The following is a 109938-nucleotide window of genomic DNA, read 5'->3' on the forward strand; positions in this document are numbered from 1 at the left end:
GTAAAGGTATAGCGTTAAACTCAGTGGCAGCCCATTGGTTTAAGTTATTTGATAAAGCAGGCCTTGCGGGTAATCATATTGTTGATATTCCGCATCCTTATGTATGGATTGTGCGTAAAGCGAGTACTGTTAAAGTTGAAGCTATTGCACGTCAATATATTACCGGTAGCATGTGGCGCGATTACGCAAAAGGCGTTCGTAACTTTTGCGGTATTGATTTACCTGAGGGCTTAAAAGCAAATCAAAAGCTCGATTATGTACTCATTACACCATCAACTAAAGGTATTATTGAAGATGTTGCCGACATTCCAGCTGTTGATGATGTAAATATTACTCGCGCTAACATTACTAATAACTTAGACGTATTTAATTTTAAATCGGCAGATGATGTAACCAAATACGAAAAGTTATTAGTTGAAGGCTTTAAATTAATTAGCGATGAACTTGCAAAGCTTGCGCAAATTTTTGTTGATACAAAATTTGAGTTTGGTTATGTAGAGGATTTAAACGGCACGCAGCAACTTATTTATATTGATGAAGTAGGTACTCCCGATTCATCACGTATTTGGGATGAAGCTTCTTATCGTGAAGGTAAAATTGTCGAAAATTCTAAAGAGGGCTTTCGTCAGTTGCTTATTAATAATGTGCCTGAAAGCGACGTATTATTAAATAAAGATCGCATGGGCGAGCGTGAACAACTGGCTAAAGATTACATTTTACCGGAATCAGTAATGCTTGAGGTGTCAAACACCTACGTAGGTATTGCTAGTAAGATTGTTGGCAAAGAGATTGTCATCCCTGAAGATCCTCGTAAAGAAGTGATTGCTATTTTAGATAACGATTACGGACTAATTGTTAAAAAGCAATCCTAAAGGATTAAGTAGACCAGTGGCTAAGTCTTTATTTTTAGTTACTGGGCTATAGTTCTTGCAATTAGTCCCTGTCTCAAATTAACTTAACCTAATATTAATCGTTGGGTGTTGTTATGTTTAAACGGGTATTACAGCGTTGTGTGAAAAATTACTGTTTTTTAATTACCTGTTTTCTTTTTAGTCACTCAGCTCTGGCTGAAAATATTGAGTTAGTCGTTAAAGATCAATATGGTCAACAATTAGCAGATGCGGTAATTGAATTAGAACAAATAAATAAGCCGTATTCGCCAGCTCCTCGTAGCGTTGCTATTATGGATCAGGTTCACAAACAGTTTTTACCTGAGCTATTAATTGTACAAAAAGGGCAGCGAGTGAATTTTCCTAATAGTGATAACATTCGTCATCATGTGTATTCTTTTTCACAGGCTAAGCCATTTCAACTAAAGTTATATTCAGGGCAACCAAAAGATCCAATTACTTTTGAGCAACAAGGCGTTGTTGTGTTGGGGTGTAACATTCATGATTCTATGGTTGGCTATATTTACATAGCAAGCAGTGAACGTGTTTATAAAACAGATGAACAAGGCCGCATTGAGTTACCTTTAAATGATTTTCCTCTGCAAATTAGTGTATGGCACCCTTTGCAAACTGAGTCGTTGGAGAGTAAAAAAATCATAACAATTAATGATAAAAGTGATTTAGTAGTAACAATAAATACTTCATCACCATCGCCACGTAATACGTTTGGCAGTAAATTTAAGGCTGGTAATGACTAATAGTTTAAAAAATCGTATAACCATACTTTGTGTTGGCTTGGTGTTATTAACTACTATGGTCAGTTTGTTTAGTTTTTGGTGGTCTACAAGTAAATTTCAAGAAGAGAAAGTTAATCAAGATATTAGCGTAGCGCAAAACGTTTATAAGCAATATTTAAAATCAAAAGAAAGCTTACTATTAACAGCAGCTAAGGTACTTACCTCTGACTTTGGCTTTAAGCAAGCTGTTGCTACGCGTGATGCAGGAACTATAAGCAGTGTGCTATTTAATCATAGCCAGCGTATAGATGCTGAGCTTATGATGTTGATTGATTTGTCAGGGACGCTAATTTCAGCTAACACCAGTGAAGATCATTTTGCCCACGATTTACGACCATTGATGAAAGAGTTATTAAATGCCCCTGAACAATCTAGTTTTGTTGTATTAAACAAAGAACTTTATCAAGTTATCCTACTACCAGTAAAAGCGCCACGTACAGTGGCTTATAGTTTGGTTGGCTTTAAAATTGACGATAGTGTTGCGAGCGAACTTAAAAACTTAACCGGTATGGATGTGAGCTTTATAGGGAGTGCGGATGACTTGGTTATTAGCTCGTTAGTTAAGCGCCCTGAACAGTTTGATCCTGTTAATTATTTTAATACACTCACTACGTCACGCTTTTTTAGTGAATATTTAGTGTACCGCAATCGCGATATAAACCTACCTTCATTACACAGCCATCCGATTATTATATTACTTAGCGCTGATTTAACGCAAAGCTATAGCGATTTTGAAAAGCTATTTTTGACCTTAATGGTATTGGCTATTTTGACCTTATTTGTGGGCGTAGTTACCAGTAGTTTACTGGCTAATAATTTAACCACCCCCTTGACTCAATTAGCAGCCATTGCAAGGCAATTTGCATTAGGTAATTATAGCTTTGAATTTAAAGGTAAAAAGCAAAGTTCAGAAATAACCACTTTAGTTGAAGCATTCAACAGCATGGGTAACGATATTCATGAGCGTGAACAGCAAATAAATTTTCAGGCAAAGCATGACTCACTTACTGGGTTTTATAATCGTTCGGCGATGCTAGAAGTACTTTGTGAACAACTTGAGCCATCAACTGAGTACACCTTAGTTGGTATCGATATAAAAGGTTTGCGTCATATCAATGACAAATTAGGCCCACGTATTGGTGATGACTGCCTAAAAGCGGTTGCGTGCCGTATCGGTGAGTTTTCGGATGAACTTGGCGGTTTTCATGCACGTATTGGCGGGGATGAATTTTTAACTGTGTTTCCAATGGTTGCGGCAAAAGAGTTTAAAAGTGGTATTGAAGGGTTAATGGCGCAACTGCAAGCATGTTACACAATTCAAAAATTAAAAATTAATCTGCGCTTTAGTGCCGGTATTGTTCAGTATCCTACGCAAGGTATTGCGAGTGATGATCTGATGCGCCGTGTATTGATTGCCGTTGATAGCGCAGCAAATGAGCATGAAAGTATTCATTATTATCAAGTAGGCGAGGATGAAGCACATTTAGATCGTTTAATTATGCTTGATGAATTAAAACAAGCGATTAGTGACAATGATGGTCAATTATTTATGACCTATCAGCCTAAATTACACATGAAAACACAAAAAATAGATAAAGTTGAGTCGCTTATTCGTTGGCAGCGAAAAGATGGTAGCTGGGTTAATCCTGAGCTATTTATTGATTTGGCTGAACAATCAGGCCTCATTGTAGAGTTAACTGCATGGGTTGTGAATACCGTTGTTGCACAGGTTGCTAATTGGCAATCAAAGGGCATTGAATTACAAGCCGCTATTAATGTATCAGCGCAAGATATTGCATTTCCGGGGTTCCATAGCGCATTGGTGGATACACTTAAAGAATACAAAGTGGCCCCAGAGTTGATCACTATTGAGCTTACGGAGCGAGATATGATCGAAAATGAAGAAAAAGGCATTAAAGCACTCGAATATTTGAAAATGATTGGCGTTAAAATATCATTAGATGATTACGGTGTAGGACAAACATCGCTCGGGCGCTTAAAAATGCTGCCTATCGATGAATTAAAACTAGATAAGTGCTTTATTTTAAAATTAGATGAGTCACAAAAAGATCAATTTATAGTGCAGTCTTCCATCACTTTGGGGCACCAGTTGGGTTTCTCTGTTGTTGCTGAAGGTGTTGAAACATTGGACTCGTTAAATTTATTAAAAAATATGAAATGCGACCATGCACAAGGATACTATTTAAGCAGACCTTTAAAAGCAGAGCTATTAGAAGAATGGCTGCATGAGTATTATGCAAAAAATTAAATACTTTATAGTCTTTTGTTTATTACTAACAAGCGTACCTAGTATCGCCAGTAGTGGAAAATTATTAGCCACCCCTGGCGTTTCTCAAATAGAGGGGAGTGCAGGTGGCGGTATTGTTCCGTGGGCGCAACTTGCTGGGTATGCCAGTGATGATGAGTTTTCGATAAATGGTTTTTGTAGTCGCGCAGATATAACTGACTACACGCTTGATGTATGTGGTGCGCAGCTTAATGTATTTAACCGCGTTGAATTTAGCTATGCATTACAGCAGTTTGATGTTCCTGCATTTAGCACAAAAATAGAGCAATCAATAACGGGAGTTAAAGTTCGTTTATATGGTGATATTGTTTACAGTCCTTTGCCGCAATTAAGTGTAGGAATTACACACAAGTCATTAAACGATGGAGCCGTTGCTAAGTTAATCGGCGCAAAAGAGACTAGCGGAACAGATTTTTACCTAGCAGCAAGCAAGCTGCACTTAGGTGCAGTTGCAGGTTACAACTGGTTTTGGAACGTCACAACACGTTATAGCAAAGCAAACGAATTAGGCTTGTTAGGTTATGGCAGCGCTAGTACTAATAGTGGTTCAAAAATACTGTTTGAGGGCAGTACAGCGATATTTTTTAGCCGTGAAGTGGCGGTGGGTATAGAGTATCGACAAAAATCAGATAATCTCAACTTAGGTGAGCAAGATTGGAAAGATGTGTTTATTGCGTGGATGCCAAATAAAAGTGTGAGTGTCACTGCTGCATATTTAAATTTAGGACGAATTGCTGGTGCAAATGATCAAACAGGCTGGTATGTGTCGGTAACAGGGTATTGGTAATGAAAAACCTTTCTGTATTTTTATTATGTGTAATGTTACTAGCCGGCTGTACTAATACACCTAAATTATCGCTCTATGAGCAGGTAGGTGGTAAAGCCGGCATAGCAAAGCTAATTGATAGCTTTATTGATCAAATAGGTAATGATGAGCAGGTATTTCATTATTTTGAACACGCTAATATTACGCATTTTCGCCAAGGCTTTATAACCCACATGTGCATGTTACTCGAAGGCCCTTGTAAATATAATGGCGATTCAATGGTCGCTATTCATACGGGTATGCATATATCAGAAAAAGACTTTAACCACGTTGTTGATTTACTTATTAATGCAATGAATAACCAAAACATAAATCATCAAATACAAAATAAAATTCTTTTTAAAATGGCACCACTTCGTGGCGAAGTTATTAGCATTTAAATACTTCATAAAAGAACATATAAAGTGATTACCAGAGTTCAGGTCATTTATCTTCCAAAGCAAGTAAAGACGCGCTAGCATTAGCAACTGTCTCAGGTGTGATTTCTGTAATAATCTCAGCATCATGCAGACTTGTACCGTTAGCCACTAAAGATATTTTATTTTGATATTTAGGTTCGACAATGCTCCACGGTGACGTACCAAGCCCTACAACCGCTGCGAACGCGGTTTTTGTTGCCGCCGCTATGTGCATTGCTCCCGAGTCAATAGTGATTAATAAATTAGCATTTGCGATTACATCAACCAATTCGGTAAGGGAGGTTAGTCCAGTGAGATCTTGATGATCAATTTGCTGTTGGTATAAATCTTTTGATATTTTATTATTCTCAGCTGTCTCTTGATTATCTCCGACAAGTATAAAATGACAGGGGGTCATTTCATTCAAATATGCTAAAGATTTAAGTGCCTGATGTGATGGGTAATGCCTTTGTTTTTTGATCACACCACCGTAATAAACTACCACTACAGGTTTGCTTGTTGTCTCTATTAACTCGCTCTTTTGGCTAAATAAGTACGGAAGTGGAGATGCCGAAAAAGGATTGTTGTGAGGTTCATTCACTAATCGACAATATCTATTTATATAATGGTGATTACTATTTAGTTTGTAGCTATGGCTAAGTAGCCAAGAGCGTCCATTCTTTTTATAACCTATTTTGTATTTTATTTTAGCTAAAGAGCATAATAGCGCCTCAGAGAATCCGCTTCTCATAATTACAGCCATTTGGACATTATTATTACGAATTTTTTTAGCTAAAGAGAACACAGAAGATAGCTTTTTTTTGTTACAGCGCTGATCTATCATTATGGTTAAGTTTAAGCGATCATCGCGCTCAAAAATAGGTGCAAGAAGCGGTTTGACCAATAAGATTATTTGGTTATCTGGGTAAAGTTCTCTGAGTAATGTTGTTGCGGCTATGCTGTTAATTGCATCACCAATATACTTTGGTGGAATAATTAAAATAGAGCCGGTTATTTTTTTATTTATTAGTTGCTTCATAGCACGTTGTATTGTTATTAACTTATTTATAATAATAACTTAAATATATAAAACTGAGAATCGTCTAGTTTGTGAATTTTTTATTTTTTAAAGCCATACGGGCAATTTTTGCAGCCGTTTTTACAACACGATCCTCGCTTTAAAAAAAACCACTTACTAAATACCATATAGCCATTTTGCATGGTGTAATCAAGGCCTTCAATTAGATTGTCGCTCCCTCTAAACTGCTTGGCGAAACCTATTTGGCTTTTAATTGGCTGCTTATAAATATCTTCTAGAAAAGCACTTAGTTTATTAAGCGTGCACTTGCGGCATAAACAACTTGTTGCATTGGTATCTAGCGGTAAAATAGCAGGCAGCTCGTTGCACCAACACGCCGATATATTATCTACATTACACGTTAGAGTGGTATGGCATTGAGTGCAGTTAAGTTGAGTCATCATAATTCTTTTTAATAACAATGAACCAAGAATAACAAACATTATGAATATACAAAAAGCATTAGCTGAATTTATTACGTTTGGTGAACAAAGGGATGAAGCTATATCGGCTATTGTTTCAGGTTCTGCTGATAGCAATAAAACCCATTATACTCTCTCAACTGCGGTTTTAATTGATGTACTTAAACGCTGTTTATGTAACGAAATAGACTTGGATGACTTGGAGCTTTGGGCAAACGTAATTGAATCGCGAGATGATATTGATTGCTCAGAGCATGACGGTGTTATTTATGCGCTCAGCAACAGTGAACAAATGGGAGAGCTTAACCATGAAAAACTGGCTCAAATATTGAAGCTAATAGCTAAATGAAGCAAGCTGCGCGTTTACAGACAAATTTAGCACCGAGCCTAGGGTTGTAGACGTAGAGCTTGCTCACGTTAAAAGCTTCGCGCTTATGTAACGTATTTTAAAAGCGAGGTATAAACCTCACTCACAATAAAAAACACCATACTCAAATTGAATATGATGTTTCTTTTCAAGTAACTTAAAACTTTATTACTTATGATATCCCAAGCACGTTTCTACTTCGTTTTTAGAACCTAAAATAACAGCTACGCGCTGGTGGATTGCATCAGGCTGAATATCCATAATACGTTCAGACCCTGTTGATGCGATACCGCCAGCTTGCTCTACAAGCATGGCCATTGGATTTGCTTCGTAAAGTAGGCGTAATTTATTTGGTTTTTTAGGATCTTTTGTATCGGTAGGATAAGTAAATAAACCACCGCGACTCAGTACGCGATGAACATCGCCCACCATCGCTGCAATCCAGCGCATATTAAAGTTTTTAGCGCGAGGGCCAGTATCGCCTGCTAGTAAATCATTGATGTAGTTTTGCATAGCTGGTTGCCAATGACGTTGATTCGATGCATTAATTGCAAATTCGTTTGTATCTGCAGGAATAGTGGCAAAATCTTCAGTGAGTAAAAAGCTGCCTTGTGTTTTATCAAGGGTAAACATGCGGGTGCCTTTGCCTGTGGTAAGCGCAAGCATCGTTGATGGCCCGTAAAGTACGTAACCTGCAGCAACTTGCTTATGACCTGGCTGCATAAAAATGCTTTCATCAGCAGCGTCAGAGCCTTCAGGCGCTTCCATAATAGAAAATATAGTACCCACAAGTGAGTTAATATCGGTATTTGACGAGCCATCCAGTGGGTCAAATGCGACGATAAATTTAGCGTCTGAGTTACCAGCGACTGTGTAGTCTTCTTCTTCTGAGGCGATTGCTTTAACCGTGCCTGATTCCAGTAAAATATCTTTTAACAACTGGTTAGATAATACATCGAGCTTTTTTTGGGTTTCGCCTTGAATATTTTCATCAAGGGTTGAGCCTAATACGCCAGATAGTTCGCCTTGACCAACGCGAAACGAAATTTCTTTACATGCTGCTAAAATTGTTCGAATTAACGATAAAAGTTCTCTTGAACAACCATCTTCAAGTAATACTGGAGGGAGTCTACGCATTCTATTTTCCTGATAACGTGTTAAAACTAATCATAATGTGAGAGAGATTAGCTTAGAGCGCTGAAATTCGTCTTAAATACCTGTATTGTTTAAATACCACCTTATAATGGTGGTACCTAATCGTACTTAAAACGCCAATAACAAAGATAAGATTATGAAAAAAATATCACAACTAAGTTACATATTCTTGACCGTGTTGCTCTGTATCATAACTCAAGCGCACGCAGCAATTAAGTCAATTGATGAATTTACTACGCAAATGAATCACTTTCCGGGTTATTACTCATTTTTTTATGATACTCAAAATGGAAAAGTATATTTAAAAGTAGATAAGTTAGAACAACAATTTTTATTACAGCAAAGTTTACCATATGGTATTGGCTCTAATGACATAGGCCTTGACCGGGGTCAGCTTGGTAATACCCACCTTGTGCAGTTTGAACGTTTTGGCGATAAAGTGATGCTACGTGCTGTAAACACTTACTATCGTGCTAATACGAGTAATAAGGCTGAGCAGCAAAGCATTAAAGAAGCGTTTGCATCAAGCATACTCGCAGGTTTTAAAGTAGTCGCCGAAGAAAAAAATACAGCACTTATTGATTACACACCTTATTTGTTAAGTGATGTGCATGGTGTAAGCCGCACGCTTGCTGCGCGTAAGCAAGGCAGTTTTAGCCTTGATGAATCGCGTAGCGCCGTTTATATGAATCGCTCAAAGGCATTTGTAAAAAATACTGAGCTAGAAGCAGTACTTACATTTAAAGGCACAAAACCAGGCGAATTTGTTCGCCAAGTCAGCGCCGACCCATACGCACTTACTGTGCATATGCATCATTCACTAATTAAATTACCAGACGATAACTACACGCCGCGCAAGTTTAATCCACAATCAGGCTTTTGGAGTATTGAACATAAAGATTACGCCGCGCCACTGGGTGAGTCACTGTATGTGCGCTACATACCACGCCATCGTTTAACTAAAAAAGATTCAAGTCTGCCTATTAGTGAGCCAGTTGAACCTATTGTTTATTATCTTGATCCAGGTGTGCCCGAACCGGTTAAAAGTGCGTTACTTGAAGGCGCAAAGTGGTGGAACGATGCCTTTAGCGGTGCCGGATATAAGAACGCATTTATAGTAAAAGTGTTGCCAAGTAATGCCGATCCTATGGATATTCGTTATAACGTTATTCAATGGGTACACCGTGCAACGCGTGGTTGGTCATACGGTAGTTCGGTAATCGACCCACGTACTGGCGAAATAATTAAAGGCCATGTAACACTTGGATCTCTGCGTGTTCGCCAAGATATTTTAATAGCGGAAGCACTTGCTGCACCTTATTTGAAAGGCAATGAAGTTGCTAAAAATTTACAAGCAATGGCGCTTGATCGTATTCGTCAATTAAGCGCCCATGAAATTGGTCATACACTAGGTATTTCTCATAATTTTGCGGCATCAATAGGCGATAGAGCCTCTGTAATGGATTACCCACATCCGTTACTTAGTTTTAATGAACAAGGTAAGCTTGATGTAACGCGTGGCTATGCAACAGGCATGGGCGTGTGGGATAGCCAAGTAATTAAATATGGTTATAGCGACTTTACTAACCAAGATGAAAGCGCAGAACTCGCTGCTATTTTAAAAGAAAATAAAGTCAAAGGCCTTGAGTTTATATCAGATAGCGATGCACGAGCTAAAGGTGGTGCGCATCCAACAGCCCATTTATGGGATAATGGTACTAACCCTTCACAGGAACTTTTACGCGTACTCGACGTACGTAAAAAAGCGCTTTCGCAGTTTGGTATTAATAATATTAAAACGGGCGACTCACTATCGCAATTAGAAGAAAAACTAGTTCCGCTTTATCTGTTTCACCGTTTTCAGGTTGAAGCTGTGGTTAAACTTATCGCAGGTGTTGATTATGAATACGAAACACGCGGTGATTCACCCGTAAAAGGCGCGCAAGTGGTTGATAAAAAAGTGCAGCAAGAAGCGGTAAACGCTATTTTTGTAACGCTTAAACCCAGTAACTTGTTACTTCCTGAATCTGTGTTATCGCTCATTCCCCCAAAAGCGTATGGCGAGTCTAAGTCTCGCGAAAGCATAGTCGGGCGCACGGGGTTAACACTTGATGCAATGGCGTTGCCAGAGGTGGCTGTACAGCATAGTTTGTCACTTTTGTTAAACGCACAACGCTTAAATCGTCTAGCGCAACAACAAGCACGCAATAATGAATTTTATAGTTTAGATGAATTATTAAAAGCGCTTTATAGCCAAGTGTTCAATGTATCGTCGCCTAACACTATGGTAGGTAAAATCACCCAGCGCGTACAGTTTTTAACAGCAAAAACTATGGCTGATTTAGTCGCAAGTGATAGTGTCAGCCCAGAGGTGCAAGCACAATTGCGTTATTATTTAGTTGAGCTTAGTGAAGACTTTAACCAAAATTCAATGCTAAGCCATACAAGTACTGGCGAGAGTGCGTTTAAACAATACTTAGCTGAGCAAATAAATCAGTTTTTAATTAAAGGTCAGTGGCCAAGCAATTTTAAAGTATTGCCAATACCACCAGGCTCACCAATTTAGTACTTATTTTAAGTAAGCGATAAAGCAAAACACCGAGTGTATTTATGCTCGGTGTTTTATTATGTGCTTATAGCCGATAGCGTACTTTTACTTGCATAAAGTTGGTTTTTTGTTAACCTACCCGCCTTCCATTTTAGTCTTTTTGAGGTGTTTATGGCGTTTCTATCTCGTTCGATATTGGCGTTGTCCATAGCATTTTCAAGCAGCAGTGTATTCGCTCAAAAGCAGTGTGACGTAGAACTCAGACACGGTTTAATTATTACCGATGATGTAATTCGTATTGTTGATAAAGGCCAAACCCGCGTGCAAATTAATAACAATAACCAATTGTTTATTCGTGGTTATTGGGTTGATTTGAGTGACGACGAAAGCAAAGTACTTGAGCAATTTAGTAATGGCATTCGTCACACAGTACCTGAACTAGTAAACCTAGCCACCGATGGCGTTAACTTAGGGTTAAGTGCAATTGAGCACATTGTTGAAGGTATGTCAGATAAAGAGCCTGAGGTACTTAAAACCCAACTGCAATATGTAGAACGTGCATTAATGGATAAGTTTAAGCGCGGCGACGATTTCTTTTTTATAGCGCCACAATCGCTTTCTCAAATTGATGATTTTTTTACTAAAGAGATTAGCCAAAAAATTCACTCTGCAGTGCATGGCTCTCTCGGCGCTATTTTAATGTCGTTGGGAGATGCGTTTAAATCGCGTGAAGGCAATATAGAAGATCGCATTAACGATATGGGCCAGCGCATGGATATCATCACCAAAGAGATTGATAAGTCGTTGCAAAAAAAAGCCCATCAACTTGAACTTAAAGCGTCTGAATACTGCGAATGTTTAAATGCATTAGATGTCACCGAATCGCGTCTGCAAGCAATTGTGCCTGGGATGGCCGATTTTGATTTAGTACAGATAAAATCTTAAACACAGCTTTTATAGCTTAACCTCTTCGGCTGTTAGCAATCTATACTCACCGCTTGCTAGGTTTTCATCTAATTTAATCCCCGCAATCTGCTCGCGATGTAATTCAACGACCTTATTATCTACCGCGTAAAGCATGCGCTTAACTTGATGATATTTACCTTCACTTATTGATAAACGCAGCCCGTAATTTGCGAGTCGTTCAGCTATAGCTGGACGGGTTAGATCTTTTTCGTTATGCAGCATGACACCTGTTTGTAGTTGCCTAAGCGCTTCATCGGTAATAGGTTCTTGGGTTTCTACTAAGTAAGTTTTAAATTTATTACTTTTAGGTGAGGTGATTTTATGTGACCACTCGCCATCGTTAGTAATAATAACCAAACCTGTGGTGTCTATATCTAAACGACCGGCTACGTGAAAATCGCTCATATTTGGCTCATCAAGTAAGTCAAAAACAGTTTTGTGTAGCTCGTCACTATTAGCGCATACATAACCGACAGGTTTGTTGAGCATAATGTAGCGCTTACCTAAAAAGACTAAAGGCTCGCCTTGGTGCAATACTTCATCTTGCTTAGCAAGTTGAAAATTATGTGACGTAATTACTTCGCCATTAACGCTTACTTCTTTTCGCTTAATACTCGCGCGGGCTTGCGTGCGTGGCATTTCTGCTAAGTGGCTAATAAATTTATCTAAGCGGCAAGGGAATTTCATTTTAGTTCACATTTTTAGTCGGCTACAATGGGCGCGATTATAGCCGATAGTGAAATGCCATGACAGAGCACAGCACACTAATTTTAAACCATTACCAAGCAAAAGTTATATCCGGTGAGCTTATCTTTGATGCAGCCCAACAAAACGCGGTAATGGCATTAAATAGCTTAAGTGAGCAGTTACAAACACCGTTAAAGTGGTGGCAAAAAGTACCCACAATAAAAGGTGTTTATTTATATGGGCCAGTAGGGCGTGGTAAATCTATGTTGATGGATTTATTTTATAAAAACCTACCTATTGAGCAAAAGCAGCGGCTGCATTTTCATCATTTTATAGCGCAAGTGCATGCCCAACTTTCGCAGCTGCAAGGGCAAGCAAATCCACTTACACTGATTGCTAAGCATTGGGCTAACAATATCCGTGTGCTGTGTTTTGACGAATTTTTTGTGAGCGACATTGGCGATGCCATGATCATGGCTAAGTTATTTAATGCGTTGTTTGAACAAGGTGTGGTGCTGGTGGCTACATCTAACGCAAAGCCTGAGCAGCTTTATTACAACGGCCTGCAACGGGTGCTATTTTTACCTACGATTGATTTAATTAATAGCCATTGCCATATCATTAATGTAGCGGGGGATGATGATCATCGTTTTAGATACGGTAAAAATAGTCGACATTATTTTATTAATTTACCAAATAACGATTTTAAAAATGAGTTTTTAACGTCTTTCTCTACAGTAATTCATAATAATACAATTAGCGTGCATGGCCGCGAATTACCATATTTATTAAAAGCCGATAGCGCCTTGATGATTGATTTTATGGCGCTATGTTCCGGCCCGCGCAGTGCTAACGATTATATGTTTTTAGCAACGCAATTTGATGTGTTATATGTATCGAACGTGCCACAAATGGGTATTAAAGCGACAGGTAAAGTGATAGTGCACGGTATAGAAGATAGCTATCAACGTGAAAAGCAAACGCTCGACGAGCACACCTTTGACGACGAAGCGCGGCGCTTTATTGCCTTAGTGGATGAGTTTTATGATTGCAATAAGTTGTTAGTGATCAATGCCCAAACTGATATTGAGCATTTATATAAAGGCAAAAAATTGAGTTTTGAATATGCACGAACACAGTCACGCATAGTAGAAATGCAAAATTGGTGAGTATAAATAATGGATTTTAGGCATTAGGCTAAAGTGTAAATATAAAATTTAGACCTTACCTTGTTTTCATAAGACCTTTATTGTCTATACCCATTCGGGTTATTTGACTGCCAACGCCATGTATCTTGCATCATTTCATCAATACCGCGCAGAGCTTCCCAGCCCAGTTCGCTAAGTGCTTTTTCTGGTGCTGCATAACATGCAGCAATATCGCCAGCACGACGTGGGGAAACCTGATACGGCACAGCTTGATCGCTAGCTTTAATAAATGCATTTACCATTTGCAACACAGAATACCCATTACCAGTTCCTAAGTTATAGACTAGCGCACCAGTGCTCGAGGCAATTTTATCAAGCGCTTTTAAATGGCCAATTGCTAAATCTACTACATGAATATAGTCGCGCACACCAGTGCCATCAACGGTATCGTAGTCATCACCAAATACAGCAAGTTGCTTTAATTTACCTACAGCAACTTGTGCAATAAATGGTAAAAGGTTGTTTGGGATACCATTAGGGTCTTCACCAATTAAGCCTGATTTATGCGCGCCAACGGGGTTGAAGTAACGTAAAATAGCAAACGCAAAACGCTCATCTGATTTAGCGATATCTTGTAGCATCATTTCAACTATAAGTTTAGATGTGCCGTAAGGGTTAGTAGTACCGCCTACGGGGAAGTCTTCTCTAATTGGTAAGCTAGCAGGATCGCCGTAAACAGTCGCTGATGAGCTAAATACTAACTTAAATACACCAGCGTCACGCATTGCATCAATAAGTGTTAACGTCCCTTGTACATTGTTTTGATAATACTCTACGGGTTTGGCAACTGATTCCCCCACCGCTTTTAAACCAGCAAAATGTATAACACTATCAATTTTGTGCTTAGCAAACACTGAATCCAAAAAGGCTTTGTCGAGAATATCACCTTGGTAAAAAGTGGCTTCCTTACCTGTGATTTTTTTTACACGAGTAAGAGACTCCTGTGATGAATTACTTAAATTATCAATAACAACAACTTTGTTACCTTGCTGTAAAAGTTCTAAAACAGTGTGTGAGCCAATATAGCCAGCGCCACCGGTTACTAAAATAGTCATGAAAGCTCCGTGGGTACCTTTTATCAATTGTGTCAATTTCACCATAAATCGTGTTGCTTTACATGTTTTATCTGTAATTTTTCTAGCTTAAATAAGGCCTTTTTTAATCTAAGTGATGGTAAATTATACAAACCTGTTTACATTCAGTGTGTTTTAAATGACACTTAAAAGCGAAAATCAAGTTTTTTATGAAAACAAATTTAAAAGTGAGCTTAGGAAAGCTAATGTAGGGTTTATTCTATATTTTATATAATTAGTATATCTTTTTTGGAGAAAGTTATGAATTCAGTGAAAAAAATTGCAATGTTGATGTGTGTAACATTACCTGTATTTGCTCATGCAGGCGAGTCTGCTGTTAAATGGCATGACTTTAAGGACTATCGTGATGTGCGCCCATCAAATCAAGCTAAAGGTTTGTATCACAAACATATTATTGAAAGTTTTGAAGCACATATGACTAAATTGGCAGAGCAATTGCCAAATGAGTATAAATTAAATGTAGAGTTTACTGATTTAGATTTAGCAGGTGACGTTCGTTACGGCGGTATGGATGAAATTCGTATAGTGAAACCTATCTATTTTCCGCGCATTAAACTTAACTATTCGTTAACAAATAAAGATGGCAGTGTAGTTAATAAAGGCAGTGATGTAGAGCTTAAAGATATAGGGTTTATGAGTAAAATAAAAAGAGGCCGAGATGAGCTGTTTTATTATGAAAAGGACTTATTAACAGAGTGGTTTGGCGAACAAATTCTAGTAAATTTAAATTTAAATTAAAACAAATAAACGCTGAGTTATGATAACTCGGCGTTTATTTGTTTTAGGCGCGAGTTTACTTTGCGCTTTTGTTGTGTTGCTTTTAGCTGTTTTACTTAAAAGTAGCTAAAAGTGTCAATAATTGCTGTAACTTAATAACGGTAGCTTTAAGCTTTTCTTCACTAAAACCATCGGTTGATAAGCTTTCTACATCAGCGGCTACGTCAAGCACGTAAGGTTTAAATCGTTTAGCTTCAAAGTTAAAGCCAGCATCTTGTGCGAATAAGGCTTTAAATTTGCCATGACCTTGTTGCTGTAGTTCGTCAAGTTTTTTGTCGGCATCAAGTGCTTGGCGATAAACAATTTTTAAGTTTGTATTGAGTTGTTCAATAATTGAATCCATGGTTTTCCTAAAGCTTTGTACTGCATGGCCGATATAATACTTGGATTACATTTAAAAGTCAGGTGGATTGTTTATATGAATATATCAGGTGGAAATTTACCAGTAATGTCTGGTGCTGGCGAAGGTGCTGAAGTTTTAAGTGCTGCGCTCGCAAAAAGGCAGCAAAAGGTTGATGGCTCTGCAGCACTTGCGCTTATTGAAGGTGCCGCACAACCATCCAGTGCGCAAACACCTGCTAAATCGGTGACAGCCACACTGGGTAATAACGTAAATGTATACGTTTAAATAAGCTTAAGATCGATAGGTGTTTTGCTTTTTTGACCCCCTATTTCTCTCACTAGTTTAGGCACTAAAAATCCAGGCAGGGCTTTTAATAGCTCTGCCATTATTTCGATTGCTTGCGCTTCATTAATATCAAAGTGGCTGGCCCCTTCAACTTTATCTAGCAAATACAAATAATACGGTAATACATCTGCATCAAATAATGCTTCGCTTAAGTTTATTTGTGCATCAACCGTATCATTCACATCTTTTAAAATTACCGCTTGGTTTAACAGCGTTACATTCGCGTGTTTAAGCTTTTGCATGGCTGCTTTAAAGTCGTCGTCTATTTCGTTTGCGTGATTAATGTGGTTAATAAAAATAATTTTTAAGGGTGACTTTGCTAGTCGCTCACACAATTCATTGGTAATACGCGCAGGAATAACAACAGGTAAACGGCTATGAATTCGCATGCGTTTAATTTGCGGTAGTTGTTCAAGCTCATCTAAAAACCAACTAATAGCATCATCTTTGGCCATTAGCGGATCGCCGCCACTTAAAATCACTTCGTTAATATCAGTATCTGATTTTATATAATTAAGCGTCTCAAGTAGGCTTTTTTTATTAAGCTGATTTTCTTGATACGGAAAATGCCTTCTAAAGCAGTAGCGGCAATTTACCGCACAACCCGTTTTAAACATCACTAAAACACGCGATTTATATTTGTGTAAAAGGCCAGGTTGGTCGTTATCTTGCTCAAGCAGTGGATCTTTATTAAAACCTGATTTAGTCAAAAATTCTTGATGGCGTGGCATGACTTGCAATAAAAGAGGATCGTTTGGATCGCCTTTGCGCATTTTTTTTATAAAAGGGATAGGCACACGCACTGCAAATAAACTACGGGCTTTTAGGTCGTTTTCATGGACTTGGCTCGATAAACCGACCATTTCAAGCAAGGTTTTTGGGCAGGTAACTACATTTGCTAATTCTTTTTGCCAGTTTTTATGCAAATTTGCTTCATTTCTTTGTATCATTGGCACGTAGATTACTCGAAAAAATATAAATAGAGGAAACGATGGCGAATTATAGCACCAACGAGTTCAAGGGCGGCCTAAAAATTATGATGGACGGCGAGCCTTGCAGTATTTTAGAAAATGAAATGGTAAAACCTGGTAAAGGCCAAGCGTTTAACCGTGTTCGTATCCGTAAACTTATCTCTGGTAAGGTGCTTGAAAAAACCTTTAAATCGGGTGAATCAGTTGAAGGTGCTGATGTAATGGATACAGATTTAGCGTATCTATACACAGACGGCGAATTTTGGCACTTCATGAACAACGAAACATTTGAGCAAATTGCTGCTGACGAAAAAGCACTAGGCGATGCTGTTAAATGGTTAGTTGAAAATGATGTATGTACAATTACATTATGGAACGGCAGCCCAATTGCTGTTACACCACCTAACTTTGTTGAGCTTGAGATCACTGAAACAGATCCTGGCCTTAAAGGTGATACAGCGGGCACGGGTGGTAAACCAGCAACGCTTAGCACGGGTGCTGTTGTACGTGTTCCATTATTCGTACAAATTGGCGAAGTAATTAAAGTAGACACTCGTAACGGTGAATACGTAAGCCGCGTTAAGTAACATTTAACTCAGCTTGATAAATCCCAGCTTGCGCTGGGATTTTTTTTGGAGAAAATATGTCAGTAGATCTTTGGGCTCCTAGCGCAAGTATTGAAACACTAAAGCAACGTGCAGAAATATTACATCGCATTCGTGAGTTTTTTTATGCGCGTGATGTTTTAGAAGTAGAAACGCCGAGCTTAAGCGCTGCCAGTGTAACCGATGTACACTTAGCGAGTTTTAATACCACATTTGTAGGCCCAGGCCACGCAGGTGGGCTTCCTTTGTTTTTACAAACATCTCCAGAGTTTGCCATGAAACGCTTATTAGCAGCAGGCTCAGGCGCTATTTTTCAGCTTTGTAAAGCATTTAGAAATGAAGAAGCGGGTAGCCATCACAATCCTGAATTTACTATGCTTGAATGGTATCGCCCAGGCTTTGATGAATTTGCACTTATGGATGAAATGGATGAGCTAATGCAGCTCGTTTTAGGTGTTGACCCTGCAACGCGCCTTACTTATCAGCAAGCGTTTGAACAAGCACTTGGGCTTGACCCGCTAACAGCGAGCATAGAGCAATTAAAGCAACTAGCATGTGAGCTGGGATTTGCTGATATAGCCCAAAATGAAACGCATAAAGATACCTTACTGCAATTATTATTTTGTATGAAAGTAGAGCCCACAATAGGGCAAGATAAGCCATGTTTTGTGTATCACTTTCCAGCTTCTCAAGCAGCACTTGCACAAATTTGTGAACACGATGCACGCGTAGCAGGGCGCTTTGAGCTTTATTATAAAAATATGGAATTAGCGAATGGTTTTAACGAACTCACCAATGCCAGCGAGCAAGCTAAACGTTTTAATGAAGATAACGCATACCGCGCTGAAAACGGTTTAAAACAAGTGCCAATGGATACGCGTTTAATTAAAGCGCTGGAGCATGGATTACCACAGTGTGCAGGCGTTGCGCTGGGAATTGATAGGCTTGTAATGCTCGCAACCAACAAAAAGAAAATTAAAGACGTTATTGCATTTGATGTGCAAAGAGCGTGATGATTGACCTGTAGGCGCACAGCTTGCTGGCGCGTTAAAGCAAAGCTTTAAGCTCTTTTTATTTGATTAGTAATTAGAAGCTTCGCTTCTCACGTGCGCAAGCTCTACGTCTACAACACATTTTATTGTTACTTATTTGATATGCAAAGAGCGTGATGCTTAGCCTGTAGGCGCACAGCTTGCTGGCGCGTTAAAGCAAAGCTTTAAGCTCTTTTTATTTGGTTAGTTTAAAGTAATTAGAAGCTTTGCTTCTCACGCGAGCAAGCTCTACGTCTACAACACATTTTATTATTACTTATGTTTGATATGTAAAGAGCGTGATGCTTGGCCTGTAGGCGCACAGCTTGCTGGCGCGTTAAAGCAAAGCTTTAAGCTCTTTTTGTTTTGTTAGTTTAAAGCAATTAGAAGCTTTGCTTCTCACCTGAGCAAGCTCTACGTCTACCGTAAATTTTTACTTCTCATAAAAAACACCGCGTTTAATTTAAACGCGGTGTTTTTATTTGCTTGCTGGAAGCTTTCATTTGAAAGCCAACTTTTATGTCTTACAGGTTAAGCGTAAACGTAACACCCGCTACACGAGGCTCACCTAATTGTGTATAGGTATGCGTTGTGTAACCATCTTGTGGATCATTACCAAACTCAAAGCCACGTGTAGGAACCGTTTCGTCAAACACATTACGAGCCCATGCGCGTACTGCCCACATGTCTGCTTCATAGCCAAAGCTTAAATTAACTAAGTTGCTGTTTGGTGCTTGTGAGTTGTGGCTATCTGAGAAGTAGTAATCGTCCTTACCTTCAACACCAATCATGCCGTACAGTTCATTAGTAAAGTTATAACGAGCGGTAAACGCATATTGGTATTTAGGTGATTGTGCTTGTTCACGGCCATCTTGGTTTAAACCAGATTTAGTTACAAAACCGTCTATTTCTGTATTTAAGTAACCAGCACTACCGGTTAAAAATAAATTGTCTGTTAGTTGGTAGTTTCCTTCGATTTCTAAGCCATAGTTACTGCCAGAGCTTGCGTTATCGACATAACCGGTGAATTGCTGACCTTCTACTTGCCATGCTTTTAACTGAATATCGTCGCGGTGCATATAAAATGCAGCTAAGCGCAACGTAAATTTGTCATCAAGCGATGAGCCTTTAACACCAAATTCGCCGCTCCATAAGTATTCAGGGTCAAAACTAGTGTGTTGCTGGAAAAAATCAGCGCTTAGGTTTAAGCCTTCATCTTTAGCTTTAGCAAGCGCTTCAGAGTTAATACCGCCGGCTTTGTAACCACGGGTAATGCTGGTGTAGATCATAGTGCGATCAATTACTTGATATTCTAGCGCAATTTTACCGCCAACCATTATGTCGTCAGTTTCTTGTATAAAGCCATTACTATCGGTGTAGTCACCTTGGTATTGCTCTACACGTAAACCTGTAATTAATGTGGTTTTAGGGCCAATTGGAGTCGCTACTTGGCCATATACTGCAACATTATTTGTTTCGTAAGTTGAAGAAAACGGGCTTGCTAACCATGTATATTTACGCGCTAAATCAACATCACGATTTTGATAATAAACACCCGCAACCCAGTTACCAGTTTTAGAATTAAATTGTAAATCTACAGACTGATCGTCGCGATCGCGGCTATAAAGGTCAGTTGAGCTGTATCCATCTGGGTGCAAGCCTGTAGCACATAATAGTGGCTTATTTGCATCGTTACATACCCAGTCTTCATCAAAGCTGTAAAGTAACTCGGTATCAATAGCCGATAGGTTGAGGTTTACATCAAAAGCACCAAAACCTGTGTAGGTGTTAGCAAGGCCAATAGCGTAGCTTTGTTGATTATCCTGACCTGGTTCATCGGCAACACTATTACGGCTGTTATTAAGCGTAAACGCATCGTAGCCGTTGTTTATATCAATATAGTGAAGGTTTAGCTCAGTATTTAAATGCTTTGTAAGCTGAGTGTTTAATTTAAAACGGGCTACTTGTTCGTCTTGATTTTGTGTTTCGTCGTTTAAATATAGGTTATCAACGTAACCGTCTGACTTTCTGCGAAAGTAGCTAACGCGAGCGCTTGTGTCGTCAGTTAAGCCAGTGCTTGCTGCAAGGCCTGCTTCACGTGTGTTGTAGGTGCCAGCCCCTAGTTGTAATTTTAAGCTTGGATCGGCTGTAGCTTTAGCTGATCCCATTTGGATCATACCGGCCATACCGTCGGCACCAAAGCGTGTACCTTGTGGTCCACGATAAATCTCTACTTGGTCAATATCAAATAACAATGAGCTGCCACCAAGGCCAGAATAGTTAATACCATCAATAACTAAGCCTACAGATGGATTAATAGGATCTACAAATTGTGAGCGAAGTCCCACGCCACGAATTTGAATATAACGACCGCGCGACGCACCAGACGCAAAGTTTACATTGGCGGTACTGCCTAACATTTCGTCTAAGTAACTTGCACCACGTTGGTTAATTTCATCTTCGCTGAATAAACTCGCACTCGCGCTTAAAGTTTGAATGCTTTCGCGTTGAAAGTCGCCAGTTACAACTATTCTTTCTAGGTCGCTATCATCAGCGTGAGCTACAAGTGGTGCACTAAAAAGCGGTAAAAGTGCGGCGGTGATTAAAGACAAACGTAAGTTCATTAGGTTTCTTAACTCCATTTTAGGGACTCGTATGGTAGCAATTATTTAAGCGCATATGCTATAAATGCGGCAATTATACGTTAAATAGTTAGGATTACTAATATGACCTTCAAAGTTGATTTTAAAGTACGTGATTATGAATGTGATTTACAGGGCATCGTAAATAACAGTGTGTATTTTAATTATTTGGAGCATGCTCGCCACGAGTTTTTACACGCAAATGGCGTTGATTTTGCTCAGCTTGCTAAAGACAAAATTAATCTTGTCGTGATGCGTAGCGAAATGGATTATAAACTTTCACTCCGACCAGGAGATGAGTTTTACGTTGCAGTAGAGCCACAGCGCATTAGTCGTTTAAAGTTTGCGTTTAAGCAAACGGTTGTGCGCAAAAGTGACGAAAGGGAGATGCTTAGTGCACTGGTAATCGGAACGTCCGTTAACGAAAAAGGCCGTCCATTTCTGCCAGAAAAAATAGATAGTTTATTTAAAACTACAACTAAGTGCTGAATAGAACAGCTTTTAAACTATCATAGAACAAAAATTTACATTTAAAACATGCATTTTTAACGGATAAATCGCATAAATATTGTTATTATTAAGGTAATTAGATAATGGGTTAATAACAGTATGAAATTAGCAGCAATACCGATGCTTATAATCGGTTTATGTGTTGGTTGCGCATCGACAGGGACGGTTACCAGTGAGCAGCTAAAATATACCCAATGGCAACTTTCACGTGTTGATGGTTTAGCAATTCCACCTTCGTTTAGCGCATCAATGAGTTTTATTGAAGCACTGCAAGTAAACGGCTTTGCTGGCTGTAATAAATTTTTTGGTGAAGGTTCACTTGAAGAAGGCAGCCTGACTGTAAGCAAATTAGGGATGACGCGCAAGTCGTGCGGTGAAGAACTTGATGAGTTTGAGCAACAGTTACTCCAAACCTTAAAGCAAGGCGCAGAGCTTAAAATGCAAGACCAGCAATTAGTTATGCAAGGCAAACAAAAACTTGTGTTTATCCCTAAATAATTTTTAAGTTTTAAAAACTGCCCCTTGCGAGCAATTTTTAACTGGCGTACACTCAGCGCAGATTTGATGAATGATACTATCAAATCAATGAACAGAATTTATATCAATACTTGTCGGAGTGCCAAAGCTAAGTAATTAGTTTGTGGCTGAGATCGCGAAAGCGGGATCCGTGAACCTGATCAGGCTAATACCTGCGTAGGGAACAAGCTGCCTAAATAGGACGCTTGTGCGTCTTTTTTTATGCGCACAATAAAGTGATTTTGATTATTTTAGGCTGCAAAGTAGCATTAGCGCTGCTTTACGATCTTTCTCTATTCCTCGGAATATCTGACAAGACAACCCTTAAGCAATGAGGCAAGTCATGTCAAACACTACAAATAAAGCGTCGCGCCGAGAAACTCGCGCTGCCGCGTCTGAATATATTTATAACTTAACGGGTCAACCGTTCCCTAATTCTCATAAAGTATACGTTGAAGGCACACAACCAGGCGTGCGCGTTGGTATGCGTGAAATCACGTTAAGTGATACGTTTATTGGCGGCACAGATGAAAACCCTGTTTATGAGTCAAACGATCCGCTACGTGTTTACGATACGTCGGGACCGTATACCGATCCTAATTTTGAACTAGACGTGCGCAAAGGCTTACCAAAATTTCGTGAGCAGTGGATTGAAAGCCGTGGCGACACCGAAGTTTTAGAATCTGTTACGTCGCAATTTTCACAGCAGCGCATGGCAGATGAAGGGTTGGATCATATTCGCTTTGATCACTTACCAAAAATTCGCCGTGGTATCGCAGGTAAAAACGTAACGCAAATGCACTACGCGCGCCAAGGGATTATTACTCCTGAAATGGAATACGTAGCCGTTCGCGAAAATATGGGGCGTGCAGAAATTCGTAAAGAATTACTAGCCGCGCAGCATAAAGGCGAGTCGTTTGGCGCAAGTATTCCTGAATTTATTACCCCAGAATTTGTACGTGATGAAATAGCCCGTGGTCGCGCTATTTTACCAAATAATATAAACCATCCAGAAACAGAGCCTATGATTGTAGGGCGTAACTTTTTAGTAAAAGTTAACGCCAACATTGGTAACTCATCGGTCAGCTCATCTATTGAAGAAGAAGTAGAAAAAATGGTGTGGTCTACCCGCTGGGGAGCAGACACCGTAATGGACTTATCAACGGGTCGCTACATTCACGAAACCCGCGAATGGGTTGTGCGTAACTCGCCTGTACCTATTGGCACAGTACCGATCTATCAAGCGCTTGAAAAAGTAAACGGTGTGGCTGAGGACTTAACGTGGGAAATTTTCCGCGATACGCTTATAGAGCAAGCCGAGCAGGGCGTTGATTACTTTACTATTCACGCCGGTGTATTACTTCGTTATGTACCAATGACCGCTAAACGTGTAACCGGTATTGTGTCACGCGGTGGCTCAATTATGGCTAAGTGGTGTTTAGCGCATCATAAAGAAAACTTTTTATACACGCACTTTGAAGATATTTGTGAAATTTTAAAACAATACGATGTGTGTTTTTCACTCGGTGATGGCCTTCGTCCGGGTTCGATTGCAGATGCCAACGATGAAGCGCAGTTTAGTGAGCTACGCACATTAGGTGAACTGACTAAAATTGCGTGGAAACACGATGTACAAGTATTTATTGAAGGCCCAGGGCATGTGCCAATGCACATGATTAAAGCTAATATGGATGAGCAATTAAAGCATTGCGACGAAGCGCCATTTTATACTCTAGGCCCACTAACGACCGATATTGCACCAGGGTATGACCATATTACCTCGGGTATTGGTGCCGCTCAAATCGCATGGTACGGCTGTGCAATGCTGTGTTATGTAACACCTAAAGAGCATTTAGGTCTGCCAAATAAAGAAGATGTTAAAGAGGGTTTAATTACTTACAAAATTGCAGCGCATGCCGCCGATTTAGCAAAAGGTCACCCAGGCGCGCAAGAGCGTGACAACGCTTTATCAAAAGCACGCTTTGAATTTAGATGGCATGACCAATTTAATATTGGTTTAGATCCTGACCGTGCTCGCGAGTATCACGACGAAACCCTTCCGCAAGAATCAGGCAAAGTGGCTCACTTTTGCTCTATGTGTGGCCCTAAATTTTGCTCTATGAAAATTAGCCAAGAAGTACGCGATTACGCTAAAGATTTAGAAACACGCGGTATTGATCCTAATAACGCTGGCGACGCTATTGAAATCAAGATGGTTGATGTAGAGGCTGAAATGAAAGCTAAATCTGCTGAGTTTAAGCAAACAGGCTCAGAGATTTACCATAAAGCGGTATAAAGTAATTATTGCTAGAAGTTAGATGCAGACGTAGGTGAGGTTTTATACCTCACTTCTTTAAAAGTTGAAGAGATGCGAGTGAATTCGCACCTACGAATAGCTGCTTTTGGAGGTTTTCATGTCTTATAACATTGCGGTTGTCGGATTTGGCTTAGCGGGTAGGTTAGCTGCGCTTACGCTGAGCAATCATCATGTAACGGTGTTTGAAGCAGACGACGAGCATACACAAAATAGCGCTGGTAAAGTGGCAGCGGCAATGCTCGCCCCGCTTGCTGAGTCGGTGTTATGCGAGGCTGACTTAGCATTAATGGGTCTTGATTCAATGAAGCGCTGGCCTAGCATTATTGCAGAACTTGAAAGTGATATTTTTTTTCAGCAGCAAGGCACATTGGTCATTGCGCACCAACAGGACAAAGGCGATTTACAAAGCTTTGCACAGCGTATAAAACCGCTAGCTGAATACACTGCCGAGCGTGTGAGTGCTCAGCAAATTACAATGCTTGAACCTGAACTTGCAGGGCGCTTTAATCAAGGCTTATTTTTACCCTGTGAAGGGCAAATAGATAATCAAACATTTTATAAAGCCAGCTTTGCACAGCTCAACAAACGTAAAGTAAAGTTTGTGTTTAACCAGCGCGTAACCATTAGCGACAACAAAATAAACAATCGACCATTTGACTACATTATAGATTGCCGTGGGCTTGGCGCTAAAGGCGATAAACCGCTTAGAGGCGTGCGTGGTGAAGTAGCAAGGTTATATGCACCTGAAGTGAGTTTAACGCGACCCGTGCGATTAATGCATCCGCGTTATCCAATTTATATAGCGCCCAAACCCAATAATGAATATGTAATTGGTGCGACCGAAATCGAATCGCAAGACAGCGGTGCGGCAACAGTGCGCTCAACTCTTGAGTTACTTTCAGCGGCTTATACCGTACATAGCGGGTTTGCCGAAGCACGACTACTTAATATTCAAACCGGATTACGCCCCGCATTTAGCGATAACCGCCCAGAAGTATCACAAGTTGGTAATGTAATTAGCATTAACGGTTTGTATCGACATGGTTATATGTTGGCGCCGGCATTAGTGGCGCAAGCAGTTTCACGAATAGAGTGAGAATAAAATGAACATTACAATTAATGGCGAGCTACTTAATGTTAATAGCAAAGCACTCGTTGAGGTACTTCAACGTTTAGGTGCAGTTGCGCCTTATGCTGTGGCTGTTAATGGCGAATTTATTCCACAAAGTCAGCACAGTAACTATGTACTTAATGAAGGCGACAGTGTTGAGTTACTGTCCCCCATTCAAGGCGGATAAAGCTCATGCAAACTAAAGACTGTTTAACTATTTATGGAGAGCAAATAAAGAGTCGTTTATTAATAGGCTCTGCGCTTTATCCGTCGCCCGATATTATGACCCAGTCAATAGTTGCCTCAGGGGCTGAAATTGTAACCGTGTCGCTTAGGCGCCAACAAAGTGCAGCAGCGGGTGATGACTTTTGGCAGTTAATAAAAAATACAGGTTTAAAAATACTGCCTAACACTGCAGGATGCCATAGTGTTAAAGAGGCCATAACGCTTGCAAAAATGTGCCGAGAGGTATTTGCCACCGATTGGATAAAGCTAGAGCTGATTGGCGATGATTACAATTTACAACCGGATCCTTTTGCGCTACTTGAAGCCACAAAAATATTAATTAATGATGGCTTTAAAGTACTGCCTTATTGCACCGATGACTTAGTACTTTGCCAGCGCTTAAATGAGCTAGGGTGTGAGGTGCTTATGCCGTGGGGCGCGCCAATAGGCACAGGTAAAGGCTTGTTAAATAGTTATAATTTAAAAACTATTCGAGAGCGCTTACCCGATACCACATTAATAGTAGATGCAGGTTTAGGTTTGCCATCGCATGCCTGCCAAGCACTCGAAATGGGGTATGATGCGGTATTATTAAATTCAGCCATTGCAGGGGCGGGTTGCCCAATTACTATGAGTCGCGCATTTAAAGCTTCAGTAGAAGCAGGTCGCTTTGCATACAAAGCAAAAGCGATGCCGGAAAAAGACGTTGCAGCCCCATCAACCCCAACAATGGGTATGCCATTTTGGCATCAGCAGTGAAGGAAGGAATATGAATAACGTAGTGTGGACAATTGCCGGATCTGATTCGGGCGGCGGTGCAGGCATTCAAGCTGATATAAAAGCAATGCAAAGTTTTGGTGTGCATGGTTGCACGGCAATTACAGCGCTTACTGCGCAAAATAGTTTAGGTGTGGAGGCTATTAATGCAGTGTCTACCGATATTATTGAATCGCAGTTACTAGCGCTTGAAAAAGACATGAAAGCCAAAGTGATAAAAATTGGTATGTTAGCCAATGTGCAGCAAATTCAGTTAATCAGCGAACATATAAGTCACTATAAAGCTAAGTGGCCAGTGCCTCCCGTTATTGTATATGACCCTGTTGCTATTGCCTCAAGCGGTGACTTACTAACAGAAGAAGATACGGTAAGCGCAATTAAAGAATGTTTACTGCCGCTGGTGGATGTAATAACCCCAAACACCCACGAAACACAGTTATTAACCGGTGTGTATTTAATTGGCCCTGCGGCAATAAAAGAAGCGGCTAATAAGCTATTAAGCTGGGGTGCAAAAGCCGTTGTTATTAAAGGCGGGCATTGGGATTACCCAAGTGGTTATTGCATTGATTATTGTGTAAATAATTTTACGCAAAATGGTGAAGAGTATTGGCTTGGCAATCAAAAAATACAAACACCGCATAACCACGGCACCGGATGTAGCATGGCTTCGGTAATAGCTGCGTGTTTAGCTAAAGACTACCCATTAAAAGACGCCTTTATTTTAGCTAAAGCATATATAAACCAAGGGCTCAAACAGTCTGTACGCTACGGCGAGGGAATTGGACCGGTTGCTCAGACTTCATTCCCCACTAATTTAGCTGACTACCCACAAGTAATTGAGCCAGGTAGCTGGCTTGGCGATGAACTCGATTTTGATGTGCCACTTGATTTTAATATGGCTGCTGATTTTGCACCTTGTGAAGATAAATCGCTTGGCTTATATGCAGTTGTAGATAGTACCGATTGGCTAGAAAAGTGCTTACAACAAGGTATTAAAACAGCTCAGCTGCGCGTTAAGAATAAAACCCAAGATGAGCTTGATGGGCTCATTAAGCAAGCTGTTGAGCTGGGCAAGCAATACAATGCGCAGGTTTTTATAAACGATTACTGGCAGCTAGCTATTAAACATGGTGCGTATGGTGTGCATTTAGGGCAAGAGGATTTAGACATTGCTAATTTAGCGGCAATTAAAGACGCTGGATTAAGGCTTGGGCTTTCTACTCATGGTTTTTATGAAATGCTACGTGCGCATAATTATCGCCCTAGTTACATGGCATTTGGCGCTATTTACCCAACCACAACAAAAGATATGACAGGTCAAATACAAGGCCTTGAAAAGCTGATTAAGTTTGTACCACTTATGCAAAGCTACCCAACAGTAGCAATAGGCGGAATTGATTTAAGCCGTGCTGAGCAGGTAGCTAAAACAGGCGTGGGCAGTGTTGCCGTCGTGCGTGCGATTACCGAAGCTGATAATTACGTAGAGGCTATAAGCGCTCTGCAAGTGGCCATAAGTAGTGCCAATTAAAACTAACAAGGGTAATACTAACAAGGCTGATAAACGTGAGTGAGCTAAGCGATAAAGAAACCCTGCGTTACAGCCGCCATTTATTGCTTAAAGAAGTAGGGCTTGAAGGGCAGTTAGCACTTAAATCCTCAACGGTTGCAGTAGTGGGGACTGGTGGGTTAGGTAGTCCAGCGCTTTTATATTTAGCCGCTGCGGGTGTTGGAACGCTTATTTTAATTGACGATGATGAGGTTGAGCTTTCAAACCTACAGCGCCAAGTGCTTTATAAAATAAGTCACTTAGGGCAAAACAAGGTCGCCGCCGCAGGTAAAGTATTAGCGAGTATTAATAATCAAATAGAAATAGTAACGCATTGCCAAAAGCTAGATGAGAGTAACGCAACTAACATGTTAAAAGGGGCTGACATAGTACTTGATTGCTCTGATAACTTTAGTACTCGCTATAGCGTTAATCGTTATTGTATTGCTAATAAAATACCGTTAATTTCGGGTGCTGCACTCGCAACCAAAGGGCAGTTAATGGGCTTTGATTTTAGACAAAGTGATAGCCCATGTTATGGCTGTGTTTTTCCACAACGTGAAGCTATATCAGTTATCAATTGCAGTAATGCAGGGGTAATTAGCCCGCTACTGGGTGTAATTGGCTCTATGCAGGCGCAACTTACGCTCAATTTATTGCTGGGGCATGCAGAGGGGTGTGTGTTTATAGCCTTTGATGCGCTTACTTTAAAACAACAGCATTTCAAAGTAGTCAAAGATTCAGACTGTAAAGAATGTGGTGTGAAGTAAAAGTTTTAGTTGATGGTTTATAACCGTTCTAAGTTAAGTAATTAGAAACTTCGCTTCTCGCGTGAGCAAGCTCTACATCTACAACATATCAAACTTCTGTACTAAACTTGTAGCGTGATGGGCAAAGCCCATAAAAATATAAACGGTGCGGCCTGCAATTACTTATAAACCAAAAGCGGCGCTTTTCGCGTAAGTAAACTTAACGCCTACAAAAATCAAAAAACCGCGTTTAAATAAACGCGGTTTTTTGATTTTGAATTAACAATTGATTTTAATCGTTAATTTTTGCAAACGCAGTACCTAAGCGAGTAACCACTTCTGGTAGTTGATCATCCAGTATTTCAGCTTTATCAGCACCCCATGCAAGTACCACAGTAGAGCCTAATTTAAAGCGACCCATTTCTTCACCTTTTTTAAGCGTGATAGCGTTTTCGCCTTTAGTTGGATAATTCCAACTAAATACATCACTGCCTGCTGGTGGTGTTACAGTACCTGCCCAAATAGTTTCAATGCTGGCTACAATTGTTGCGCCAACTAGCACCATAGCAAGCGGACCAATCTCAGTTTCAAAAATTGCTACTACTCGTTCGTTACGTGCAAATAAGTTAGGCACGTTTTGCGCTGTAAGTGGATTTACTGAAAATAAATCACCTGGCACGTAAATCATTTTGCTTAGCGTGCCATCAATTGGCATGTGAATACGGTGATAATCTTTAGGGGCTAAGTAAATAGTGGCAAATTTACCGCCTAAAAATGCTGTTGTATCATCTTGTGAGCCGCCTAACAGAGCTTGCAAGCTGTAATCGTGACCTTTAGCTTGTATTAGCTGTCCGTCAACAATATCGCCTAGTTGGCTGATTGCGCCATCCACTGGATGAATGATGGTATTGCTATCTTCTACCATAGGGCGTACGCCGTTTTTTAAAGGGCGGGTAAAAAATTCATTAAAGCTTTTATAATGAGCTGGATCTGAATATTTCGCTTCGCTCATATCTATTTTGTATTGCTTAATAAATAGTTTAATTAATGTGGTTGTTAATGCGCCCGCTTTAGCAGCTGCTAATTTGCCTACTACGCGTGAAATAAAATGTTTTGGCATTGCGTACTGCATTGCGATTTTAAATTTGTCTAAACTCACAGTATTTTTCCTAAATTATACGCGAGGCGCACGAGCGCCGGCACGGCCATCGGCCATTGTTTCTAAAATTCGGTGGTAGCTGTCAAAGCGCAATTGAGAAATTCTGCCATCGGCTACAGCTTCTTTAACTATACAGCCCGGATCGTTTAAATGTTTACAGTCCCTAAAGCGGCATCCGCCAATAAATTCTCTAAACTCTTTAAAACACCACGTTACACGCTCAACATCTAAGTGCCATAAACCAAACTCACGAATTCCTGGCGAGTCGATTAAATTACCGCCGCTGGGTAAATGGTGAAGGCGCGAAACGGTTGTAGTGTGTTGGCCTAAGCCGCTGTTTTCGGATACTTCTTTAGTTAATATTTCAGCATTAGGCAATACAGTATTAACGAGGGTTGATTTACCTACGCCACTTTGACCAACAAAAATATTATTCTTATCAACAAGTACTTCTTTTAATTCATCAATACCATCGCCCGATATATTACTAACAAGGAGTACTTGGTAATCAAGTTTACGATAGATATCAAGAACTTTTTGTATTTCGCTAAGGCCAGCATCGTCAATTAAATCGGTTTTATTGAGCACTAAAATTGGCTCAATACCCATATCTTCACAGGCTATTAAATAACGGTCGATAATACTAGGGGTAAACTCGGGTAATACCGCCGATACCATGAGTATTTGGTCAATGTTGGCAGCAATAACTTTTACACCGTCGTAAAAGTCAGGGCGGGTAAGTTGCGAACGACGCTCTTGCGTGGCTTCAATTACACCGGCTAAATCGCCTTCACTTACTTTGGCACGGCGAAACAATACTTCATCACCACACACTAAATTAGACACGGTACGGCGTATATTACAGCGCAGTACATCGCCATTTTCAGTTTCTACATCGGCGTGCTGGCCAAAACGACTGATCACAATTGCGCTCTCGACCTGACCTAAATTGTCGGTTTGCCATTCTTGCGCGCCTTTTTTAGTTGGCCTTGAGTCTGCACTATTAATGCGCTTTTGGTGATTGGCCTTGATCTGACGCGATTGGCCTTTACTTAATTTTTTCTGTTTTGCCACTGGAGGCCTATAACCTTAGTTAAATGTCGCTTTTCCTAAAAAAAGCTTTAGCTCGACGGTTGATGCTAATATGATATATCGAAATGCGTTGGATCTAAAGGAAAGCACCGCTTAGGTATTATGACTATTAATAAATCAAATTTAATTTGGCTCGATCTTGAAATGACAGGGCTCGAACCAGAGACCGATAAAATACTCGAAATTGCGACAGTTGTCACTGATGCAGACTTGAATATATTAGCCGAAGGGCCAACTATCGCTATTCATCAAAGTAATGAACTCCTTGATGGCATGGACGAGTGGTGTACTACTCAACATGGTAAATCGGGTTTAACAGCGCGCTGTAAAGCAAGCACCTTTGATGAAAAGTACGCCGTAGCGCAAACTTTAGATTTTTTAACACAGTGGGTGCCTGCGGGTGTATCACCAATGTGTGGTAATTCAATTGGGCAAGATCGCCGCTTTATGAATAAGTACATGCGCGAACTCGAAGACTTTTTTCATTATCGAAATCTTGATGTGAGTACGATTAAAGAATTAGCACGTCGTTGGAAGCCTGAAGTGCTTGCTAAAGTGAACAAAAAAGGCTCGCATCTTGCTCTGGATGATATTAAAGATTCGATTATGGAATTAAAAGTCTATAGAGAAAATTTCTTTAATTTGTAAAAAAACACTTGCAAACACATCGGATTATTGTAGAATCCTGCCCCGCTCAAGACGATAACCCACGCGGGGTTAGTGTGTTTGAGTGATTGATTTACCATCAATTAATGCGGTACTAGCTCAGTTGCTAGAATGTTAAACGCGACCCGTCGTGCATCAACGTAAAATAACTGAAGAAGTGAAAATGCGGTACTAGCTCAGTTGGTAGAGCGCGACCTTGCCAAGGTCGAGGTCACGAGTTCGAGCCTCGTGTACCGCTCCAATTTCTAACCAAAAGAAATTGAAGTTATTTATATAACTAGAAATTTATATGCGGTACTAGCTCAGTTGGTAGAGCGCGACCTTGCCAAGGTCGAGGTCACGAGTTCGAGCCTCGTGTACCGCTCCAATTTCTAACCAAAAGAAATTGAAGTTATTTATATAACTAGAAATTTATATGCGGTACTAGCTCAGTTGGTAGAGCGCGACCTTGCCAAGGTCGAGGTCACGAGTTCGAGCCTCGTGTACCGCTCCAATTTCTAACCAAAAGAAATTGAAGTTATTTATATAACTAGAAATTTATATGCGGTACTAGCTCAGTTGGTAGAGCGCGACCTTGCCAAGGTCGAGGTCACGAGTTCGAGCCTCGTGTACCGCTCCAATCTTTTTATATCCTCAAAGTTTTCTGTATTAAAAATCATAAACAAAATTATAATCACAAATCTCTCTTATCTACTTTATTTTATATGTAATATTCAGTATTGAAGTTTTGTTATTAGAAGCTATAGCTTCGCGCGCGAGCAAGCTCTGCGCTTACAATAAAGGTTTTATACTTTAAAGTTATGAGGTATGAGTGAGTTAGAGAATAGTTATACCAATCTGCTTATATATGGGGTCTATTTAACGTTAAGAAAATTACGCTAGAACTAGCAGACATTGATCAGACCAATTTCAAAAATTTCGATTTAATTTAAACGCTTAATTCTCTTTAATTTGATAAAATAACATCTCAACTTTGAGGTGTATATGAATCTAAAAATCAAACGGTTAGACCATCACGGTATTGTTTCAGGTGTTATAGAAGACTTAAAAATTGTCAGCCTTTTAGATCAATACTTACCTCAAGACGATAAACAAGAAATCACCCCAAGTGAAGCCGTAAAAGACATGATCATGAATGGACTCGGTTTTGCCAATCGTCCTTTATCACTCAGCCCTCAATTTTTTACTAACTTGCCTCTTGAACATTTATTTCGTGAAGGTGTTCAAGCATCACATTTTAATCGTCACAAACTTGGTAGAACTCTCGATCAATGCTTCGAGTTTGGCTGTGAAAGCTTATTTTCATTAGTCTCCGGACAAGCATGTGAAATAGAACAAGTTGATAAAACCTTTGAATCACTTGATACAACGAGTCACTCACTGACAGGTGAATATGCTTTTGATGATGAAGATAGTGATGAAAACGTCATTAAAATTACTCATGGCCATAGCAAGGCTCACCGTCCTGATTTAAAACAAGTCGTACAAGAAATCATTGTTAGCCAAGATGGTGGGATCCCGCTTGCATGTAAAAACTGGGATGGTAACAGCGCAGACACCGCTATTTTTAAAGCGCGAAGTAAGGCGCTTGTTGATGAGTTCAAAAAAAGCCAAGCTCCTAAATACCTTGTGGCAGACTGTAAACTTTATCATAAAAGTAATGCTGAGTTTTTAACCAAAATTCAATTTCTCACGCTAGTACCTTCAACAATTTCTCTTGAAAAATCCTCTATAAGCACAGCTATAACAGCCAACCAATGGGTTAATATTGATGATAATTATCAATATGTTATTGAAGAGGTTGATCATATGGGGATAAAGCAAAGATGGATGATTATTTATTCAAAGGCAGCTAATAGCCGAGCACAAAAAAGCATTGTTCGACAAGTTGAGCGAGCACACACAGGCATCAAAAAAGACCTCTTCCATTTACAAGCTCAACGTTTCGCTTGTCAAACTGACGCACAACGCGCATTAGATAAATTAGCGAAAAAGATGAAGCATCATCAAATAGCGACTCCGCAATTTATTAAGCATAAAGTCTATGAAGGTAAAGGGCGACCTAAAAAAGATGCGCCAGTAAAAAATATTGAATGGCAAATCACGGCAGAAATTGAAGAAAACGAAACCGCAATAAAACAGATTGTAGAACAAAAGTCATGCTTCGTATTAGCAACGAATATTGATAAAGAAGCCCTTTCACCAGTAGGTTTACTTAAGCATTACAAAGCACAATCTGAAGTAGAAAAAGGGTTTAGGTTTTTAAAAGACCCCTTGTTTTTTGTTTCATCATTATTTATCAAAAAGCCAAGTAGAATAGATGCTCTGTTGATGGTGATGACACTTTCATTGTTAGTTTATTCAATTGCGCAAAGACGAATGAGAGCGAATATGAAAAAAGAAAAAGCCACGATAGCGAATCAAATCAATAAAGAAATATCTAACCCAACATTACGTTGGGTCTTTCAGTGTTTTGAGGGAATTAATCTACTCCAGCAAGGCGACAAAATCAGCTTGGATGGTTTTGATGAGTTCAGGGAAAAAATAATAAGGCTCATTGGTGGACATGCGTTGCATTTATATAAAATCCAAAAAGTTGCCTAGGGGTCTGATCAATGCCTGATATATGGGGTCTATTTAACGTTAAGAAAATTACGCTAGAACTAGGCAAAAATTTTTGTATCTAGTTGTTCTAAATAAAAAATTTTTAAAGACGTTATAGTGCAATTTAATTCGTTAAAATGATCAAAGATTTATGCAGTTTGGTATTAATACTTTGAAACCGAGAGCTTTTGTTAAAGCCGCTCCCCCTGAATAGTTGCTATAATACGCCTAGTGCCACCAGAGTTGCGATGTTCACCTAAGTAAATACCTTGCCATGTACCTAGTGCTAAATATCCATTAGAAATAGGAATAGTTAACTCACAGCCCAATGTGCTGGTTTTAATATGTGCAGGCATGTCGTCATCGCCTTTATAATCATGACGGTAATAAGGCTGGCATTCAGGAACGAATTTATTGAAATGGCTTTCCATATCCATACGCACCGTAGGATCGGCATTTTCGTTTATAGTAAGGCTAGCGGATGTGTGTTGGATGAATAGGTGCAACAAGCCTACTGTGTAAGTGGTAAGCTCAGGGAGTTGAGACAATATTTCGTCGTCAATTAAATGAAAACCCCGCGAGCGAGGTTTTAATACTATGACCTTTTGTTGCCAACTCATAGCTTATCGAAACTAACTTCAATATTTGCATTACCAGCATCGCTAGTGAATGGCATGATGATTTTTTTACCTTGGCTTTTATGCGTTATTGTATGCCCTTGGCCGGATACTACAATAGGCGTTGCCATATCAAAATCAAACCCTTTTTCACCCAATAAATTTTTGGCGCCACCGGTTACCATATTGGTTATTTCGCCAACCATGTCAGTGACTTCTTCATCTATTGAATCAGGGCGTTCACCCAGCATACGTTCCATGATAGTAAGTGCAAGCTCTTCATCAAAAGTAATTGAAAATGAACCGCGAGTTTGTGGGCCCACCATACCAATCAGACCTGATACATCGCCACACGCAATTTCATCTGTTTTGATACGCGGCTTACCAGGCTTTAATTGAGTTTGAGCCATTGTACTCAATACATTGATTAAAGAAGATAAAAAAGGATTGATGAACTCTACATTCATATTTGTTCTCTTAAATTAGTGCTATGAAATGGTTATATCATACGAGTATAGCCATTAGGAATAACTTTGGGGATTATGATGCTCTACAAGACTCACATTTACCATGCGCTTCTATAGTTTGTCCTGATACAACAAACCCGCCTTCAGCTGCTAAGTTATTTAACTCATGTGAGATAACGGTTGAATGAAGCTCTTTAACAAAACCACATGTATCGCAAATTAATAGTTGCACAGGATGAATATGATCAAAGTGATGGCACAGCATAAATGCATTTGTACTTTCAATTTTATGTATAAAGCCCAGTTCCGCTAAAAAATCTAATGCACGATAAATAGTGGCAGGTTTAGCGCCTAACTCTGTTACTTTTAGTTGTTCGAGTAAGTCGTATGCACCTACACCGCCTTGCGCACTGGCGAGCAGACGAAATACCTTCTCGCGGATCGGTGTAAAACGCGCACCGCGATTATCACATACTTGTTTTGCTTTACTTACGAGTGATTCTATATTCATCATTCTCTCATCCTTACTTTGCCATGATATACTAACATACTGTGTTGTAGTTGCAGCGTTTTTATTAAACGCTTTTTATCTAGGAAACCTAGTAATGCATGAACTATTAGCTATTTTTATTTTCTTTTTTGCGGTAATAGACCCCATCGGTACAGTGCCTGTATTTATTGCAGTTACACGTGGCGATGATGAAAAATTTAAACGTAAAGTTGTATTCAAAGCAGTGGGGGTTTCAGCCCTTGTACTTTTGTTTTTTGTTGTTGCAGGTGAGCAACTACTTAATGCCATAGCTATTCCACTTTCGGCATTTCAAATAGCAGGTGGTATTGTATTACTTATTTTTGCTCTTTCGATGATATTTGGTGAAAGTAAACCTGAAACCGAAATAAAAAGCGTAAGAGACAGCACCGAAACCGCTATTTTTCCTCTCGCAATTCCTTCTATAGCAAGCCCCGGGGCAATGTTAGGCGCCGTTTTAATGACCCGAAATGAAGAATATACGTGGGTTGAGCAGTTAATGACGTCATCTATGATGCTAGCAGTGCTGGCCATTGTGCTTGTATTACTGCTGATGGCTACACATGTTCACAAGTTAATAGGTGACAGTGGCGCAAGTATTGTTAGTAGAATAATGGGGCTTATTTTAAGCTCTGTTGCCGTGACTAATATTTTAAACGGCATCGCTCATTACTTTGGATTGCAGGTGTTTTCTTAGCTTTAACATTCTTAGGTTTACCTTGAGTAAATGTACTTTGGATAGACGCTTTTCTGTGGCACCAATGTTGGATTGGACTGATATTCAATAAATAAGATGATTTTAGCGGTGTAAGGGTGACTATTGGGGGACTCTTTTTATGAGGGGGACCTTTTAATTAACTTAATAATTTTTGTAACGGAGTACATAGTGAACAACAAAATCACAATAGAACATTCACATGTCTATGGAGAAAAGGCAGTTGTTGAAATTACTTCTAATATTAAGTCTATTATCTATGACACATTCTTATACACTGCGGATGAAGATTATTTACAGGCTCGCTTTTTAGCACTTCATGGCCAGCAGCGTTTATTCTATTGGTCTGCATGCCAATGTATAGAAAAGTACCTTAAAGCAATATTGCTACTTTCTGGGGAGTCTGTTAAAGATCCATCTCACGACATCTGTAATTTATTCCAAAAGGCTATTGGAGTTGATGAAAGTTTAAGAAACAGAAGTTTAAACCCTCCTATTGAGCTTAAGGAACTTGAGCTAGATTGGGGTTCACAAAAAATAGGTGCGCTTATTTCGCTAATTAACACGCATGGTGATGCGGATAATAGATATGACTATATAGGTATTGACTGTGAACCATCGGTACTCATTAAATTAGATCAAGTAGTGAAACTGTTAAGAGCAAAAATAACACGTGCTAATATTTTTCAATTCAAAAAAATAGATAATCAGTTATTAAAGCACTTTCATAATTACAATTACTGCTTTGCCCCTAAAGACTTTCTACATGGTGATATTTATCATCTAATGAAAGTGTTTCGGTTGACTCAATCATCCTTGGATATAGCTGTGAATGGTGGGTATAGTTATGAGCATGTTTACAAAAGCTGGCTAAGCAAAAACATTAAAATAAATCTCGAAAACAAAAAATTTAAAAATGATTGATCTATAGCTGCTTTAAACTTTAACCCAAAAAGTTACTCGTTCTATGCATTCTAATCGACTGACCAACAACACCTTCAGCGTTATCATGCTCAGTTATTTTTAGATCTGTGTGATCAGGGTTGGCCGATAGTAGCTGGTTGTTTTTTAAATCAGCTATTTTACAAACGAACAGTCCATTTAAAGCCGCTACAATTACATCGCCGTGCTTAACCGTTGCGGCTCTGTCAATTATCAATAAATCTCCTATAAACCCCCAACGCCTTCCATGCTGGTGCCACTGGCGCGGCCAATAAAAGTAGTGTTAGTTATAAGGCTGTTATCTAAATCGTTTTCTAATTCTTTTATGCTTGGCCCCACATCAATATTATGAAAAGTAATCCAGTAAATCGTATAAATAAACGATATCGAAATTTTTTATAGTTTATGGTTAATATTCTTTGCTTAACAGTTTGCTTTGAGTTGTATTTGCTGTTTGCTAGATATTATTAAATATAGGGCTAGATTCACTGCAGTTTAGCAGCCTGTTTGTGTATAATCCCTCGCCTATTTTTATATTTTTATTATCAACTCACATATTTATGTAAGTTATTGATCTGTCCTACTCTGCGAGGGTGCCTATAGGGGCACCATCTAGGTAATTCAAAGCAATTCAGGGCAGTTAAAAGCAACTCGGAGCAGTAATTTTATGAATGATGAAACCCTTGGAGGTGTTGTAATGACTGGGGACCCAGTAAAAACAAGCTTTCGTAGAATGTCCGTTGCCCCGATGCTTGATTGGACTGATAAGCGAGTGTTTAAAGGGGTTTAACAATGCGAGGGTGCCCATTGGGGGACTCAATATATTGAGGGGGACGGGTTTCAGTCACCCCAAAAAATTACTCGTTCTGTGTAATCTAATCGACTGGCCAACAACACCTTCAACGTTATATTCATCGTACTCAGTAATTTTCACCGCTGGGTGATCAGGGTTAGCCGATAACAGCCGGTTATTTTTTAAATCTGCTATCTTGCAAACAAACAAGCCATTTAACACCGCAACAATCACATCACCGTGTTTAACTTTAGTTGCTCTATCAATAATTAATAAGTCACCGTCAAAAATCCCAACACCTTCCATACTTCTTCCGCTTGCCTTTCCAATAAAAGTGGCATTGTTTAAAAGCACATTATCAAGTGTAATTCCAAGCTCTTCAATTTTCTGACCAACACTAACATTTGAATCAAACATAAAAACCCTCTTTATATGGCTTAATAATTGCTACACCAATTGTTCCAAAACTTAAAGGAACGATAAAATGACACTTTCGATTTTACTACTAAGCGCACTATCTTTCGATGTAGCACCAACGCCAAGCGTAAAAAAAATAGAAAACTCAGGCGGCATTATTATTTTAAACCCTAAGAAAAAAGAAAAAATAAAAAACTCGGGCGGAATTATCATTCTGAATCCAAAAAAGCCAAAATAATTATGCACTCCAAAGTAAGCCAGCTTAATGCTGGTTTTTTTGTGCCCAAAGGTTTAGCATTACCTAAAAAAATAAAGGGTTTAAAAGTGGATTTCGTACAAGAACTCTATGAAAAATGGCTAGTCATAAAACCATACACCAGCGTTTTTTCATCCCAAGCAATTATTGCCACCGCATTTTTAATCGCACTTATAAACTCATTACGTAAAGCATTAAAACAAAATGAGCTGTTCAGTAATTTCATAACAATCGCGTTTGTTTGTGCAAACTACCTATTAACAGCCTTGATGATGGAATACGTGTTAGATTACGTACAACGGCACGAATCTGCCGCCAGCGCCCAAAATGTGTATCTAGGTTTCGTGATCGCCAACGTCTTAACACTGTTTTTAATGTACAAAGCCCACGTGAGTCTCAGTTATGTATTCACCCCGCTCTATGTAGCAGTAAACAAGCTATTTATAATACTCAGTATCATTCACTTTGCGCTATGGGCAAAACTTGTGGGATTAAATTTACAGCAAGAGTATGCCCAATTTCACTATCTATACAGTTTTATGGTTTTATATATAAGCATAGCTCTAGCAGTAATAATGATTTTTCCCTATATTCTAACAACTAAGTTTGGGTGTATATTCACACTCAGTTTGCACAGGAGTCGCAATGTTTGAATTAATTTACATAGCAATCGCCGTATTTACGTTATTACTTATTTTAAGTACCTGGTTAGTAGCTCGTAAAAATATATTTGCAGAGCAAGTAAGGGCAAAGTCTGTAAAGGCAATCTGGTTAACAATCCTAGCGGAAAAAGAGCCTGATATTGAAAAGTCGCTTAGTTTTTTTGCCGCAGCACAAAAGCTAAAAAACGAAATAGCAGCAATCACACAAAAAAATCCAGCCATGGCCAGTCATCAAATAGATGATGAAGAGGTACATATAAAGGAAGAGGTAAAAGAACTTAGTCTTGGTGAATTACTAAAGCAATACGAAATAAAATATAATAGCCACGAAACCTACACAAAATACAACCAAGGCAATAATTAAATAGTTAGTTATTGTCTTTTTGTATAGCAAACTCTTTTTCAACATACTCACATTGAATTTTAGCAATTTTGCGCAACGCATCAATATTATTGCTATCGCCTTTAATAAAGCCACTGCCAGCCAACACACTTAAACTTTTAAGCAAACCATTTTCAATCGCAATAAAATTAAGATCGTCTGTACCATTTAGCAAATAATCAAAGCTAAAATTTGTAGCTAAACATGCTTGATGAATGAGTTGGTATGGAATAGAACCGCGGTTAATCGTATTAGTGCAAAAAGAGTTACTAAGAGACAAATGACGCTCAAGAGCTGCATTTTTATTAACACCATAGGCCTCACGTAAGCGTTTGAAAATATCGCTTACCTGCTGCTGTTCAGCTGTTAAAGTTTTGCCTAGCATCTAATCACCCCATTTCAATTAGCTTAATACTAAACGAGTTTTATTTTTAAAAACAGCCATTAATCATAAAACTTACAAATAGTAAGTTTTTATTGCAAACATGTAAATTTATGATATTTTCAATCCAGCAACAAAAGGATGATAGGAAAAGCTTTACTAGTACTGTATAAATATACAGTCATTTGTTGTCGCGTATTTTAAATATGGCTACAATGTAAAGGCAAAGCAAATCCCTATAAACCCAAAAAAGGAAACAACATGAAACAACACTCAAACAAAAGTATAAAATTTAAAGCTGCATCCATAGATGGCGGCAACGGTGGCGGCGGCGGTGGTGTAGAACCACCAAAAGAAAAGTAAGGCATTTACACTATTAACCAGCATAAATGCTGGTTAATTACATCACCAAGGAAACCACATGATTGATTTTATAACTGCCACAGATTTGACTATAAGAGCTTTAGAAATGCTCATTATTGTATTTTTGCTCGCAACGCTTAATAAACACCGCCTAGCGTTATTTTTTGGTGGCAAGAGTAATTTAAAATCAATTGATGATCACACAATGCATTCATGCTTTATTGCCGCACTAACAGTCATGGTATTTCATTTTGTAAGCTCAAGCTTGGCGCAATACATAATTACAATAGAAATGAGCAAATTAGCACTCAGGCAGTTTTTTTACTTCACTATGTTTAGTTGCTCAATGGCATTCGTCGTTGCGCTATTTTTCATGCATAGCATTAGAGGTTGCACGTTCTCAACAACTGCGCGGTTTTGCTTATACCTTGCTCTAGCTCAATCGGTTGTACAATTAATACAATTTATTATGCGCGGCCTGTTAGATAGCAGCATAATGTCACCCGCTTATAGCTTTAGCGTTGTGGTGCTTAATATATTATCGCTTGGTGTTGTTGCTATATACCCTGTTAAAAAATTTACTCGCTTACTAACTAAAGAGGGAATCTAAATGCCATTACTCATAGTGATGTTTATTTGTTTCACAATGGCGTTGTGTATAACTGGGGTCGCAATAGTGCGCGGCCAAAACACAACAGGCATAGAGACCATGCTTAAACATAAAATAAAGCACTTTATGCCAGAGGGATCAACAGCCCAACAAGACGACTACGGTGTAGCCTACTCAATAGCCATGGATTTAGGCGCCACAATAGAGCAGCCAGATAACTGGGATAAAATAGAATCAATGAACGTGGTACACAAACGCGCCACTATGTTTAGAAACCAAGCATTAAGAAAACCAACGGGCATACCCGTGGTACAAGAACGGCCCGCACTTAAACTTGTAAAATAGCCCGCTTAAGCGGGTTTTTTAATACCTATTAAAAAGGTCGTGTCTTGTTAAAATATGAACGATAAATTAATGTATATACCTACACATATTACGGAAAATAAAAGGAATAAATATGATCAAGTTAGGAACGTGGGCACTCGGGGTATTATCACTTATATCAGTAATAATGTATTTTGATATAGGCGATCGTATCTCAGGTGTAATTTGTATGTTTGCAGCTGGGTTTTTCTTCCCGCCAGTGCTTAACAAAATAAATAACACAAACAAAGAAAAGGCAGAGTCAAAAGGAAAAACACATAAAGACATAACTCAAAAGTCAGCAATCGTATTTGGCATTATTTTATTGGCCATTGCTGCAGCTTTGAGTGTTGGTTCTTAATTCTATATAAAAATATAACCACTAAAAAGCCCGCTAAATGCGGGCTTTTTATTATGCTGTTTTTTGGTTATTGGCGGGTTTGCTTGCGCGGGCGTCAATAATTGGTTTTAAGTCTTTTAGCAATAATTTACCGCAGTCGTTAATATCAATCTTTTTGTCTGGGTTTACCCTAAACCAATCAAGATGGAAAAACATCATTAAAGATTTAATAGACGTATCAATAAACTGTTCTTCAAATTCTTCGTCACCTAACAATGCTTGTTCGTTAATTACATCACTAGGTGAAAACTGTCCAGCAGTTGGATTAGTTTCGCCAGTTACTAGCCATAGTGCATATTTTTTTAAAGATGGGTGGTTTGCAACCTTAAGTAAAGCAGGTGTCCCAACTTCTGAATGACCAGATTCATATTTTTTATATGAACTAATACCAACATCGACTAATTCAGCAAACTTAACTTGATTTAATCCGGCAGCGCCACGGATCAGCTTAAATTTTTCGCCAATTGTAATTGACATGGTTCATCCTATTGATCTAAAGTGTACATATTGTTCATCTTGTTGAATCTATATATCAACAGAGTGAACTAAAATGTTTGTTAAATATAATTTTATACATATAAATAACCAGATTAGCACAAAAAGCACAACTAATGGAACTGTGAATGGCGCTTGTCAATAACGGTGAGGAATTAAAATGGATGACAAATTACGAAGAACAATAACTGGTGATTGCATCAGTGAAAATGAGAAGTTCTTAAAACTGACTGATGTTGCGGAAAGGTGCGCTATATCAAAATCTATGGTCTACAAGCTAATGGATGACTTTAAATTCCCACCGTGCCACAGAATAACCAAAGGGCGTGTTTTTTGGTTAGCGACCGACATTAACACTTGGCGCTCAATGACACCGGAACACTTTCATAACCAATTTGGTGAACAGCTAAAAGCGCAAGCAGAAGGTGCAGCAGCATGAACATGACCTTTGCGCTATTAGCGCGTTACGAAACGCCAATTGTAAAGCTTAAAGATGTTTGCGTTGAGCATTTGGGCATACAGCCTAAAACCGCTGAGCAAAAAGCCAAAGCCGCGCAATTACCGTTTCCAACATTTAAAGCAATTGATTCAGAGCGTTCGCCAACCTTGGTAAACGTTAGTGATTTGGGCGCGTATTTACAAACCCGCTACGAGCAAGGCCGCGCAGAGTGGCAAAGCGTAAACAACTAGGAGCATAACAATGGCAAATGCATTAGTTAAACAAACCGAAAACGCACAAGCTGCACCATTAAAAGCAGTAGAAGGGCGCTACATACCAAAAGGCTTAGCTGAAATAAAAGCATTAATGGGCACCGACCGTCATACCCCTGAACATGTTTATAACCGTGTGCTAACTCACAATGAGCGAGCAATTATTTGCTTTACTGCGGGTATTCAGCCAAAGCAGCAAGAAGACAATTTTCGTGATTACAGCGGTGAAGTTCGCATAAAAATTCACAAAGCCATTTTGCAGTTGCAAGCACTGGTTAAAGCATTTACAGATGCCAACGCCATGGCACCAGCTAAGTTTGTGAAAAATGCCCCGCGTGAAAACACAAGCACCGACTATTCACACCTAACCGTTAGTTCACACTAAGGATTGATCATGAGCTCAACTAATCGCGGAACCCAGCGCAATGCAGATGATTACTACGTAACACCGCATTGGCTAATTGAAGATTTTATAGCAGCGTTTAGTGAAAACTGCCGTTTTCGCTTTGACCCAGAAGAATACCCATTAGTGCTAGACCCAAGTGCGGGCGGGTGTGATAAATACCCCATGAGTTATCCAACCGTATTAGAAAAACACGGCTTTAATGTTAATAGCTGGGATATTCGCGAAGACTCACGCGCAAAAGATAAGGGTATCGACTTTCTTGCCGTTAAACCTTTTGCACCTTATGACATGATCATCACAAACCCACCTTTCAACAAAGCCCAAGAGTTTACCGAACACGCACTTGAAATGGTTTTTGAGGGCGGTTTAGTCATTATGCTGCAACGCCTTAATTGGCTAGGTAGCCAAAAGCGCAAATCTATGTGGCAAAAGCTGCCATTAGCCGCGGTTTATGTTCACAGTAAACGCCCAGGCTTTGACCCGCTAAAACCAAGTAAAACAGATTCTACCGAATACGCCCACTTTGTATTTTGCAAAGGTTACGAACTAGCCTCTGAACTTTTTGTAATTTAACGCCCAATAACAACACCCAAAGGAATATTAAAAATGACTACTATCAAAGACCAAGATCTATCTAAAAATCAGCAATTACTTAAAAGCATTGTTGAACACGCTATCGACCAAGCTAATTTCACTATTCGTAATTTAAACAAGCGCCCAACGTTCGCCATGCTTATTGAGTGTGAAAACTGCCTAACTGACCTTATGCCAGTTGTGCAATTAATCGCAGTTGACCACATTGAATACGCGCCAGTTTACGACCAAATGCAAAGCTCATTAGATGCAGCGCAAATGCACGGAGAACCTGAAATTATTGAAATAGAGTTCCCTGCATAATGAGCTTATGGCCCATTGTAAGTTTTGACGTTATAACAGCGGCTTTAACCATGGTTAAAGCCGTTGACGATGTTGAGCACAGAACATTTTTAATAAACGGCCTTAGCCGTTTTACTGCGTATGGCCAATATAAAATGGTTAAGCAGTATATGGCTAAAATAACCCCGCCTAGTGATGCCTGGTATAAAGACGAGCCCATAAACCCAAGCGAAAAGGCAAACGCTTGGCTTTATGATGAGCTTAAAGGTATTGAACACCGCATTGATGTAACCAATCTAAAAATTAGCGCACCGGCTAAAGCGGCGCTTAAAAAAGTGCACTGGAACAATATTCATAATTATATTGTTAAAGACATTGTCCAAAGCAAACGCGCACCCAGCATACAAGCCAGCTTCGTACGCCAAACAGCCAGCAATATGGAGTTTGCACAAAAGCAGCGCAATGTAAAAAAGCAACAACCTGTAACCAGCCAGAATTTACAGCAGCAGGTTGGCGATCAGGTGTCTAAATCGGCCATGTCGGTTATTAATGCAATTGACGATGTTGAAGAAGTTAATTTTATTTACCAATGCCTAAGCAAAGTACCCAAGCCACTGCAAATGCGAGTGGCTAAGCGTTTTATAAATAAATACGACACCAATTTAAAAAGTGCGGGTAAAGGTAAAAACGAAACCGACGAGCAATATAAAAGTCGCTTGCAAAACATTAGCCGTGGCCTTTACGACTTTAGCGGTAACAACACGGGCCATAAAAAACCGCTATTAACTACTAAAGCTATACGCGCCCACTACAAAGCTAACGATTGGTTGCGCCGCACGGTTAAAACATTAAAGCCACGCTTAAAAATACTCGAGCAAATAACAAGCGCCATGCCATTACCGTGGCACATACTGGCCAATGCCGACAAAACCAAAAACCACGCTAAAGTGCTTGCCATGCAGGCAACGCAGTTAATTGTTGATTTACGCAAAGAGCAACCGACATGGGATGCAACCGACATACACGAAAAAATAAACGAGTTTGCAGCGCAATTTACTGTGCAATTAAGGTTTGCTGAAAAGGGCGATTACCTAACCGTACCCGATGCCGAAGTAGCGCTGTTACAAGTGCAAGATCATAAGTGGTGGGCGCGCAAGCTTAAAACTATTCGTAGCCGTTACCTGGAGCATTTAGAAATTGCCACTGGCGAAGTAGGTAAAGACCTATTTACTAGCACCGACCGAAAAGGCAATAAAAGCACCAAGCGCCAGGGCATAAATGCCTATTGCTCAAAGCAAGCGTTAGCTGAATACACCACCAACCGCGAACGCGGCCAACGCTACCTAGAAAGCCTAGAATTAGTAAATGAAAAAAACGATGTTATATCGCTAATGAAAGCGGTTGAAGCAGGGGTTGCCAACCCTGAAAACATGCGTAACGAGCTAATGCTGCGCATACGCGAAACCGAAGAACTGGCCGATGAAATGGGCTACACCGGTGGATTTTATAACATTACAGCGCCGAGTCGTTTTCATGCAAATTCGCCATCGTGGGATGGCTCAACTCCAAAAGATGCCAGCCAGTATTTAAATAAACTGTATTCACAAGCCCGCGCTAAATTAGACCGCCTTGAAATACCGTATTTTGGTATACGGGTGGCCGAACCCCATGCCGACGGCTGCACCCACTGGCACATGCTTTTATGGATGCCAACACGTTACTACGACCAAGTTAATCATTTACTACGCCGCTACTTTACCCGCGACGACCGTGAGGTATTTTTTCAGCGTTTTAAAAACCGCAAAGCCTTACGCGCTCGCTACACAAAAGCGCGCCGTATTTGGGGTTTAAATAAATCAAAAGGTATTTACACCCGCGCACCGCTTAAAAATTACTTTCCAAGTAGCCCGCGCTACACCGCTATAAAAATGCTACCGGCCACCGTAGATAAAAACGGTAAAAAGTCAGGCGGTGCAGCGGCTTATGTTGCCAAGTACGTAAGCAAAAATATTGATGGTTTTGCACTGGCTAACGAGTTTGATGCCGAAACAGGCGAAAAGCTAACCCAAGCGGTAAACCCCGTTAAAGCGTGGGCAAGTACATGGAATATTAGACAGTTTCAATTTCAAAAATCGCCCTCTATTACTATTTGGCGCGAATTGCGCCGAGTGCGTGAAGAAGTGAAAGGTAATGAAGATTTAGAACAAATACGCCAAGCGGCCGATAAAGGCGACTTTAAAACCTTTGTTACTTTAATGGGTGGCTTTGGTATTGGCCGCGATGCCCGTTTTAAACCTGCCTACCAACATACCGAATACGGAAACCAATACGCCGAATTTACTAAAACCCTAAAAGGTGTTGAAGACACCTTTGGGCTGTGCACGTTAGTTACTCGCGTTCATACCTGGTCTAAGCAAACCATAGGCACCGCAGCCGCAGAAAACACCGCCGTAATTGGTGGGCAGGATGCTAACAACGTCGGCGCAGCCGACCTATCTTGGACTAGTGGGAATAATCGTACGCCTTTAGCTGTAGGGCATACAGACGAGTTATTGCTAGATATGATCGGTTTTACCAAAAAACAGATCGCAAGCGTTAAAAAGGATCTGTTGGCAGGTAAGCGGGTTAAAAATAACGGCCTTATTTACCTAATAAAAGACGGCCATTTAGTCACATTAGACGAAAAAGCGCAGCAAAATGAGCAGCGCCAGCACGCTATTGACTACATCGCCAATAGCGAAGCGCAAAAACACGCCCCAAATAACGAACAAACCACGGTTAAATGTAAAAACAAGCTAAGCGACTTTAGCCCTGCGCAAATTCAAACGCTAAACCAAGGTGGCAACGTGATCAGCGGCAACCGCGTGTACTACATGCAAGAGCGCGAGCTGCACAGCTTTGAGCAACTAAACATGCAAGCGCAAAAATCGGCTATTAAGCCAACCCCAACCGAAAAGCATTATGCATATGCCCGTGAGCTTTACGACTTAGCATTTATGTATGCAGAGCTAGACGGGCGCAGCGAACCGTCGAACACCCAATTTAAAAAATACCATGCAGACATTATCGGCGATTTAGATTTAGCCCGATTAGTGCTTGCTGGTGAAGCATCAGCAATCAGCGACAACGATTGGTGGTCACTGGATTTAATGGCGTAGTAGCAACGGTAAATGCAACCTAGAAATAACTTAAAGGTGGTGAACATGGAACAAATAGAATTTATTTTACTGGAAACAGCAAAGCAAGAAGTTGTGAAAAGAAAAGCCAGATTAGCACAACCAAAATCATGCCAGAGTTGTAATAACTTCATTAACCTAGGTTGGGAGAAAGATCCACTACATCCTTTAAATACACTGCTTAAAAAAGAGTGTGAAACCATGGTTGGATTATGCGAATTAAAAGATAAAAAGCTATTTGGAAATCAAATATGTGAAAAATTTAAAATTCATAAAATTCTAGATGGCAAAACAGATCTTCAAAATATAACTAATAGGCCGGATTAATTATGATTTTTATAAATAGCAAAAGGAAAGCAACATGATTCAAATTTCAAAAGTACTCATGCCAAAGGCATGTATTAGTTGCCAGGCATTTTGCCCAAAGGGTTATGCAGAGGATCAGCACAGCCCGTTTATTACTAAATTCGACAAGCCCGCGCCTAAAACCCAATACGGCCAATGCGGTAAAACCGATAACAGCGTATTTGCTACCGAAATTTGCACCGGCTACCAGCAAGAACCTAGCGCCGACGTATTTGCAGTAACTAACAGACCACAACCAAAACAACAGGTGAAATTATGAAAAATGAACCATGTGATTATGCGCACTGTTTAAATGAAGCCGATTTTATTGATGACATGGGTAACTTTGTTTGCACAGCGTGTATGGAGAGAGAAGTTAAAGAAGGTTCGGCAGAATATGAGGATTTTGAAACTATAGGTGATGCATGAAAAAAACCGTAAAGCGCCGCAGCTGGGTATATCACTCAGTTGTTAAGCCAAAGCAGAGCGAGCAGAAAAATGAAATTAAAAAATGAAAGCATTTGGATATTAAGAGGGTTTTATTTATGTATTGGATTTAATTTATGTGTCGCGCTTATTCAGCTAATTGTCAATGTCACTAAAAGTTTTATTTAATTAACTAAAAAGGAAATGCACCATGCATCAACAAAACAAACCACTTGATAAGGGGCGTGTAGCCTGTATTGCTGAAAAATATCAGCAAGGCAATACGACCAAAAACCGCTACGCCACATTAGGCCGCGCCACTAAATGGCCAAGCAACCAGCAAGGCGGCAGCGATAGCGTAGAGATAGAGCTCGACACCATGCCAATAAACCACCAAGGCCCGTTAAAGCTGTATATTTTTTGGGATAGCGAAAACCAACAAAACCAAGACCAAAGCCAAGGCTACGCACCGCAGCAATACCAAGCTCCGCAATACCAAGAGCAAAATAATTACCCACAACATGCAACGCAGCAACCCGCGCCACAACAGCAATATGGCAGGCAGCGCCAGTAAAAAATAAAAACACCACCCACAAAAAAGCCCGCATAACGCGGGCTTTTTTATGGCTAACAATCAAGACTAAAGCCCAATTAATTCTAACTGTTCTTCACGCGGTAGGTTTTTAATTAGCGACGCGGCTAATTGCGCCGTGGTTTTACACGGTGGGTTTAAGAAGTGATCAAACGATTGGGTAATACGGAACGTAGCCCCGCACTCTTTAGTGTTAGTACATGAGCAATATAAATTTACAACATGGGCGCTTTGCTTTTCGCGTGACGTAATTGTTGCTTTAGCTTCGCAATTTGGACAAGTAACCCGCGCCATAATAACCACCAATCGTTAATAAAATACACTGTTATTATATACAGTGATTTTATGCATAACAAATAGTCACTAAATTATAATTTACGAACATAAAAAAGTTAATCCAATGTGTATTCATAGAAGACACTTAATAATTATAAGTGTTTGACATAAAGCAGAAAAAAAGTCTTTAATAGATAAGCTTGGATATTAATACTTTTCGGAAAATTAACTTTGGAGTAAAAAGTGGACAAATTTTTTTCAATCGCCATTATTATTGCTACTTTTGTTGCAGCATTTGTTTTTGGGTATAGGTCACAACCTACAGAGATGGGACTGATAATGGTATGTGGTTTTATTTTGTTATGCTTCACAAGTTTAGATAAATTTAAAAACTTTAAAGGAGCTGGTTTTAGCGTTGAACTAAGAGAAACTATAGATGAAGCTACTGTAACAAAACAAGAGTTGGAAAAGTTAAATAGTGAGCTTGAAATAAAACTAGAGGAAATAGAAAGAAAGTTAAAGAAAACAAATACTTTAGCTTTAGCTGGTTTGTAATTAACTAGCGCTAAATACAAGCGCTAGTGTTTACTCTGTTCTGTATTTTCCAAAATTAGAAAACTGAACCTTTTAAATATTAATTGAGCAATTGCTTTACGCGCTGGGCTCTAAATCAAAATTTAGCTGTAATTTACTGCCAATTTCAGGATCCCGCGCTACTTCATCACTCATTAATTTAATTAGCGGTTTAGTCTCGTTTTTAAAATACATGGCATCGTATTTAGTCGGGTCGCCAAGGCCTGCATTGTTTGCCGGAATAATACCCGCCAAGCCAGGTGGGAAACGGTGGGCATTTAGTATATCTTGCGCCGATACGTTTTTAACGTTCATAAACTCGTCTTTACTTTCAAAATTACCTACAGGGATTATTTGTAAGCCTTTTTCGCTACCGCCTGGTATGTTTATAAATACAGAGCGGAAGTTACCAGGTCCTTTTGATTCTTGTATTTTCTCTCGAATTTCGTCTTCAATGTCGGGGTCTAAGTTAGGATCAGTCGCGTACATAATAAAACCCATGTGCGCGCCGTTTAAAAAGTACTTACGGCGGAACAGCGTTGCGTCTTCATTTAATAACGTGGCTTGTAACCCGCCTAAGTAATCGGCCAAGCCATACACTTGTTGCACGGGGTCATATTGGCGAATCCAAATAATGTCGCGCTTTTTATATTTTTTAACTTGGCTATTACGTTCAAGCACCACTGCGCCACCATCACCGCCAACACGGGTACGGTAACTAGGCAGCGGAAACAACCTAACAATTTGCCCAAAGCCATTACGTATTTTTAATAGTGCCACATCGCCAAATTGCACCAGGTTTAAAAACCCCGCTTGCACTTGCTGCGCACTCATACCACCACTAATAAAACGGCTCGCGGCCATATTGGCACGGCTTTGCACTATGCCGCCATGTTGGGCGTTACGCCGTGTTAAGTTGGCTAATAAATGCCTATCTACTGGCGGTTCCCAATACTGGTCGGTATCGTTATAAAACAGCGAGTCGTAATCGGTTAGCCACATGTCGGGCATTACTTGCTCAGGCAAGCCAAACACAACGGGCGCATTTTGTTTATTTTGTTGATCGTGCGGCTGGTCAGTTAACTGCTCAGCGTTTTGGTCTAATTCTGCATGGTCCATCGTGATTTTCTCTTATGTGCATGGTTAAGGGGTTCGTTAATAACAGCGTGGCTAATAGCAAAAAATACGTCTGCATGGCCTATGGTGTTATCGCGGCTGGCTTTAAAGGTTATGGCGCCGCCCGAGTCGGTACTGGTGCGGCGTATTGAAAGGCAGCTCATTGCAATGTCTTTATGGGATGCATCCCATTCAAGTCGGCCACCTTCAATCAGGTCGATCATTTTAAGTACTAATCGGGTTTTACTGCCTACGCTGTAATGTATGGCGGTGGCTTCACGCGGGTAAAGTGTGCTTATTGAGTCAAACACCCCCGCACCAATGCCGGTGGTATCTACACCAATATAAGTAACGCGATACTTAGCGTATATTTTTTGAATTTCGCTCACGTGGTGCGAAAAGTTCATCCCGCGCCAATAGTGTTTTTCAAGTATTCTGAATTTTTCGCCCGCTATTTCAGGTGGGGCAACCACCACCAGTGCAGCGTTATCGCGGGTGCGTGATGGGTCGTAACCTAACCACACCTCACGGTTACCGAATGGCTCCACAGCATTGGGTTTGTGATCTTGCCAGCGGGTGGCATCAACCATGGCTTTTTCAAGGTCGCTGAATTTAAATATACTGTCGGCATCGTCCACAAATATGCACATAAACAGGTTATTAAAATCATCGGCGTTGTATTCATCGCGCAGTTCTTCAATGTCGAATAACTCACAGCCACCGCGCAAGGCATCTTCAATAGTAACTACATAGCGCCATTGTTTATCGGGGCACAGCCTGCCGTTATCGCGTAATTCATCAAAGCTGGGGAACTCAATTTCTTCGCGTTCGGCACGCCCTTGGCGCCAGTGATCACCCGTCCAAAATGTATAAGCAGGGTGCGCTTTAGTCGACGGGGTTGAAAAATACGTTTTACGCCACTTTTTATGCGTGGCCATGGCGCTGGCTAATTTGTTTAGCTCGTTAAACTTACCAATCCAAAAGTATTCATCTACATAAACATGGCCGTGGTAACTTTGCGCGGTTTTGCTGTTGGTACTTAAAAACCGTAATTCGGCATCACCGTGGGCAGTGTGCAAAGTAATGGGGTTACCGGTGAGCTCTATTTCAAAAAACTCATGTGCAATGGCAATTATATAACTGCGGAACACCTCAGCTTGCGCTCGACTAGCAGAGAGGAATATTTGTGGGTCGCCACTTAATACCGCATCTTTAAACGCTTCACCTGCAAAGTAATAGGTTGCCCCAATTTGGCGGCTTTTTAAAATATTACGAATACGCTGATGCAAGTTTTCGTGCATGGTTTTTTGGTAACCAAATAACGAGTCGTACCAGGTGCCAAAGTCTTCAGCGGTTAAATGGCTAACATCGTTTTTACGTTTCCGGCCTTTGCTTTTTTTACTGTCTGCACCGCCACCTTTATTGTTTTTATTACTGGGTTGGTTAGTGCTGTGGGGTTGTTCGGCCTGTGCTGCTTTTTCTTGCTGGCCGCGCTGTTTTTTAAGCTTCACATGCTTTTCTATCAGCATGTCGAGCTCTTTTATTTGGTTACCTGTTTTATCGCTTACATCGGTGAGTATTAAAATGCGCCGTGCAATGGCTTCGTCTACGTCTTCTTCGCGCAGCATATCGCGCCAATTGTATTTATCGGCCCAATAGTAAATAACACGGTTGTTTGGTAACGCCAGTTCCGCGCGTATTTCGTCGGGGGTGTGGTGGCGCAAATAAAGCCGTTTTGCTGCTTCGCGTATTTCCGGTGAATAAGCCATTACGTGGTATAAGTCGCTCATAAAATTAATAACTAGCCACAGTGTATTGGTTTACAATAAGCTTATAACCGCATAAAAACCCTCATGTTTCCTAAAACCCCAATCTAGGAATTACCAAAAAGCTAACCAATGTATTCAGCCTTTTTTTATAGCTATGCTGCGTTTAAATATTAAGTAACGCTGGGCTAAGTAATGGCAAAACAATCAGGTTGGGTAATAGCAGCAACAGAAGGCGCAACAGTAGACGGGCGAACCATTTCAAAAGAGTGGATCACTCAAATGGCTGCATCGTATTCGGTTGATGAATACACCGCGCTTATTTGGCCTGAGCACTTTCGTTCAAGTTGGGGCCCAAGCGAGGGTAAAAACTGGGGTACTGTTGACGAAGTAAAAGCCGCTAAACAAGGTGGTAAATTACGCCTGTTTGTAAAAATTACCGCTAACGACTACCTACTAGCTGCCAATAAAGACGGCCAAAAGCTGTTTATGTCTATCGAACCAAACCCAGATTACAAAAGCGAAGGGCGCTGCTACTTACAAGGCCTTGCCGTTACCGACTCGCCAGCCAGTTCTGGCACCAGCCGCTTAAAATTCTCTATTGGTGATAATGAAGCTGATCACGAATATAGCCAACTCGAAACGCTACAACACAGTGACTTTATTACCACCAATAGCGAACCAAATACCCCAAATAGCAAACAAGCCAAAGCGCAAAGCTTAATGGCGCAACTATTTAGCTTATTTTCTAGTGATCAGCAGCCAGCCGATCAGCAAGATGAAATCACCGAGGAAGAACCCATGAACAAAGAACAGTTTGATGCCGTAATGGGCAAGTTTGACGGATTAGATGCCAAGGTGACCGACCTTGAAACTAAATTCAGCAAACCACCAAAAGCCGAAGAAACCCCGCCAGTTGAAGAGCCAAAAGACGACGAGCCTGAAAGCGATAAAGACAAGGCAGGCGTAACCGCTGAGCAGTTTAGCCAGTTAATGGAAAAAATGGACGGCTTTAGTCAAAAGGTAGACGGCATAGAAAACAAATTTAATGCCCTTAGCCAAGAGCAAGGCGGCCAAGAGCCCGGCCCAGTAGGCGGCGAAACCATAGACCTGGTTTAACCAAGCGCTTAACCACGTTTACCTTTATTAATGCATAACAGAGCGAGATAACGCATGCAATTAAATCAAATAGCCGCTGGGTTTTTAAAACAATACTCAACGCAACTAGCTAAAACATTCGGTGTTGAAGACGTAACTAAACAGTTTGCAGTAACAGCACCAATGGAAACCAAACTACGTTCCGCGCTTTTAGAGTCGGTCGAGTTCCTGCGCATGATCACCACTATGCCAGTCGATCAGCTAAGTGGCCAAGTAGTAAAAGTAGGTAACTACGGTATTGCGACAGGTCGTAAAGCAGGTGGCCGTTTTACATCAGGTCAAGGCGTTGACGGCTTTAAATATCAGTTAACAGAAACCGATTCATGTTCAGCGCTTACATGGGCGCTGTTATCTGCATGGGGTAATGCCGGTAATCAAAATGAGTTTATGAAAAAAATGAACGACAACGCAACGCACCGTTTTGCACTCGATATGCTGCGCGTTGGTTTTAATGGTACATCAATCGCCCCTACATCAGACCCAGTAGCAAACCCATTGGGCGAAGATGTAAACAAAGGCTGGCATCAAATCGTTAAAGAAAATGCGGCAGACCAAATTGTAACTGACGCTATTTACTTTAACCCAGACGCAACCGAAGCGCTTAAAGATGGCGAATACAAAACATTAGACGCCATTGTTACCGAGCTTAAAAATACGCTTATTCATCCGTCATTACGTAACGACCCACGCTTAGTTGTATTGGTTGGTAGTGACTTAACGGCCACTGCACAAACCAAGCTAATGAACCAAGCTGACAAGCCAAGCGAACGCGTGGCCGCTCAGCAAATGGATAAAAACATTGGTGGTATGCGCGCCTACACACCGCCGTTCTTCCCAGGTAAACGCATTGTAGTAACGATGCTAAGCAACTTGCATATTTATACGCAGCGCGGCACATCACATCGTAAGTCTGAAAATGTTGAAGACCGTAAGCAGTACGAAGACAAGTACTGGCGTAACGAAGGCTACGCAATTGAAGAGTTTGAAGCGTACGCCGCAATCGACGAAGCCAACATGAACATTGGCGCAGCACCAGCCGCTTAAGCGCGATTGGTAAATGCATTGCTAGGTTAACCGCCTAGCAATTAACCCACTTATAAAAGGTAAACGTGCCATGAGTGCCATTGCTAATTTTAAAAAACGCCGCCTAGCTGAAAAAGCCAAGCAAAATGCGGTGGCTGAAACAGGCAAAAAGCTTGTTGATACGATGAAAGGTTTGGCTGATGAAGCCAAAGAAACCACCGCGCTTAAACTGCTCGCGCAGTTACTAGGTTGTGACGAATCAAAAGCCATTGAAACAGCGCAAGAATACGTTGAGCAAAACATTCATTTTTTTGATGTGAATATGAGTTTTGATCCTGCCGCTGAGGGAGAAGACAAAACCGCTGTTGCTGAAGTAACCCTTGATGAAAGCGGCAACATTGAAAACATTGATGTTTCAAACGTTGAAGATGCAACCGACGAGCTAAACGAAAGCATTAACACCGCAAGCAATGCCGCAGGCGAAATTGAAAACGCCGCAGATAAAGCAAGCGATGCTGCCAGCGATTTAGCCTACCAAGCCGACGATATTAACGCCGCTAATAGCGACTTAAAAGACACGGTTGAAGAGCTAAAAAAGCCGTCGGCGGCGCAAGAATCCTCCAGTTCAAAGAGCAAAACCAAGCAAAAAAGCAGCTCGAAAAAGTAAGCCTAACAGGCTCAGGGCAATACGCCCCAAGCCTGCACTTACAGCTTATTGAATTAGAAGACGACTTAAAACGCTTAAAAAGCTATGTAACCCGCGCCGACAAAATCACCCACAAACGTGATGTGTTATTGCCAAAGTGGTTACCTATTGTTGAAGAGTATTTAGCAAAAAAAGGAAAACAAAATGAAGACAACCCGATTTATGCGTACTGCACGATTTGGCTGTTTGATGTTGGCAACTTCGCTCGCGGTATTGAGTTTGGTTTCAGAGCCATTGAGCTTAACCAGCCCATGGCTAGCAGCATTCGCCGCCAGTGGCCTGGTTTTATTGCCGACACTGTTTTTGAGTGGGCAAGCACCCAAGCAGAAAAAGGCAACAGCATTGAGCCGTATTTTGGCCAAGTGTTCAGCAAGGTTGCGAACACGTGGAAATTACCTGAGCAAGTTACGGCTAAGTACTACAAGTTTGCAGGCCTTGCGTTACTGCGCAGCAAAAACGGCGACATATCGCCATCGCATGTGGGCGACGTGCAACGCTTACAGCAAGCCGATGGCTACTTAGCCAAAGCCGCCGAACTGCATAAAAACGCACAAGTTAAAACAGTAAGAAACAAAATAGCCATGAGATTAAGAGCCATTGCCGAGTTAAACGCTCAGTAATAGCCAAAGCTCCAAACCCTCCAGTGCACTAGCCGAGCGTTTAACGGGCGACCGTTAATAACCGCGTCGACGCTAACTGCACTGAACCCAAATTGAATAGGTATGTGGTATGTCATTTGGATACGAAGCAACAGCACAAAACAGCATTGAAATAGATGCTCAAAGCGGCTGGCCAGCACTAAGCACTGGCGAGTTTCGTGATCATCGCCGCATACCTGAGTTTTACGAAGAAACCGTAATAGCCGACTCATTAAACCGCAGCGCATTAGAAGTACAACAACAGCTAAGTAACTTTTTCATGAAACAAGCAGACACGGACGTCACTTTTACGCTTGTTAGTGGTGTGCCTAATTTTAACGATAAACAACAAAGTGTTTACCGTGGCGCCGTGTATGCCCGTTCGCATGCCGATTTAATGGGGTACTTTTCAGCGGTTGACCAAAAAGATGCAGGCAACAACAAAGCCGATAGCGTTGATCAGCAAGATGCCATATTAGCGCAATCTAACCGCAGCATTCGTTTATTGCTTGGCCTTGGCCGCGCCGGAGTGCACACGCTATGAGCCAAACCATTACCCAATTACAGCAACTAACCGACTTTTTAAACACCAGTTTAAAAGGGGCTATTCACACCAACAACATAGATGCCTGGCAAGAACGCGGCACATTAATAATAAGCGGTGAAGACAAAGGCCAAGACGGTTACTTAGTTGCTAAGTGGAAACACACCGGCGTAATAGCCATTGAAAAATTTCCGCACCGCAAAATAAACCCGTACAACTTACTTGCTCTTATTGCTGCATTTTTAACAGACAGTGATTGGCCACGCGACGAATACGCCCTAGACGACCCAGAAATAGACATAGACGTAGTAAGCAAAGACAACGCCACCGTACTGATAGACGTGCAACTTCTTGACGACATTGAGCTAATACCCGCCGACAACGGCCCTATTTTATTTAATGGCGCCCGTTATTACGTATCGCTTGCGCCAATTAGTGTTGCCGAAGACGTAGACGTAAATATTAAGGGGCAATCATGAGTTTAGTGATCACCCCCAATAGCAAACAAGCATTAAGCGCTAAGCAGCAATTGCAGCTATTGGCGTTACCACCGGCTAAACGCATTAGGCTATTAAAAAAATTAGGCCGCTATGAGCGTAAGCTTGCGCGCCAACGCATACGCACACAAACCACGGTAAACGGTAAAAAGTTTGCAGGGCGCAGCGACGGCAAAAAAACCAAAGTGCTTAAACGCATGGGTAAAACATTAGAACCCTATGTAAAAGCCAGTAAGCGCCTAGAGCTTAAACATAAAAATTCATTTACGGGACGCATTGCAGCGCTACACCAAGAGGGCGGCAGTGAACGAATGACCGCCAGCCGCATGGCGCGTATTCATGGCAAACCAAATTACCAAGCGCCGTGTACCCGCAGCCAAGCAAAAGCATTAGCGGCCGAGGGTTACAAAGTACGCAGGGCAAAAGGCAAAGGCTACCGCCGCGCCACCATTAAAGAAATTGCAGGCAGCTTAACCCATGGCAAAGCCACATTAGTGTTAAGTGAATTGCGCGGCCAAAAAAGCCGTAAAAGCTGGCCAATACCGGTAAAAGCGCGACCGTTTTTAGGCGACACAACCGCCAACGTACAACGCGAACTGGCAACAATATTAAACCAACTCAATAAACGAGGATAAACACATGTCACTAGGTAAAGTGCAAGTTAACAATTTGAATTTAGGGCAAGGTGACATCCAAGGTGTTGAACGACACTTCTTGTTTGTTGGCCGTGCCGGTGCAGTCGATGAAGAAAGCCAATTATTTAGCATTGGCGCCAAAACCGACTTAGAAAAAACCTTTGCAGATAGCCCACTGCGCGATCAGCTTATTGCTGCGCAATTAAACGCTGGCCAAAACTGGACAGCGGCGGTTTACCCAATGGCTGAACTTGAAACCATTGTTGATGCCATTGACCGCGCCAACGAAGTACAAAGCTTTGAAATGGTAGTGGTATGTGCTGAGCAAACAGCAAGCGCAGAGCTAACCGTAATTCATGATCACTTAGAATCATTAAAAGCCAAACTTGGCCGCTTTGTATCGGCTTTGGTTGCCGTGCCTGGTATTGATGCAGCCACGCAAACATGGCCAGCGTATGAAGCCGCAACCATTGCACTACAAGCCGATATTGCCGCGCACTTAGTGGTACCCGTACCGCAATTACACGGTAATAACGTAGGCGTATTAGCAGGGCGATTATGTGACCGCAGCGTAAGCATTGCCGACAGCCCCATGCGCGTAGCCACTGGCAGTGTGTTAGGCCTAGGCGCGGCACCGGTTGACAGCGAAAACGAGCCGCTATCTCTTGCCACACTAGAAACCCTAGCAAATAAACGCATGAGCGTACCGCAGTGGTATAGCGATTTTGAGGGTGTTTATTGGAGCGATGCCCAAACGCTAGACGCTGCAGGCGGTGACTACCAATACCTTGAGCATTTACGCCCTGCGCATAAAGCCAGCCGCGAAGTTCGCGTGCTAGCTATTCGCCGCATTGGTAATCGTACGCTTAATTCAACACCAAACAGCATTGAGTTAAACAAGGGCTACTTTACCAAGCCGCTTCGCGCTATGAGCAAAAGCACCACTATCAATGGTACACAGTTCCCCGGTGAAATTCAGCCACCAGTTGAAGGGGATATAACCATTGTTTGGACTAGCAATAAAAGCGTAGTTATTTACTTGGTTGTTCGCCCTTACAACTCACCGAAAGAAATTACCGTAAACATCATGCTTGATTTAAGCAGCAACTAGGAGCACTAACCATGCGTTTATCTGGAATGAATTTTAACGTGAACTTGGGTGACATTATGGTCCAAGTTGACACGGCATCACTGGCTATTACCGACAATAGCGCCGTGAGCCAAACAAGTGGCGTGCCTGATGGTTTTGTTGATGGAGATGTAGCGGCCAGCGGTGAGCTATCGGTTAACGCCAGTAACTTTGCGCTTATATCTGATGCAGCAAAAAGTGCAGGCGCTTGGCGCGCAATGGAACCGTTCGACATTATGTTTTATGCAAAAACCAGCAAAGACGAGCTAAAAGTAGAAGCGTTTGGTTGCCGCATTAAGCTAAGCGACATTTTAGACATAGACAAAAAAGGTGGCCAAGCCAGCCTGTTTAAAATTCCGTTTGATGTAACCGACCCCGACTTTGTAAAAATCAACGGTGTGCCGTACTTACGCGCCGAAGAAATTGAAAACATAGTGCAATAAAAAGGCAGTTAGTAAATGGATGATCTAGACCACTTAGTAATTGCACAGGAACGCGCTGAAAAACGATTTACTGATCAGCGCTTAAAAGGACTTAACAACAGCCGCGTGATCAGTGCAACGGATTGCATTGATTGCGGCGATCCAATACCCAAAGCGCGGCAAAAAGCCATCAAAGGTGTGCAGCGCTGTGTACCGTGCCAATCGTTAAGCGAGTAGCAAAATGAACAATATCAAAGTGAATTACAGCTTTATTTCAGAACTAGAGGGCGGCGCACAGTTAAAAGGCTATGTGCCCGATGCGGCTAATTCTAGGTCTGGGGTAACTATTGCCACCGGCTTTGATATTGGCCAGCGATCACGAGAATGCCTAGAGCGCATGTTCAAAGCGCAACCGCAATTAATAGATAAGTTATTACCTTATTGCGAGCAACACGGCGAACACGCAGCAATGATGCTTAACCTAATGCCGCTTAACATCACGCAAGATGAAGCACAGCTAATTGATGAATGCGTAAAGTGTGAGTCAATTAATCTGTTAGCTAAAAAGTACAACCAGCATTCAGCCATTAAGTTTGAGCAACTGCCAGAACCCATGCAAACCGTGATTGCATCGGTGGCGTTTCAGTATGGCGATTTAGCAAAGCGTTGCCCCAACTTTTGGCGCACGGCAATTACTCAAAACTTGCAGGCCATGATTGACGAACTGGTTAACTTTGGCGACCGATACACAACGCGCCGCTGGCGTGAAGCAAGCTATTTAAAACAGGCAGGGCACTAATTATGGAATGGAAAAAAATTGCAAACACAGTAGGCGGTATTGCTGGCGCAGTAGCTCCTTTATTAACTGGCCCTGTTGGTTTAGCGGTAAGTATTGGTAGCCAAATAGCTGGCGCATTAGGCACAGAAAATACGCCAGAAGCCGTGGCCGCTGAACTAAAAAACAACCCTGATGCAGCGCTTAAGTTGCAACAGTGGGCACACGAAGAACGTGAGCAAATACGTCAGGCTAATATTGAGCTGCAAAAAATTGCACTTGAAGAATATAAAGCGGATTTAAACGACCGCCAAAACGCACGAACTAACAATAAAGATCATTGGATGCCGTCAACGCTCACCATCTTACTGTTTGTTCTGTTCTCTGCGGTATTAGGTGCTTTGTTTTACGGCCCCGACATAGAGCGAAACCGTGACCTAATAGTGTATTTGGTTGGCAACTTGTTCGTGCTGCTAGCTAACGCCGCTGCATTTTGGTTAAGCGCTACTAAAAGCTCGAACGATAAAGACAAATTAATGAACCTAATGCAAAAAACGGCAGGGCAAGGAGTAGCAAAATGACCCAAGTAGCAACGTGGCTCATGGTCGCCATTGCATTTATTAGCTTAGTGCTAACCATATTAGTGCCGCTGTTAGTGAGCTTGTTTAATGCCCACAAAGCCACGGCCAAAGAGCTAAGCGACCATAAAACCCATGTGGCCGAAACCTACGCCACAAAAACCGATTTTGACAAATTAACCGATCGTATGGAAAGCCGTATGCGAGATGGATTTGAAACGTTACAAAAATTATTAACTACTCATTCTAAGGATTAACCCATGAAACAAGCAATTATATTAACCATCGCCGCTACTGATTTTACTTTCAACATGACAGTGCAAGATCACAGCGACTTTGTAGACTCAGTAGCGCGTGGCGGCTCTATGACCGCAGCGTCACACAATATGGTAATGCGCACCATTGCCGACGAGCAAAAGCCAGCGCTTAAAAAAGTGATTGAAGCGTCGCCAGGTTCTGAGCTGCAAATTGCATCAACGCTTAAAGCTGAGTTTTCGCCCGTGTTGGAAATTGCCGTAAAAAAATAAGCGGGCTGATTGATTCGATTGATTCTAATCAGCTTGAACAGCTATTTATTTTACGCCGCCATTTATTACCGCATGAAAATGACGACGAGCAAAGCTTAGCCCGCGCTGGTTGGTTGTATAAAAACCAGCGCGAAAACCTAGAAAACGTAATAACCAATGCCGTGTGCAAAGCCTTTGGGGGCAAGTAAATGAGTTTACCGCAACCGCTAATGTTTACCGTTGGCATGATTGACCAAATAACCAAGCCTATTGCCAAAATAAGCAAAGGGTTAAATGGGTTAACCAACGATTACCAAGCAGGCACCATGAAAATGGCGTCGGGCGTTGCGGGTATTGCGGCCAGTGGTTATGCATTGCAAAACGCACTGATGCCAGCCATAGAAATGGACCGCGCATTGGGCGAGGTTAAATCGCTTGGCGTGCGCGAGTCGGCATTAAAACAACTGACTGACACCTCTTACGAATTTGCGCTTAAGTACGGCAAATCGTCGACTGAATTTGTTAAATCGAGCTACGACATACAAAGTGCCATTGCAGGCCTTAACGATGCTGACTTATCAGCGTTTACGCTATCGAGCAATGTGTTAGCCGCTGCGACTAAATCAGACGCCGGTACTATTACCAATTACATGGGCACCATGTATGGCATTTTTAAAAACCAAGCTAATGCTATGGGCAAAGGCGAGTGGGTACAGCAATTAACAGGCATGACGGCCAGTGCAGTACAGGCTTTTAAAACAACGGGCACCGAAATGTCGGGCGCGTTTACCGCCATTGGTGCGCAAGCAACCACAGCAGGTATTGCCATGAACGAGCAAATGGCAATCCTTGGCACATTGCAAGCCACTATGTCGGGCAGTGAAGCAGGTACAAAATATAAGTCGTTTTTAGCGGGGGTGGGTAAAGCACAAGACGCACTAAATTTAAGCTTTACTGACAGCCAAGGCACGATGCTGCCTATGGTCGACATACTCAATAAAATAAAAGGCAAATACGGCGAAACCATAGACGTAACTGAGGGCGACGAACTTAAAAAAGCGTTTGGCTCTAATGAAGCCGTGGCCACCATAAACTTACTGATGAACGATATTGACGGCCTAGGAAAATCAATAAACGACTTGGGCAACGTTACCGGCATGCAAAAAGCCGAAGAAATGGCTTCAGCAATGACCGACCAGAGTGAGCGGCTGGCTCAAAGTTGGTATGTTATTCGAGCTGCGTGGGGTAGTGCAATACTGCCTGTGTTTAATGACTTTGTAGGCATGATTGCTGACATGGGCACAGGCTTAGTGAACTTTACCGAAGAGTTCCCAACACTTACTAAATATATAGGGTATGGCGCTGTTGCATTACTTGGCCTAGTAGCCGCGGGCGGTTTGTTTACACTAATTATGGGCGCGGGAAAAATGGCCATGGTTGCATGGGGCGTGGGTGCAATGGCATGGGCGGGCATAAATGCCGCGCTTACATCGGGTTTAAGTGCATTAAGAGCCGTAATGTTTGCAGTAAACCTTGTTATGTACGCTAACCCAATAGGCTTAATTGTTGCGGGTATTACTTTGGCAATAGCGGCCATTGGCGCACTTGTTTATTACTGGGACGACCTAAAAGCCACCATGAGCGAATGGGGATGGATTAAAGCTATTAGTGGTATTTTTAGCAGTGTATGGGGCGGCATTAAAAGCATATTTAACGACACCATGGATTGGATAATAGATAAATTAAACCTGATCCCCGGGGTTGATATTGAAGTAACGCCTGAAATTGCACCGATTGACAAAACAGTGCCAGAAAACGTAAAAACGCCAGCACCATTAATGCAGTTCGAACAGCAAGCAGTACCGAATAATGTAGTGCCATTTTCTCAGCCAGCCGTACCAGAAAACGTAAAAACGCCAGCACCATTAATACCGTACGAGCAGCAAGCAGTGCCGAATAATGTAGTGCCATTTGCTCAGCCAGCCGTACCAGAAAACGTAAAAACACCTGCGCCATTAATACCGTACGAACAGCAAGCAACGGCTAATAACGTGGTGCCATTTTCGCCGCCTGTTATGCCTGAAAACTTTGTGCTTGAAGCACAGCAAACTGAGCAACTTAAAAGCAAACCACCAAGCTATAACGAACTACCCGCGCTTAAGCTTGAACGCATGCAGCCACAGCAAAGCATTACCAATGCCCGTAATACTAATAGCAACGATAACAGCAAGCGCGTTTACATTGAGAACGTAACGATGAAGTCGGACGACATAGCCCGCGACTTTGAAAAAATGATGGAGCTTACCGGCTAATGATACATATAGATTTAAATGTAGTTGATCGAGACTTGTCGTTTGATGAAGTGCTAACGCCAGCGCAGTTAACTAAGTCTGATGTTATTAGCCAAGATATTAAACACCGATTACTAGAAAGCGGCCTGCCGTTTAGGTTGGTAGGCCAACGCAACATTAACAGCATAAAAATGGTACTGACCGAAGTAGAGCTAATAGTAGAGCAAGACGACCGCTTAGTACCAGGCACAATACAAGTGTTTTATGGCGCCGATAAAAGCATAAAAGTGTTAGCGCAAACAAAAGACTACGGACAAGAGGCGGGCAACTAAATGGCTAATAAAGCACAGTTTGAGCAGGTTCTTATTGATGCAGGCATTCCTGTAACCGAAGAAGACGCCAAAAAAGTATGGGACGAAATAGTAAAACAAGAAGGCTTTGAAGTACAAAACAACAGCCCATTTAGCCCGTTTTGGCGCGCAATAAAAGCCATTGCAACAATACCTGCATTACAAGCAACCGGCTTATTAGCCAGTAGCATTATGCCTAATAGTTTTGTGTTGTCGTCAAACGGGCAGTGGACAGACGAACACGGCGCGGCGCGTAATACGCCCCGTTTAGGCGCTATAAAAACCCAAGGCAATTTAAAAATTAATAGAGCAGCTAGCGATGCTGAATTAACAATACCCAAGGGCACCATTATTAATAGCAGCCCGTTAAACGGCATTACTTACCAGCTTGAAACGCTTTATGAGACGGTATTTGCCGCAGGCGTAAGTGAGCAAACAACGTTAGCACAGGCCCTTATTGAGGGTGGCGACCATAACTTAACAGGCGGTTATTTTAATCAGTTTGCTGAACCCATTGAGGGCGTAAGTGTTGTTAACGAAGACAATTGGATAGTACGCGCAGGGCAAGATATTGAGGGCGACGACAATTACAAACTACGAATACGCGATAAGTTTGCCACACTAGGCAACTACCATGTTGATGCTGTTTACCGCGCCATAATTAGTGAGTTTCCGGGCATATTGGCCGACAACATCGTATTTGATAAAAACGCCCCGCGTGGACCAGGTAGTGCAACCGCGTATGTGCATTTAACCGTGGGCAGTATCAGCCAAGCGGTTATTGATGCAATTAATAACCATATTGCTAGCGGCTACCACGGCACCGGCGACGATATGTTAGTGCAAGCCATACCCACCCAAGCACAAAACATTTTGGCCGATTATTGGTTAAAGCCCAATGTGAGTGACATTCAAAACGAGCTAAACGAGTGCATACGCGCCGCATTTAGAGAAAACGCTGCCTACGAGGTAACAACCTGCAGCGCTAACAGCCGCTTTAGTTTTAGTGTGCTGGCCAGTGAGCTACACCAACAGTTCCCCGAACTTAAATCAATTGAGTTTGCTAACGACGATATTGAAGCAGGCTTGTGGCTACCTGTAATTGGTAGTTTAACCACCACATTGCGAGCAAACGCATGAGTGAACTAGATAAAATTGAACTACCAAGCTGGTTAAGCGATAAGAACGTAAGCGCGTTGGCAAAGGTAGCCCAAACATACTGGCAACGCCTTGAAAGCCAGCTTTTTTGGTGGCTAGAACAGTTAAACGATGAGCAAGCTGCATTGCCTATTTTAGATTTACTTGCGTGGGAACGTGGCATTAACCGGCTAAACGGTGAAAGTGTAGAGCTTTACAGCTTACGCATAAAACACGCCGTGGCTAATAGCGAAGATGCCGGTTTTGATGTGGGCATGGAGCGAATTTTTAAACGCCTGGGCTTTGGCTTTATAGAAGTAAATGCTCGCCAGCCGGGTTTTGATTGGGACATGGTAGAAATTGCCATGCTAGAAGATCAGTTTAATGGCAAAGAGCAGCTAGTAAGCGAAATAATTAAACAGTACGGCCGTACGTGTCGCCGGTATTACCTAACCGCATTAACGGCAGTAACCACCACCAATGCCAGTGGCCTAATTGAATTTGATAAAGAGGTGATAGGGTGAGCCAATTACAAATAACGAACGCAGGGTTAGACTACCGCAACGCCGTATTTGCAGGGGATGAAGTGCAAAACATTACACATTTTGTGTTTGCCAACATTAACGGCCAAGACGAAAACGCACCGATTGATCCTAATACTGTGATACCCGAAAATATTGTGCATAGCCAGCCGGTTAAGGCGGTATCAAAAGTAGATGGGAACGCCATTGTTATAAGCGCGGTACTTGGTTATGACATTGGTGATTTTGAATATAACTGGTACGGCGTAGTGGCAACCAAAGCAAACAACGAGCAGGTGCTTATTGCAGTAGTCACCACGGCCATGCAAACCAAAACCCAAACACAAGACATTGTTGTGGGGAATTACAGCGTAAAAAGCGTGGTTTGGCGCAGCCAAAACATTGCAGAGCAGTTAAACATAACGCTGAGCGTGCTGCCTTGGCAAGTGCAAGAGGGCGAGTTTGTAAGCATGGCAGTATTTGAATCCTATCAAAAGTTTATTACCCAACCTGTGCTTGAATTAAAAAAGCGGCACAACTTAACTGACTCAGCAAACTATAACGCGCCGTTAGTTGCAGAACTGACGGGTAACGAGTGGTTTTCAGTACGGGCCAGTAACGGACAGCCCGTTTTAAAAACGGATGATACTGCAAAGTACAAACGCTTAGCGGATGGTGCTATTGATATCCAAGTAACCATAGTTGCCGATGATAAAAACGAGCGTGTATTTGTGTATAACAAAATAGACAATGTGTGGGAGTTTTAAATGGATAGCATGGTAAAACAATCAGCAATAGAAATTGGCAGTGTAACGCTATCAGCAAAACCGAAATTAGATAATGAATTACCACTACTGGATTGCGATGGCTCGCCGTACTTTGTTGCTGATTACCCGATTTTAACAAGCAAGCTTGAGCGTAAGTTTATTGAACCAAGCATTATTCCAGAGCTGATAACACACGCTAATGTAAGTGAGTACATGAATAGCAAAAGCACAGTGAAAGTAATTAATAGTGTTTTGCACATTTACATAGCAACAGCAGCGAAGGCGGGTGTAATTACTTCAAGCGACGGGGGGCAAACGTTCTCTGAGTTTACTGAGTTTACTGATTTAATTAATAAGCCAAACTACTCAGCAAATACAATAAAAGTAAGTGATGATGGGCAAACAATGCTGATGTGCCCATCAAATAGCTTGATTACATTTACGTCAAAAAATGCAGGTATTACATGGACTGAAACAACACACACTGGCGCGGGTTTAACAAGAATATATGATTATGATGTTGCCCCAAGTGGATTAAAAATGTTTTGTGTTACTGCACCCCAATCAAGTCGTGTATTTATTCATACGACAAACGGTGGCGACACGTGGGCCCAAAAAGCTGTTAGTGGCGTACATTATGCTAATTATTTCGAATATTTGAATGACGTATACATTGTTTTTGCAGATACCTCGGACAATGAAATTGGCAAGTTATGGGCAACATTGGATTTTAAAACCGTTGCGTATACAGCTACATCGCTAACTCAAACAGTGTCTAATAATAAAGGCGCTGCACTTGCAAGAGCTGGCGGTTTTGGCGGGACGTCTACGGATAACTCACGCTACTACATATCAACAAACAATGCAGGAACATGGACTTTACTGCCATATCGTGCAGATGTTTTTGGTAAAAATCATCAATTAAACACGATTATCGACTTTTTATTAACTGCATCAAATGATTTATATGTTGCTAATAGTGACGGCGTATTTTTACTAAAAGATGGTGCAACAAACTGGTCGAGAGTATTTAAGCCCAATTCAGTTGCAGAGCAGATTACAGGCCAAGCGCGGCTAGCTGAAATTAACGGTGATGTATTCATCATTATAGCTACCGCTTTTTATAAAACCGATTCGGTACTTGAAGATTACTTATTTTTTACACCTGATTTGTCAGACTCGCCGCTGAATAGTGTGTGTAAGTTAGTTGGAGATAAGCAACCATGATTTTATATTTATATGATGCAGACGGTGTTTTTAAAGACACATACACATACACACAGGGCGGTGCATTGTCTAAGTTACGCTATGTAACGATAGCACCCCCCAATACCGCAGATAATGAAATGGCTGTGTTTAAAAATGGAAAATGGAATGTAGAAGAGCGCCCCGTTGAAGTGCCATTAATCCCCGTAATAATTGACGATGTAGCAGGGCAGTTAGACGGATACACAAACGTTGAAAACGAATACACCGTGCCACAAGCCAGCGACTCGGTTATAGCTACTGGGCAATTAGCCATTCCTGATCGTAAATTTAAAGTGCCCTTTAAGCGTATTGATACTGGCCGTGTTCAGTTAATGCCAGCCGAAGTAGTAAGCGGTGTATTTACCTTGCCGCTTAAGTTTGAAACTAACGGCGTGTGGATTGTTAACCAAGCGCTTATTAACTCTGATTATGCACAAGATATTTTTGCACTAACAGAGCGCCGGTTCTCAGTAATTTAGGTGCAGACATGCAAATTAAACTTAACTTTGTAAGCGCCGGTAAAGCGCAATTACTAGAGCCGTTAAAAACCCAGTTTGGTGAAGTTCACCGCTTTTTTGTAACTGATGGCTTTACGTTCCCATGGTTTGTGCGCTGGTTTCATAATCCGTTTGGCGAGGGCTTGCTTGCGGCAATATGGCACGACTTTGCATTAAAAACAGGGCGTAAAAAAGCACATTATGAGTTTTTTGTATTACTTAAAAGCAATGGAGTGCCAATTTGGAAAGCCTATATTATGTGGTTTTTTGTGTGGGCTTACGCAAAAATTAAAGGGCAGTTTTTATGATCACGCTTGATGGCTGGAAAGTGCCAGGCTACGGCACAAAAATTAATGCGGGCGTGAAAGTGGCCGGTGAAGACTTATCGGGCTATGGCTCGTTTAGTTTATCGAGTGACAACGGTGTTAAAGCCGGTGTTTTAAGTGTGACGGTTAAAATAAAACACGATGATGCTGCTCAGTTGGCTGAGTTAATAGCCAAAGCTAAAGCACTTGATGAAAACGGCGCGCGTATTGTTCGCACAGTAAACAGCACCATTGCCGAAGCATACAAAATACGTAAGGTGAAGTTTGACGGTGAAATATCATCAAGTGAAGACGAAACATTAAAAATTTGGGCTGTGAGCTTTAAACTTGTTGAGGTTAAAAGTAAGTCTGAACGTGAGCAACAACAAATTGATGGTTTAGCGCTTGAGAACTCAACAGGCCAAGCAACCAGCGGGCACGAAAACATTCAAAAGCAATTTGAAAATGTAGAAGGGCCATAAGCATGCAAACAAGTGACCGGCTTACTAAAGTGCTAACAATTGGCGGCAAACAAGTTAATAGCATTGTTGATGAAAGCATTAAGCTTGGCTTGTTTAGTACTGGCCGCGCTACGTTTTCTATTACCAGTGATAATGAACCGTCGGGCATTGTTGAGCTGCAAATAGGATACAGCGCTACAAACCTAACACCTTATTTTTTAGGTGTGATTGAATCAAAGCACTTTGCTAATAACCAGTGGTTGATCACCTGCCGTGAGTTAATGGGTGCGTTGGCTTTTTCATCCCCAATTGTAATACGTCATGCCACTGCAAAAATGGTGTTAGAAAAGCTAAGCGAATTAGGCGTTAAGTTTGTTACGCCAAATGCTGAATATATAAATAAAAAGGTGCCGTGCTTTTATCATAACGGCACGGGTATAAGCGCATTACAACAATTGGGTAAGGTGTTTAATATTGACGGGTATATTTATCAGCAACGACCTGACGGCCAAATATATGTTGGTAGTTGGGCTGATTCTGGCTGGGCTAAGTCAGAGATAAACGACTTTCCTGAGCATACGATAAAAGTTAAATCATCAACAAGCGGTGAGCTAATAGCAATACCAAAACTAAGACCAGGCATAAAGCTAAACGGCCGCTATATTACTGAGGTGATTTTATCAGGGAACAAGCAATTAATTAAATGGCAAAGTAAGCTGTTAAACCAGTAAGGCATAGTGATGGAAAAAGTTATAAGTAGAGTTGTTCGCCGGTTATTCCCAGAGCTAACCAATAAACTACACCTGCCAACATGGGGTAGGGTTGTTGCATTGCCAGAACTGCCAACAGATGAAGAAAAAGCCAGTGATGCTTTTTACCCAAGGTATGCCGCAAACATAAAATTGTTAAATGAGCATGGTGAAGATGCAGACATTGAAGTGTTAGAAGCCGTGCCAATTCCATTACCGGGTGTTGGTAATAATGCTGGACGATTAGAACCGCCGGCTATTAATTCAATTGTAGAAATTGGCTTTGCCTACGGCCGAGCTGATAAACCATTCATTAGAACTGTATTACCCTTTGGTTGGGACTTGCCTGCTATCAAAGAAGGTGAAACCCGAACTCAAGTACGAGAAGGTGTTTATCAGTATATTGATGATCAGGGCAACTTTGAAAATAAAACAGATGAATCATTAAAAGACATAATTGGTAAATTAGCAGAGCTACAGTGTGAAACACGCAAAGTAGTAGCCAGGAAAGAACAAGAGCATAAGAGCCCTAAAACATGGGTAGGTAGTGACAGCGAGAACGTACTTAAATTACTATCAGAACTAATGGCTACAGTAAAAGATATAGCGACAGAATGCGCAACACATAAGCACACAATTACAATGCCCCCACCGATAACCGCAGCAGTATTCACAAGCAAAGCAGGTGAAGCAGCAGCCCAAAAATCTAGGCTAGACCCAATAACAAAGTAACACACAACCCACTCAAACAAGCCCAGCATTACGCTGGGCTTTTTAGTGCCCGCCACTCGCTGCAGTAAAGTTATCGTTATCTATGTTGGCCAGCGAGGTTCTAGCCACGGAAACTAGCCCCACACAGAATGTATGCCACGAAATCCGCACTCTTCCTCACCCTCCTGCGCACTCTTTATCATTATTTTTTTACAGTTTTAAAGTACTTCATTTAAACCGCCAGCCAGCGCCCTATATAAGGTTCTTAGCAGATCAAGGATCTGAAAAGATCGTGATTAATTTCACTGTTTTACAGTTTAACGGACTGTAATTTATAAAGAATTAAAAATAATGAAACTAATAAACAATAACTTAGCTCGTTTACGTGGGGTTTTAAAGATCAAAGTGCTTTTTTAACATTCAATAAAATCAATATAAAACAATAAGTTAATCAAAAACAAAAATGAAATTTAAAAACGCGAATTTGTGTAAGAAATTTACAGGCTATTCATCAGATGAAAACTTATCATGCAATTTATGCGGGAACAATTGCGTGTAAACTTGCCATAAAATGTTTAAATTACGATGGCCTGTGACTTGAGCCACCTCTTCTATTGAATAGCCTTTTTCAAATAACCGACTAGCGCCTTCTCGGCGTAAATCGTGATAGCGCAAATCCTCAATACCTAATGCATTACGTACTCGTTGAAAACCAGCAGTAACCGATCGTGAGTTATAAGGAAATATCAAATCATCTTTTCTAGGCTGCTTGATTGCAATATCAAATGAGCCAGCGAGCAAAGGCACAATCATGTGATTGCCTTCTTTTTTACGTGGGTCTTTTCTATCACGCACCAAGATAGTTTTGTGATCCTCGTTCAAATCTTCCCAGCGCAGTTTGCAAACTTCACCTATCCGCATGCACGTTAAAATACTAAAGTCCAAAATATCTAAAAAAGGAATGCGTACTTTACCGTTTGGCCTGTAGTCCATGCGTTCCTTCAAGCCTGCGCGCAATTTATCTAATTCATTATCGGTAGGGCGGCGTGTTCGCTTTTGACTTTTGCCAACTAACCCCATTTCGATTAGCACCGGTACTGCGTCTTCAAATATTTTATGGTTAGCATCAATATTCCATACTGGCCCCGCCTTTTTCATAACACTGCGCAAATATGCAATATCATGATAAATAGTTGCAGGCCCTGCACCAACGCTACGCCTGTTTTTACAATGCTCGATTAAATCACTCGTTCGTAACTCGTTAGAAGTTAATTTAGAAATATCGCAACCCATCAGCATTTTAATAACGAACTGTTTAGTACGCCCAGTGCCATTCCATAAATCATGATCATTGAAATATAAATTCAGCAACTCAAAAATAGTAATTGCAGTGCCGCGATTAAATACTTCATCATTCTCAATAGCACTAGAACGATTTAAGCCCCAGCTACGTGCCAGTTCTTTTTTGCTGAAAGTTTTAGACTCTCGGTGTATAATTTTGCCATCTTTTTTAACGCGAACAACTGCTCGGTAACTAAAAGAGCCATCAGTTTTAGCGCGTTTTTCAACATTAAATGAAGCCATTGTTAAGCCGTTTTATTATGCTCAGTCCTACCCGGAAAGGGGCCCATATGGGGCACTGTATATCGAAACTCGTGGCGATTCAAGGCAATTCAAGGCAATTCAGACTATATGAGTAACACACTAAATAAGGGCTCTAGCCCAGTAATGGCAAGTAATACAGGGTTTAGGCGGTTTAGCGTGGCACCGATGTTGGATTGGACTGATCGCCATTGTCGTACTTTTCATCGCAAAATGACTAAGCACACGGTGTTGTATACTGAGATGATAACTACGGGGGCTATTTTATTTGGTCGAGGCGACTACTTACATTTTAATAAACACGAAGGCCCAGTTGCACTGCAACTAGGTGGCTCAGATCCTAAAGCACTTGCGCAATGTGCCAAGCTTGCAGGTGAGCGTGGTTATGACGAAATAAATTTAAATGTAGGTTGCCCATCAGACCGAGTTCAAAATGGCCGTTTTGGTGCGTGTTTAATGGCAGAACCTCAATTAGTTGCTGACTGTGTTGCAGCTATGAAAAGTGAAGTTACTATTCCGGTTACCGTTAAAACGCGTATTGGTATTGATGAGCAAGATTCGTATGAGTTTTTATGTGCGTTAATTGAAGCGTCTCATAAAGTAGGGTGTGATGATTTTATTATTCATGCTCGTAAAGCGTGGCTCAATGGCTTAAGTCCGAAAGAAAACCGTGAAGTTCCACCTCTTGATTACTCTCGTGTTTACCAGCTTAAAAAAGATTACCCACAGCTTGATTTAAGCCTAAATGGCGGTGTAAAAACAATTGAGCAGAGCCTAGAACACCTAAAGCATATCGATGGTGTAATGATTGGTCGCGAAGCTTACAGTAATCCATTTATGCTCAATGACGTTGATGAAAAAATATATGGTGATGCTGCCAATACGCAATCTCGTCATGATGTAGTACGTTCTATGTATGACTACATTGAAGAAGAAATGCGCTTGGGGGCCAACTTTTGGCATGTTGCGCGCCATATGCTCGGTATTTTTCAGGGACAACCAGGCGCACGTGGGTTTAGGCGCCACCTTTCTGAAAACGGTCATGGCAAGCAAGCAGATTTATCGGTTATGGATAAGGCACTCAGCTTTGTACCAGAATAAAGTTATGCACAAGCATTAAATATTGAGCCACTTTCGAGTGGCTTTTTTGATCCTAAAAAGTAGTCAAAAACATACTTTATTGGCTAATTACACTTTATTTCATTCAGTTTCAAGTCATTCTTATTTTGGTTATAAACTGCTTAATCTACTGATATTATTGTATTTACTTCTATTTTAATTGACTTGGCACAACTCTTGGAATCGTCTTGTTGTAATCAATTTAAAATCAACTGGAGAATACCATGGGCATATTTAATCGCGTAAATGATGTAATTCAATCAAACATTGTTGCCATGCTTGATAAAGCAGAAGATCCTAAAAAACTGGTCAATTTAATGCTTAGCGAGATGCAAGATGCACTGAATGAGTGTCGTAGTACTGCAGCAGCCTTATTGTGCGAAGAGAAAATAATCAACCGCCAAATTGATACTCAAAAAAACACGCTCTTAACATGGCAAACCAAAGCTGAACTTGCTGTTGAAAGAGGGCGTGATGATCTTGCTAAATCAGCATTAGTTGCAAAGCAGGAACTGAGCGAAAGTATTGCGAATAAGCAAACTCAATTAGTGGCCCTTCAAGAGTCTATTACAAAAATTAGAAACGATTGTGAGCGTCTTCAACAAAAAATGGCAGAAGCCAAAGTTAAGCAAACTCAATTATCACAGCGTCATAACGTTGTTGTTGCAAGAAATAAAATTAATACCCAATTACAAAGCGATAAAGTGGCGCATGCGTTATCTCGTTTTGAACAAATTGAGCAACGTGTTGAAGGTATTGAGGCGCAAGTAGAAGCTTATGAACTCACTGACTCAGCAAGCTCGACTGTATCTGAAATAGAGTCGTTAGTTAAAAATGAAAAAATTGATGCAGAGCTTGCAAGTTTAAAAGCGAGCTTAAAAACTAACGTAAAGCAAACTGCTTAGGAGGGTGTTATGAATAGTTTTAATCGTCAACGTGGCTGGTATAAAAATACGCTTGATAAAAAAATATCGGGTGTGTGTAGTGGTTTGGCATATCGATTAGATTTTCCGGTGTGGTCAACGCGTTTGGTCACTATTTTGTTATTTTTGAGTTTTCCGTTTGCAATTGCATTAGGTTATTTTATTGCACATTGCTGCCTTGATGAAAAAATATCTTAAGGAGTAATCCAATGAAAGCCTTAGTCGTATGTGTACTTGTTTATTTATTGTTGTTTACTAATTTAATATCGTTTACGCACTTTGATACTTGGCAGTTTCCGCTTTGGATTGCTGATATTAGCTGGGCAGGGCTTGAGCTGGTAGGTGCATTTGCAGCAATAGTTGCAGTAGTGGTTGTTGTTGCGCTTGTAGCTATGGGGTTAATTGGTGCAGGTGTAGTTGCATTAGTGGGTACTATTTTAGCCTTACTGTTTGGCTCGGTAATTATTGCATGGCCGTTATTGTTTATCGCAATAGTGTGTTGGTTAGTTGCTGATAACAAAAAAATGATTTCTTAATCCTTAATTTTACTGACTATTATAAAGTAACTATGTTAAATTTAGCGTGTTATTTTATGTTTTAACAAGGATTATAATGATGATGAAATGGTGTTTTTCGATAGCGACTACATTAATGTTTGGTTTTTTTTCGTCATCACTGGCGGCGCATTCTGGACATGATCATGACGCTGATACCGCAGAGCTTATAGTAAATAATGCTCAAGTTAGAGAGTTTTTACCTGCAAGTACATCAAGTGTAGGGTATTTAACAATTACTAATCACAATAAAGCAGCTGCAACGCTAATAAAAGCGAGCATTGATGGTGTAGGGCGTGTAGAAATACATGAGCATTCACACGTTGATGGCATGATGAAAATGCAAAAGGTTGACTCAGTAGTAATTAAAGGCCATGAAAGTGTAATCTTTCAACCTGGTGGCTATCATTTAATGGTGTTTGAGCCACAAGAGCCACTAAAAGTAGGGCAAGAACGTAAACTCACGCTATATTTTAGTGATGGCAACCGCCTTTTCACTAATGCGCAGGTGGTGTCGCTTGAATCGCAAGCGAAGCAATCAAAGTCATCAACACAACATTCCCACCATTAGGAGTATGTATGTCGCAACATAAAGGAAAAATAGCAGGAGCAATTGTTTTACTGCTCATCATATTTTATGCCATTGCTGTATATTGGAGCACCGAGCCTTCACGCTTTGACGTTGTTGCAAATGCAAAAGAGCAAGCACAGCTGCGTAAAGAAAAAATAGTAACGGGCTATATCACCACCTCCACATTAATCACAGTAGCAAATACCTTACTTAATAAATCAGGTGGCTATTTATCAAATGATGTAATGCCGCCAAGTGTGATTATGGATGACATGCCAGCATGGGAATATGGTGCACTAGAAATGGTGCGTGATTTATCACTTTCTATGCGTAAAGATTTTAGCCGCTCACAATCACAGTCAACTGAACATGAAGCACTTAAAAAAGCGCAGCCACAGTTTAATATAAGCTCTGAAGCATGGGCATGGCCAAGTGCTGAAGGTGAATATCAAAAAGGGATTGATTACTTAGTTGTTTATCGTACGCAAATTGCAAATCAACACGAGCGTGATAGTCAATTTTACGCACGGGCTGATAACCTTCGCGGTTGGCTTAAAGAAGCAGAGAAGCGCCTAGGCAGCTTAAGTCAGCGCTTGAGTGCTAGTGTAGGCCAAGAAAAAGTAAACACAGATTTAGCGGGTAATTCATCTAATAAACAAGCGACACTTGCGCCATTACAGCAACAAATAAGAACACCATGGTTAGAGATTGATGACGTGTTTTATGAGTCTCGCGGTGCAACTTGGGCACTATTGCATTTTTTACAGGCCGTGGAGTATGACTTTGCTGATGTACTTGAAAAGAAGAATGCCCGTGTAAGTGTACAACAAATTATACGTGAACTTGAAGCAACTCAAGAAACCGTATGGAGCCCAATAATTTTAAACGGAAATGGTTTTGGCTATGTAGCTAATCATTCTTTGGTTATGGCAAATTATATTTCTAGAGCCAACGCGGCTTTAATCGAACTTAGCGAGCTATTAGCTCAAGGATAAAAAATGAAAAAGTATTGTTTAGCAGCAGCCCTTTCACTGGCATGTTTAGCACCAGCAGCACAAGCTGATACGTTATTAGGCTTGTACGCAGGTGTTGATGGTTGGAAATCAGATAGCGATGGTCAGTTTTCTTATAAAGGAAATCAACCTCAAGATTTTAAATTTAAAGATGAAACATTTGTAAGTTATTACATCGCGCTTGAACACCCAGTCCCTGTAGTACCTAATTTCAAATTTAAATATACAGAGCTTGAATTAAATGGCTCTGCAGTATTAACTGATACATTTAGTTTTAATGGTTCTGATTATGTCGTGGGTACTGCTGTTAATTCGGTAAACGATTTGACACATATTGATTATATTTTCTACTACGAAATATTTGATAACGACTTGATCTCGATTGATTTAGGTTTAAATGTAAAGCAGTTTGACGGTGATATGATAGTAACGGGTACTACGCAAACTGGTGGTGCTAACTTTACAGAAAACGTTGATTTTTCAGGTTTTGTACCACTAGCTTACGGCCGTGCTGAAGCTGGTCTGCCATTTACAGGTTTAAGCATGTTTGTTGAAGGTAGTTTCTTAGCTATTGACGACAGCAAAGTACAAGATTATCAAGTGGGTGTAGCGTGGGAACTGCTTGATAACCTAGCTGTAGATGTTGCAGTTAAAGCAGGTTATCGCTCTATGACCTTGGAGTTAGACGACGTTGATGATATTAATACTAATATTGATGCGTCAGGCCCATTTTTGGGTGTGCAAGTTCACTTCTAATTAGCACAGACTAATTAAATAAAGTGTGGTGTGCTATTTTATAGCATGCCATGCTAACTCAAACTCTCCCTCTAATGCATTATTAATCAATTGCTTGTAGACTTTATTGATTGGAAAGTTAATAAGTTTAGATAGCTCATCACCGGTTTGAGTGAATTTGTAATAGCTTAATACTAAGTCACTGCTTTTTGCTTTTAATGTTACTTTTTGCGATAAAAAAGACAGTGTAAGTTCTTGTCCTGCTTTAAGTACCGCTGATTCAATTTCTTTTCTATAGAGTAGGTTAAGGTCCATTAGCGTTAAAATATCAGGGAAGCTAATGCCTGTTCTTCCTAAATTTAATGACACTTTATTGCCTTTGCGCAGTAAATCGAACAGGGATGGTTTTTTATAAAATCCAAGCAAAATAAAATGACTGTCGTCTTTTTCATTATAGCCAGAAAGTGAAACACATTTTTGCAACGAGTCGGCTTCGCGCTGGGTCATGTGCTTGAGAGTTTGCAGGCTTTTAATTGAGAAAGTCCCAGGATTGAGAGTCTCCCCCGTTAAAATTTTTGCCCATAGCGTTTGCATTGACTCATTAGAAGTATCTTCACATAAAGCAACAAAGTGCTCAACCCAGTCTGCATCCGGTCGGTGACTACTGGCTACATCAGGGCAAAAACTCATTGCCATTGATAAAATTGCTTCAATATTTTGTTGTTGTTTAATGAGTAATAGATCTTGTCTTTTTTGAGCGCGAGCTAAAATAGAGTTATCACTATTGATGTGGTACAGAGGTTTTATTCTTCCTTGTGGCCCATAACTTTGCTCATTTGATGAGGAAAGCCCATTGCTTGCTATTTTTGCGACTGAGTAGCCAAGTAATGACTCAATTATGTTAGCGAGATTAATTCGGGCTTGTGCTGTTTTTACTGTCATGGCTGTCCGTAGTAGCTTGTGGCTCATATAGTTGAGCGACTGTTTTTAAATTATTTAATCCCAAGGTTACTGCATTACTTAATATATATTTGTAGAACATAGCCATATAGCCTGAGATTAATAATGTAGTTGCTTGACCTTCAATACGGCATGTAACCATGATAACTTGATTTTCTTGAGCAAACTCTAAGGTTCCTTGTACTATATGTTCATTATCTAATAGTAAGTTAAATGCTATTTTATCTTTATTTATGGAAGTAATGGTCATCTCTCCATAACCCCACTTACTAACCCATGATTGATGGGCCCCTACGCCAGCACTCGGCTCATTAACGCTAAAACGAATTGATGTATCTACTTGTTGCCATGGAGACCATTTATGCCACTGATCAAAATCGCTAACTAATAATTTAATAGTGCGAGTATCTGCGTTTATTACCATTTTTTTATCAACACTGTAATTTTGAGGTAGCGTTAAGCCAATTACTAAAGCCAGCAGTAATAATATAAAGAGAAATTGTAATAACGTTTTTAATAATTTAATGAGTGCGCCTTATAAAAGAATGCTTAGTATAAAGGTAAAGATTTATAAGCCAAATATAGTATGAATTGGTTTATAAACCAAAAGTTTAATGAGTTACTTAAAAATTGTTAACCCTTTCGAGTTGCTGCTTTTTAAAAAGCTAAGTAAAAAGTAAGTAAATTTGCTTCGTTTATACAGGCCTTGTTTTTACCTGTTTTTATAGTAGGGCGTAACTATCCTTCAACTAGGGGGCTTTCGAGGTTGAATTTACAGCAGACTGTTTGGTATTTAAGCAAGTCAGAGCCTATGAACTATGCTTGTTCCCCATAAATAGACGATAACGCAGGAGCAGTTACCGAGCCCACTAGGTTACAAACCTCACGCCGCGATTCAATCGCCCCTAGGTTGAACAAATTTAAATCGACAAAGGTCAACACGCCCTCGCAATGCTCTCTAAAGTAAATTATTGAATAATAAAATACCTCCTTTGGTTAGTTGTATATATAAACAATGTAGTAGGGTATAATTCGCGCCTTTTGTTATTCTACGGCCAAATTTATGAGCACACTCAAAGCTAAGCGCGCCTTATTTTCATACCCAAAGTATTGGGCTGAATGTTATGGCACCGCGCCATTTTTACCAACTACACGTGAAGAAATGGATGCACTTGGCTGGGATAGCTGCGACATAATAATTATCAGTGGTGACGCTTACGTTGATCACCCTAGTTTTGGCATGGCGGTAATTGGTCGTGTACTTGAAGCGCAAGGTTTTAGAGTGGGTATTATTGCCCAGCCAGAATGGGACTCTAAAGATGCATTTATGGAGCTCGGCAGACCGAATCTATTTTTTGGTGTAACAGCTGGGAACATGGATTCAATGATCAACCGCTATACTGCCGAAAAACGTATGCGTCATGATGATGCTTACACGCCAAATAATGTCGGTGGTAAACGCCCCGATCGCGCCGTAATGATTTACTCTCAAAAATGCCGTGAAGCATACAAAGGCATCCCCATTGTTATTGGTGGTATTGAAGCCAGTCTGCGCCGTATTGCTCATTACGATTACTGGCAAGAAAAAGTACGTCGTAGTATTTTGTTTGATGCAAAAGCCGATATTTTAATTTACGGCAACGCAGAGCGTCCGTTAGTTGAAGTCGCACATCGCATTGCTGCGGGTGAAACGATGGATACTATTCAGGATATTCGTGGCACAGCCGTTATTCGAAAAGAACCGTTACCAGGTTGGCGTGGTAGCGACTCTACCGCGATAGATAAAATTGGTAAAATAGATCCTATTCCAAATCCATACGGCGCGGATGATGTTGGCTGTAGTAAGTCTGAATTTAAACAAGCCGGTATTGATTTAAAAGCAGAAGCTGCAAAACCAATTATGGTCCAGCCCGCGCGCCCTAAACCGTGGGAAAAAACTTACGTTAAATTACCAGCCTATGAGCAAGTCAGCGTTAATAAACCTTTATATGCGCATGCTTCGCGTATTTTGCATCAAGAAACAAACCCTGGTTGTGCAAGGGCGTTGTATCAGCGTCATGGCGATCGATCTATTTGGGTAAATCCGCCAGCATATCCGTTGGAAACCCATGAAATGGATGCTGTATTTGGTTTACCGTATCAGCGTATTCCTCACCCAAGTTACGGTGATGCGAAAATACCGGCTTACGACATGATTAAAACCTCGGTGAACATTATGCGTGGGTGTTTTGGTGGTTGTTCGTTTTGCTCAATTACAGAGCATGAAGGGCGTATCATTCAAAGTCGTTCGCAAGAGTCAATTATTGAAGAAATTGAACAAATTAGAGATAAAGTACCAGGCTTTACCGGTGTTATTTCTGATTTAGGTGGCCCAACGGCGAACATGTATAAATTGCGTTGTACCAGTAAAAAAGCAGAAAGTACCTGCAGACGTTTATCATGCGTATATCCAGATATTTGTAAGCACATGGATACAGATCATACGCCAACAATAGACTTGTATAAAAAAGCACGTGAAGTTAAGGGTATTAAAAAGGTGTTAATTGCTTCGGGTGTGCGTTATGACTTAGCAGTACGCGACCCTCGCTACGTTAAAGAGTTAGTAACGCATCATGTCGGTGGCTACTTAAAAATAGCCCCAGAGCATACCGAGGATGGTCCATTATCAAAAATGATGAAACCAGGTATGGGCGCGTATGATCAGTTTAAAGAATTATTTGATAAATACTCAAAAGAAGCCGGTAAAAAGCAGTATTTAATTCCTTACTTTATTTCAGCTCACCCAGGCACAAAAGATGAGGACATGGTAAACATGGCTTTATGGCTTAAGTCGAATGACTTTAAGCTAGATCAAGTGCAAAACTTTTACCCATCACCCATGGCTAATGCGACAACTATTTATCATACCGAGATGAATTCTTTACGTAATATAAAAAATAACTCAGAAGTCGTGCCTGTCCCTAAAGGGGCACGTCAACGTAGATTGCATAAAGCAATTTTACGTTACCATGACTCAGCTGGTTGGCCGATGATACGTGAGGCACTGCGTAAAATGGGTAAAGCTAATTTAATTGGTAAAGGGCCTGGCTGTTTAGTGCCTGAAGAAGGACGTGATGAAAAAGCCGGTAAAGGGAGTAGCAAGGGAGGGCGACCTGCATTAACGCGCCACACAGGTTTTAGCCAATTTAAAAAGGCAAACACTAAGCCTAAAGTCGGTGGTAACCGCCAAAGAGCCCGATAATAGGGTTTATACCAACCGGCATAAATATTTGAACAATTTAACGAATTAAATCACTCTATAATGTTGTTAAAATTTTTTATTTAGAACAACTAGCTATAAAAAAGCGCGCAGTTAAATTTAACTTCGCGCTTTTTTTAAATATAAGTTTTAAAAAGCTAAATTAACAGCCAAGTGGCCGTACCTAAAAAGGCGAATATACCAACGATGTCTGTAACAGTAGTGAGTACCACACTCCCTGCAAGCGCTGGGTCTATATTCATTCGTTTAAGAATTATTGGAATACTAGCACCAGCAACTCCAGCCACCACTAAGTTCATAAACATCGCAAAGGCGAGTACGCCACCCAGCATAAAGTCCCATTGCCATAAGGCAATAACGCCCGCTATTAACAGTGACCACAAAATGCCGTTTAGCGCGCCAATGGCAAGCTCTTTCATCATCAAAAATCGTTGGTTAGTTTGATTTATGTGGCCGACAGCAATACCACGAATAACAAGCGTTAATGATTGACTACCTGCAACACCACCCATAGAAGGGACAATGCCGTTAAGTACCGCTAAAATTGGTAATACATCTAAAGTGCCTTCAAAAAAGCTAGCTACAAAGGCTGCTGCAAGTGCGGTTAATAAGTTGACTCCTAGCCAAACTGAGCGTTTTTTCGAGCTTTTTAAAACAGGCGCAAAGGTGTCTTCTTCATCATCAAGACCCGCTAAACTGAGTAAACTATGCTCGGCATCTTCTCGGATTACGTCAACAATATCATCGATAGTGACACGACCAAGTAGTTGAGCGTTGTCATCAACAACAGGGGCTGATATCCAATTATGACGCTCAAAGAGTTGTGCGACTTCACTTTCATCCATTGAAATTGGAATTGACTCACAATCTTCATCCATCAAATCGCGAACAATTTTTTCGGGCGGGTTAGTCAATAATGTACTGAGCGATAAAGCGCCTATAAAGCAGTTATGTTTATCAACAATATAGAGGTCATCGGTGCCTTCAGGTAGCTCTCCGCGTAGCCTAATATATCTAAGTACAACATCGAGCGTAACGTCAGGGCGAATGGTCACCGTATCGGTATTCATTAGCGCACCAGCGGAGCGCTCTTGATAAGAAAGTGCTTGTGTTGCTCGCTCACGGTCTTGAATGTCCATTGCGCTAACAACGTCTTTATAAACGGTGTCTGGCAGGCTACGGAGTACTTCACCTAAGTCATCGTGGCCCATATCTTCAGTTGCGGCCGCAATATGCTTAGGTTCCATTTGGGCAATAATACCTAAACGAACATCTTCAGATAATTCTTCAAGTACATCACCTTGTACATCAGGGTCAACTAATTGCCAAAGGAGTCGGCGAATTTTATGCGGCGATGATTCTAATAATAATGCAGTATCACAAGGAGCTGTTTTTGCTAACATGCGCCTAACTTGAACAAATTGACCACTGTTAAGCGACTGAGTCACTTGTTTTAGTTGTTGTAGTGGATAGTCTTGTTCAAAAGCTTCGGGCATTGGCATCCTTAATTAATTTTAATACTACTTTGGTAGGAGAGGTTAACTAACCTGAACTCTGGATAATAAATCTATCTCAAGCAGCTATTTTCAGCGCTAACTGCGTTGAATTTACTTGCAATAGGCCCGCTATTGACGCGTAAATTCGCCTTATTTTCACTGAAAATCTCTGGCTAGAGAAAATAAATCTAAATATCACCTGATTCAATACGTTAGTAAATCTCTTAACCAGAGTTCAGGTTAACTAATTTAATTTTACTTTTTAAATATTTATTACTGACTATTCTTGTTCGTTAAATCGCTGTGATATTAGTTGGCCAACGGCGCCCAAGGCTTGCTCTGCATCAGGGCCTTCACATACTACCTTAACTTCTTTACCTTGGCTGCTTTCAAGTAGCATTAATGCGAGTACGCTATCACCCGCCGCTTCTTTTTCATCTTGGAACAAGGTTATCGAAGCGTCAAACTTTACGGCCAATTGAGCTAATACAGTTGCAGCTCTAGCATGTAGCCCTAATTTGTTTTGTATTAAAAAGGTATCTTCTAAGCGCATACGTTACCCTACCTAAGCTGAACTGATTATTATTTTATGTGAGAATTATTTCTCTTGCTCTCGGTGGCGAATTTTTACATTGGGGTGTGTCATCGCAAAGCTTTCACCAATTGTTTGTGCTAAATACACTGAGCGATGTTGCCCACCAGTACAGCCAATAGCAATCGTTAGGTAACTGCGGTTATTTCGTTCTAAATGGGGTAACCATGTTTGTACAAAAGTTTGAATTTGCCATGTGAACTTTTGCACTATGCTATGACTCGCTAAATAATCTTTAACAGGTTGATCTAACCCATTTAACGGTTTTAACTCAGGCTCCCAGTGCGGATTTGGCAAAAAGCGTGCATCAAATACATAATCTGCTTCTTTAGGGATACCGTGTTTAAAACCAAACGACTCAAACGTGACAATAAGCTGCTTGTCTTTTTTTCCTAATATTTTTTCACGAATAGATTCAGCAAGTTGATGAACACTTAAGTCACTTGTGTCAATCATATAATCTGCTCGATTGGTCAGTACATCAAGTAATTCTTTTTCTTTTTTGATTGCTAAATCAAGCGGCAGCGAGTCAACCGATAGGGGATGTAAGCGGCGAGTTTCAGAGAAACGTTTTATCAGTGTTTGATCTTCGCTGTCTAAATAAAATAAAGTAGGCTTTGCAAAACCGGGTAAGTATTCAAGAATATCATTAAACTGTTCTTGTTCCTTAGGAAGGTTTCGTACATCAATGCTCACTGCGATTTTATCGTAGTTATCAGAAACGCTGCGTACTAAAGAAGGTAAAAGATTTAACGGAATGTTATCTACGCAATAATAACCTAAATCTTCAACAACGCGTAAAGCAACCGACTTACCAGAACCTGATCGGCCACTTATGATAATTAGCTCCATTTATCACCCTTTATATTAATTACGATTGCTTAACAATAACTTGATACAGTTCGGTATCCGTTTTTGCACTGCGCAATTGCTTACAAAATTCTTTGTCGTTAAGTTTATCAGCAATGGTTGCCAGAGTCTTTAAGTGCTGCTGGTTATCACCATCTGGTACGATGAGTGCAACAAAAATATCAACGGGACGATTATCAATTGCATCAAAGCTAATAGGTGTTTCACTAACGAGTACTAAGGCTAAGGGCTCTTGTGCACCGCTCATGCGCCCGTGAGGGATCGCTATGCCTCTACCTATACCAGTACTGCCTAGCTTTTCTCTACTTAGTAAAGCGCTAAGAATATCTTGTTGAGAAAGGTACGGAAGCTTATCGTGAGCAAGTTCGCTGATAAACTCTAAAATTCTTTTTTTGCTATTAAAAAGGACCGCAGCTTTGCTGCAGTCCTGGCATATAAGTGAGCTTAATTTCATCATATTAGTGTCGAGCAAGCTTCTCTTTGTGTTTAATTACTTGGCGATCGAGCTTATCAATCAACGAATCGATGGCAGCGTACATGTCTTGATGCTCAGTTGAGGCAAATAACTCAGCACCACTTACATGTATTGTTGCTTCTGCTTTTTGGCTTAGTTTTTCTACATCAAGAATGACATGAACATTATTAATATGATCAGAGTGTCTTTCTAGCTTCGCAAATTTGGTATTTATATAGTCTCTTAGTGAATCAGTTAATTCTACGTGACGACCAGTTAAGTTTAGTTGCATAAGCATTACCCTCTTTGTTTGCGTCTTAAATCAGACTTTTTCGCTGATTTGACGGTGGAATAGCCAGAGATTCGCGATATTTTGCGATTGTACGTCTCGCTACTTTAATTCCTTGCTCAGCCAATATATCCGCTATTTTGCTATCACTCAATGGTTTTGCTGAGTTTTCTGCAGCGATTAATTTTCTGATAAGTGCACGTATTGCTGTAGATGAGCATTCACCGCCATTTTCGGTACTTACATGACTTGAGAAAAAGTATTTAAGCTCAAATATCCCCCGAGGTGTATGCATATACTTTTGAGTGGTTACACGCGAAATAGTTGATTCGTGCATTTCCACCATTTCAGCAACATCATTTAAAACCATAGGTTTCATGGCCTCAGGACCATGTTCAAAAAAGCCTTGCTGCTGCTTAACAATACAGTTAGTTACTTTTAATAATGTATCGTTTCTACTTTCTAAGCTTTTAATAAACCATTTAGCTTCTTGTAAATGCGAGCGTATAAACTGGCTATCACCGCTTGATTTAACAGTGCGAGACATCGCAGCATATTGGCTGTTTACGCGAATTTTTGGCATGCTATCTGGATTTAGTTCAACAACCCAGCGGCCTTTAATTTTTTTCACTGACACATCAGGAATTACATACTCAGACTCTTCCCTAACAATAGTATCTGCAGGCTTTGGGTTTAGCGTATGGATGAGTGTCATTACTTCTTTAAGCTCTTCTTCTTTGAGCTTCGTTTTTTTCATTAATGTACGATAGTCGCGAGCTGCTAATAAGTCTATGTGCTCGGTTAAAATCATTTTTGTTTCATTAATATAGGGTGTTTCTTTATCAAACTGATTAAGCTGAATGCACAAACACTCTTGTAAACTACGCGCTGCTATACCGACCGGATCAAATAATTGAATGCGTTTTAAAACAGCTTCTATTTCATCAAGTTCAACTTCATTATCATCTTCGTTTTCTTGGTTGAAGCTTTCGAGAATCTCTTCACAACTTAGTGTTAAAATGCCTGAATCATCTACGGCTTCCACAATAGCAATCGCAATCGCTTCATCAGTAGGGCTAAATGGCGTTAGTTGAAGTTGCCACATTAAATACTCGTGGAGCGTTTCCGTTGATGCACCTTGGTATATAGACTCGTCTTCAGGCATTGGACCTGATGAAGAGGCTGGAGCTGCACTCATGTACTCGTCCCAGCTAACATCCATCGCCATGTCGTCACTTACCGTATCTTTAGCAAGTGCTTCGCCGCTGTCTTGTTCGTATTCGCTTGGAGCATCGTCGGCAGATGCGCTAACAGTTATATCATCGGTGTCTGATTTTTGTTCATTTTTACCTGCAGCGTCTTCAGAATAGTCTTGCTCCTCAACCTCTAAAAGTGGGTTGCTGTCGAGCGCTTCTTGTATTTCTTGCTGGAGATCCAATGTACTGAGTTGCAACAAACGAATAGCTTGTTGCAATTGTGGAGTCATTGTAAGTTGCTGGCCCATGCGCAGCTGTAGTGATTGCCTCATGTATCTCTAACAATCCTTTTATGTTGTTATAATTAATACTAGCAGATGCTTAAAGACATGGCGTAAATGTTACAGCCTAAATTGCTCGCCTAAGTAAACATCGCGTACTGTTTTGTCATTTAATACGTGTTCTGGAGTACCTGATGCAATCAGCTCCCCATGAGAAACAATGTAGGCTTTTTCGCAAACATCAAGGGTTTCTCTTACGTTATGATCGGTAATTAACACACCAATCCCACGATTTTTAAGATGTTCTATGATTTTTTTTATATCAAGTACAGAGATTGGGTCAACGCCCGCAAACGGTTCATCTAATAATATAAACTTGGGATCAGCCGCTAATGCGCGGGCTATCTCTACGCGGCGACGTTCACCACCCGATAACGCCATACCTTGGCTGTCACGGATATGTTGAATATTAAATTCGTCTAATAAATTATTTAGCGTATCTTCTCTTTGCTGCTTCTTAAGCTCTTTACGTGTTTCTAAAATTGCCATTAAGTTTTGATAAACAGTTAGCTTTCTAAAAATTGAAGACTCTTGTGGTAAGTAGCCTATGCCTAATCTAGCACGACTGTGCATAGGTAAAAGAGTAATATCGTTATCGTCGATAGATATTTTTCCTTTATCGCTAGGTACTAAGCCCACAATCATATAAAACGTGGTGGTTTTACCTGCGCCATTTGGGCCAAGTAAGCCAACAATACTGCCAGCTTTAACTTCAAGGCCGACGTTTTTTACAACTTCACGGCCTTTATAGCTTTTGGCTAATAGTTCTGCTTTTAATGTGCTCATGGTTGGCCTTTGTCGCTTGTTTTACTTTTTTTAGCTTCAATAGGCACTAAAATTGTGTGAACGCGATCCGTTGAATTTTCATCTTTTTCAGCGCTAATTAATTGCTGTTCTATATCGTAAGTAATACTTTTTGCATTTATTTTTTGCCCCGCTTGCGATACTTGTGCATTACCAACAAGCGTTAAAAAACGCTTAGATACATCGTAACGCACTTCATCAGCACTGGCGCTCATAGTCGTGCCGTCGGGTTGTTTTTCTTCAAAATGTGCCGGACTGCCTGTGGCAATTAATAGCTGCTTATTATCACCGAGCTCTTCGCGTTTGTGTACTTCTAAACGGTCGGCGGTAATACGGCGATTTCCATGAATAATTTCAACGTTTTTCTCGAAAATACCCACATTGGCTTTTAATTGGCCTTCTTGTTTATCGGCACTTATTGAGATTTGGTTGGCAGCCGGTTGAGTCGACTGCTCTGCTGCATTACTGTTAAATGCTAATAAAAACGTTGGGATAATAAGTATTTTTGAAAATTTATTGGTCATAATATATGGTTCGCGTATGGTTAATAAGTTTTATCACTTCGGTTTTTAGATCGGCTTCTAGGCCTTTACCAGTGATCTTTAAATTAGGTCCAGTTACAACTACAGGTTGCTCTGAGCGCATTGTTAGTAGCTTTATATCAACTTGAATATTATCGGCATCGATTTTTTCTATCATTGCTTTATCGGTTAGATTTTTAGCGACAACATTACCTTCTAAAACTAATTGTTTGCCTTCGTACAGGGTTGCTTCATCAGCATTTATGCGCCAAGCCTGTTTTTCGTTATATAAAGTAAAAATAGGTTTTTCAAAAAAGGTAAAACCTAATTGTTGATATAACTCCATTTTGGCAGCTGTCACTTTGTGACTTATTTTGCCCTGCTCATCATACGCAGTTTGTTTTAGTTCTATTGCAGTATAATCAGGCTCAGCTATAACCTCAGATGTGCTCTGTGTAGTAATGTTTGTTTGCGTAAAATAAGGGTACCAAAGCCAAACCATACAGCTGATGAATAAAACGCTTAATATTATGCGCGCTATATTCATGAACTTGTACCTTGTGTGGTCAGTGGGTGCCCGTTTTCTAGCATTAATAAGTCTGTAAGCTCTCTTACTGCACCGAAGCCGCCAGGCATTTGTGTGGTGTAGTGTGACAGGCGCTTAATTAGCGGGTGAGCATCGTTAACAGCGACTGCAAAGCCGACTAATTCCATCACTGGCATGTCAGGACCATCATCACCTATATAAGCAATTTGTTCATCCGTTAGATCAAGTTTATGTTTTAGTTCTTCATAAGCAACGAGTTTATTTTCTTGACCTTGGTAGATGTGTTGTATGGTCAAGCTACTCATACGGTTTTGTACAATTTGCGAGTGACGTCCAGTAATAACCGCAACGTTAAAGCCGCTATTAATGAGCGCTTTTATACCAAACCCATCTTTAGTATTAAATGCTTTTAGTTCTTCACCTTGGTTGCCTAAGTAAATGCGCCCATCAGAAAATACACCATCAATATCGCAAATAAGCAATTTTACTTTTTTAGCACGTGCTTTAGCATCATCGCTTAGCGGTTGATAGAGTTCTTCAAATTGCATTTATAATACTCCTGCTTTCAATAAGTCTTGCATATTTAGTGCACCGATAGGCTGGTTTTGCTCATTGACAATAATTAAACCATTAATGCGTTTATGTTCCATAATATTAAGTGCTTCGGCAGCCAGCATATCTTGGGTTGCGGTCGTACATGATTTAGTCATTACTTCGCTAATTTTCGTGGTATGAATATCAACTCGTTGCTCTAAAATACGACGTAAATCGCCATCAGTAAATAGCCCCGTTAATTGTTGGTTTTCATCAACAATAGAGGTCATTCCTAGACCTTTAGCCGACATTTCAATCAGTGCGTCTTTTACTGTTTGTGAAATATTAATAATAGGCGTGTTTGCGCCGCCGTGCATAACATCTTTTAAAGTAAGTAATAAGCGTTTGCCCAAGCTGCCACCTGGGTGTGAAAGTGCAAAGTCATCGGCAGTAAATCCACGGGCTTCTAAAAGGGCGACAGCTATTGCATCGCCCATAGCAAGTGTTGCTGTGGTACTTGCTGTTGGTGCGAGCCCTAACGGGCAGGCTTCTTGTTCTACTTTTATGCATACGTGTACGTTTGCAAGTGTTGCCATGGTCGATTTTTCATTACCCGTCATCGCTATCATTTTTGCGCCAAGGCGTTTTAACACGGGGATAATATTTAAAACTTCGCTGGTCTCACCTGAGTTTGAAAGAAGCATCACCACATCATTTTTAGTGATCATTCCTAAATCCCCGTGGCTTGCTTCACCAGGGTGTACAAAAAAAGCGGGACTACCAGTACTGGCTAGTGTGGCTGCTATTTTATTGCCAATATGACCGGATTTACCCATGCCAATAACAATAGTGCGACCTTTACAATCGTATATTAATTGACAAGCTTGATGAAAGTTTTCATCTACATATTGTGCAATATCACTCAGTGCTTGGCGCTCTATGTTTAAAACGCGAAGGCCTTGTTCAATAAAGTTTAGCGCTGCCATTATTTACCCTATTTGACTGAAAATATATCCTTGATAGCCCAAAAATGCGATTAACAATAGGCTACCTTCTACTCTATTGATGCGTTGTGTGCCTCTAAAGTTTAATGACATAACAATAAGCGCAATTGTTGCACCAATCATTATTAGTATGTCACGACTTGCTACAGAAGGGTCAATGATTGATGGGTTGATAATACCAGCCAGTGGTAACACCGCCAAAATATTAAAAATATTTGAGCCAACAATATTACCCAGCGCTAAGTCATCTTCGTTTTTAAGCACACCTGCAATGGAGGCTGCAAGCTCTGGTAAACTGGTGCCAATGGCAATGATAGTTAGGCCAATTACTAGGTCACTTAGACCGAAAAACTTAGCAATGTCGACAGCAGAACCAATTAAAAAATATGAGCTGACAGGGAGTAATATCATGCCAATGACTAACCAAAATACAGCATTTTTTGTTGGTACATTGCTAGGCACATCATCACAGGCTTCTGATACAAATGGGTCGTCTTGATTTTTTGCACGCATAGATACAATAATTAATCCGCCAATAAAGACAATGAAGCCAATTAACAAGGCTACGCCTTCGACTAATGAAAAGTAGTTGTCAGAAAAAATATACCAGCTAGCTAACGATACGAGAAGTACCAGTGGTATTTCTCGTTTTAATGTACCAGATGATACTGAAAGCGGACGAAATAATGCAGTTATACCTAACACGAGTAATATGTTTGTTATATTTGAACCAATGGCATTGCCTACCGCAGTATCCGTTTTACCTGCAAGTGCTGCCGAAGCTGAAACCATCATTTCTGGAGCTGATGAACCCATCGCTACCACAGTCAAACCAACAATGAGAGTTGGAACCCCAAAGTTTTTTGCAAGCGCTGCTGCACCAAAAACAAACCTGTCTGCACTCCAAACTAGAGCTGCAAAACCAAGAATTAAAATAACAAACGAGGTAACCATTGTGTTAAGCCAGTTATTCAAAATAGTAATGGCGCGAATAGTAACAAAAGCCAAGATGAAAGTATAAATAAAAGAGTAAGGTCAACTGTATACCTATGGTGCTTTAAAACAGCTTACTTAGCTATTTAAGCTGAGGTTAAGCTGTTTTGAGTGAGTCTTATAATCCTTTTCACATGTGTATTACAAAATCTTACGAATTGTTTTTTCCATCTTGGATCAAAAAGCTTTAAAATAGCTGCACTAGTGAACATTTTATGGAGAGCGACTTGTCGCAATCAATAGTAGAAGTCAAGGATGTTAGCTTTTCGAGAGGCAATAGAACCATATATAAAAATATGAGTTTTAGTGTACCTAAAGGTAAAATCACTGCGATTATGGGGCCAAGCGGAATTGGCAAAACCACGATGTTACGTTTAATTGGTGGTCAGCTTAAGCCAGATTCGGGTGATATTTTATTTGAAGGCGGTAGCATTCCTAAAATGTCTCGCAAAGAGCTATACGAAGCGCGTACTAAAATGAGTATGCTTTTTCAAAGTGGTGCGTTGTTTACCGACATGTCGGTATTTGACAATATCGCGTTTCCGATAAGAGAGCATACTAAGTTAAGCGAAGATCTTATTCGCTTAGTGGTGCTAATGAAATTGCAAGCTGTTGGCTTACGTGGTGCTAAAGATTTAATGCCATCAGAGTTGTCAGGTGGTATGGCAAGACGTGCTGCACTTGCTCGTTCTATAGCACTTGATCCAGAGCTAATAATGTACGATGAGCCATTTGCTGGCCAAGACCCAATTTCAATGGGGGTTTTAGTTAAGTTAATTAAATCACTTAATGAAGTGTTGGGACTATCGTCTTTAATTGTGACCCATGACGTTACCGAGGTAATGAGTATTGCGGATCACGTTATTATTATTGCTGATCAAGGTGTAATTGGTTGTGGTACTCCTGATGAGATGCGCAATCATGAATCTCCTTTAGTCCAACAGTTTTTAAAAGGCTTGTCGGATGGTCCTGTACCATTTCATTTCCCAGCCCAAGCTTATGCAGATGAGCTACTTGGAGAAAAAGCATAATGTTTGATTTATTTCAAAAGCTAGGACATAAAACGCTAGGGCGTTTTGCGGCCCTGGGTCGTTCTGCTTATATGCTGTTTAGTGCGTTAGCGCATGTACCTAATTTTAAAAAAGGCACTCCGCTACTTATTCGCCAACTTTACATGGTGGGATCGCAATCGCTGCTCATTATTATGGTGTCGGGGTTGTTTATTGGCATGGTGTTGGCGTTGCAAGGTTACACCGTATTGGTGGGGTATGGCGCTGAAGATAGTTTGGGGCCGTTAGTTGCGCTGAGTTTATTACGAGAGCTAGGCCCAGTTGTTACTGCATTACTATTTGCAGGACGAGCAGGTAGCGCATTGACTGCTGAAATTGGCTTAATGAAAGCAACAGAGCAGTTATCATCACTCGAAATGATGGCAATTGATCCACTAAAACGCATAATTGCACCGCGCTTTTGGGCGGGCTTTATTAGTATGCCATTGCTTGCATTGATATTTTCAGCTGTGGCTATTATAGGCGCTCATTTAGTGGGGGTTGATTGGCTAGGAGTTGATACTGGAAGCTTTTGGTCAATCATGCAATCACAAGTGTCGTTTCAGCAAGATATATTAAACGGCATAATTAAAAGCATTGTATTTGCCATTGTGGTGACTTGGATTGCACTTTATAAAGGTTATGACTGTGTACCGACCTCTGAAGGGATCAGTAAAGCAACCACCGAAACGGTTGTACATTCGTCATTGGCAGTTTTAGGTTTTGACTTTATTTTGACAGCGGTAATGTTTACCAGCTAATAGGGTATAGATAATGAATTCACGGAAATTAGAAATTTTAGTTGGTTTTTTTGTAGCGTTAGGAATTTTAGCGTTTGCGATGCTTGCGCTTAAAGTTGCCAATTCAGGTATTAGTGGCACAGGCGAAACATATTCGCTAAATGCCAAGTTTGAAAATATAGGCTCATTAAAAGCACGTGCCCCAGTTAAAGTCGGGGGCGTTGTTATTGGTCGAGTTGACTCTATTTATGTTCATCCACAAGAATTTTTACCAGTCGTTAATATGACTATTGATGCACAGTATTTATGTCGTTTTTCAGATACGAGTTCAATTTCTATTTTAACATCGGGGATTTTGGGTGAGCAGTACTTAGGTCTCCACCCAGTGATTTCGCCAAATTCTGCAGAACAACGTTGTTTAGGCGAAACAGTAACCGAAAATAAGCAAGACCAAGCAATTGACGATTTATTTGGTGTAGATAGTAAAGCACTAGGTGACGGCGATTCAATCACTGATACTAAGTCTGCCATCGTACTTGAAGAGTTAATTGGGCAGTTTTTATTCAACCAAGGTAGTGAGTAATTATTATGTTGAAAAAGTTTTTAGCTATTATAGCACTAGGTACAATGACGTTTGCGCAAAGTATAAATGCAGCTGATGCTAAGCTCGTCGATCCTAATAAAATGGTTCGCCAAGTTGCCGATAATACATTTGCAAGAATAAAAAAGGATCAACCACTAATCATTAAAGATAGTGAGCATCTTCGCGTTATTGTTGAAGAAGAATTGATGCCTTACATAGATTATAAATACGCTGCACTTCGCGTATTAGGTAGTGAAGTATCTAAAGTGCGTGCAATAACGGATAAAGCCGAAAAAGCTCAGGCAATTAAAGATATTCAACGTTTTATTATTGTATTTAGAGAGTACTTAGTTGCAACGTATGCGGGTGTATTTACACAGTACACAAACCAAAAAGTTGAGTTTGGTGCTGAGCAAGCATTTAAAGGTAAAGATGTCGTTGTTGTTAAAACTAAAATCATTGAAGATGGTAAACCAGATATCAAAATTGACTTTAAGGTACGAGAAGATCGTGGCGGTGAATGGCGTGCGTACGATATGATTGCTGAAGGTATTAGTTTATTAGATGCGAAACAAAGTGAACTACAAGGTATTTTGCGCCAGCAAGGTATCGACAATGTAAGCAACCTTCTAGAGCAAAAGAGTCAGCTACCGGTTCAGTTTAGAGGTAATGGTGCAAATGACTAAATTGGCGATAAGCCATGTTGATGAACAACACTTTCGAGTAAGCGGTGAGCTTACTCGAAATTCAATTGGCGATGAACGGCTTCTGAACAATAAGCTATTAACTAAGCATAAAATCATCTATTTTGACCTAAGTGGGGTATCTAGGGTTGACACGGCGGGCTTAGCTTGGTTAATTCACTCTTTTGCAGAATTAAAGCAGCAAGGCATTCGCCTTGAGTTGCAAAATTTACCTGAGCAATTGCAAAATTTAATGCAATTGGGTCAAGTTACAACCCTATTTGAGTGAGAGTTATGGAAACTAGCCAAGTCGAAACATTATTACGCGAAGAACTTCAATTAGCTGAAGTGCATGTAAAAGCCAATGGTAGTCATTATGAAGTTGTTGCAGTAGGCGAATGCTTCGACGGTTTAAGCCGAGTTAAAAAGCAGCAGCTAGTTTATGGTCCACTAATGAGTACCATCTCAGATGGTACAATTCACGCCGTATCTATTCGTGCATTTACTCCTGTAGAGTGGAAGCGTGAACAAAAATTTATTTTACCGCAATAAATAGGGCCTCCTAATGGATCAATTTGTAATTCAAGGTGGCACTTCACTTGCTGGTGAGGTGACTATTTCTGGCGCTAAAAATGCCGCACTTCCTATCTTATTTGCTTCACTATTGGCTGATGGTAAAAGTACATTTACCAATGTGCCACGTCTTCGCGATATTGTTACTACCGAAGCGCTATTAAAAACCTTAGGTGCAGATGTTATTTGGCAAGGTGACACACTCATTATTGATGGTGCTACGGTTGATAAAACATTAGCGCCATACGATTTAGTTAAACAAATGCGCGCATCTGTACTTGCCTTAGGCCCTTTAGTTGCAAGATTTGGTGAAGCTCAAGTGTCTTTACCTGGTGGTTGTGCTATTGGTGCTCGTCCTGTAGATATTCATATTCAAGGTCTAGAGCGCATGGGCGCGCACATAAGCGTTGAAAATGGTTATATTAATGCCAAGGTAAATGGGCGTTTGAAAGGCGCTGAAATCTTTATGGAAATGGTAAGCGTAGGCGCTACCGAAAATTTACTGATGGCCGCCGCACTTGCTGATGGTAAAACGGTGCTTGATAACGCAGCACGTGAGCCTGAAATAATCGATTTAGCTAATTGCTTGATTGCTATGGGCGCTAAAATTACGGGTGCAGGCACTAGTCGTATTGAGGTCGAAGGCGTTGAACGTTTAGCTGGATGTGAGCATCGTATTTTGCCTGACAGAATTGAAACAGGTACGTTTTTAGTCGCTGCAGCAATGGCTGGTGGTGAAGTACTTTGTAAAAATACCGACTTTCACTCTCTTGAACCTGTAATTGAAAAATTACGAGCAACGAATGCGCTTCTTGAGGTTCATGAGAATAGTATTTACCTAGATATGCGTGGTCGCGAACTTAAAGCTGTTAATATTAAAACAGCACCGCATCCAGGTTTTCCAACTGATATGCAAGCCCAGTTTACTGCTTTAAATGTAGTGGCAAATGGCAGTGCAACCATAACCGAAACTATTTTCGAAAACCGTTTTATGCATGTACCAGAGCTGCAACGAATGGGAGCAAACATCCGTCTTGAGGGTAATACCGCCATTTGTGGTGATACGCAAAGCCTAACGGGTGCACAAGTTATGGCTACCGATTTACGTGCCTCAGCAAGCTTAATTTTAACGGGAATAGTGGCGCAAGGTGAAACGGTTGTAGATCGTATTTATCATGTTGATAGAGGTTATCAGCGTATTGAAGACAAACTAAGTGCGCTAGGTGCAAATATTAAACGTAGAAGCAGTTAATCACTGTTTTTAAAGTAAAAGCGCGGTTTTATCCGCGCTTTTTGATTTTCTAAGCGAATACAATCGTGTTATAGCTTTGTCTCAAGCTCAGCGACTGTAACCATGATCTTTTCTATTTTACCATTGCGGTAAAGTTCAAATTCTATTTCTTTTCCAGGCTCTGTATTACCGATTTCTTTTAGTACCTTTTGTGGGTTAGCCACAGAAAGCCCTGCAATTTTAATAACAATGTCTTGCTCTTCAATCCCAGCCTGCCAAGCCGGACCTAAAGGGTCTAAGTTAGTGATACGCATTCCAGACACCGGTGTAAGGCTATCGTTAACCTCTTTGCCAGTGCTATCAACAGCAGTGCCTTCAAAGCCTAAATAACCGCGTACAACTCGACCATGGCGGATTAATTTACTCATTACTTCTTTTGCTAACGTGTAGGGAACAGCAAAAAATATTCCTTGAATATTAAGGTTCTCACGCGTTTTAAATTGAGCAGAAGTAATCCCGACTAAGTCACCATTAGAGTTGACGAGTGCGCCACCTGAGTTGCCCACATTAATTGCCGCATCCATTTGCAATAAATTATTATAAGGGCTATCCGTAATTTTTTGCTTGCCTGTTGCGCTAATAATGCCTTGGGTAATTGTTTGTCCTAAATTGAGCGGGTTGCCAATAGCAAGTACAACATCGCCGACACTGGATATGTAGTCATCATTTATAGGGATGATAGGTAGGTGCTCTGCATTTATTTTAAGGAGCGCCAAATCGGTAATAGTATCAAACCCAATAAGTTGTACATCAAAAAAGCGTCTGCCATCGGTTAAAATTACCATGATTTGGTCTGCATTATTAACTACATGGTAATTGGTGAGAATATAGCCATTTTGCGACATGATTACGCCAGAGCCGAGTTCTTGCACCGTGTTTTTGCGTTTATAACGTGGCTCTTTAGAGATGCTCTCAGAAAAAATAGTGACCACAGAAGGGGCAGCGCGCTTTACAGCATCCGAAAAACTCAGGTGACTGGCGCTCATCGCGCTGGGTAAAGGCACATTAGGCAATAAAGCGGCTCGCATATTAGGGCTGAAAAAAACCACTAAAAAAGCAATACTAAGGCCTGCAAATAAAGGGGGGAGAATAAATTTTATTAATTTCAGCACGAGTTTCTTATTATGTAAGTGAGCAATCTCTTTATGATGACACAAAAAAAATAACAGCGGCAAGTGCCGCTGTTATTTTTTATTACGTTAGTTGTGTTGTGTTATTACTGAATTAGAATAAAAATCGACTCGCGCCCGCGTTTAACGCCTAGCACTATATTGCCTTTAGTGTTGTCGATAATCTTATTCATGTCGCGAATTGTCTCAACACGTTGGCGGTTTACTTGCATGATAATATCGCCTTCTTCAAGACCAACACGCGCAGAAGGAGAGCGGGGGTCTACCGTTCTAACCTCAACACCTTTATTACTATTTTTTTGTACGTTCTCGAGTTCGGCACCTTGAAAAGCAGGATGCAGCTCTTCGCCGGTTGCAGTAATACCCGATGCGCCATCAAGGGTTACTTTAACCGTTTTAATTTTTCCATCGCGGTATATGCCAAGTTTGATCTCACGGCCTTCGCCCAATGTGGCAATTTTACTGCGCAGTTCGTGAAAACCGCTAATATCACTATCGTTAATACTAACAATAACATCGCCGGCTTTAATACCTGCCTTGCTTGCAGCTGTGTCGTCCATTACTTGCATAACGTAAGCACCTTGTTTTACGTCAAGTTGCTGCGCTTTAGCAAGACCAGCATCAAGTGGGCGGCCAGAAATACCTAATGAGCCTCGACGCACTTCACCGTGTTCAATTATTTGCTCAACAAGATTTTTCATCATATTAGAAGGGATAGCAAAACCAATCCCTACATTACCGCCTGAAGCACCTAAAATAGCCGTATTAATCCCTATTAATTCACCATTTAAGTTAACTAAAGCGCCACCAGAGTTACCTTGGTTAATAGCTGCATCGGTTTGAATAAAGTCTTCATAGCCTTCAATGTTTAAACCACTGCGACCAAGCGCACTCACAATACCCGATGTTACTGTATGGCTAAGGCCAAATGGATTACCGATAGCGACCGCAAAGTCACCAACACGTAATTTATCTGAGTTAGCGAGCTTTATTTCTGTTAAGTCATCAGCATCGATTTGCAAAAGCGCAATGTCAGACTCTTTATCTGTGCCTATTTTAGTCGCTTCAAATTCACGGCCATCTTCTAAAGTGACAACCATTTTTTCGGCATCTTGAATAACATGATTATTTGTAACTACATAACCTTCGTCTGCATTAATAATTACACCTGATCCCAAACCACTAAACTGGCGCTTCTGGCTTCGGGGCTGTTGCTGTCCAAAAAAGTATTCAAGCGGATCTGCACGACGACGTACTTCTTTAGATCCCGATACTTGAATGCTCACAACACCTGGAGATATTTGTTCTAACATAGGTGCGAGAGTGGGAAGTTGTTGACCATTTACTGCAATTGGCATTTTTGCGTAAGATGCGGCAGGACTTATTAATAAACTTGTAGATAAGATAGCTGCGCTGATAAGTGATAATTTCATTTTCATAGTCAGGGGTAACTCCACTTAAGATAAAGCAAAACAAAAAGGGCTACTTTACAGCAGCCCTTTTCGGTTTATTAAAATAAAACAACAAAGCTGTTATATCTAAAGACTATGGGGTCAAAAAAAAGTTCATCAAGATGCTTTAGAATGTTCTGAAACTTTATTTTGGCCAGCAAATAAACCTGATTCGCCTGATACGTAATCAGCAGGTTGTGCTTTAGCCGATGAACGATCTGATTGACGTTCCTTTAAAGACGCCTGCAACTGCTCCGTTGTTTCTTTAGAGAAAAAAGGTTCGGCTGGTTGTTGGTTTCTATCCTCTAAAAGCAGTTGATTAGTTGCCTCAACATGGCTAAGTAGTTGATCATAGTTCTCTTTCATTTTATTTACGAGCTTACCTGTATTCGCTAAATGATCTGCTACATCTTGACGATATTGCTCAAGCGCATTTTGAGCTTGTACTGCTTGTTCTTTTAACTCATCTTGCTTGAATTGCTTTTTAGTAATAAATGCACCAATAAAAAATGCCACCACAGCAGTAATGACAATTAAACCTATCCACGTAACTGTACCCATAATTCTACCCCTTGGGAAAATAACTAATAAATGCCGATTCAATTACGAATCATACTAAGGGTAATATACCCCGAGTTATGATGCGTGTTAATATGCTTTTCAAATTAAACTGCGTTTTGACTGTAAATACATATGACTCCTTGGCAAACATATCAACAAGACTTAAAGCGAGATGACTTTGTACATGACGCAGCACAAGAAAATGCGGTGCGTCATTTACAACGTTTATACGATGACTTAACTCAGGCAGCGCCAAAATCAAAAGGCTTTTTTGCTAAGTTATTTAGTAAAAATGAGCCTGCACCTATAAAAGGATTATACTTTTGGGGGGGCGTTGGGCGTGGTAAAACGTATTTAGTTGACACATTTTATGAATCCTTACCAGGTACACGTAAAATGCGCGTGCATTTTCATCGTTTTATGCACCGAGTGCACGATGAGCTTAAAAAGCTAAATAACACCGCAAATCCATTAGAGAAAATAGCGGATATTTTTAAAGCAGAAACAGACATCATTTGCTTTGATGAGTTTTTTGTTCAAGATATTACCGATGCCATGTTGTTAGGCGGCTTAATGGAGGCGCTATTTGCGCGCGGTATTGTACTTGTTGCTACATCGAACATAGTGCCGGATGAGCTTTATCGAAATGGCCTGCAGCGAGCGCGTTTTGTGCCAGCAATCGAGTTAGTTAAACTTAATACTGACATAGTTAATGTAGACTCTGGCATTGACTATCGATTGCGGACACTTGAGCAAGCCGAAATTTTTCATAGCCCGCTTGATGAGCAAGCCGATAAAAATCTATTTGACTACTTCGATAAGCTTTCACCAGAACCTGGGCAATTAAACGAGTCTATAGAAATAGAAGGGCGTTTAATTAAAACCCGCAAAGTGGCTAAATGTGTGGTGATGTTCGAATTTAGTGAATTGTGCGAAACCGCGCGTAGCCAAGTCGATTACATGGAAATTAGTCGTTTATATAACACGGTGATTATATCTAACGTAAAACAGCTTGGACAAACAAACGATGATGCAGCAAGGCGTTTTATTGCATTAGTAGATGAGTTTTACGAGCGTCATGTAACCTTAATTATTTCAGCAGAGCAACCAATCACCGACCTTTATACGCAGGGTAATCTCAACTTTGAATTTAAGCGTTGTATTAGCCGCTTACAGGAAATGCAATCTTTAGAATATTTAGCAAAAGAGCATTTGGTATAAAGCAAAAAGTAATAAAGTTATCTGAGTTAAATATTTTGTGGAAAAAACAGGCGGCCGGTAGCAATGTAGTTTAAGTGCTGGTATACTCCCGCGTCTGCCACGTTGCGTTCTATGCCTTCATATAGTCTAGCCACTTGTGAGCGGCGCAAAAGTCTAAAACTCGAAGGGGTTATAGCAAACTTAGAGCAGTAGTTAATATTAACTACTTGTGGTTTTAATTGAAAAACATTGGATTTTTATAAATGAAAACGTTTGTTGCTAAACCAGAAACAGTAAAACGTGACTGGTACGTAGTTGACGCTGAAGGTAAAACTTTAGGTCGCATCGCTACTGAAATCGCTCATCGCCTACGCGGTAAGCACAAAGCTGAATATACACCGCACGTAGATACTGGTGATTATATCATCGTTATCAACGCTGAAAAAGTTACTGTAACTGGTAACAAATTCAAAAACAAAGTGTACTATTCACACTCTGGTTTTCCAGGTGGTCTTAAGTCTACTACTTTTGATAAACTTCAAGCTGCAAAGCCTGAAATGATCATCGAGAAGGCTGTTAAGGGCATGTTGCCACGTGGTCCTTTAGGCCGCGCTATGTACCGTAAACTTAAAGTTTACACAGGTACTGAGCACAACCATGCTGCACAACAGCCTCAGGTTCTAGACATTTAAGGAGCACCATCATGGCAAATCAATACTACGGTACAGGTCGTCGTAAAAGTTCAAGTGCTCGCGTATTCTTACGCCCAGGCACTGGTAACATCGTAATCAACAAGCGCTCTTTAGAAGAGTACTTTGGTCGCGAAACAGCACGCATGGTTGTTCATCAAGCTCTTGAGCTAGTTGATATGACTGAAAAATTTGATCTTTACATCACCGTTGCTGGTGGTGGTACAACTGGTCAAGCTGGTGCTATCCGTCACGGTATCACTCGTGCACTTATGGAGTTTGACGAGTCACTACGTCCACAACTTCGTAAAGCAGGTTTCGTTACTCGTGATGCACGTAAAGTTGAACGTAAGAAAGTGGGTCTTAAGAAAGCGCGTAAGCGTCCACAGTTCTCAAAACGTTAATCTATACGTTATCAAGAATTCAAAAACCCAGCTTATGCTGGGTTTTTTGTTTTAGAATCAAAAGTTTTGCTATTGTAGTTTAGTTATTTTGATTCCTCTATATCCGGTTATGATGATTTTTTGATGATCATATTTGCCAAGAGCAGCGTATTTATCGAACGAAAGTTATGAAATTGTCAGATAGCTGCAAAAAAGTTAAATAATTATCGTAATTAGTTTAAATCCATCAGTTAATTGATGGATTTATTTGCTACAATTGTCCGGTAAGTAAAATGATCGGTTGAACGACGCTATAGGTAGTTTTTACAGCTTCTGTTTAGTGAAGTTGATCTTGGTCAGTACATTGTTTTTACAGAAACGGTATTATAACTATTCGGCCCTATACTCAAACTGGCTTATTGCACCTTAGGTGAAGTTGGGTTTGTTAGAGCATGAGGCTGTGAATAACCTTGTTTTAATCAAGGGTTTTAATTATGATCGTTTCTATTTTAAAAATTTCGAATAATTAACCTGCTGTAACTGATGTTCTCAATATAGCAAGTGTTGAGAATCGTAAGTGGAGATAAGTGGATGAGCAATGCGCCTGTAGACAATGGCCGACGTCGCTTTTTAACCATAGCTACCTCTGTTGTTGGTGGTGTTGGTGCGGCTGGGGCTGCTGTTCCTTTTATTGCGTCTTGGAATCCAAGTGAGCGAGCTAAATCTGCGGGTGCGCCTGTAGAAGTAGATATCAGCAAACTTGAGCCAGGACAATTAATACGTGTCGAGTGGCGTGGTAAACCTGTATGGGTTGTATCACGTACCCCAAAAATGCTTGAGCAGATGAAAGAACACGAAGGTCAACTTCGTGATCCGCAATCGCAAGAGCCACAACAATTAGAATCATCAACAAATGATTACCGTTCACTACGCCCAGAAATATTTTTGGCTGTAGGTATTTGTACGCATTTAGGATGTTCTCCTGGCTTTTTACAAGGTAACTTTGGTGAAAAAGTAGAAGGGACTGACGATGGTTTCTACTGCCCATGCCACGGTTCTAAATTTGATATGGCTGGCCGAGTATTTCAATCGGTACCTGCACCATTAAACTTAGAAATACCACCTTATACTTTTCTAGATGAAACCACTATTTTAGTGGGCGAAGAAAGAGGGGTAGTCTAATGTTTGGTAAGATTATTGGTTGGATAGACGACCGAATCCCAATGACACGTGTTTGGAACATGCACATTGCACAGTATCCAGCACCTAAAAACTTTAACTTCTGGTACTTTTTTGGCTCACTAGCCATGCTCGTACTAGTAAACCAAATTCTTACCGGTATTTGGTTAACGATGAACTTTGTGCCATCTGCTGAGGGCGCATTCGCCTCAGTTGAATACATTATGCGTGATGTAGAATATGGCTGGTTATTGCGTTACTTGCACTCAACTGGTGCATCAGCGTTTTTCATTGTTGTATATATGCATATGTTCCGTGGCATGATCTACGGTTCTTACCAAAAACCACGTGAACTACTGTGGTTGTTCGGTATGTTTATCTTTTTAGCATTAATGGCTGAAGCGTTCATGGGGTACTTATTACCATGGGGTCAAATGTCATTTTGGGGTGCACAGGTAATCATTTCATTATTCGGCGCTATTCCGGTAATTGGTGATGACTTAACACTTTGGATCCGTGGTGATTACGTAATATCGGGTGCAACGCTTAACCGCTTTTTTGCACTGCATGTAATTGCATTACCACTAGTTATTGTTATCTTAGTTTTCTTACACATTGTGGCACTTCACGAAGTGGGTTCAAATAACCCTGACGGTGTTGAAATCAAGCGTAAGAAAGGCTCTGTAGCTGAAGAAGATAAGCCTAAATTTAAATTTCATGAGTATTACACAGACAAAAAAGACATTGTTGATGCAATACCGTTCCACCCTTATTACACAGTTAAAGATATTGTGGGTGTGGTTGGTTTCTTAATCTTGTTTTGTTGGGTTGTGTTTTTTATGCCTGCGATGAATGGTTTCTTTTTAGAAGGTCCAAACTTCGAAGCAGCTAACCCGCTTAAAACACCTGAGCATATTTTTCCAGTTTGGTACTTTACGCCATTCTATGCAATCTTACGTGCAATCCCTGATAAGTTAATCGGTGTTGCAGCAATGGGTGCATCGATTGTAGTGCTTGCGTTATTACCTTGGGTAGACCGTGGTACGGTTAAGTCAGTTCGTTACCGTTGTGGTTTCCATAAATGGAACATTGCAGGATTTGTTGTTACTTTCGTTCTTTTAGGTTGGGTGGGTGCAACTCCACAAACTGATCTGAAAACGATAATTTCTCAAATCTGTACTGTGACTTACTTTATGTTCTTCGTACTGTTGTTCGTATACAGTAAGAATGAAAAAACTAAGCCATTGCCTGAGAGGTTAACAAAATGATGAAGAAGCTTATTATTGGTTTATTTGCTTTATCAGTAAACTTGTTGCCTAACATGGTTATGGCAGCGGGTCCGTCGGTTCCTTTAATGGAAGCTAATAACGACCTTACTGATCAACCATCTTTACAACGCGGTGCAAAGTTGTTTATGAACTACTGCCTTGGTTGTCACCAAATGCAGTATCAGCGTTATGAGCGTACTTTTCGTGATATAGGTATCCCAACAGAAGTTGGTTTAGAGCAGTTGATTTTTGACGGTTCTAAAGTTGGTAGCCATATTACAAATGCAATTACAAAAGACGATGCAGCAAAATGGTTTGGTGCGGCTCCGCCGGATTTGACTCTAATTGCGCGTGTAAAATCACCTGATTATATTTACACGTACTTAAAATCGTTTTATAAAGATGAGTCTCGCCCGTTTGGAGTTAACAATATTGTTTTTCCATCGGTAGGTATGCCGCATGTTCTTCAAGAACTACAAGGTTTACCAGCTCCTATCACTAAAGAAGTAGAAGAGCACGGTCACACAGTGACTAAAGTGGTTGCTACTGAAACAGATGGTACGGGTGAGTTAAGCGTAGATGAGTATGATCAAGCAGCTCGTGATTTAACGAACTTCCTTGAGTACGTGGGTGAACCTTCACGTCTTGAGTCGGAAGCACTAGGTATTAAGGTAATTGGATTTTTAATCATCCTATTTATCTTGGCATTTATGCTTAAGAAAGAATACTGGAGAGATGTTCATTAAGTTTGAACATATTTAAAGGTAATTTTGCAATAGGGGCTTAAGCCCCTATTGCTGTTTTAGTGATTTAATGGAGGTAGGCATGGCCGTAGCTGCCAATAAGCGCCCTGTAATGACCCTTTTTTCTGGGGCTAACTGTATGTATAGCCACCAAGTACGCATTGTACTTGCTGAAAAAGGTGTAAGTGTAGATATTCATTTGGCTGAAAAAGATAACCTGCCAGAAGCACTTCACGAAATTAACCCTTACGGTACAGTGCCAACACTGATTGACCGTGAGCTTGGTTTATATCAGGCAAATATCATCATGGAATACCTTGATGAACGTTTTCCTCATCCTCCACTAATGCCTGTATATCCGGTAATGCGTGGCCGTAGCCGTTTAATGATGCACCGTATTGATACTGATTGGTACAGCCTAGCTGATAAAATCATCAACAACACATCAGATGCGGCTCAAGCTCGTAAAGAGTTAACAGAAGCATTACTAGCTGTAGCACCTATCTTTAACGAAGCTCCTTACTTTATGAGTGAAGAGTTTAGCTTAGTAGATTGTTACTTGGCTCCACTACTATGGCGCTTACCAGAATTTGGTATTGAGCTTAATGGTGCGGGTTCTAAAGAAATGAAAGAGTACATGATCCGTTTATTTGAGCGTGAATCATTCCAAGCTTCTTTAACTGAAGCTGAGCGTGAGATCCGTTTATAATGACACCTAATCGTCCTTATTTATTACGTGCCTTTTTTGATTGGATAGTCGATAACGAATGCACACCACACTTAGTGGTAGATGCTGAGTTTGCTAATGTGCAAGTGCCTACACAGTTTGTTCAAGATGGACAAATTGTTTTAAACATAAGCCCATCAGCAGTAACACAGTTTTCGTTAGACTTAACCCAACTAAGCTTTAATGCGCGCTTTGGTGGTCAGCCAATGCAAGTGTATGTGCCTTTAGGTGCAGTGCTAGCAATATATGCGCGTGAAAATGGTGAAGGTACAGTCTTTACAGTAGACGAGTTTTTAGGGGACGAAGACGACTTTGCTCCAGAGCTTGAAAGCGTTGATTCATCAGTTGAATTTATTGATGAAACACCGCCAGAAAAGCCTGAAAAGAAAAAAGGCTCACATTTACGTGTTATTAAATAATATATAAATGTCAAAAAAACCGCTTTTAAGCGGTTTTTTTATGCCTATTATTTTTACATATATTCAAATACTTTAATTACACGCTCAACGCCCGATACATTACGGGTAATATTAACCGCTTGATTTGCTTCTTGCTCTGAGACTAAGCCCATTAAAAACACCTCAGCATTTTCGGTAACCACTTTAATGTTATTGCTACTGATATTTTTTGCGGTGAGTAACTGTGCTTTAACTTTTGATGTAAGCCAAGAGTCGTGTGTTTGTGTAGTGACTCCAATGTTCGAGCCAATGCGAATTTGGTTATGTATTTTACGAATACCAGCTACGCCCTCAATGGTACGCTGAGCTTCATTTTTCATTTCTGGGTTTGGAACCTGACCCACAAGTAAAACAATGCCATTAACGCTTATAGCGTTAATATGAGCAAATTTTTCGAGACGTTCTACTTCACTAAAAGCAATGCTCGCTTTTATTTCAATGTTGTTATCATCAATTTGCGAACCAATAGTACGGCGATCGTTTGCAGAGGTCACTGCACTAGCCGTGCCTGCAACAATTGCAGCGGCACAACCTTGTAATAACACAACAGTACTTAAAACAATAAGAGCACGTTTAAACATAATTTTCATCCTGCGGGAAAAGCGTTAAATCAACTAGTTCGCTTAAGCAATGTAAGTTAACCAAATGAGATTCTATAATGCGGCTAGGACGTTTAGAAGGTGTTCTGATCTCTACATCATTAGGGCCAAGCAAACCCACTAATTCGCCCCCATCATCACCAACCATGACTATGACCTTCATATCTTTGGTTAGTGCAGCCTCTACTGCAGAAATAATATGCTTCTCGTTACCATTTATTGCCAATACCAGTAATAAATCACCTTGCTGAGCAAATGCGCGAACTTGCCGAGCAAATGTTTCATGTTCGTCGTTTTGGCTAGCTTGCCCTAAATTTACATTTTCTTGAGATAAAGCAATAGCAGGTAGGCACGGACGCTCAGTTTCATAATGATTAACCAATACTCCCGCCATATGCTGTGCCAACATATGGCAATTAGCGGTTCCGCAGCAAATGAGTTTATTTCCGTTTATCATGCTTTGTGCAATTGTAAATGCCGCTGACTCAAGCGCACTGGGGAGTACTTCCCCTGCGGCTATTTGAACTTGAATACTTTCTGTAAAAATTTCTTTAATTGTGTCTTGCATAGCCTACCAATAATTTATACTTGATCTTTATATTGAACTTAAGCTCATGTTGCTTAAGTATTTAAAATACGTTTTTAAGCCAGTTTATTTTAGGGGATGACTCTCCCGTTATGGCTACGTAATCAATTCTTAGTGCTTCGTTTGTTAAATTTTTAGCCGCTAAATAATGATAAATACTGCGTTTTAGCCTTGCTTGCTTTTGCGGACTTAACGCATAGTTTGCACCACCGCGTGAATTATTTTTACGAAATTTAACTTCTACAAATACTAGGGTGTTGCCTTCTTTCATAATGACATCAAGCTCACCAAAGGGGCAGTAATAATTACGTTCAATCGGGATTAACCCTTGAGTAACTAAGTATTTTTGTGCTTCAAGCTCATAATACTGGCCTTTTTCACGACTATTTTGCCACAGCTCTTTAAACCACGACATGTCGCCCCCTTATTTAATTTATAGTGTGTATTTCACCCGCTGATTGCATAAATAACGGAATAGGACGCTGTGTTTTTAACTTAACAGGTTTAATGCGTCTGTTTGCATATTGTGCCCAATCGAGTGTGCGTTCTATATAGCCATTACTGTTGACCGACAGTTTGCCACTTAGGCCATTAAACTGCTTACCAGGTATTATGCTTAGCTGTCTAATATCATGTAACACGATTACAGCGTCGTATGCCATCGCAAATAGGCGCTGGCTTATATCAGCCTGATCAGGCCACAATGTATTATATTGATAGCGTAAATTTGATTGTTTTAGTTGTGAATTAAGCATCCACGGTAACTCGGTAAAGTATAGGCCATCTAAATCACCTTTGTCTGTACGATCAATCTGTTTACTATGACTTTTTGAGCTAGCGTAAAGTGGAATTCTGTCAGCAAATGTACTTACATTTACATCTAAGTAAGGTTTAATTAAACGTGTTTCGATTGCATCACCTAGAATATAAATAACGTCTATATCACCGCGTGAGCGTGTTTCATTTTCGACTTCTTGCTTAAATAACGCTTTTACAGTTTTTATACGTTCTTTTGATTTATCAACTTCGAGCAAACTGGTAATGGTGTTTGGCATATCTTTTTTATCATTGTATAAACCAATTTGCGCTTTAGTTTCACTGTAGCGCTGCCATTGCAAATTAAAATAATCAACTAGGCGCTGTCCGTTAGCATTATTAGGCGCAAGTAACATAGGTTTTTGGTAACTCATAGCTAAAAAGTGCTCCAATGCTTGTTCTACTTCATGTTCTGGATTTAATGCAAAAAAGTAATGCTGTAGTGAAATACGCTCGCCATCAAGTGTGTTCAAATGCAAAACGGGTGTATCAATTAATGTTTTAGCACTCGCTAGCTTGTCGATGTTAGCCTTTAATAGTGGGCCAATCACAAAGTCAGGCTTAATTTTTTCAAGCTGTATTGCAATTTCTTCGGTGCTTAGGTTTTCGTCAATAAAGATGGTTTCAGCTATCTTTTTTGTATCCAGCGCTGCTAAAGCGCCAGCTCTAAGTGCGTCACCTAAACGCTCATTAGGGCCCGACTGCGGAAATAGCACCACTAAGCGTTCAATTTTTATGGCAGCTAACTCGGTAAGTGCTTCATCTTTTTTAGGTAAAATAGAATCTGCTGGGTGGCCTGTATAACGGCGTCGCCAGTTATTAATTGCTTGGTCTAATTCCACGCCGCTATTTGCATAAACTTGGTGGTATAAAGCAAGGTTAACCCAACCTTGTTGGATCACTGCTCCACGGTTAAAGCGCTCAAGTGCATAAGACGAGAGCTTTTTTAAGTTATCCCACAAGCTTTCATTAAGCTGCGGGATATCAATATTATTTTTAGCTGCTGTTTCTGATGCTTTAAAAAAATAAGGCGCTGCTTTTTTAGGAAAATTTTGTGATGCATAAATACTAGCAGTTAAAAACTGATGCCATGCAAAATGTTCAGGCTGAATAAGTTGACCGTCTAAAGACTGCAAAATAACCAAGGCTTGTTTGTTTTTATTTTGTTGTTTTTGCGCAAACGCAATATAAAGGCGGTTTTGAATCTGATCTACACTGGCTGTTAGCTCAAGGTCACTGCCTATTTGCTCTAATAAAGGCCAGTTTTTTTCATTAATAGCAGCATCGCGCGCGCTATATAATAACTGTATTTTATCGGCACCTTGACGATTTTGAGCTAATAGATAGATAGATTGTGCACTGGTTGCTTGATTTTTTAGTGCATTAGCACTGTTACTGAAGTTATCACTGTTTTTAGTTGGTTTTTCGGTTGTGCTACAAGCCGATAACCCTGACAATATAATTAATAGACTAACTAGTTTAAGTCGCACAATGATTTCCCAATACGTTAACGCGATTTGCTTATATTACTGACTGACGCAGGAGACCTCAATGTTAAATGAGGAGAATTCACAGAAAATTGGCACTCTTTACATCGTAGCCACCCCAATTGGCAATTATGACGACTTAAGTCAGCGTGCAATCGCGACATTATCGCAAGTCGACTTAATAGCTGCTGAAGATACTCGCCATACTGGCAAGCTACTCAGCCACTTTGGTATCAAGGCTAAAACCTTTGCATTACACGATCATAACGAGAAGCAAAAAGCGCAACAAATAATTGATCAGCTTAACCAAGGGCTAAATATCGCGCTGGTT

135 protein-coding genes, 4 tRNA genes and 1 riboswitch (2 of these 140 only partly in view) are annotated in these 109938 nt (G+C 40.6%); of the genes, 97 read left to right on the forward strand and 42 right to left on the reverse strand.

The window, feature by feature from the left end; all coding sequences use genetic code 11:
- The 5 genes from ACJJVZ_RS05780 to ACJJVZ_RS05800 all read left to right on the forward strand — a co-directional run.
- Positions 1 to 872 carry the 3' portion of a phosphoribosylaminoimidazolesuccinocarboxamide synthase gene (locus ACJJVZ_RS05780; protein WP_405598876.1) on the forward strand. 241 nt of this gene lie to the left of the window's left edge, so the window shows 872 of its 1113 coding nt (coding positions 242-1113); its start codon lies off the left edge, out of view; its stop codon occupies positions 870 to 872.
- A 113-nt stretch (positions 873 to 985) separates the two neighbouring features.
- Positions 986 to 1648, forward strand: a complete 663-nt coding sequence (locus ACJJVZ_RS05785) for a methylamine utilization protein (protein ID WP_405598879.1) — start codon at positions 986 to 988, stop codon at positions 1646 to 1648.
- On the forward strand, positions 1641 to 3956 hold the full coding sequence (locus tag ACJJVZ_RS05790; RefSeq protein WP_405598882.1) for an EAL domain-containing protein: 2316 nt from the start codon (positions 1641 to 1643) through the stop codon (positions 3954 to 3956). The genes ACJJVZ_RS05785 and ACJJVZ_RS05790 overlap by 8 nt, the downstream gene beginning before the upstream one ends.
- The gene (locus ACJJVZ_RS05795; RefSeq protein ID WP_405598884.1) at positions 3943 to 4782 is read left to right on the forward strand and encodes a DUF3034 family protein; all 840 of its coding nucleotides are present in this window, start codon (positions 3943 to 3945) and stop codon (positions 4780 to 4782) included. Before ACJJVZ_RS05790 ends, ACJJVZ_RS05795 begins: the two co-directional genes overlap by 14 nt.
- Positions 4782 to 5201, forward strand: a complete 420-nt coding sequence (locus tag ACJJVZ_RS05800) for a group 1 truncated hemoglobin (RefSeq protein ID WP_405598887.1) — start codon at positions 4782 to 4784, stop codon at positions 5199 to 5201. Before ACJJVZ_RS05795 ends, ACJJVZ_RS05800 begins: the two co-directional genes overlap by 1 nt.
- A gap of 43 nt (positions 5202 to 5244) precedes the next feature.
- On the opposite strand, the gene ACJJVZ_RS05805 is transcribed toward ACJJVZ_RS05800, so the two are convergent.
- Together ACJJVZ_RS05805 and ACJJVZ_RS05810 are read right to left on the reverse strand one after the other, a co-directional pair.
- Positions 5245 to 6258 carry a glycosyltransferase family 9 protein gene (locus ACJJVZ_RS05805; protein WP_405598889.1) on the reverse strand — a complete coding sequence of 338 codons (1014 nt, stop codon included), beginning with the start codon at positions 6256 to 6258 and terminating at the stop codon, positions 5245 to 5247.
- 80 nt (positions 6259 to 6338) lie between these two features.
- Positions 6339 to 6698, reverse strand: coding sequence for a DUF5522 domain-containing protein (locus tag ACJJVZ_RS05810; protein WP_405599102.1), 360 nt, complete (start codon positions 6696 to 6698; stop codon positions 6339 to 6341).
- Positions 6699 to 6741: 43 nt separating this feature from the next.
- On the opposite strand from ACJJVZ_RS05810, the gene ACJJVZ_RS05815 reads away from it, so the two are divergent.
- Positions 6742 to 7068, forward strand: coding sequence for a hypothetical protein (locus ACJJVZ_RS05815; protein ID WP_405598891.1), 327 nt, complete (start codon positions 6742 to 6744; stop codon positions 7066 to 7068).
- A gap of 186 nt (positions 7069 to 7254) precedes the next feature.
- Here ACJJVZ_RS05815 and ACJJVZ_RS05820 read toward each other — a convergent pair whose 3' ends face one another.
- The gene (locus tag ACJJVZ_RS05820; RefSeq protein ID WP_138586320.1) at positions 7255 to 8223 is read right to left on the reverse strand and encodes a class 1 fructose-bisphosphatase; all 969 of its coding nucleotides are present in this window, start codon (positions 8221 to 8223) and stop codon (positions 7255 to 7257) included.
- Positions 8224 to 8377: 154 nt separating this feature from the next.
- Here ACJJVZ_RS05820 and ACJJVZ_RS05825 point away from each other — a divergent pair, with 154 nt between their 5' ends.
- Complete coding sequence (locus tag ACJJVZ_RS05825) at positions 8378 to 10807, forward strand: zinc-dependent metalloprotease (RefSeq protein WP_405598894.1); 2430 nt, start codon at positions 8378 to 8380, stop codon at positions 10805 to 10807.
- Between the two features lie 153 nt (positions 10808 to 10960).
- Positions 10961 to 11734, forward strand: coding sequence for a YggN family protein (locus ACJJVZ_RS05830; protein ID WP_138586322.1), 774 nt, complete (start codon positions 10961 to 10963; stop codon positions 11732 to 11734).
- A gap of 9 nt (positions 11735 to 11743) precedes the next feature.
- On the opposite strand, the gene rsuA is transcribed toward ACJJVZ_RS05830, so the two are convergent.
- Entirely contained in the window at positions 11744 to 12442 is a 699-nt protein-coding gene (gene rsuA, locus ACJJVZ_RS05835; protein ID WP_405598897.1) for a 16S rRNA pseudouridine(516) synthase RsuA, read from the reverse strand.
- Between the two features lie 59 nt (positions 12443 to 12501).
- Here rsuA and zapE (ACJJVZ_RS05840) point away from each other — a divergent pair, with 59 nt between their 5' ends.
- Complete coding sequence (gene zapE, locus ACJJVZ_RS05840) at positions 12502 to 13611, forward strand: cell division protein ZapE (protein ID WP_405598899.1); 1110 nt, start codon at positions 12502 to 12504, stop codon at positions 13609 to 13611.
- Positions 13612 to 13688: 77 nt separating this feature from the next.
- On the opposite strand, the gene galE is transcribed toward zapE (ACJJVZ_RS05840), so the two are convergent.
- On the reverse strand, positions 13689 to 14705 hold the full coding sequence (gene galE, locus ACJJVZ_RS05845) for a UDP-glucose 4-epimerase GalE (protein ID WP_405598901.1): 1017 nt from the start codon (positions 14703 to 14705) through the stop codon (positions 13689 to 13691).
- Positions 14706 to 14984: 279 nt separating this feature from the next.
- Between galE and ACJJVZ_RS05850 the strand changes: the two genes are divergently transcribed.
- Positions 14985 to 15482, forward strand: coding sequence for a DUF3016 domain-containing protein (locus ACJJVZ_RS05850; RefSeq protein WP_405598903.1), 498 nt, complete (start codon positions 14985 to 14987; stop codon positions 15480 to 15482).
- A 91-nt stretch (positions 15483 to 15573) separates the two neighbouring features.
- Here ACJJVZ_RS05850 and ACJJVZ_RS05855 read toward each other — a convergent pair whose 3' ends face one another.
- A complete protein-coding gene (locus tag ACJJVZ_RS05855; RefSeq protein ID WP_077536048.1) occupies positions 15574 to 15864 on the reverse strand; it encodes a prephenate dehydrogenase in 291 nt (96 codons plus the stop codon).
- A 75-nt stretch (positions 15865 to 15939) separates the two neighbouring features.
- On the opposite strand from ACJJVZ_RS05855, the gene ACJJVZ_RS05860 reads away from it, so the two are divergent.
- Positions 15940 to 16149, forward strand: a complete 210-nt coding sequence (locus ACJJVZ_RS05860) for a hypothetical protein (protein ID WP_077538842.1) — start codon at positions 15940 to 15942, stop codon at positions 16147 to 16149.
- On the opposite strand, the gene epmB is transcribed toward ACJJVZ_RS05860, so the two are convergent.
- Positions 16146 to 17159 carry an EF-P beta-lysylation protein EpmB gene (gene epmB, locus ACJJVZ_RS05865; RefSeq protein ID WP_193156260.1) on the reverse strand — a complete coding sequence of 338 codons (1014 nt, stop codon included), beginning with the start codon at positions 17157 to 17159 and terminating at the stop codon, positions 16146 to 16148. The two genes, ACJJVZ_RS05860 and epmB, sit on opposite strands and share 4 nt — an antisense overlap.
- Before the next feature lie 41 nt (positions 17160 to 17200).
- Between epmB and efp the strand changes: the two genes are divergently transcribed.
- Both efp and epmA read left to right on the forward strand, forming a co-directional pair.
- On the forward strand, positions 17201 to 17767 hold the full coding sequence (gene efp / locus ACJJVZ_RS05870) for an elongation factor P (RefSeq protein WP_077536047.1): 567 nt from the start codon (positions 17201 to 17203) through the stop codon (positions 17765 to 17767).
- Positions 17768 to 17823: 56 nt separating this feature from the next.
- Positions 17824 to 18798, forward strand: a complete 975-nt coding sequence (gene epmA / locus ACJJVZ_RS05875; RefSeq protein WP_405598908.1) for an elongation factor P--(R)-beta-lysine ligase — start codon at positions 17824 to 17826, stop codon at positions 18796 to 18798.
- Between the two features lie 542 nt (positions 18799 to 19340).
- Here the strand turns inward: epmA and ACJJVZ_RS05880 are convergent.
- Positions 19341 to 21440, reverse strand: a complete 2100-nt coding sequence (locus tag ACJJVZ_RS05880) for a TonB-dependent receptor (protein ID WP_226894556.1) — start codon at positions 21438 to 21440, stop codon at positions 19341 to 19343.
- A gap of 102 nt (positions 21441 to 21542) precedes the next feature.
- Between ACJJVZ_RS05880 and ACJJVZ_RS05885 the strand changes: the two genes are divergently transcribed.
- The 8 genes from ACJJVZ_RS05885 (at position 21543) to ACJJVZ_RS05920 (ending at position 29230) form a co-directional block, all read left to right on the forward strand.
- A complete protein-coding gene (locus tag ACJJVZ_RS05885; protein WP_077536044.1) occupies positions 21543 to 21947 on the forward strand; it encodes a thioesterase family protein in 405 nt (134 codons plus the stop codon).
- Between the two features lie 120 nt (positions 21948 to 22067).
- Positions 22068 to 22466, forward strand: a complete 399-nt coding sequence (locus ACJJVZ_RS05890; RefSeq protein WP_289508497.1) for an META domain-containing protein — start codon at positions 22068 to 22070, stop codon at positions 22464 to 22466.
- Between the two features lie 104 nt (positions 22467 to 22570).
- A riboswitch (TPP riboswitch) is annotated at positions 22571 to 22685 on the forward strand.
- A gap of 142 nt (positions 22686 to 22827) precedes the next feature.
- Positions 22828 to 24780: a phosphomethylpyrimidine synthase ThiC gene (thiC, locus tag ACJJVZ_RS05895; protein WP_220492788.1), complete on the forward strand. Its 1953-nt coding sequence runs from the start codon at positions 22828 to 22830 to the stop codon at positions 24778 to 24780.
- A gap of 118 nt (positions 24781 to 24898) precedes the next feature.
- Positions 24899 to 25897 (forward strand): FAD-dependent oxidoreductase, encoded by a 999-nt coding sequence (locus ACJJVZ_RS05900; protein WP_405598914.1) that lies wholly within the window; start codon positions 24899 to 24901, stop codon positions 25895 to 25897.
- Positions 25898 to 25904: 7 nt separating this feature from the next.
- Positions 25905 to 26099, forward strand: a complete 195-nt coding sequence (gene thiS, locus ACJJVZ_RS05905; protein ID WP_405598916.1) for a sulfur carrier protein ThiS — start codon at positions 25905 to 25907, stop codon at positions 26097 to 26099.
- 5 nt (positions 26100 to 26104) lie between these two features.
- Positions 26105 to 26896 (forward strand): thiazole synthase, encoded by a 792-nt coding sequence (locus ACJJVZ_RS05910; RefSeq protein WP_077536040.1) that lies wholly within the window; start codon positions 26105 to 26107, stop codon positions 26894 to 26896.
- A gap of 10 nt (positions 26897 to 26906) precedes the next feature.
- On the forward strand, positions 26907 to 28442 hold the full coding sequence (gene thiE / locus ACJJVZ_RS05915; RefSeq protein ID WP_405598920.1) for a thiamine phosphate synthase: 1536 nt from the start codon (positions 26907 to 26909) through the stop codon (positions 28440 to 28442).
- Positions 28443 to 28477: 35 nt separating this feature from the next.
- Complete coding sequence (locus tag ACJJVZ_RS05920; RefSeq protein WP_405598923.1) at positions 28478 to 29230, forward strand: HesA/MoeB/ThiF family protein; 753 nt, start codon at positions 28478 to 28480, stop codon at positions 29228 to 29230.
- Positions 29231 to 29501: 271 nt separating this feature from the next.
- Here the strand turns inward: ACJJVZ_RS05920 and asd are convergent, their stop codons facing one another.
- Positions 29502 to 30368 (reverse strand): archaetidylserine decarboxylase, encoded by an 867-nt coding sequence (asd, locus tag ACJJVZ_RS05925; protein ID WP_193156267.1) that lies wholly within the window; start codon positions 30366 to 30368, stop codon positions 29502 to 29504.
- Positions 30369 to 30383: 15 nt separating this feature from the next.
- Positions 30384 to 31442 carry a small ribosomal subunit biogenesis GTPase RsgA gene (gene rsgA, locus ACJJVZ_RS05930; protein WP_405598925.1) on the reverse strand — a complete coding sequence of 353 codons (1059 nt, stop codon included), beginning with the start codon at positions 31440 to 31442 and terminating at the stop codon, positions 30384 to 30386.
- 120 nt (positions 31443 to 31562) lie between these two features.
- Here rsgA and orn point away from each other — a divergent pair, with 120 nt between their 5' ends.
- The 6 genes from orn to ACJJVZ_RS05960 all read left to right on the forward strand — a co-directional run bounded on the left by orn (position 31563) and on the right by ACJJVZ_RS05960 (position 34730).
- A complete protein-coding gene (gene orn / locus ACJJVZ_RS05935; RefSeq protein ID WP_405598927.1) occupies positions 31563 to 32108 on the forward strand; it encodes an oligoribonuclease in 546 nt (181 codons plus the stop codon).
- Positions 32109 to 32291: 183 nt separating this feature from the next.
- Positions 32292 to 32367 (forward strand) — tRNA-Gly (locus ACJJVZ_RS05940).
- A 50-nt stretch (positions 32368 to 32417) separates the two neighbouring features.
- Positions 32418 to 32493, forward strand: a tRNA-Gly gene (locus ACJJVZ_RS05945).
- A 50-nt stretch (positions 32494 to 32543) separates the two neighbouring features.
- Positions 32544 to 32619 (forward strand) — tRNA-Gly (locus ACJJVZ_RS05950).
- A 50-nt stretch (positions 32620 to 32669) separates the two neighbouring features.
- Positions 32670 to 32745: transfer RNA gene (locus tag ACJJVZ_RS05955), tRNA-Gly, on the forward strand.
- 365 nt (positions 32746 to 33110) lie between these two features.
- Positions 33111 to 34730, forward strand: a complete 1620-nt coding sequence (locus tag ACJJVZ_RS05960) for an IS1634 family transposase (RefSeq protein ID WP_405598929.1) — start codon at positions 33111 to 33113, stop codon at positions 34728 to 34730.
- 191 nt (positions 34731 to 34921) lie between these two features.
- Here the strand turns inward: ACJJVZ_RS05960 and ACJJVZ_RS05965 are convergent, their stop codons facing one another.
- The 3 genes from ACJJVZ_RS05965 to ACJJVZ_RS05975 form a co-directional block, all read right to left on the reverse strand.
- Positions 34922 to 35350 carry a secondary thiamine-phosphate synthase enzyme YjbQ gene (locus ACJJVZ_RS05965; RefSeq protein ID WP_405598932.1) on the reverse strand — a complete coding sequence of 143 codons (429 nt, stop codon included), beginning with the start codon at positions 35348 to 35350 and terminating at the stop codon, positions 34922 to 34924.
- Positions 35347 to 35814, reverse strand: a complete 468-nt coding sequence (locus ACJJVZ_RS05970; RefSeq protein ID WP_077536036.1) for a chemotaxis protein CheX — start codon at positions 35812 to 35814, stop codon at positions 35347 to 35349. The genes ACJJVZ_RS05965 and ACJJVZ_RS05970 overlap by 4 nt, the downstream gene beginning before the upstream one ends.
- A 73-nt stretch (positions 35815 to 35887) precedes the next feature.
- Complete coding sequence (locus tag ACJJVZ_RS05975) at positions 35888 to 36325, reverse strand: transcriptional repressor (protein ID WP_077538837.1); 438 nt, start codon at positions 36323 to 36325, stop codon at positions 35888 to 35890.
- 94 nt (positions 36326 to 36419) lie between these two features.
- On the opposite strand from ACJJVZ_RS05975, the gene ACJJVZ_RS05980 reads away from it, so the two are divergent.
- Positions 36420 to 37040, forward strand: a complete 621-nt coding sequence (locus tag ACJJVZ_RS05980) for a MarC family protein (protein ID WP_077536035.1) — start codon at positions 36420 to 36422, stop codon at positions 37038 to 37040.
- Between the two features lie 189 nt (positions 37041 to 37229).
- On the forward strand, positions 37230 to 37982 hold the full coding sequence (locus ACJJVZ_RS05985) for a hypothetical protein (protein WP_405598936.1): 753 nt from the start codon (positions 37230 to 37232) through the stop codon (positions 37980 to 37982).
- A 19-nt stretch (positions 37983 to 38001) separates the two neighbouring features.
- On the opposite strand, the gene ACJJVZ_RS05990 is transcribed toward ACJJVZ_RS05985, so the two are convergent.
- Positions 38002 to 38217: a S24 family peptidase gene (locus ACJJVZ_RS05990; protein WP_405598938.1), complete on the reverse strand. Its 216-nt coding sequence runs from the start codon at positions 38215 to 38217 to the stop codon at positions 38002 to 38004.
- A gap of 450 nt (positions 38218 to 38667) precedes the next feature.
- On the opposite strand from ACJJVZ_RS05990, the gene ACJJVZ_RS05995 reads away from it, so the two are divergent.
- A complete protein-coding gene (locus tag ACJJVZ_RS05995) occupies positions 38668 to 38790 on the forward strand; it encodes a hypothetical protein (RefSeq protein ID WP_405598941.1) in 123 nt (40 codons plus the stop codon).
- 54 nt (positions 38791 to 38844) lie between these two features.
- Here the strand turns inward: ACJJVZ_RS05995 and ACJJVZ_RS06000 are convergent, their stop codons facing one another.
- Positions 38845 to 39210 (reverse strand): LexA family protein, encoded by a 366-nt coding sequence (locus ACJJVZ_RS06000; protein ID WP_405598943.1) that lies wholly within the window; start codon positions 39208 to 39210, stop codon positions 38845 to 38847.
- Between the two features lie 67 nt (positions 39211 to 39277).
- Here ACJJVZ_RS06000 and ACJJVZ_RS06005 point away from each other — a divergent pair, with 67 nt between their 5' ends.
- The 3 genes from ACJJVZ_RS06005 to ACJJVZ_RS06015 are packed head-to-tail and all read left to right on the forward strand — an operon-like array spanning position 39278 to position 40492.
- On the forward strand, positions 39278 to 39448 hold the full coding sequence (locus ACJJVZ_RS06005) for a hypothetical protein (protein ID WP_405598945.1): 171 nt from the start codon (positions 39278 to 39280) through the stop codon (positions 39446 to 39448).
- Between the two features lie 2 nt (positions 39449 to 39450).
- Positions 39451 to 40119, forward strand: a complete 669-nt coding sequence (locus tag ACJJVZ_RS06010; RefSeq protein WP_405598948.1) for a hypothetical protein — start codon at positions 39451 to 39453, stop codon at positions 40117 to 40119.
- Complete coding sequence (locus ACJJVZ_RS06015; protein WP_405598951.1) at positions 40112 to 40492, forward strand: hypothetical protein; 381 nt, start codon at positions 40112 to 40114, stop codon at positions 40490 to 40492. Before ACJJVZ_RS06010 ends, ACJJVZ_RS06015 begins: the two co-directional genes overlap by 8 nt.
- A gap of 4 nt (positions 40493 to 40496) precedes the next feature.
- On the opposite strand, the gene ACJJVZ_RS06020 is transcribed toward ACJJVZ_RS06015, so the two are convergent.
- On the reverse strand, positions 40497 to 40895 hold the full coding sequence (locus ACJJVZ_RS06020; RefSeq protein ID WP_405598953.1) for a helix-turn-helix domain-containing protein: 399 nt from the start codon (positions 40893 to 40895) through the stop codon (positions 40497 to 40499).
- Positions 40896 to 41313: 418 nt separating this feature from the next.
- Between ACJJVZ_RS06020 and ACJJVZ_RS06025 the strand changes: the two genes are divergently transcribed.
- The 3 genes from ACJJVZ_RS06025 to ACJJVZ_RS06035 all read left to right on the forward strand — a co-directional run bounded on the left by ACJJVZ_RS06025 (position 41314) and on the right by ACJJVZ_RS06035 (position 42589).
- Positions 41314 to 41865, forward strand: coding sequence for a hypothetical protein (locus ACJJVZ_RS06025; RefSeq protein WP_405598955.1), 552 nt, complete (start codon positions 41314 to 41316; stop codon positions 41863 to 41865).
- Positions 41866 to 42210, forward strand: a complete 345-nt coding sequence (locus ACJJVZ_RS06030) for a hypothetical protein (RefSeq protein ID WP_405598958.1) — start codon at positions 41866 to 41868, stop codon at positions 42208 to 42210.
- A 112-nt stretch (positions 42211 to 42322) separates the two neighbouring features.
- Entirely contained in the window at positions 42323 to 42589 is a 267-nt protein-coding gene (locus tag ACJJVZ_RS06035; RefSeq protein ID WP_405598960.1) for a hypothetical protein, read from the forward strand.
- 51 nt (positions 42590 to 42640) lie between these two features.
- Here ACJJVZ_RS06035 and ACJJVZ_RS06040 read toward each other — a convergent pair whose 3' ends face one another.
- A complete protein-coding gene (locus ACJJVZ_RS06040) occupies positions 42641 to 43105 on the reverse strand; it encodes a helix-turn-helix domain-containing protein (RefSeq protein WP_405598962.1) in 465 nt (154 codons plus the stop codon).
- Between the two features lie 178 nt (positions 43106 to 43283).
- Between ACJJVZ_RS06040 and ACJJVZ_RS06045 the strand changes: the two genes are divergently transcribed.
- The 10 genes from ACJJVZ_RS06045 (at position 43284) to ACJJVZ_RS06090 (ending at position 49637) form a co-directional block, all read left to right on the forward strand.
- Positions 43284 to 43562 carry a helix-turn-helix transcriptional regulator gene (locus tag ACJJVZ_RS06045; RefSeq protein WP_405598965.1) on the forward strand — a complete coding sequence of 93 codons (279 nt, stop codon included), beginning with the start codon at positions 43284 to 43286 and terminating at the stop codon, positions 43560 to 43562.
- A complete protein-coding gene (locus ACJJVZ_RS06050; protein WP_024602864.1) occupies positions 43559 to 43813 on the forward strand; it encodes a pyocin activator PrtN family protein in 255 nt (84 codons plus the stop codon). Before ACJJVZ_RS06045 ends, ACJJVZ_RS06050 begins: the two co-directional genes overlap by 4 nt.
- A gap of 10 nt (positions 43814 to 43823) precedes the next feature.
- Positions 43824 to 44219: a hypothetical protein gene (locus ACJJVZ_RS06055; protein ID WP_405598967.1), complete on the forward strand. Its 396-nt coding sequence runs from the start codon at positions 43824 to 43826 to the stop codon at positions 44217 to 44219.
- Positions 44220 to 44228: 9 nt separating this feature from the next.
- The gene (locus ACJJVZ_RS06060) at positions 44229 to 44813 is read left to right on the forward strand and encodes an SAM-dependent methyltransferase (RefSeq protein WP_405598969.1); all 585 of its coding nucleotides are present in this window, start codon (positions 44229 to 44231) and stop codon (positions 44811 to 44813) included.
- A 33-nt stretch (positions 44814 to 44846) separates the two neighbouring features.
- On the forward strand, positions 44847 to 45137 hold the full coding sequence (locus tag ACJJVZ_RS06065; RefSeq protein WP_405598971.1) for a hypothetical protein: 291 nt from the start codon (positions 44847 to 44849) through the stop codon (positions 45135 to 45137).
- Positions 45137 to 48274: a replication endonuclease gene (locus ACJJVZ_RS06070; protein WP_405598973.1), complete on the forward strand. Its 3138-nt coding sequence runs from the start codon at positions 45137 to 45139 to the stop codon at positions 48272 to 48274. Before ACJJVZ_RS06065 ends, ACJJVZ_RS06070 begins: the two co-directional genes overlap by 1 nt.
- 45 nt (positions 48275 to 48319) lie before the next feature.
- Complete coding sequence (locus ACJJVZ_RS06075) at positions 48320 to 48619, forward strand: hypothetical protein (protein ID WP_405598975.1); 300 nt, start codon at positions 48320 to 48322, stop codon at positions 48617 to 48619.
- Between the two features lie 34 nt (positions 48620 to 48653).
- A complete protein-coding gene (locus ACJJVZ_RS06080) occupies positions 48654 to 48917 on the forward strand; it encodes a hypothetical protein (RefSeq protein ID WP_405598977.1) in 264 nt (87 codons plus the stop codon).
- Positions 48914 to 49066 carry a hypothetical protein gene (locus ACJJVZ_RS06085; RefSeq protein WP_405598979.1) on the forward strand — a complete coding sequence of 51 codons (153 nt, stop codon included), beginning with the start codon at positions 48914 to 48916 and terminating at the stop codon, positions 49064 to 49066. The genes ACJJVZ_RS06080 and ACJJVZ_RS06085 overlap by 4 nt, the downstream gene beginning before the upstream one ends.
- Positions 49067 to 49274: 208 nt before the next feature.
- Entirely contained in the window at positions 49275 to 49637 is a 363-nt protein-coding gene (locus ACJJVZ_RS06090) for a hypothetical protein (protein WP_405598981.1), read from the forward strand.
- 66 nt (positions 49638 to 49703) lie between these two features.
- On the opposite strand, the gene ACJJVZ_RS06095 is transcribed toward ACJJVZ_RS06090, so the two are convergent.
- Complete coding sequence (locus ACJJVZ_RS06095) at positions 49704 to 49949, reverse strand: ogr/Delta-like zinc finger family protein (protein WP_009838248.1); 246 nt, start codon at positions 49947 to 49949, stop codon at positions 49704 to 49706.
- A gap of 225 nt (positions 49950 to 50174) precedes the next feature.
- Here ACJJVZ_RS06095 and ACJJVZ_RS06100 point away from each other — a divergent pair, with 225 nt between their 5' ends.
- Positions 50175 to 50486, forward strand: a complete 312-nt coding sequence (locus ACJJVZ_RS06100) for a hypothetical protein (protein ID WP_405598984.1) — start codon at positions 50175 to 50177, stop codon at positions 50484 to 50486.
- 96 nt (positions 50487 to 50582) lie between these two features.
- Here the strand turns inward: ACJJVZ_RS06100 and ACJJVZ_RS06105 are convergent, their stop codons facing one another.
- On the reverse strand, positions 50583 to 51623 hold the full coding sequence (locus ACJJVZ_RS06105) for a phage portal protein (RefSeq protein WP_405598986.1): 1041 nt from the start codon (positions 51621 to 51623) through the stop codon (positions 50583 to 50585).
- Positions 51605 to 53389, reverse strand: coding sequence for a terminase large subunit domain-containing protein (locus tag ACJJVZ_RS06110; RefSeq protein WP_405599105.1), 1785 nt, complete (start codon positions 53387 to 53389; stop codon positions 51605 to 51607). The genes ACJJVZ_RS06105 and ACJJVZ_RS06110 overlap by 19 nt, the downstream gene beginning before the upstream one ends.
- 192 nt (positions 53390 to 53581) lie before the next feature.
- Here ACJJVZ_RS06110 and ACJJVZ_RS06115 point away from each other — a divergent pair, with 192 nt between their 5' ends.
- The 26 genes from ACJJVZ_RS06115 to ACJJVZ_RS06240 all read left to right on the forward strand — a co-directional run bounded on the left by ACJJVZ_RS06115 (position 53582) and on the right by ACJJVZ_RS06240 (position 71055).
- The gene (locus ACJJVZ_RS06115; protein WP_405598989.1) at positions 53582 to 54505 is read left to right on the forward strand and encodes a GPO family capsid scaffolding protein; all 924 of its coding nucleotides are present in this window, start codon (positions 53582 to 53584) and stop codon (positions 54503 to 54505) included.
- Positions 54506 to 54559: 54 nt separating this feature from the next.
- Positions 54560 to 55588, forward strand: coding sequence for a phage major capsid protein, P2 family (locus ACJJVZ_RS06120; protein WP_405598992.1), 1029 nt, complete (start codon positions 54560 to 54562; stop codon positions 55586 to 55588).
- A gap of 70 nt (positions 55589 to 55658) precedes the next feature.
- Positions 55659 to 56234: a hypothetical protein gene (locus tag ACJJVZ_RS06125; RefSeq protein WP_405598995.1), complete on the forward strand. Its 576-nt coding sequence runs from the start codon at positions 55659 to 55661 to the stop codon at positions 56232 to 56234.
- Positions 56235 to 56281: 47 nt separating this feature from the next.
- Complete coding sequence (gene gpM, locus ACJJVZ_RS06130; protein WP_405599107.1) at positions 56282 to 56893, forward strand: phage terminase small subunit; 612 nt, start codon at positions 56282 to 56284, stop codon at positions 56891 to 56893.
- 109 nt (positions 56894 to 57002) lie between these two features.
- Positions 57003 to 57455 (forward strand): head completion/stabilization protein, encoded by a 453-nt coding sequence (locus ACJJVZ_RS06135; protein WP_138571000.1) that lies wholly within the window; start codon positions 57003 to 57005, stop codon positions 57453 to 57455.
- Positions 57452 to 57934, forward strand: a complete 483-nt coding sequence (locus tag ACJJVZ_RS06140; protein WP_138571001.1) for a phage tail protein — start codon at positions 57452 to 57454, stop codon at positions 57932 to 57934. The genes ACJJVZ_RS06135 and ACJJVZ_RS06140 overlap by 4 nt, the downstream gene beginning before the upstream one ends.
- Positions 57931 to 58587, forward strand: a complete 657-nt coding sequence (locus ACJJVZ_RS06145; RefSeq protein WP_405598998.1) for a hypothetical protein — start codon at positions 57931 to 57933, stop codon at positions 58585 to 58587. The genes ACJJVZ_RS06140 and ACJJVZ_RS06145 overlap by 4 nt, the downstream gene beginning before the upstream one ends.
- Before the next feature lie 4 nt (positions 58588 to 58591).
- The gene (locus ACJJVZ_RS06150; RefSeq protein ID WP_405599001.1) at positions 58592 to 59698 is read left to right on the forward strand and encodes a DUF2586 domain-containing protein; all 1107 of its coding nucleotides are present in this window, start codon (positions 58592 to 58594) and stop codon (positions 59696 to 59698) included.
- Between the two features lie 26 nt (positions 59699 to 59724).
- Positions 59725 to 60159: a phage protein gene (locus ACJJVZ_RS06155; RefSeq protein ID WP_405599109.1), complete on the forward strand. Its 435-nt coding sequence runs from the start codon at positions 59725 to 59727 to the stop codon at positions 60157 to 60159.
- Between the two features lie 15 nt (positions 60160 to 60174).
- Positions 60175 to 60375, forward strand: a complete 201-nt coding sequence (locus tag ACJJVZ_RS06160) for a TraR/DksA C4-type zinc finger protein (protein ID WP_024602995.1) — start codon at positions 60175 to 60177, stop codon at positions 60373 to 60375.
- Between the two features lie 4 nt (positions 60376 to 60379).
- Positions 60380 to 60937, forward strand: coding sequence for a pesticin C-terminus-like muramidase (locus ACJJVZ_RS06165; protein WP_405599004.1), 558 nt, complete (start codon positions 60380 to 60382; stop codon positions 60935 to 60937).
- Positions 60938 to 60939: 2 nt separating this feature from the next.
- On the forward strand, positions 60940 to 61494 hold the full coding sequence (locus ACJJVZ_RS06170) for a hypothetical protein (RefSeq protein WP_024602997.1): 555 nt from the start codon (positions 60940 to 60942) through the stop codon (positions 61492 to 61494).
- Positions 61491 to 61748, forward strand: a complete 258-nt coding sequence (locus ACJJVZ_RS06175; protein ID WP_024602998.1) for a hypothetical protein — start codon at positions 61491 to 61493, stop codon at positions 61746 to 61748. The genes ACJJVZ_RS06170 and ACJJVZ_RS06175 overlap by 4 nt, the downstream gene beginning before the upstream one ends.
- Before the next feature lie 3 nt (positions 61749 to 61751).
- Positions 61752 to 62018 carry a putative phage tail assembly chaperone gene (locus ACJJVZ_RS06180; protein ID WP_405599007.1) on the forward strand — a complete coding sequence of 89 codons (267 nt, stop codon included), beginning with the start codon at positions 61752 to 61754 and terminating at the stop codon, positions 62016 to 62018.
- Between the two features lie 47 nt (positions 62019 to 62065).
- The gene (locus ACJJVZ_RS06185; RefSeq protein ID WP_405599111.1) at positions 62066 to 62206 is read left to right on the forward strand and encodes a DUF6890 family protein; all 141 of its coding nucleotides are present in this window, start codon (positions 62066 to 62068) and stop codon (positions 62204 to 62206) included.
- A complete protein-coding gene (locus tag ACJJVZ_RS06190; protein ID WP_405599010.1) occupies positions 62207 to 64309 on the forward strand; it encodes a phage tail tape measure protein in 2103 nt (700 codons plus the stop codon). It begins immediately after the preceding gene.
- On the forward strand, positions 64309 to 64620 hold the full coding sequence (locus tag ACJJVZ_RS06195) for a DUF2590 family protein (protein WP_272452678.1): 312 nt from the start codon (positions 64309 to 64311) through the stop codon (positions 64618 to 64620). Before ACJJVZ_RS06190 ends, ACJJVZ_RS06195 begins: the two co-directional genes overlap by 1 nt.
- A complete protein-coding gene (locus ACJJVZ_RS06200; protein WP_405599012.1) occupies positions 64621 to 65778 on the forward strand; it encodes a baseplate J/gp47 family protein in 1158 nt (385 codons plus the stop codon). It begins immediately after the preceding gene.
- Positions 65775 to 66299: a hypothetical protein gene (locus ACJJVZ_RS06205; protein ID WP_405599014.1), complete on the forward strand. Its 525-nt coding sequence runs from the start codon at positions 65775 to 65777 to the stop codon at positions 66297 to 66299. The genes ACJJVZ_RS06200 and ACJJVZ_RS06205 overlap by 4 nt, the downstream gene beginning before the upstream one ends.
- Entirely contained in the window at positions 66296 to 67063 is a 768-nt protein-coding gene (locus tag ACJJVZ_RS06210; protein WP_405599017.1) for a phage tail protein, read from the forward strand. Before ACJJVZ_RS06205 ends, ACJJVZ_RS06210 begins: the two co-directional genes overlap by 4 nt.
- Positions 67064 to 68290, forward strand: a complete 1227-nt coding sequence (locus tag ACJJVZ_RS06215) for a hypothetical protein (RefSeq protein ID WP_405599020.1) — start codon at positions 67064 to 67066, stop codon at positions 68288 to 68290.
- Positions 68287 to 68790: a hypothetical protein gene (locus tag ACJJVZ_RS06220; RefSeq protein ID WP_405599022.1), complete on the forward strand. Its 504-nt coding sequence runs from the start codon at positions 68287 to 68289 to the stop codon at positions 68788 to 68790. Before ACJJVZ_RS06215 ends, ACJJVZ_RS06220 begins: the two co-directional genes overlap by 4 nt.
- A gap of 8 nt (positions 68791 to 68798) precedes the next feature.
- Positions 68799 to 69116: a DUF1353 domain-containing protein gene (locus ACJJVZ_RS06225; protein ID WP_405599024.1), complete on the forward strand. Its 318-nt coding sequence runs from the start codon at positions 68799 to 68801 to the stop codon at positions 69114 to 69116.
- Positions 69113 to 69595, forward strand: coding sequence for a hypothetical protein (locus tag ACJJVZ_RS06230; RefSeq protein ID WP_405599026.1), 483 nt, complete (start codon positions 69113 to 69115; stop codon positions 69593 to 69595). The genes ACJJVZ_RS06225 and ACJJVZ_RS06230 overlap by 4 nt, the downstream gene beginning before the upstream one ends.
- 2 nt (positions 69596 to 69597) lie before the next feature.
- Positions 69598 to 70305 (forward strand): hypothetical protein, encoded by a 708-nt coding sequence (locus tag ACJJVZ_RS06235; protein ID WP_405599028.1) that lies wholly within the window; start codon positions 69598 to 69600, stop codon positions 70303 to 70305.
- Positions 70306 to 70314: 9 nt separating this feature from the next.
- A complete protein-coding gene (locus ACJJVZ_RS06240) occupies positions 70315 to 71055 on the forward strand; it encodes a hypothetical protein (protein WP_405599030.1) in 741 nt (246 codons plus the stop codon).
- A 483-nt stretch (positions 71056 to 71538) separates the two neighbouring features.
- Here the strand turns inward: ACJJVZ_RS06240 and ACJJVZ_RS06245 are convergent, their stop codons facing one another.
- Entirely contained in the window at positions 71539 to 72618 is a 1080-nt protein-coding gene (locus ACJJVZ_RS06245; RefSeq protein ID WP_405599032.1) for a site-specific integrase, read from the reverse strand.
- Positions 72619 to 72762: 144 nt separating this feature from the next.
- On the opposite strand from ACJJVZ_RS06245, the gene dusA reads away from it, so the two are divergent.
- The 7 genes from dusA (at position 72763) to ACJJVZ_RS06280 (ending at position 77572) form a co-directional block, all read left to right on the forward strand.
- A complete protein-coding gene (gene dusA / locus ACJJVZ_RS06250; protein ID WP_405599113.1) occupies positions 72763 to 73737 on the forward strand; it encodes a tRNA dihydrouridine(20/20a) synthase DusA in 975 nt (324 codons plus the stop codon).
- Between the two features lie 242 nt (positions 73738 to 73979).
- Entirely contained in the window at positions 73980 to 74660 is a 681-nt protein-coding gene (locus ACJJVZ_RS06255) for a PspA/IM30 family protein (protein WP_405599034.1), read from the forward strand.
- A gap of 9 nt (positions 74661 to 74669) precedes the next feature.
- Positions 74670 to 74876 (forward strand): PspC domain-containing protein, encoded by a 207-nt coding sequence (locus ACJJVZ_RS06260; RefSeq protein WP_182701549.1) that lies wholly within the window; start codon positions 74670 to 74672, stop codon positions 74874 to 74876.
- 11 nt (positions 74877 to 74887) lie between these two features.
- Positions 74888 to 75214 (forward strand): hypothetical protein, encoded by a 327-nt coding sequence (locus tag ACJJVZ_RS06265; protein ID WP_077536030.1) that lies wholly within the window; start codon positions 74888 to 74890, stop codon positions 75212 to 75214.
- A 79-nt stretch (positions 75215 to 75293) separates the two neighbouring features.
- On the forward strand, positions 75294 to 75803 hold the full coding sequence (locus ACJJVZ_RS06270) for a copper chaperone PCu(A)C (RefSeq protein WP_077536029.1): 510 nt from the start codon (positions 75294 to 75296) through the stop codon (positions 75801 to 75803).
- 8 nt (positions 75804 to 75811) lie between these two features.
- Positions 75812 to 76798 carry a DUF2333 family protein gene (locus tag ACJJVZ_RS06275; RefSeq protein WP_405599037.1) on the forward strand — a complete coding sequence of 329 codons (987 nt, stop codon included), beginning with the start codon at positions 75812 to 75814 and terminating at the stop codon, positions 76796 to 76798.
- A gap of 3 nt (positions 76799 to 76801) precedes the next feature.
- On the forward strand, positions 76802 to 77572 hold the full coding sequence (locus ACJJVZ_RS06280; RefSeq protein WP_405599039.1) for a TIGR04219 family outer membrane beta-barrel protein: 771 nt from the start codon (positions 76802 to 76804) through the stop codon (positions 77570 to 77572).
- 33 nt (positions 77573 to 77605) lie between these two features.
- Here the strand turns inward: ACJJVZ_RS06280 and ACJJVZ_RS06285 are convergent, their stop codons facing one another.
- Together ACJJVZ_RS06285 and ACJJVZ_RS06290 are read right to left on the reverse strand one after the other, a co-directional pair.
- Positions 77606 to 78493, reverse strand: coding sequence for a TIGR03899 family protein (locus ACJJVZ_RS06285; protein WP_138584382.1), 888 nt, complete (start codon positions 78491 to 78493; stop codon positions 77606 to 77608).
- Positions 78462 to 78929, reverse strand: a complete 468-nt coding sequence (locus ACJJVZ_RS06290; protein WP_405599116.1) for a hypothetical protein — start codon at positions 78927 to 78929, stop codon at positions 78462 to 78464. Before ACJJVZ_RS06290 ends, ACJJVZ_RS06285 begins: the two co-directional genes overlap by 32 nt.
- Positions 78930 to 79574: 645 nt before the next feature.
- On the opposite strand from ACJJVZ_RS06290, the gene ACJJVZ_RS06295 reads away from it, so the two are divergent.
- Positions 79575 to 81752 carry a YgiQ family radical SAM protein gene (locus ACJJVZ_RS06295; RefSeq protein WP_193156278.1) on the forward strand — a complete coding sequence of 726 codons (2178 nt, stop codon included), beginning with the start codon at positions 79575 to 79577 and terminating at the stop codon, positions 81750 to 81752.
- A gap of 155 nt (positions 81753 to 81907) precedes the next feature.
- Here the strand turns inward: ACJJVZ_RS06295 and mgtE are convergent, their stop codons facing one another.
- From mgtE to ACJJVZ_RS06355, 12 genes are all read right to left on the reverse strand, one after another.
- Positions 81908 to 83266 carry a magnesium transporter gene (mgtE, locus tag ACJJVZ_RS06300; RefSeq protein ID WP_405599041.1) on the reverse strand — a complete coding sequence of 453 codons (1359 nt, stop codon included), beginning with the start codon at positions 83264 to 83266 and terminating at the stop codon, positions 81908 to 81910.
- A gap of 280 nt (positions 83267 to 83546) precedes the next feature.
- The gene (locus ACJJVZ_RS06305) at positions 83547 to 83819 is read right to left on the reverse strand and encodes an HPr family phosphocarrier protein (RefSeq protein WP_077536022.1); all 273 of its coding nucleotides are present in this window, start codon (positions 83817 to 83819) and stop codon (positions 83547 to 83549) included.
- A 45-nt stretch (positions 83820 to 83864) separates the two neighbouring features.
- Entirely contained in the window at positions 83865 to 84710 is an 846-nt protein-coding gene (gene rapZ / locus ACJJVZ_RS06310; protein ID WP_193156281.1) for an RNase adapter RapZ, read from the reverse strand.
- 19 nt (positions 84711 to 84729) lie between these two features.
- On the reverse strand, positions 84730 to 85182 hold the full coding sequence (ptsN, locus tag ACJJVZ_RS06315) for a PTS IIA-like nitrogen regulatory protein PtsN (RefSeq protein ID WP_077538835.1): 453 nt from the start codon (positions 85180 to 85182) through the stop codon (positions 84730 to 84732).
- A 4-nt stretch (positions 85183 to 85186) separates the two neighbouring features.
- Positions 85187 to 85474 carry a ribosome hibernation promoting factor gene (gene hpf, locus ACJJVZ_RS06320; protein WP_077536020.1) on the reverse strand — a complete coding sequence of 96 codons (288 nt, stop codon included), beginning with the start codon at positions 85472 to 85474 and terminating at the stop codon, positions 85187 to 85189.
- A gap of 25 nt (positions 85475 to 85499) precedes the next feature.
- On the reverse strand, positions 85500 to 86999 hold the full coding sequence (locus ACJJVZ_RS06325) for an RNA polymerase factor sigma-54 (RefSeq protein WP_405599044.1): 1500 nt from the start codon (positions 86997 to 86999) through the stop codon (positions 85500 to 85502).
- Positions 87000 to 87068: 69 nt separating this feature from the next.
- On the reverse strand, positions 87069 to 87794 hold the full coding sequence (lptB, locus tag ACJJVZ_RS06330) for an LPS export ABC transporter ATP-binding protein (RefSeq protein WP_405599047.1): 726 nt from the start codon (positions 87792 to 87794) through the stop codon (positions 87069 to 87071).
- The gene (lptA, locus tag ACJJVZ_RS06335; protein ID WP_182702881.1) at positions 87791 to 88336 is read right to left on the reverse strand and encodes a lipopolysaccharide transport periplasmic protein LptA; all 546 of its coding nucleotides are present in this window, start codon (positions 88334 to 88336) and stop codon (positions 87791 to 87793) included. Before lptA ends, lptB begins: the two co-directional genes overlap by 4 nt.
- Positions 88326 to 88880, reverse strand: a complete 555-nt coding sequence (gene lptC, locus ACJJVZ_RS06340; RefSeq protein ID WP_193156283.1) for an LPS export ABC transporter periplasmic protein LptC — start codon at positions 88878 to 88880, stop codon at positions 88326 to 88328. The genes lptA and lptC overlap by 11 nt, the downstream gene beginning before the upstream one ends.
- Positions 88877 to 89428, reverse strand: a complete 552-nt coding sequence (gene kdsC / locus ACJJVZ_RS06345; RefSeq protein ID WP_077536015.1) for a 3-deoxy-manno-octulosonate-8-phosphatase KdsC — start codon at positions 89426 to 89428, stop codon at positions 88877 to 88879. The genes lptC and kdsC overlap by 4 nt, the downstream gene beginning before the upstream one ends.
- Positions 89429 to 90400, reverse strand: coding sequence for a KpsF/GutQ family sugar-phosphate isomerase (locus ACJJVZ_RS06350; protein WP_405599050.1), 972 nt, complete (start codon positions 90398 to 90400; stop codon positions 89429 to 89431). It lies immediately after the preceding gene.
- Between the two features lie 3 nt (positions 90401 to 90403).
- Positions 90404 to 91372: a calcium/sodium antiporter gene (locus ACJJVZ_RS06355; RefSeq protein WP_405599052.1), complete on the reverse strand. Its 969-nt coding sequence runs from the start codon at positions 91370 to 91372 to the stop codon at positions 90404 to 90406.
- A gap of 254 nt (positions 91373 to 91626) precedes the next feature.
- Between ACJJVZ_RS06355 and ACJJVZ_RS06360 the strand changes: the two genes are divergently transcribed.
- From ACJJVZ_RS06360 to murA, 7 genes are read left to right on the forward strand one after another with little or no spacing between them, the layout of a single operon-like run.
- On the forward strand, positions 91627 to 92442 hold the full coding sequence (locus ACJJVZ_RS06360) for an ATP-binding cassette domain-containing protein (RefSeq protein WP_182702878.1): 816 nt from the start codon (positions 91627 to 91629) through the stop codon (positions 92440 to 92442).
- Positions 92442 to 93221: a lipid asymmetry maintenance ABC transporter permease subunit MlaE gene (gene mlaE / locus ACJJVZ_RS06365; protein WP_077536011.1), complete on the forward strand. Its 780-nt coding sequence runs from the start codon at positions 92442 to 92444 to the stop codon at positions 93219 to 93221. Before ACJJVZ_RS06360 ends, mlaE begins: the two co-directional genes overlap by 1 nt.
- Before the next feature lie 13 nt (positions 93222 to 93234).
- Positions 93235 to 93783 carry an outer membrane lipid asymmetry maintenance protein MlaD gene (gene mlaD / locus ACJJVZ_RS06370; protein ID WP_193156284.1) on the forward strand — a complete coding sequence of 183 codons (549 nt, stop codon included), beginning with the start codon at positions 93235 to 93237 and terminating at the stop codon, positions 93781 to 93783.
- A 5-nt stretch (positions 93784 to 93788) separates the two neighbouring features.
- Positions 93789 to 94469 carry a phospholipid-binding protein MlaC gene (locus ACJJVZ_RS06375; RefSeq protein WP_405599055.1) on the forward strand — a complete coding sequence of 227 codons (681 nt, stop codon included), beginning with the start codon at positions 93789 to 93791 and terminating at the stop codon, positions 94467 to 94469.
- Positions 94462 to 94755: a lipid asymmetry maintenance protein MlaB gene (locus ACJJVZ_RS06380; protein ID WP_077536008.1), complete on the forward strand. Its 294-nt coding sequence runs from the start codon at positions 94462 to 94464 to the stop codon at positions 94753 to 94755. Before ACJJVZ_RS06375 ends, ACJJVZ_RS06380 begins: the two co-directional genes overlap by 8 nt.
- Before the next feature lie 5 nt (positions 94756 to 94760).
- Positions 94761 to 95018 carry a BolA family protein gene (locus tag ACJJVZ_RS06385; RefSeq protein WP_077536007.1) on the forward strand — a complete coding sequence of 86 codons (258 nt, stop codon included), beginning with the start codon at positions 94761 to 94763 and terminating at the stop codon, positions 95016 to 95018.
- A gap of 13 nt (positions 95019 to 95031) precedes the next feature.
- Positions 95032 to 96291 carry a UDP-N-acetylglucosamine 1-carboxyvinyltransferase gene (gene murA, locus ACJJVZ_RS06390; protein ID WP_405599058.1) on the forward strand — a complete coding sequence of 420 codons (1260 nt, stop codon included), beginning with the start codon at positions 95032 to 95034 and terminating at the stop codon, positions 96289 to 96291.
- Positions 96292 to 96359: 68 nt separating this feature from the next.
- On the opposite strand, the gene ACJJVZ_RS06395 is transcribed toward murA, so the two are convergent.
- The 3 genes from ACJJVZ_RS06395 to ACJJVZ_RS06405 all read right to left on the reverse strand — a co-directional run bounded on the left by ACJJVZ_RS06395 (position 96360) and on the right by ACJJVZ_RS06405 (position 99472).
- Positions 96360 to 97442, reverse strand: a complete 1083-nt coding sequence (locus ACJJVZ_RS06395; protein WP_077536005.1) for a trypsin-like peptidase domain-containing protein — start codon at positions 97440 to 97442, stop codon at positions 96360 to 96362.
- 104 nt (positions 97443 to 97546) lie between these two features.
- Positions 97547 to 98899, reverse strand: a complete 1353-nt coding sequence (locus ACJJVZ_RS06400) for a Do family serine endopeptidase (protein WP_405599060.1) — start codon at positions 98897 to 98899, stop codon at positions 97547 to 97549.
- A 129-nt stretch (positions 98900 to 99028) separates the two neighbouring features.
- The gene (locus ACJJVZ_RS06405) at positions 99029 to 99472 is read right to left on the reverse strand and encodes a YhcB family protein (protein ID WP_077536003.1); all 444 of its coding nucleotides are present in this window, start codon (positions 99470 to 99472) and stop codon (positions 99029 to 99031) included.
- Between the two features lie 132 nt (positions 99473 to 99604).
- Here ACJJVZ_RS06405 and zapE (ACJJVZ_RS06410) point away from each other — a divergent pair, with 132 nt between their 5' ends.
- From zapE (ACJJVZ_RS06410) to ACJJVZ_RS06445, 8 genes are all read left to right on the forward strand, one after another.
- On the forward strand, positions 99605 to 100693 hold the full coding sequence (zapE, locus tag ACJJVZ_RS06410) for a cell division protein ZapE (RefSeq protein ID WP_077536002.1): 1089 nt from the start codon (positions 99605 to 99607) through the stop codon (positions 100691 to 100693).
- A 242-nt stretch (positions 100694 to 100935) separates the two neighbouring features.
- Positions 100936 to 101364: a 50S ribosomal protein L13 gene (gene rplM / locus ACJJVZ_RS06415; protein WP_077536001.1), complete on the forward strand. Its 429-nt coding sequence runs from the start codon at positions 100936 to 100938 to the stop codon at positions 101362 to 101364.
- Positions 101365 to 101372: 8 nt separating this feature from the next.
- On the forward strand, positions 101373 to 101765 hold the full coding sequence (rpsI, locus tag ACJJVZ_RS06420; protein ID WP_024599268.1) for a 30S ribosomal protein S9: 393 nt from the start codon (positions 101373 to 101375) through the stop codon (positions 101763 to 101765).
- Positions 101766 to 102335: 570 nt separating this feature from the next.
- Complete coding sequence (petA, locus tag ACJJVZ_RS06425; RefSeq protein ID WP_007378319.1) at positions 102336 to 102926, forward strand: ubiquinol-cytochrome c reductase iron-sulfur subunit; 591 nt, start codon at positions 102336 to 102338, stop codon at positions 102924 to 102926.
- Positions 102926 to 104191, forward strand: a complete 1266-nt coding sequence (locus ACJJVZ_RS06430; protein ID WP_405599064.1) for a cytochrome bc complex cytochrome b subunit — start codon at positions 102926 to 102928, stop codon at positions 104189 to 104191. The genes petA and ACJJVZ_RS06430 overlap by 1 nt, the downstream gene beginning before the upstream one ends.
- A complete protein-coding gene (locus ACJJVZ_RS06435) occupies positions 104188 to 104937 on the forward strand; it encodes a cytochrome c1 (protein ID WP_077535999.1) in 750 nt (249 codons plus the stop codon). The genes ACJJVZ_RS06430 and ACJJVZ_RS06435 overlap by 4 nt, the downstream gene beginning before the upstream one ends.
- Before the next feature lie 79 nt (positions 104938 to 105016).
- Positions 105017 to 105643: a stringent starvation protein SspA gene (gene sspA, locus ACJJVZ_RS06440; protein ID WP_077538834.1), complete on the forward strand. Its 627-nt coding sequence runs from the start codon at positions 105017 to 105019 to the stop codon at positions 105641 to 105643.
- The gene (locus tag ACJJVZ_RS06445) at positions 105643 to 106080 is read left to right on the forward strand and encodes a ClpXP protease specificity-enhancing factor (protein WP_077535998.1); all 438 of its coding nucleotides are present in this window, start codon (positions 105643 to 105645) and stop codon (positions 106078 to 106080) included. Before sspA ends, ACJJVZ_RS06445 begins: the two co-directional genes overlap by 1 nt.
- A 53-nt stretch (positions 106081 to 106133) precedes the next feature.
- On the opposite strand, the gene dolP is transcribed toward ACJJVZ_RS06445, so the two are convergent.
- From dolP to ACJJVZ_RS06465, 4 genes are all read right to left on the reverse strand, one after another.
- A complete protein-coding gene (gene dolP / locus ACJJVZ_RS06450) occupies positions 106134 to 106700 on the reverse strand; it encodes a division/outer membrane stress-associated lipid-binding lipoprotein (protein ID WP_138584690.1) in 567 nt (188 codons plus the stop codon).
- Entirely contained in the window at positions 106693 to 107286 is a 594-nt protein-coding gene (locus ACJJVZ_RS06455; RefSeq protein ID WP_077535997.1) for an SIS domain-containing protein, read from the reverse strand. Before ACJJVZ_RS06455 ends, dolP begins: the two co-directional genes overlap by 8 nt.
- Before the next feature lie 61 nt (positions 107287 to 107347).
- Complete coding sequence (locus ACJJVZ_RS06460) at positions 107348 to 107719, reverse strand: YraN family protein (RefSeq protein ID WP_077535996.1); 372 nt, start codon at positions 107717 to 107719, stop codon at positions 107348 to 107350.
- Between the two features lie 13 nt (positions 107720 to 107732).
- Positions 107733 to 109610 carry a penicillin-binding protein activator gene (locus tag ACJJVZ_RS06465; protein WP_405599069.1) on the reverse strand — a complete coding sequence of 626 codons (1878 nt, stop codon included), beginning with the start codon at positions 109608 to 109610 and terminating at the stop codon, positions 107733 to 107735.
- Between the two features lie 61 nt (positions 109611 to 109671).
- On the opposite strand from ACJJVZ_RS06465, the gene rsmI reads away from it, so the two are divergent.
- Positions 109672 to 109938 carry the start of a 16S rRNA (cytidine(1402)-2'-O)-methyltransferase gene (rsmI, locus tag ACJJVZ_RS06470; protein ID WP_096793710.1) on the forward strand. It continues 591 nt past the right edge of the window, so the window shows 267 of its 858 coding nt (coding positions 1-267); it begins with the start codon at positions 109672 to 109674; its stop codon lies beyond the right edge, outside the window.

Source organism: Pseudoalteromonas sp. Ld19 (assembly GCF_045064135.1).
Classification (GTDB): Bacteria; Pseudomonadota; Gammaproteobacteria; order Enterobacterales; family Alteromonadaceae; genus Pseudoalteromonas; species Pseudoalteromonas aliena.

Excerpts from the sequence above, each read along its gene's own strand:
- ACJJVZ_RS05810 (WP_405599102.1), bottom strand. The coding sequence starts at position 6,698 with ATGACTCAACTTAACTGCACTCAATGCCATACCACTCTAACGTGTAAT.
- ACJJVZ_RS06015 (WP_405598951.1), top strand. The coding sequence starts at position 40,112 with ATGTTTGAATTAATTTACATAGCAATCGCCGTATTTACGTTATTACTT.
- ACJJVZ_RS06255 (WP_405599034.1), top strand. The coding sequence starts at position 73,980 with ATGGGCATATTTAATCGCGTAAATGATGTAATTCAATCAAACATTGTT.
- ACJJVZ_RS06075 (WP_405598975.1), top strand. The coding sequence starts at position 48,320 with ATGGAACAAATAGAATTTATTTTACTGGAAACAGCAAAGCAAGAAGTT.
- ACJJVZ_RS06045 (WP_405598965.1), top strand. The coding sequence starts at position 43,284 with ATGGATGACAAATTACGAAGAACAATAACTGGTGATTGCATCAGTGAA.
- ACJJVZ_RS05890 (WP_289508497.1), top strand. The coding sequence starts at position 22,068 with ATGAAATTAGCAGCAATACCGATGCTTATAATCGGTTTATGTGTTGGT.
- ACJJVZ_RS05825 (WP_405598894.1), top strand. The coding sequence starts at position 8,378 with ATGAAAAAAATATCACAACTAAGTTACATATTCTTGACCGTGTTGCTC.
- ACJJVZ_RS06125 (WP_405598995.1), top strand. The coding sequence starts at position 55,659 with ATGAGTGCCATTGCTAATTTTAAAAAACGCCGCCTAGCTGAAAAAGCC.
- ACJJVZ_RS05785 (WP_405598879.1), top strand. The coding sequence starts at position 986 with ATGTTTAAACGGGTATTACAGCGTTGTGTGAAAAATTACTGTTTTTTA.
- ACJJVZ_RS06220 (WP_405599022.1), top strand. The coding sequence starts at position 68,287 with ATGATTTTATATTTATATGATGCAGACGGTGTTTTTAAAGACACATAC.
- ACJJVZ_RS06445 (WP_077535998.1), top strand. The coding sequence starts at position 105,643 with ATGACACCTAATCGTCCTTATTTATTACGTGCCTTTTTTGATTGGATA.
- epmA (WP_405598908.1), top strand. The coding sequence starts at position 17,824 with ATGTCAGTAGATCTTTGGGCTCCTAGCGCAAGTATTGAAACACTAAAG.
- ptsN (WP_077538835.1), bottom strand. The coding sequence starts at position 85,182 with ATGAAATTAAGCTCACTTATATGCCAGGACTGCAGCAAAGCTGCGGTC.
- ACJJVZ_RS06200 (WP_405599012.1), top strand. The coding sequence starts at position 64,621 with ATGGCTAATAAAGCACAGTTTGAGCAGGTTCTTATTGATGCAGGCATT.
- rsuA (WP_405598897.1), bottom strand. The coding sequence starts at position 12,442 with ATGAAATTCCCTTGCCGCTTAGATAAATTTATTAGCCACTTAGCAGAA.
- murA (WP_405599058.1), top strand. The coding sequence starts at position 95,032 with ATGGATCAATTTGTAATTCAAGGTGGCACTTCACTTGCTGGTGAGGTG.
- thiC (WP_220492788.1), top strand. The coding sequence starts at position 22,828 with ATGTCAAACACTACAAATAAAGCGTCGCGCCGAGAAACTCGCGCTGCC.
- ACJJVZ_RS06285 (WP_138584382.1), bottom strand. The coding sequence starts at position 78,493 with ATGACAGTAAAAACAGCACAAGCCCGAATTAATCTCGCTAACATAATT.
- efp (WP_077536047.1), top strand. The coding sequence starts at position 17,201 with ATGGCGAATTATAGCACCAACGAGTTCAAGGGCGGCCTAAAAATTATG.
- petA (WP_007378319.1), top strand. The coding sequence starts at position 102,336 with ATGAGCAATGCGCCTGTAGACAATGGCCGACGTCGCTTTTTAACCATA.
- kdsC (WP_077536015.1), bottom strand. The coding sequence starts at position 89,428 with ATGCAATTTGAAGAACTCTATCAACCGCTAAGCGATGATGCTAAAGCA.
- ACJJVZ_RS05850 (WP_405598903.1), top strand. The coding sequence starts at position 14,985 with ATGAATTCAGTGAAAAAAATTGCAATGTTGATGTGTGTAACATTACCT.
- ACJJVZ_RS06000 (WP_405598943.1), bottom strand. The coding sequence starts at position 39,210 with ATGTTTGATTCAAATGTTAGTGTTGGTCAGAAAATTGAAGAGCTTGGA.
- ACJJVZ_RS06275 (WP_405599037.1), top strand. The coding sequence starts at position 75,812 with ATGTCGCAACATAAAGGAAAAATAGCAGGAGCAATTGTTTTACTGCTC.
- ACJJVZ_RS05830 (WP_138586322.1), top strand. The coding sequence starts at position 10,961 with ATGGCGTTTCTATCTCGTTCGATATTGGCGTTGTCCATAGCATTTTCA.
- ACJJVZ_RS06145 (WP_405598998.1), top strand. The coding sequence starts at position 57,931 with ATGAGTTTAGTGATCACCCCCAATAGCAAACAAGCATTAAGCGCTAAG.
- ACJJVZ_RS06230 (WP_405599026.1), top strand. The coding sequence starts at position 69,113 with ATGATCACGCTTGATGGCTGGAAAGTGCCAGGCTACGGCACAAAAATT.
- ACJJVZ_RS06135 (WP_138571000.1), top strand. The coding sequence starts at position 57,003 with ATGTCATTTGGATACGAAGCAACAGCACAAAACAGCATTGAAATAGAT.
- ACJJVZ_RS05995 (WP_405598941.1), top strand. The coding sequence starts at position 38,668 with ATGAATGATGAAACCCTTGGAGGTGTTGTAATGACTGGGGACCCAGTA.
- rapZ (WP_193156281.1), bottom strand. The coding sequence starts at position 84,710 with ATGGAGCTAATTATCATAAGTGGCCGATCAGGTTCTGGTAAGTCGGTT.
- ACJJVZ_RS06175 (WP_024602998.1), top strand. The coding sequence starts at position 61,491 with ATGACCCAAGTAGCAACGTGGCTCATGGTCGCCATTGCATTTATTAGC.
- ACJJVZ_RS06115 (WP_405598989.1), top strand. The coding sequence starts at position 53,582 with ATGGCAAAACAATCAGGTTGGGTAATAGCAGCAACAGAAGGCGCAACA.
- mlaD (WP_193156284.1), top strand. The coding sequence starts at position 93,235 with ATGAATTCACGGAAATTAGAAATTTTAGTTGGTTTTTTTGTAGCGTTA.
- ACJJVZ_RS06400 (WP_405599060.1), bottom strand. The coding sequence starts at position 98,899 with ATGAAAATGAAATTATCACTTATCAGCGCAGCTATCTTATCTACAAGT.
- ACJJVZ_RS05820 (WP_138586320.1), bottom strand. The coding sequence starts at position 8,223 with ATGCGTAGACTCCCTCCAGTATTACTTGAAGATGGTTGTTCAAGAGAA.
- ACJJVZ_RS05815 (WP_405598891.1), top strand. The coding sequence starts at position 6,742 with ATGAATATACAAAAAGCATTAGCTGAATTTATTACGTTTGGTGAACAA.
- ACJJVZ_RS06325 (WP_405599044.1), bottom strand. The coding sequence starts at position 86,999 with ATGAGGCAATCACTACAGCTGCGCATGGGCCAGCAACTTACAATGACT.
- ACJJVZ_RS06380 (WP_077536008.1), top strand. The coding sequence starts at position 94,462 with ATGACTAAATTGGCGATAAGCCATGTTGATGAACAACACTTTCGAGTA.
- sspA (WP_077538834.1), top strand. The coding sequence starts at position 105,017 with ATGGCCGTAGCTGCCAATAAGCGCCCTGTAATGACCCTTTTTTCTGGG.
- ACJJVZ_RS06295 (WP_193156278.1), top strand. The coding sequence starts at position 79,575 with ATGAGCACACTCAAAGCTAAGCGCGCCTTATTTTCATACCCAAAGTAT.
- ACJJVZ_RS06170 (WP_024602997.1), top strand. The coding sequence starts at position 60,940 with ATGGAATGGAAAAAAATTGCAAACACAGTAGGCGGTATTGCTGGCGCA.
- ACJJVZ_RS06150 (WP_405599001.1), top strand. The coding sequence starts at position 58,592 with ATGTCACTAGGTAAAGTGCAAGTTAACAATTTGAATTTAGGGCAAGGT.
- ACJJVZ_RS06060 (WP_405598969.1), top strand. The coding sequence starts at position 44,229 with ATGAGCTCAACTAATCGCGGAACCCAGCGCAATGCAGATGATTACTAC.
- ACJJVZ_RS05885 (WP_077536044.1), top strand. The coding sequence starts at position 21,543 with ATGACCTTCAAAGTTGATTTTAAAGTACGTGATTATGAATGTGATTTA.
- ACJJVZ_RS06180 (WP_405599007.1), top strand. The coding sequence starts at position 61,752 with ATGAAACAAGCAATTATATTAACCATCGCCGCTACTGATTTTACTTTC.
- lptA (WP_182702881.1), bottom strand. The coding sequence starts at position 88,336 with ATGACCAATAAATTTTCAAAAATACTTATTATCCCAACGTTTTTATTA.
- ACJJVZ_RS06430 (WP_405599064.1), top strand. The coding sequence starts at position 102,926 with ATGTTTGGTAAGATTATTGGTTGGATAGACGACCGAATCCCAATGACA.
- ACJJVZ_RS06010 (WP_405598948.1), top strand. The coding sequence starts at position 39,451 with ATGCACTCCAAAGTAAGCCAGCTTAATGCTGGTTTTTTTGTGCCCAAA.
- ACJJVZ_RS05960 (WP_405598929.1), top strand. The coding sequence starts at position 33,111 with ATGAATCTAAAAATCAAACGGTTAGACCATCACGGTATTGTTTCAGGT.
- ACJJVZ_RS05805 (WP_405598889.1), bottom strand. The coding sequence starts at position 6,258 with ATGAAGCAACTAATAAATAAAAAAATAACCGGCTCTATTTTAATTATT.
- ACJJVZ_RS06385 (WP_077536007.1), top strand. The coding sequence starts at position 94,761 with ATGGAAACTAGCCAAGTCGAAACATTATTACGCGAAGAACTTCAATTA.
- ACJJVZ_RS06005 (WP_405598945.1), top strand. The coding sequence starts at position 39,278 with ATGACACTTTCGATTTTACTACTAAGCGCACTATCTTTCGATGTAGCA.
- ACJJVZ_RS05880 (WP_226894556.1), bottom strand. The coding sequence starts at position 21,440 with ATGAACTTACGTTTGTCTTTAATCACCGCCGCACTTTTACCGCTTTTT.
- epmB (WP_193156260.1), bottom strand. The coding sequence starts at position 17,159 with ATGATACAAAGAAATGAAGCAAATTTGCATAAAAACTGGCAAAAAGAA.
- ACJJVZ_RS06095 (WP_009838248.1), bottom strand. The coding sequence starts at position 49,949 with ATGGCGCGGGTTACTTGTCCAAATTGCGAAGCTAAAGCAACAATTACG.
- ACJJVZ_RS06360 (WP_182702878.1), top strand. The coding sequence starts at position 91,627 with ATGGAGAGCGACTTGTCGCAATCAATAGTAGAAGTCAAGGATGTTAGC.
- dolP (WP_138584690.1), bottom strand. The coding sequence starts at position 106,700 with ATGTTTAAACGTGCTCTTATTGTTTTAAGTACTGTTGTGTTATTACAA.
- ACJJVZ_RS06455 (WP_077535997.1), bottom strand. The coding sequence starts at position 107,286 with ATGCAAGACACAATTAAAGAAATTTTTACAGAAAGTATTCAAGTTCAA.
- ACJJVZ_RS06030 (WP_405598958.1), top strand. The coding sequence starts at position 41,866 with ATGCCATTACTCATAGTGATGTTTATTTGTTTCACAATGGCGTTGTGT.
- ACJJVZ_RS06065 (WP_405598971.1), top strand. The coding sequence starts at position 44,847 with ATGACTACTATCAAAGACCAAGATCTATCTAAAAATCAGCAATTACTT.
- ACJJVZ_RS06195 (WP_272452678.1), top strand. The coding sequence starts at position 64,309 with ATGATACATATAGATTTAAATGTAGTTGATCGAGACTTGTCGTTTGAT.
- ACJJVZ_RS06265 (WP_077536030.1), top strand. The coding sequence starts at position 74,888 with ATGAAAGCCTTAGTCGTATGTGTACTTGTTTATTTATTGTTGTTTACT.
- ACJJVZ_RS06110 (WP_405599105.1), bottom strand. The coding sequence starts at position 53,389 with ATGGCTTATTCACCGGAAATACGCGAAGCAGCAAAACGGCTTTATTTG.
- ACJJVZ_RS06050 (WP_024602864.1), top strand. The coding sequence starts at position 43,559 with ATGAACATGACCTTTGCGCTATTAGCGCGTTACGAAACGCCAATTGTA.
- ACJJVZ_RS06080 (WP_405598977.1), top strand. The coding sequence starts at position 48,654 with ATGATTCAAATTTCAAAAGTACTCATGCCAAAGGCATGTATTAGTTGC.
- ACJJVZ_RS05975 (WP_077538837.1), bottom strand. The coding sequence starts at position 36,325 with ATGAATATAGAATCACTCGTAAGTAAAGCAAAACAAGTATGTGATAAT.
- ACJJVZ_RS06155 (WP_405599109.1), top strand. The coding sequence starts at position 59,725 with ATGAATTTTAACGTGAACTTGGGTGACATTATGGTCCAAGTTGACACG.
- ACJJVZ_RS05970 (WP_077536036.1), bottom strand. The coding sequence starts at position 35,814 with ATGAATGTAGAGTTCATCAATCCTTTTTTATCTTCTTTAATCAATGTA.
- ACJJVZ_RS05855 (WP_077536048.1), bottom strand. The coding sequence starts at position 15,864 with ATGGATTCAATTATTGAACAACTCAATACAAACTTAAAAATTGTTTAT.
- ACJJVZ_RS05860 (WP_077538842.1), top strand. The coding sequence starts at position 15,940 with ATGAATATATCAGGTGGAAATTTACCAGTAATGTCTGGTGCTGGCGAA.
- ACJJVZ_RS06240 (WP_405599030.1), top strand. The coding sequence starts at position 70,315 with ATGGAAAAAGTTATAAGTAGAGTTGTTCGCCGGTTATTCCCAGAGCTA.
- ACJJVZ_RS06225 (WP_405599024.1), top strand. The coding sequence starts at position 68,799 with ATGCAAATTAAACTTAACTTTGTAAGCGCCGGTAAAGCGCAATTACTA.
- ACJJVZ_RS05980 (WP_077536035.1), top strand. The coding sequence starts at position 36,420 with ATGCATGAACTATTAGCTATTTTTATTTTCTTTTTTGCGGTAATAGAC.
- ACJJVZ_RS05800 (WP_405598887.1), top strand. The coding sequence starts at position 4,782 with ATGAAAAACCTTTCTGTATTTTTATTATGTGTAATGTTACTAGCCGGC.
- zapE (WP_405598899.1), top strand. The coding sequence starts at position 12,502 with ATGACAGAGCACAGCACACTAATTTTAAACCATTACCAAGCAAAAGTT.
- ACJJVZ_RS06085 (WP_405598979.1), top strand. The coding sequence starts at position 48,914 with ATGAAAAATGAACCATGTGATTATGCGCACTGTTTAAATGAAGCCGAT.
- ACJJVZ_RS06120 (WP_405598992.1), top strand. The coding sequence starts at position 54,560 with ATGCAATTAAATCAAATAGCCGCTGGGTTTTTAAAACAATACTCAACG.
- ACJJVZ_RS06040 (WP_405598962.1), bottom strand. The coding sequence starts at position 43,105 with ATGTCAATTACAATTGGCGAAAAATTTAAGCTGATCCGTGGCGCTGCC.
- ACJJVZ_RS05965 (WP_405598932.1), bottom strand. The coding sequence starts at position 35,350 with ATGAGTTGGCAACAAAAGGTCATAGTATTAAAACCTCGCTCGCGGGGT.
- ACJJVZ_RS05900 (WP_405598914.1), top strand. The coding sequence starts at position 24,899 with ATGTCTTATAACATTGCGGTTGTCGGATTTGGCTTAGCGGGTAGGTTA.
- ACJJVZ_RS06190 (WP_405599010.1), top strand. The coding sequence starts at position 62,207 with ATGAGTTTACCGCAACCGCTAATGTTTACCGTTGGCATGATTGACCAA.
- mlaE (WP_077536011.1), top strand. The coding sequence starts at position 92,442 with ATGTTTGATTTATTTCAAAAGCTAGGACATAAAACGCTAGGGCGTTTT.
- mgtE (WP_405599041.1), bottom strand. The coding sequence starts at position 83,266 with ATGCCCGAAGCTTTTGAACAAGACTATCCACTACAACAACTAAAACAA.
- ACJJVZ_RS06270 (WP_077536029.1), top strand. The coding sequence starts at position 75,294 with ATGATGAAATGGTGTTTTTCGATAGCGACTACATTAATGTTTGGTTTT.
- ACJJVZ_RS06260 (WP_182701549.1), top strand. The coding sequence starts at position 74,670 with ATGAATAGTTTTAATCGTCAACGTGGCTGGTATAAAAATACGCTTGAT.
- thiE (WP_405598920.1), top strand. The coding sequence starts at position 26,907 with ATGAATAACGTAGTGTGGACAATTGCCGGATCTGATTCGGGCGGCGGT.
- ACJJVZ_RS06355 (WP_405599052.1), bottom strand. The coding sequence starts at position 91,372 with ATGGTTACCTCGTTTGTTATTTTAATTCTTGGTTTTGCAGCTCTAGTT.
- ACJJVZ_RS06205 (WP_405599014.1), top strand. The coding sequence starts at position 65,775 with ATGAGTGAACTAGATAAAATTGAACTACCAAGCTGGTTAAGCGATAAG.
- ACJJVZ_RS06035 (WP_405598960.1), top strand. The coding sequence starts at position 42,323 with ATGATCAAGTTAGGAACGTGGGCACTCGGGGTATTATCACTTATATCA.
- ACJJVZ_RS06460 (WP_077535996.1), bottom strand. The coding sequence starts at position 107,719 with ATGTCGTGGTTTAAAGAGCTGTGGCAAAATAGTCGTGAAAAAGGCCAG.
- ACJJVZ_RS06055 (WP_405598967.1), top strand. The coding sequence starts at position 43,824 with ATGGCAAATGCATTAGTTAAACAAACCGAAAACGCACAAGCTGCACCA.
- zapE (WP_077536002.1), top strand. The coding sequence starts at position 99,605 with ATGACTCCTTGGCAAACATATCAACAAGACTTAAAGCGAGATGACTTT.
- ACJJVZ_RS06070 (WP_405598973.1), top strand. The coding sequence starts at position 45,137 with ATGAGCTTATGGCCCATTGTAAGTTTTGACGTTATAACAGCGGCTTTA.
- ACJJVZ_RS06165 (WP_405599004.1), top strand. The coding sequence starts at position 60,380 with ATGAACAATATCAAAGTGAATTACAGCTTTATTTCAGAACTAGAGGGC.
- lptC (WP_193156283.1), bottom strand. The coding sequence starts at position 88,880 with ATGAATATAGCGCGCATAATATTAAGCGTTTTATTCATCAGCTGTATG.
- rplM (WP_077536001.1), top strand. The coding sequence starts at position 100,936 with ATGAAAACGTTTGTTGCTAAACCAGAAACAGTAAAACGTGACTGGTAC.
- hpf (WP_077536020.1), bottom strand. The coding sequence starts at position 85,474 with ATGCAACTAAACTTAACTGGTCGTCACGTAGAATTAACTGATTCACTA.
- dusA (WP_405599113.1), top strand. The coding sequence starts at position 72,763 with ATGGCAAGTAATACAGGGTTTAGGCGGTTTAGCGTGGCACCGATGTTG.
- ACJJVZ_RS06235 (WP_405599028.1), top strand. The coding sequence starts at position 69,598 with ATGCAAACAAGTGACCGGCTTACTAAAGTGCTAACAATTGGCGGCAAA.
- ACJJVZ_RS05910 (WP_077536040.1), top strand. The coding sequence starts at position 26,105 with ATGCAAACTAAAGACTGTTTAACTATTTATGGAGAGCAAATAAAGAGT.
- ACJJVZ_RS06105 (WP_405598986.1), bottom strand. The coding sequence starts at position 51,623 with ATGGACCATGCAGAATTAGACCAAAACGCTGAGCAGTTAACTGACCAG.
- ACJJVZ_RS06305 (WP_077536022.1), bottom strand. The coding sequence starts at position 83,819 with ATGCGCTTAGAAGATACCTTTTTAATACAAAACAAATTAGGGCTACAT.
- ACJJVZ_RS05790 (WP_405598882.1), top strand. The coding sequence starts at position 1,641 with ATGACTAATAGTTTAAAAAATCGTATAACCATACTTTGTGTTGGCTTG.
- ACJJVZ_RS06280 (WP_405599039.1), top strand. The coding sequence starts at position 76,802 with ATGAAAAAGTATTGTTTAGCAGCAGCCCTTTCACTGGCATGTTTAGCA.
- orn (WP_405598927.1), top strand. The coding sequence starts at position 31,563 with ATGACTATTAATAAATCAAATTTAATTTGGCTCGATCTTGAAATGACA.
- ACJJVZ_RS06020 (WP_405598953.1), bottom strand. The coding sequence starts at position 40,895 with ATGCTAGGCAAAACTTTAACAGCTGAACAGCAGCAGGTAAGCGATATT.
- ACJJVZ_RS06350 (WP_405599050.1), bottom strand. The coding sequence starts at position 90,400 with ATGGCAGCGCTAAACTTTATTGAACAAGGCCTTCGCGTTTTAAACATA.
- ACJJVZ_RS05795 (WP_405598884.1), top strand. The coding sequence starts at position 3,943 with ATGCAAAAAATTAAATACTTTATAGTCTTTTGTTTATTACTAACAAGC.
- lptB (WP_405599047.1), bottom strand. The coding sequence starts at position 87,794 with ATGAGCACATTAAAAGCAGAACTATTAGCCAAAAGCTATAAAGGCCGT.
- ACJJVZ_RS06215 (WP_405599020.1), top strand. The coding sequence starts at position 67,064 with ATGGATAGCATGGTAAAACAATCAGCAATAGAAATTGGCAGTGTAACG.
- ACJJVZ_RS06025 (WP_405598955.1), top strand. The coding sequence starts at position 41,314 with ATGATTGATTTTATAACTGCCACAGATTTGACTATAAGAGCTTTAGAA.
- ACJJVZ_RS06375 (WP_405599055.1), top strand. The coding sequence starts at position 93,789 with ATGTTGAAAAAGTTTTTAGCTATTATAGCACTAGGTACAATGACGTTT.
- galE (WP_405598901.1), bottom strand. The coding sequence starts at position 14,705 with ATGACTATTTTAGTAACCGGTGGCGCTGGCTATATTGGCTCACACACT.
- ACJJVZ_RS06140 (WP_138571001.1), top strand. The coding sequence starts at position 57,452 with ATGAGCCAAACCATTACCCAATTACAGCAACTAACCGACTTTTTAAAC.
- ACJJVZ_RS06405 (WP_077536003.1), bottom strand. The coding sequence starts at position 99,472 with ATGGGTACAGTTACGTGGATAGGTTTAATTGTCATTACTGCTGTGGTG.
- ACJJVZ_RS06160 (WP_024602995.1), top strand. The coding sequence starts at position 60,175 with ATGGATGATCTAGACCACTTAGTAATTGCACAGGAACGCGCTGAAAAA.
- ACJJVZ_RS06090 (WP_405598981.1), top strand. The coding sequence starts at position 49,275 with ATGCATCAACAAAACAAACCACTTGATAAGGGGCGTGTAGCCTGTATT.
- ACJJVZ_RS06245 (WP_405599032.1), bottom strand. The coding sequence starts at position 72,618 with ATGGCTTCATTTAATGTTGAAAAACGCGCTAAAACTGATGGCTCTTTT.
- ACJJVZ_RS06435 (WP_077535999.1), top strand. The coding sequence starts at position 104,188 with ATGATGAAGAAGCTTATTATTGGTTTATTTGCTTTATCAGTAAACTTG.
- thiS (WP_405598916.1), top strand. The coding sequence starts at position 25,905 with ATGAACATTACAATTAATGGCGAGCTACTTAATGTTAATAGCAAAGCA.